General features: G+C 72.9%; 92 protein-coding genes and 3 pseudogenes. 49 read left to right on the forward strand and 46 right to left on the reverse strand.

Annotation, left to right across the window (positions count from 1 at the left end; translation table 11 throughout):
* The 4 genes and pseudogenes from ACZ6WH_RS36205 to ACZ6WH_RS36220 form a co-directional block, all read left to right on the forward strand.
* Positions 1-2,228, forward strand: a pseudogene (locus ACZ6WH_RS36205) (hypothetical protein); the annotation flags it as partial.
* Positions 2,225-3,004 carry a hypothetical protein gene (locus tag ACZ6WH_RS36210; protein ID WP_469734038.1) on the forward strand — a complete coding sequence of 260 codons (780 nt, stop codon included), beginning with the start codon at positions 2,225-2,227 and terminating at the stop codon, positions 3,002-3,004. The pseudogene ACZ6WH_RS36205 and the gene ACZ6WH_RS36210, both read left to right, overlap by 4 nt.
* Positions 3,004-3,795 (forward strand): hypothetical protein, encoded by a 792-nt coding sequence (locus ACZ6WH_RS36215; protein ID WP_469734041.1) that lies wholly within the window; start codon positions 3,004-3,006, stop codon positions 3,793-3,795. The genes ACZ6WH_RS36210 and ACZ6WH_RS36215 overlap by 1 nt, the downstream gene beginning before the upstream one ends.
* A 16-nt stretch (positions 3,796-3,811) precedes the next feature.
* Complete coding sequence (locus tag ACZ6WH_RS36220) at positions 3,812-4,183, forward strand: toxin-antitoxin system YwqK family antitoxin (protein WP_469734043.1); 372 nt, start codon at positions 3,812-3,814, stop codon at positions 4,181-4,183.
* Positions 4,184-4,197: 14 nt separating this feature from the next.
* Here ACZ6WH_RS36220 and ACZ6WH_RS36225 read toward each other — a convergent pair whose 3' ends face one another.
* The 4 genes from ACZ6WH_RS36225 to ACZ6WH_RS36240 form a co-directional block, all read right to left on the reverse strand.
* Positions 4,198-5,676, reverse strand: coding sequence for an MFS transporter (locus tag ACZ6WH_RS36225; protein WP_469734045.1), 1,479 nt, complete (start codon positions 5,674-5,676; stop codon positions 4,198-4,200).
* Positions 5,677-5,806: 130 nt separating this feature from the next.
* The gene (locus ACZ6WH_RS36230) at positions 5,807-6,880 is read right to left on the reverse strand and encodes a PDR/VanB family oxidoreductase (RefSeq protein WP_469734047.1); all 1,074 of its coding nucleotides are present in this window, start codon (positions 6,878-6,880) and stop codon (positions 5,807-5,809) included.
* Positions 6,877-8,043 carry an aromatic ring-hydroxylating dioxygenase subunit alpha gene (locus tag ACZ6WH_RS36235; protein ID WP_469734049.1) on the reverse strand — a complete coding sequence of 389 codons (1,167 nt, stop codon included), beginning with the start codon at positions 8,041-8,043 and terminating at the stop codon, positions 6,877-6,879. Before ACZ6WH_RS36235 ends, ACZ6WH_RS36230 begins: the two co-directional genes overlap by 4 nt.
* A 254-nt stretch (positions 8,044-8,297) precedes the next feature.
* The gene (locus ACZ6WH_RS36240; protein ID WP_469734051.1) at positions 8,298-9,089 is read right to left on the reverse strand and encodes an IclR family transcriptional regulator; all 792 of its coding nucleotides are present in this window, start codon (positions 9,087-9,089) and stop codon (positions 8,298-8,300) included.
* Between the two features lie 235 nt (positions 9,090-9,324).
* On the opposite strand from ACZ6WH_RS36240, the gene hemG reads away from it, so the two are divergent.
* Positions 9,325-10,848 (forward strand): protoporphyrinogen oxidase, encoded by a 1,524-nt coding sequence (gene hemG / locus ACZ6WH_RS36245; RefSeq protein WP_469734053.1) that lies wholly within the window; start codon positions 9,325-9,327, stop codon positions 10,846-10,848.
* 10 nt (positions 10,849-10,858) lie between these two features.
* Positions 10,859-11,590 carry a hydrogen peroxide-dependent heme synthase gene (gene hemQ / locus ACZ6WH_RS36250; protein WP_361565261.1) on the forward strand — a complete coding sequence of 244 codons (732 nt, stop codon included), beginning with the start codon at positions 10,859-10,861 and terminating at the stop codon, positions 11,588-11,590.
* Between the two features lie 74 nt (positions 11,591-11,664).
* Here hemQ and ACZ6WH_RS36255 read toward each other — a convergent pair whose 3' ends face one another.
* From ACZ6WH_RS36255 to ACZ6WH_RS36280, 6 genes and pseudogenes are all read right to left on the reverse strand, one after another.
* Positions 11,665-13,263, reverse strand: a complete 1,599-nt coding sequence (locus ACZ6WH_RS36255; RefSeq protein ID WP_469734056.1) for an alpha/beta hydrolase — start codon at positions 13,261-13,263, stop codon at positions 11,665-11,667.
* Between the two features lie 449 nt (positions 13,264-13,712).
* Positions 13,713-14,456, reverse strand: a pseudogene (locus ACZ6WH_RS36260) (DUF4142 domain-containing protein); the annotation flags it as partial.
* A 441-nt stretch (positions 14,457-14,897) separates the two neighbouring features.
* Positions 14,898-15,926, reverse strand: coding sequence for a TIGR04222 domain-containing membrane protein (locus tag ACZ6WH_RS36265; RefSeq protein WP_469734058.1), 1,029 nt, complete (start codon positions 15,924-15,926; stop codon positions 14,898-14,900).
* Positions 15,927-16,273: 347 nt separating this feature from the next.
* Positions 16,274-17,567, reverse strand: a pseudogene (locus tag ACZ6WH_RS36270) (MbnB/TglH/ChrH family RiPP precursor modification enzyme); the annotation flags it as partial.
* A 386-nt stretch (positions 17,568-17,953) separates the two neighbouring features.
* Positions 17,954-18,100, reverse strand: coding sequence for a hypothetical protein (locus ACZ6WH_RS36275; protein WP_469734060.1), 147 nt, complete (start codon positions 18,098-18,100; stop codon positions 17,954-17,956).
* Positions 18,101-18,201: 101 nt separating this feature from the next.
* Positions 18,202-18,840 (reverse strand): NUDIX hydrolase, encoded by a 639-nt coding sequence (locus ACZ6WH_RS36280; RefSeq protein WP_432859708.1) that lies wholly within the window; start codon positions 18,838-18,840, stop codon positions 18,202-18,204.
* A gap of 187 nt (positions 18,841-19,027) precedes the next feature.
* On the opposite strand from ACZ6WH_RS36280, the gene ACZ6WH_RS36285 reads away from it, so the two are divergent.
* Positions 19,028-19,768, forward strand: a complete 741-nt coding sequence (locus ACZ6WH_RS36285) for a nuclease-related domain-containing protein (protein ID WP_469734063.1) — start codon at positions 19,028-19,030, stop codon at positions 19,766-19,768.
* Positions 19,769-20,089: 321 nt separating this feature from the next.
* On the opposite strand, the gene ACZ6WH_RS36290 is transcribed toward ACZ6WH_RS36285, so the two are convergent.
* Positions 20,090-20,833 carry a peptidyl-tRNA hydrolase gene (locus ACZ6WH_RS36290; protein ID WP_469734219.1) on the reverse strand — a complete coding sequence of 248 codons (744 nt, stop codon included), beginning with the start codon at positions 20,831-20,833 and terminating at the stop codon, positions 20,090-20,092.
* Between the two features lie 151 nt (positions 20,834-20,984).
* On the opposite strand from ACZ6WH_RS36290, the gene ACZ6WH_RS36295 reads away from it, so the two are divergent.
* The 4 genes from ACZ6WH_RS36295 to ACZ6WH_RS36310 are packed head-to-tail and all read left to right on the forward strand — an operon-like array spanning position 20,985 to position 23,557.
* The gene (locus ACZ6WH_RS36295) at positions 20,985-21,662 is read left to right on the forward strand and encodes an AIM24 family protein (protein WP_361565279.1); all 678 of its coding nucleotides are present in this window, start codon (positions 20,985-20,987) and stop codon (positions 21,660-21,662) included.
* 31 nt (positions 21,663-21,693) lie between these two features.
* Positions 21,694-22,572: an ATP-binding cassette domain-containing protein gene (locus ACZ6WH_RS36300; protein ID WP_469734065.1), complete on the forward strand. Its 879-nt coding sequence runs from the start codon at positions 21,694-21,696 to the stop codon at positions 22,570-22,572.
* A complete protein-coding gene (locus ACZ6WH_RS36305; protein WP_469734067.1) occupies positions 22,569-23,237 on the forward strand; it encodes an ABC transporter in 669 nt (222 codons plus the stop codon). Before ACZ6WH_RS36300 ends, ACZ6WH_RS36305 begins: the two co-directional genes overlap by 4 nt.
* A 41-nt stretch (positions 23,238-23,278) precedes the next feature.
* Positions 23,279-23,557 (forward strand): hypothetical protein, encoded by a 279-nt coding sequence (locus ACZ6WH_RS36310; protein ID WP_469734070.1) that lies wholly within the window; start codon positions 23,279-23,281, stop codon positions 23,555-23,557.
* 55 nt (positions 23,558-23,612) lie between these two features.
* Here ACZ6WH_RS36310 and ACZ6WH_RS36315 read toward each other — a convergent pair whose 3' ends face one another.
* Positions 23,613-24,974 (reverse strand): alkaline phosphatase PhoX, encoded by a 1,362-nt coding sequence (locus tag ACZ6WH_RS36315; protein ID WP_432859717.1) that lies wholly within the window; start codon positions 24,972-24,974, stop codon positions 23,613-23,615.
* Between the two features lie 136 nt (positions 24,975-25,110).
* Positions 25,111-26,193 carry a cell division protein ZapE gene (gene zapE, locus ACZ6WH_RS36320; RefSeq protein ID WP_469734221.1) on the reverse strand — a complete coding sequence of 361 codons (1,083 nt, stop codon included), beginning with the start codon at positions 26,191-26,193 and terminating at the stop codon, positions 25,111-25,113.
* A 240-nt stretch (positions 26,194-26,433) separates the two neighbouring features.
* Between zapE and ACZ6WH_RS36325 the strand changes: the two genes are divergently transcribed.
* Positions 26,434-27,186 carry a pyrimidine reductase family protein gene (locus ACZ6WH_RS36325; protein WP_469734223.1) on the forward strand — a complete coding sequence of 251 codons (753 nt, stop codon included), beginning with the start codon at positions 26,434-26,436 and terminating at the stop codon, positions 27,184-27,186.
* A gap of 164 nt (positions 27,187-27,350) precedes the next feature.
* Complete coding sequence (locus ACZ6WH_RS36330) at positions 27,351-27,854, forward strand: indole-3-glycerol phosphate synthase (RefSeq protein ID WP_432859721.1); 504 nt, start codon at positions 27,351-27,353, stop codon at positions 27,852-27,854.
* Between the two features lie 303 nt (positions 27,855-28,157).
* Here ACZ6WH_RS36330 and ACZ6WH_RS36335 read toward each other — a convergent pair whose 3' ends face one another.
* The gene (locus ACZ6WH_RS36335) at positions 28,158-28,838 is read right to left on the reverse strand and encodes an ABC transporter ATP-binding protein (protein WP_469734074.1); all 681 of its coding nucleotides are present in this window, start codon (positions 28,836-28,838) and stop codon (positions 28,158-28,160) included.
* 55 nt (positions 28,839-28,893) lie between these two features.
* Entirely contained in the window at positions 28,894-29,964 is a 1,071-nt protein-coding gene (locus tag ACZ6WH_RS36340) for an ABC transporter permease (protein ID WP_469734076.1), read from the reverse strand.
* Positions 29,965-30,276: 312 nt separating this feature from the next.
* Here ACZ6WH_RS36340 and ACZ6WH_RS36345 point away from each other — a divergent pair, with 312 nt between their 5' ends.
* The 4 genes from ACZ6WH_RS36345 (at position 30,277) to msrB (ending at position 34,126) form a co-directional block, all read left to right on the forward strand.
* Complete coding sequence (locus tag ACZ6WH_RS36345; RefSeq protein WP_469734224.1) at positions 30,277-31,482, forward strand: sensor histidine kinase; 1,206 nt, start codon at positions 30,277-30,279, stop codon at positions 31,480-31,482.
* A gap of 48 nt (positions 31,483-31,530) precedes the next feature.
* Complete coding sequence (locus ACZ6WH_RS36350) at positions 31,531-32,151, forward strand: response regulator (RefSeq protein ID WP_469734226.1); 621 nt, start codon at positions 31,531-31,533, stop codon at positions 32,149-32,151.
* 127 nt (positions 32,152-32,278) lie between these two features.
* The gene (gene murC / locus ACZ6WH_RS36355) at positions 32,279-33,676 is read left to right on the forward strand and encodes a UDP-N-acetylmuramate--L-alanine ligase (protein ID WP_469734078.1); all 1,398 of its coding nucleotides are present in this window, start codon (positions 32,279-32,281) and stop codon (positions 33,674-33,676) included.
* A 42-nt stretch (positions 33,677-33,718) separates the two neighbouring features.
* The gene (msrB, locus tag ACZ6WH_RS36360) at positions 33,719-34,126 is read left to right on the forward strand and encodes a peptide-methionine (R)-S-oxide reductase MsrB (protein ID WP_399719328.1); all 408 of its coding nucleotides are present in this window, start codon (positions 33,719-33,721) and stop codon (positions 34,124-34,126) included.
* Between the two features lie 179 nt (positions 34,127-34,305).
* Here msrB and ACZ6WH_RS36365 read toward each other — a convergent pair whose 3' ends face one another.
* On the reverse strand, positions 34,306-35,316 hold the full coding sequence (locus tag ACZ6WH_RS36365) for a GlxA family transcriptional regulator (RefSeq protein ID WP_469734080.1): 1,011 nt from the start codon (positions 35,314-35,316) through the stop codon (positions 34,306-34,308).
* 205 nt (positions 35,317-35,521) lie between these two features.
* Here ACZ6WH_RS36365 and ACZ6WH_RS36370 point away from each other — a divergent pair, with 205 nt between their 5' ends.
* The gene (locus ACZ6WH_RS36370; RefSeq protein WP_469734082.1) at positions 35,522-36,112 is read left to right on the forward strand and encodes a cysteine hydrolase family protein; all 591 of its coding nucleotides are present in this window, start codon (positions 35,522-35,524) and stop codon (positions 36,110-36,112) included.
* A 36-nt stretch (positions 36,113-36,148) separates the two neighbouring features.
* On the opposite strand, the gene ACZ6WH_RS36375 is transcribed toward ACZ6WH_RS36370, so the two are convergent.
* Entirely contained in the window at positions 36,149-37,222 is a 1,074-nt protein-coding gene (locus ACZ6WH_RS36375; protein WP_469734084.1) for an ATP-dependent DNA ligase, read from the reverse strand.
* A gap of 74 nt (positions 37,223-37,296) precedes the next feature.
* Between ACZ6WH_RS36375 and ligD the strand changes: the two genes are divergently transcribed.
* Positions 37,297-38,367 carry a non-homologous end-joining DNA ligase gene (gene ligD / locus ACZ6WH_RS36380; protein WP_469734085.1) on the forward strand — a complete coding sequence of 357 codons (1,071 nt, stop codon included), beginning with the start codon at positions 37,297-37,299 and terminating at the stop codon, positions 38,365-38,367.
* Between the two features lie 64 nt (positions 38,368-38,431).
* Here the strand turns inward: ligD and ACZ6WH_RS36385 are convergent, their stop codons facing one another.
* On the reverse strand, positions 38,432-39,952 hold the full coding sequence (locus tag ACZ6WH_RS36385) for a PucR family transcriptional regulator (protein WP_469734228.1): 1,521 nt from the start codon (positions 39,950-39,952) through the stop codon (positions 38,432-38,434).
* Between the two features lie 166 nt (positions 39,953-40,118).
* Here ACZ6WH_RS36385 and ACZ6WH_RS36390 point away from each other — a divergent pair, with 166 nt between their 5' ends.
* A complete protein-coding gene (locus ACZ6WH_RS36390; protein ID WP_469734086.1) occupies positions 40,119-41,576 on the forward strand; it encodes a purine-cytosine permease family protein in 1,458 nt (485 codons plus the stop codon).
* 25 nt (positions 41,577-41,601) lie between these two features.
* On the opposite strand, the gene treZ is transcribed toward ACZ6WH_RS36390, so the two are convergent.
* The gene (gene treZ / locus ACZ6WH_RS36395; protein ID WP_469734087.1) at positions 41,602-43,392 is read right to left on the reverse strand and encodes a malto-oligosyltrehalose trehalohydrolase; all 1,791 of its coding nucleotides are present in this window, start codon (positions 43,390-43,392) and stop codon (positions 41,602-41,604) included.
* A 68-nt stretch (positions 43,393-43,460) separates the two neighbouring features.
* A complete protein-coding gene (locus ACZ6WH_RS36400; RefSeq protein ID WP_469734088.1) occupies positions 43,461-44,378 on the reverse strand; it encodes a GNAT family N-acetyltransferase in 918 nt (305 codons plus the stop codon).
* A 287-nt stretch (positions 44,379-44,665) separates the two neighbouring features.
* Between ACZ6WH_RS36400 and ACZ6WH_RS36405 the strand changes: the two genes are divergently transcribed.
* Positions 44,666-45,211 (forward strand): FHA domain-containing protein, encoded by a 546-nt coding sequence (locus tag ACZ6WH_RS36405; RefSeq protein WP_469734089.1) that lies wholly within the window; start codon positions 44,666-44,668, stop codon positions 45,209-45,211.
* Here the strand turns inward: ACZ6WH_RS36405 and treY are convergent.
* Positions 45,198-47,768 carry a malto-oligosyltrehalose synthase gene (gene treY / locus ACZ6WH_RS36410; protein ID WP_469734090.1) on the reverse strand — a complete coding sequence of 857 codons (2,571 nt, stop codon included), beginning with the start codon at positions 47,766-47,768 and terminating at the stop codon, positions 45,198-45,200. The two genes, ACZ6WH_RS36405 and treY, sit on opposite strands and share 14 nt — an antisense overlap.
* Before the next feature lie 121 nt (positions 47,769-47,889).
* On the opposite strand from treY, the gene ACZ6WH_RS36415 reads away from it, so the two are divergent.
* Positions 47,890-49,281: an MFS transporter gene (locus tag ACZ6WH_RS36415; RefSeq protein ID WP_469734091.1), complete on the forward strand. Its 1,392-nt coding sequence runs from the start codon at positions 47,890-47,892 to the stop codon at positions 49,279-49,281.
* Here ACZ6WH_RS36415 and glgX read toward each other — a convergent pair.
* The gene (gene glgX, locus ACZ6WH_RS36420) at positions 49,235-51,364 is read right to left on the reverse strand and encodes a glycogen debranching protein GlgX (RefSeq protein WP_469734092.1); all 2,130 of its coding nucleotides are present in this window, start codon (positions 51,362-51,364) and stop codon (positions 49,235-49,237) included. The two genes, ACZ6WH_RS36415 and glgX, sit on opposite strands and share 47 nt — an antisense overlap.
* A gap of 515 nt (positions 51,365-51,879) precedes the next feature.
* On the opposite strand from glgX, the gene ACZ6WH_RS36425 reads away from it, so the two are divergent.
* Positions 51,880-53,118 carry an SAV2148 family HEPN domain-containing protein gene (locus ACZ6WH_RS36425; protein ID WP_432859751.1) on the forward strand — a complete coding sequence of 413 codons (1,239 nt, stop codon included), beginning with the start codon at positions 51,880-51,882 and terminating at the stop codon, positions 53,116-53,118.
* Positions 53,119-53,182: 64 nt separating this feature from the next.
* Here the strand turns inward: ACZ6WH_RS36425 and ACZ6WH_RS36430 are convergent, their stop codons facing one another.
* The gene (locus ACZ6WH_RS36430) at positions 53,183-53,947 is read right to left on the reverse strand and encodes an SDR family NAD(P)-dependent oxidoreductase (RefSeq protein ID WP_469734093.1); all 765 of its coding nucleotides are present in this window, start codon (positions 53,945-53,947) and stop codon (positions 53,183-53,185) included.
* A 220-nt stretch (positions 53,948-54,167) separates the two neighbouring features.
* Here ACZ6WH_RS36430 and ACZ6WH_RS36435 point away from each other — a divergent pair, with 220 nt between their 5' ends.
* The gene (locus tag ACZ6WH_RS36435) at positions 54,168-54,878 is read left to right on the forward strand and encodes a 3'-5' exonuclease (RefSeq protein WP_432859755.1); all 711 of its coding nucleotides are present in this window, start codon (positions 54,168-54,170) and stop codon (positions 54,876-54,878) included.
* 25 nt (positions 54,879-54,903) lie between these two features.
* Here the strand turns inward: ACZ6WH_RS36435 and ACZ6WH_RS36440 are convergent, their stop codons facing one another.
* The 3 genes from ACZ6WH_RS36440 to ACZ6WH_RS36450 all read right to left on the reverse strand — a co-directional run bounded on the left by ACZ6WH_RS36440 (position 54,904) and on the right by ACZ6WH_RS36450 (position 57,524).
* Positions 54,904-55,254 carry a VOC family protein gene (locus ACZ6WH_RS36440; protein WP_469734094.1) on the reverse strand — a complete coding sequence of 117 codons (351 nt, stop codon included), beginning with the start codon at positions 55,252-55,254 and terminating at the stop codon, positions 54,904-54,906.
* Positions 55,255-55,470: 216 nt separating this feature from the next.
* Complete coding sequence (locus ACZ6WH_RS36445; protein ID WP_469734230.1) at positions 55,471-56,202, reverse strand: SAM-dependent methyltransferase; 732 nt, start codon at positions 56,200-56,202, stop codon at positions 55,471-55,473.
* A gap of 410 nt (positions 56,203-56,612) precedes the next feature.
* Positions 56,613-57,524, reverse strand: a complete 912-nt coding sequence (locus tag ACZ6WH_RS36450; protein ID WP_469734095.1) for an aminoglycoside phosphotransferase family protein — start codon at positions 57,522-57,524, stop codon at positions 56,613-56,615.
* Between the two features lie 425 nt (positions 57,525-57,949).
* Here ACZ6WH_RS36450 and ACZ6WH_RS36455 point away from each other — a divergent pair, with 425 nt between their 5' ends.
* From ACZ6WH_RS36455 to ACZ6WH_RS36480, 6 genes are all read left to right on the forward strand, one after another.
* A complete protein-coding gene (locus ACZ6WH_RS36455; RefSeq protein WP_469734096.1) occupies positions 57,950-58,879 on the forward strand; it encodes a carbohydrate ABC transporter permease in 930 nt (309 codons plus the stop codon).
* Positions 58,876-59,733 carry a carbohydrate ABC transporter permease gene (locus tag ACZ6WH_RS36460; protein ID WP_469734097.1) on the forward strand — a complete coding sequence of 286 codons (858 nt, stop codon included), beginning with the start codon at positions 58,876-58,878 and terminating at the stop codon, positions 59,731-59,733. The genes ACZ6WH_RS36455 and ACZ6WH_RS36460 overlap by 4 nt, the downstream gene beginning before the upstream one ends.
* A complete protein-coding gene (locus tag ACZ6WH_RS36465) occupies positions 59,733-61,154 on the forward strand; it encodes an ABC transporter substrate-binding protein (RefSeq protein ID WP_469734098.1) in 1,422 nt (473 codons plus the stop codon). The genes ACZ6WH_RS36460 and ACZ6WH_RS36465 overlap by 1 nt, the downstream gene beginning before the upstream one ends.
* Positions 61,155-61,429: 275 nt before the next feature.
* Positions 61,430-62,632, forward strand: coding sequence for a S8 family peptidase (locus ACZ6WH_RS36470; RefSeq protein ID WP_469734099.1), 1,203 nt, complete (start codon positions 61,430-61,432; stop codon positions 62,630-62,632).
* Positions 62,633-62,758: 126 nt separating this feature from the next.
* A complete protein-coding gene (locus tag ACZ6WH_RS36475) occupies positions 62,759-63,781 on the forward strand; it encodes a LacI family DNA-binding transcriptional regulator (protein WP_432859771.1) in 1,023 nt (340 codons plus the stop codon).
* A gap of 79 nt (positions 63,782-63,860) precedes the next feature.
* A complete protein-coding gene (locus tag ACZ6WH_RS36480; protein WP_469734100.1) occupies positions 63,861-64,154 on the forward strand; it encodes a YkvA family protein in 294 nt (97 codons plus the stop codon).
* 54 nt (positions 64,155-64,208) lie between these two features.
* Here the strand turns inward: ACZ6WH_RS36480 and ACZ6WH_RS36485 are convergent, their stop codons facing one another.
* Positions 64,209-65,258 carry a glycoside hydrolase family 43 protein gene (locus ACZ6WH_RS36485; protein ID WP_469734101.1) on the reverse strand — a complete coding sequence of 350 codons (1,050 nt, stop codon included), beginning with the start codon at positions 65,256-65,258 and terminating at the stop codon, positions 64,209-64,211.
* A 58-nt stretch (positions 65,259-65,316) separates the two neighbouring features.
* Positions 65,317-67,839: an alpha-L-arabinofuranosidase C-terminal domain-containing protein gene (locus ACZ6WH_RS36490; RefSeq protein WP_469734102.1), complete on the reverse strand. Its 2,523-nt coding sequence runs from the start codon at positions 67,837-67,839 to the stop codon at positions 65,317-65,319.
* A 232-nt stretch (positions 67,840-68,071) separates the two neighbouring features.
* Here ACZ6WH_RS36490 and ACZ6WH_RS36495 point away from each other — a divergent pair, with 232 nt between their 5' ends.
* From ACZ6WH_RS36495 to ACZ6WH_RS36525, 7 genes are all read left to right on the forward strand, one after another.
* Positions 68,072-69,232, forward strand: coding sequence for a mandelate racemase/muconate lactonizing enzyme family protein (locus ACZ6WH_RS36495; RefSeq protein WP_469734103.1), 1,161 nt, complete (start codon positions 68,072-68,074; stop codon positions 69,230-69,232).
* Entirely contained in the window at positions 69,229-70,230 is a 1,002-nt protein-coding gene (locus ACZ6WH_RS36500; RefSeq protein ID WP_469734104.1) for a zinc-dependent alcohol dehydrogenase, read from the forward strand. The genes ACZ6WH_RS36495 and ACZ6WH_RS36500 overlap by 4 nt, the downstream gene beginning before the upstream one ends.
* 78 nt (positions 70,231-70,308) lie before the next feature.
* Positions 70,309-71,412 carry a multiple monosaccharide ABC transporter substrate-binding protein gene (chvE, locus tag ACZ6WH_RS36505; RefSeq protein ID WP_469734105.1) on the forward strand — a complete coding sequence of 368 codons (1,104 nt, stop codon included), beginning with the start codon at positions 70,309-70,311 and terminating at the stop codon, positions 71,410-71,412.
* Positions 71,413-71,441: 29 nt separating this feature from the next.
* Positions 71,442-72,977, forward strand: coding sequence for a multiple monosaccharide ABC transporter ATP-binding protein (gene mmsA / locus ACZ6WH_RS36510; RefSeq protein ID WP_469734232.1), 1,536 nt, complete (start codon positions 71,442-71,444; stop codon positions 72,975-72,977).
* An 8-nt stretch (positions 72,978-72,985) separates the two neighbouring features.
* Entirely contained in the window at positions 72,986-74,218 is a 1,233-nt protein-coding gene (gene mmsB, locus ACZ6WH_RS36515) for a multiple monosaccharide ABC transporter permease (protein ID WP_432859783.1), read from the forward strand.
* A gap of 38 nt (positions 74,219-74,256) precedes the next feature.
* Positions 74,257-75,414 (forward strand): aldose epimerase family protein, encoded by a 1,158-nt coding sequence (locus tag ACZ6WH_RS36520; protein WP_469734107.1) that lies wholly within the window; start codon positions 74,257-74,259, stop codon positions 75,412-75,414.
* An 83-nt stretch (positions 75,415-75,497) separates the two neighbouring features.
* A complete protein-coding gene (locus tag ACZ6WH_RS36525) occupies positions 75,498-76,304 on the forward strand; it encodes a pentapeptide repeat-containing protein (protein ID WP_469734109.1) in 807 nt (268 codons plus the stop codon).
* Positions 76,305-76,338: 34 nt separating this feature from the next.
* Here the strand turns inward: ACZ6WH_RS36525 and ACZ6WH_RS36530 are convergent, their stop codons facing one another.
* From ACZ6WH_RS36530 to ACZ6WH_RS36595, 14 genes are all read right to left on the reverse strand, one after another.
* The gene (locus tag ACZ6WH_RS36530) at positions 76,339-77,097 is read right to left on the reverse strand and encodes a sirohydrochlorin chelatase (protein ID WP_432864832.1); all 759 of its coding nucleotides are present in this window, start codon (positions 77,095-77,097) and stop codon (positions 76,339-76,341) included.
* 80 nt (positions 77,098-77,177) lie between these two features.
* Positions 77,178-78,104, reverse strand: coding sequence for an ABC transporter permease (locus ACZ6WH_RS36535; protein WP_469734111.1), 927 nt, complete (start codon positions 78,102-78,104; stop codon positions 77,178-77,180).
* Positions 78,091-78,894, reverse strand: coding sequence for an ABC transporter ATP-binding protein (locus tag ACZ6WH_RS36540; RefSeq protein ID WP_469734114.1), 804 nt, complete (start codon positions 78,892-78,894; stop codon positions 78,091-78,093). The genes ACZ6WH_RS36535 and ACZ6WH_RS36540 overlap by 14 nt, the downstream gene beginning before the upstream one ends.
* A gap of 36 nt (positions 78,895-78,930) precedes the next feature.
* Positions 78,931-80,052, reverse strand: a complete 1,122-nt coding sequence (locus ACZ6WH_RS36545) for an aliphatic sulfonate ABC transporter substrate-binding protein (RefSeq protein WP_469734234.1) — start codon at positions 80,050-80,052, stop codon at positions 78,931-78,933.
* 244 nt (positions 80,053-80,296) lie between these two features.
* Complete coding sequence (locus ACZ6WH_RS36550) at positions 80,297-81,631, reverse strand: sulfate adenylyltransferase subunit 1 (protein WP_469734116.1); 1,335 nt, start codon at positions 81,629-81,631, stop codon at positions 80,297-80,299.
* 2 nt (positions 81,632-81,633) lie between these two features.
* A complete protein-coding gene (cysD, locus tag ACZ6WH_RS36555) occupies positions 81,634-82,590 on the reverse strand; it encodes a sulfate adenylyltransferase subunit CysD (RefSeq protein WP_469734118.1) in 957 nt (318 codons plus the stop codon).
* Positions 82,587-83,120, reverse strand: a complete 534-nt coding sequence (cysC, locus tag ACZ6WH_RS36560; protein ID WP_432859797.1) for an adenylyl-sulfate kinase — start codon at positions 83,118-83,120, stop codon at positions 82,587-82,589. Before cysC ends, cysD begins: the two co-directional genes overlap by 4 nt.
* Positions 83,121-83,160: 40 nt before the next feature.
* Positions 83,161-83,862, reverse strand: a complete 702-nt coding sequence (locus tag ACZ6WH_RS36565; RefSeq protein WP_432859799.1) for a phosphoadenylyl-sulfate reductase — start codon at positions 83,860-83,862, stop codon at positions 83,161-83,163.
* Positions 83,859-84,056 carry a hypothetical protein gene (locus ACZ6WH_RS36570; protein ID WP_469734121.1) on the reverse strand — a complete coding sequence of 66 codons (198 nt, stop codon included), beginning with the start codon at positions 84,054-84,056 and terminating at the stop codon, positions 83,859-83,861. Before ACZ6WH_RS36570 ends, ACZ6WH_RS36565 begins: the two co-directional genes overlap by 4 nt.
* The gene (locus ACZ6WH_RS36575; RefSeq protein WP_469734123.1) at positions 84,053-85,744 is read right to left on the reverse strand and encodes a nitrite/sulfite reductase; all 1,692 of its coding nucleotides are present in this window, start codon (positions 85,742-85,744) and stop codon (positions 84,053-84,055) included. The genes ACZ6WH_RS36570 and ACZ6WH_RS36575 overlap by 4 nt, the downstream gene beginning before the upstream one ends.
* Before the next feature lie 221 nt (positions 85,745-85,965).
* The gene (locus ACZ6WH_RS36580) at positions 85,966-86,049 is read right to left on the reverse strand and encodes a putative leader peptide (RefSeq protein WP_351598321.1); all 84 of its coding nucleotides are present in this window, start codon (positions 86,047-86,049) and stop codon (positions 85,966-85,968) included.
* Positions 86,050-86,180: 131 nt separating this feature from the next.
* The gene (locus tag ACZ6WH_RS36585; protein ID WP_432859803.1) at positions 86,181-86,747 is read right to left on the reverse strand and encodes a GNAT family N-acetyltransferase; all 567 of its coding nucleotides are present in this window, start codon (positions 86,745-86,747) and stop codon (positions 86,181-86,183) included.
* A 68-nt stretch (positions 86,748-86,815) separates the two neighbouring features.
* The gene (locus tag ACZ6WH_RS36590; protein ID WP_469734126.1) at positions 86,816-88,048 is read right to left on the reverse strand and encodes a cytochrome P450 family protein; all 1,233 of its coding nucleotides are present in this window, start codon (positions 88,046-88,048) and stop codon (positions 86,816-86,818) included.
* Positions 88,049-88,176: 128 nt separating this feature from the next.
* Positions 88,177-89,484 carry a GAF domain-containing protein gene (locus ACZ6WH_RS36595; RefSeq protein WP_469734128.1) on the reverse strand — a complete coding sequence of 436 codons (1,308 nt, stop codon included), beginning with the start codon at positions 89,482-89,484 and terminating at the stop codon, positions 88,177-88,179.
* 406 nt (positions 89,485-89,890) lie between these two features.
* On the opposite strand from ACZ6WH_RS36595, the gene ACZ6WH_RS36600 reads away from it, so the two are divergent.
* A complete protein-coding gene (locus ACZ6WH_RS36600) occupies positions 89,891-91,108 on the forward strand; it encodes a YihY/virulence factor BrkB family protein (protein ID WP_469734130.1) in 1,218 nt (405 codons plus the stop codon).
* A 24-nt stretch (positions 91,109-91,132) separates the two neighbouring features.
* Here ACZ6WH_RS36600 and ACZ6WH_RS36605 read toward each other — a convergent pair whose 3' ends face one another.
* Positions 91,133-92,089, reverse strand: coding sequence for a GlxA family transcriptional regulator (locus ACZ6WH_RS36605; protein ID WP_469734132.1), 957 nt, complete (start codon positions 92,087-92,089; stop codon positions 91,133-91,135).
* 71 nt (positions 92,090-92,160) lie between these two features.
* Here ACZ6WH_RS36605 and ACZ6WH_RS36610 point away from each other — a divergent pair, with 71 nt between their 5' ends.
* Positions 92,161-92,493 (forward strand): cupin domain-containing protein, encoded by a 333-nt coding sequence (locus tag ACZ6WH_RS36610; RefSeq protein WP_469734135.1) that lies wholly within the window; start codon positions 92,161-92,163, stop codon positions 92,491-92,493.
* Between the two features lie 90 nt (positions 92,494-92,583).
* On the opposite strand, the gene ACZ6WH_RS36615 is transcribed toward ACZ6WH_RS36610, so the two are convergent.
* The 3 genes from ACZ6WH_RS36615 to ACZ6WH_RS36625 all read right to left on the reverse strand — a co-directional run bounded on the left by ACZ6WH_RS36615 (position 92,584) and on the right by ACZ6WH_RS36625 (position 96,710).
* A complete protein-coding gene (locus ACZ6WH_RS36615) occupies positions 92,584-94,035 on the reverse strand; it encodes an amino acid permease (protein WP_469734236.1) in 1,452 nt (483 codons plus the stop codon).
* A gap of 176 nt (positions 94,036-94,211) precedes the next feature.
* Positions 94,212-95,177 (reverse strand): hypothetical protein, encoded by a 966-nt coding sequence (locus ACZ6WH_RS36620; RefSeq protein ID WP_432859815.1) that lies wholly within the window; start codon positions 95,175-95,177, stop codon positions 94,212-94,214.
* A gap of 282 nt (positions 95,178-95,459) precedes the next feature.
* Complete coding sequence (locus tag ACZ6WH_RS36625; protein WP_469734137.1) at positions 95,460-96,710, reverse strand: SLC13 family permease; 1,251 nt, start codon at positions 96,708-96,710, stop codon at positions 95,460-95,462.
* A gap of 7 nt (positions 96,711-96,717) precedes the next feature.
* On the opposite strand from ACZ6WH_RS36625, the gene ACZ6WH_RS36630 reads away from it, so the two are divergent.
* From ACZ6WH_RS36630 to ACZ6WH_RS36675, 10 genes are all read left to right on the forward strand, one after another.
* Entirely contained in the window at positions 96,718-102,537 is a 5,820-nt protein-coding gene (locus ACZ6WH_RS36630; RefSeq protein WP_469734139.1) for a WD40 domain-containing protein, read from the forward strand.
* Positions 102,534-103,517 (forward strand): hypothetical protein, encoded by a 984-nt coding sequence (locus ACZ6WH_RS36635; RefSeq protein ID WP_469734141.1) that lies wholly within the window; start codon positions 102,534-102,536, stop codon positions 103,515-103,517. The genes ACZ6WH_RS36630 and ACZ6WH_RS36635 overlap by 4 nt, the downstream gene beginning before the upstream one ends.
* A 1-nt stretch (position 103,518) precedes the next feature.
* Positions 103,519-104,166 (forward strand): hypothetical protein, encoded by a 648-nt coding sequence (locus ACZ6WH_RS36640; protein ID WP_469734143.1) that lies wholly within the window; start codon positions 103,519-103,521, stop codon positions 104,164-104,166.
* Positions 104,156-104,956: an inositol monophosphatase family protein gene (locus ACZ6WH_RS36645; protein ID WP_469734145.1), complete on the forward strand. Its 801-nt coding sequence runs from the start codon at positions 104,156-104,158 to the stop codon at positions 104,954-104,956. Before ACZ6WH_RS36640 ends, ACZ6WH_RS36645 begins: the two co-directional genes overlap by 11 nt.
* A gap of 301 nt (positions 104,957-105,257) precedes the next feature.
* Positions 105,258-106,382, forward strand: coding sequence for a ribosome small subunit-dependent GTPase A (gene rsgA / locus ACZ6WH_RS36650; RefSeq protein ID WP_469734147.1), 1,125 nt, complete (start codon positions 105,258-105,260; stop codon positions 106,380-106,382).
* A gap of 96 nt (positions 106,383-106,478) precedes the next feature.
* Positions 106,479-107,939: a bifunctional transcriptional activator/DNA repair enzyme AdaA gene (locus ACZ6WH_RS36655; RefSeq protein ID WP_469734149.1), complete on the forward strand. Its 1,461-nt coding sequence runs from the start codon at positions 106,479-106,481 to the stop codon at positions 107,937-107,939.
* Entirely contained in the window at positions 107,917-108,423 is a 507-nt protein-coding gene (locus tag ACZ6WH_RS36660; protein WP_469734151.1) for a methylated-DNA--[protein]-cysteine S-methyltransferase, read from the forward strand. Before ACZ6WH_RS36655 ends, ACZ6WH_RS36660 begins: the two co-directional genes overlap by 23 nt.
* 64 nt (positions 108,424-108,487) lie before the next feature.
* A complete protein-coding gene (locus tag ACZ6WH_RS36665; protein WP_469734153.1) occupies positions 108,488-109,840 on the forward strand; it encodes a protein phosphatase 2C domain-containing protein in 1,353 nt (450 codons plus the stop codon).
* Positions 109,841-110,001: 161 nt separating this feature from the next.
* Complete coding sequence (locus ACZ6WH_RS36670) at positions 110,002-111,744, forward strand: pyruvate dehydrogenase (protein WP_469734155.1); 1,743 nt, start codon at positions 110,002-110,004, stop codon at positions 111,742-111,744.
* A gap of 407 nt (positions 111,745-112,151) precedes the next feature.
* Entirely contained in the window at positions 112,152-112,634 is a 483-nt protein-coding gene (locus ACZ6WH_RS36675) for an ATP-binding protein (protein WP_469734157.1), read from the forward strand.
* Positions 112,635-112,789: the final 155 nt, after the last annotated feature.

The following is a 112,789-nucleotide window of genomic DNA, read 5'->3' on the forward strand; positions in this document are numbered from 1 at the left end:
TCCCCGCGGACGCCATCAAGCTGCCCGAGGGCTCGCTCAAGCTCCCCGACGGCACCGTGCGCCTCCCCGAGGGCGCGGCCGTACCGGAAGGCGCGGCCAGGCTGCCCGACGGCAACGTCAAACTGCCCGACGACGTCCCCGCGCTCCCCGAGAACGCCACCAAGCTGCCCACCAGCCCGGGCGAGCCGGCCCGGTACTTCGACGGCCAGGGCAACTACCTCGACGAACACGGCAACACGCTCACCGACGCGCCCACCGACACCGTCGACAGGGCCGCCCACCCCGCCACCGGCGCCGACACCCCCCGGGTGGAGTCGCCGGCCCACGCCCAGCAGCCGTCGCTGGTCGGCGCGGGCGTGCACGCCGCCGACAACGCCGCTCACGTCCGGCTGGGCGACAGCCTGGACACCACCCTCGGCGACACCGGCCGCATCGGCGACGACGCGGCCACGCCGGGCGCCCACGCCGGGGACGGCGTGCCCGCCCACCACGCCCCCGGCGGCCTGGCCGACCACCTCCCCGGTGGCCACGCCGACGACCTCGGACGCGGCCCCTCCGCGAACCACGAACCGCCCGCGGGAGGACACGGCGACGGCCCCACTGGCGGCGATCACACGCCGGGCGGCGGGGACCACACCCCGGGCGGCGACCACACGCCCGGCGGCGGGGACCACACCCCGGGCGGCGTCGGCGACGACCTGCCCGGCGGCCCGGGATCCGACCTGCCGCCCCCGCCGCACGGCGGTGACCTCGGCGGGCTCGGTCCCGCCATGCCCGAGGGCCCTCGCGGCAACCTCCCCGACGGCTCCTGGGCCGGCGAGAACGGCCTGCGCCTGGACCGGGAGGCGAACGCCGCCGCCGACGACTTCATGCGCCGGTCCGCCGAGGCGGAGCCGCGTATCACCGACTCGATGCAGGGCATCGCGGGCAAGGTCGACGACGGCAAGCTGATCGGCCTGGAGTACCGCCTCAAGGGGGAGGACTCCCTCAAGCGCAAGCTCGCCACGGACATGCTCGAGGACATCGGCGTGGACCACGGGCGGGTGCTCGGCGACATCAAGGACTCCATCCGCTACACGATGGAGGTACCGGGCAACAACTACACCCACGGTGTGCAGCAGGCGATCCACGACCTCCAGGCGAAGGGGTTCGAGAACGTCACGTTCAAGAACACCTGGGACTCCGCCGGCTACAAGGGCATCAACTCGACCTGGCGCGACCCGGTCAGCGGCCAGGTCTTCGAGCTGCAGTTCCACACGGCGGACAGCTTCGCGGCCAAGATGGACGGCCACGCGCTGTACGAGAAGGAGCGCCTGCCCGGCGTCACCCCGGAAGAGCTCGCCGCGATCAAGGCCGAGCAGACGGACCTGTTCGGCAGGGTTCCGGTACCGCACGACGCGGGCGCCATCAGGCTCGGCGGCCACGCGCCCGACGACCTGGCCGCCACACTCGGCAAGGACGCCGACTCCCTCACCGACGACCTCGGCAGAACGGGCGACGACGCGGGAGGCCTGGCGGACGACGCGGGGGATCTGGGGGATGATGCGGCGGACGGTGCGGACGAAGCCCGCGGCGACGGGCCGGACGCCGGCGATACGGACCTGCCTCGCGAGGGCGGTCCCGGCGGTCCCGGCGGTGCCTACTGGGTGACGGAACCCTCGGAATTCGCGGGCCGCGTCTATGACGAGATCCGCGCGACACCGAACCGGGTGGACCTGCCCAGCATTTCGCGGCACACCGGCGTCGACGAGTCGGTGCTGCGGCAGGTGAAAACGCATCTGTTCCGGGCACAGCACGATGTGACCGTCGGACCCAACGATGTCCGTCACGGCCTTTTCGAGCCGGCCGACGATATCGCCGAGCTCTGGCCCAAGGCACAGCGAGGGGACCTTTCGGAAGCCGAAATGCTGCGCTTCCGTTCCCTGATGGCGCACGAGTACGTGGAAAGCCGGCTCATGCAGTCGGGAATGCCGTACACGCAGCCGCACCCGCACATGTGGGAAGTGGATCCGAACGACGGCAAGTACTATCGGAAGTGGCCCGAGACACCTCGGGACGCCGGGGCACACGAGCTGGCACCGAATGAGCGCAAGGGCGGCTTCAAACACTGGGGCTCGCTGGGGCTCAAGGAACCCGACGTCGTGCTGCGCGAAGACATGTCCAACATCGACGACGTAGTGAAGGCTGTCGCACAGGAGCTGCGTTCGAAGGGGCTGAACCTGAAGTGACCGCACAGGAACCACGCGTCGTCCTCGACCGGATTCGCGGCGTCACCTGGGACGACGACTTCAGTGTGTCGCTCGGGCACGCCCGCTCCCGGGCCCTGCTGATGCGCGAGTACCTGCGCCGCGCCGCGCTCTGGGCCCGGGCGTACGGCGCCGAGGACGTGTGGCCGTTCTTCGACGTCGCGGAGTTCGTGGACCCTTCCGTCCAGCTGGACGCCGGCATCTCGGCCGAACTCGACGAGTACATCCGACTGCACGTCGGCACGCCCTCCATCCAGAAGACGTGCCGGGGCGCCGTGCACTGGGCGGCGGTGCGCGCGGAGACCAAGGCGGAGCTGCCGGACCTGCCCGACATGTACGAGCCGCTGTTGCTGATGTTCGAACGCGGCGGTGGTTACGCCATCGAGCAGTTCATCGACCTGCAAGGGGTGGCGATTCCGCGGGGGAGCCTGGAGAACAACATCTCCGCCACTCCGTTCCTCACCCTCGCGTCCGCCACGCTCGACGCTCTCGACGGCCGGGGACGGATCACGTACTACGCGAAGATCAGTGAGGGCTTTCCGCGGAACAGTCCCCGGGGCATCGTCCGGCGCCGCGTCATCGGCAATGGGGACGAGACGCACGACGAGGCCTTCACCCGCAATCTTCGCTGGGAGCCGACCGAGTACCTGCGCCTTTACGAGCTGGGGCACAACGACGTCGACCACGTGGAGATCTCCGAGGCCGAGGCCGCGGCGTTCATCGAGACGACGACGGAAAGGCTCACCGGAAACAGCTAATGAGTGCCGGTTTCCCGCGGGAGGTGCTGGAGCGACTCCGGGCCGTCGACTGGTACGGCGACTGGGGCAAGGCCAACAGCCACCGGCGGTCGCGTGCGCTGCTCATGCGGGAGTACCTGCGTCGTGCCGCCCTCTGGGCGCGTGAGTACGGTGCCGAGGCCGAGTGGCCGTTCTTTGACGTCACGGAGTACGCCACGCCTGGCTTCGAGCCCGCCCCCGGACTCGCGGCCGAGCTGGCGGAGTACGTGTCGCACCTCGGCACGCCGTCCACTCAGCGTGTGTGCCGGGGAGCCGTGCGCTGGGCCGCTTTCCGTGAGGGTGCGGCAGGGCCGCCTGCGCTGCCCGACCCGTATGCGCCGCTGCTGCTGATGTTCGAACGGGGTGGCGGTTATTCCGTTGAGGAGTTCATCGACCTGTACGGCGCGATGATTCCGCACGGGAACCTCGAATCCAATCTGGATGCCGAGCCGTTTTTCTCGCTCGCCCCCAGTACGCTCGACGTTCTCGATTCCGGGGCCGATGGTCGAATCTCGTATTACGCGAAGATCAGCGAGGGATCCCCGCGCAGCAGCCCGAGCGAAATCCTGCGGCGCCGACTGGTCGGCAGGGAGTCCGAAACGTACGACGAGGCCCTCACCCACAACCTCCGCTGGAAACCGACCGAATATCTCAAGCTCTACGCATCAGGTCACGACGGCATCGGCCTCGCCCGGATCACCGAGGTCGAAGCCGCTGCGTTCATCGAATCGATGACGGAGAAACCGACGGGAATCGGGCGGCCCACGGGCTGACCGGGAAGGCGTTCACGTGCCGCGCATCGACATAGACGACCCTGAGGTGGAAGCGGGATATGTGCTGCTGTACCGGGGAGAGCTGTTCACCGGCGAGGTCGAGGAGCGTATGGGCGGGGTCGTCATCAGCCGCGATTCCTATGTGGACGGAGTGCTGCACGGTGACTGCCGTGAGTGGCACCAGGACGGCACGCTCCTTTCCGAGGGCACTGCCCACGCGGGCCGTCCTGCCGGGGTGTCGAGGACGTGGCACCCGAACGGCACGCTCGCCTCGGAGCAGGTGTTCTCCGACCACGGGCTGACGCTGCTGGAAGAGCGCCGGTGGGACGAGCAGGGGCAGTCCGTGAAGGACTGGCGCGAGGGCCGCCGGGGTGGGCGCGGGGGCTAGGCGGTGACCGGGGTCTAGGCGGTGGCCGGGTGCGGTGTCGGTGTGGTGGTTTCCCGTACCAGGGCGTACAGGGCCGCGCTGGCGAGCATCAGGGCGCCGTCGAGGTAGATCGCCGGTACCCAGGTGCGGTACGTGTCGAAGAGGGCGCCGCCGAGTGCTGGGCTGACCACCGCGCCGATCTCGCTGACGAGGTTGAACAGGCCGAAGGCGGCGCCGCGTTCGGCCGGGTCGACCACGTCGTTGAGGAGCGCGTGGACCATCGGCTGGAGCGCGTTGAAGACCAGGCTGGTGACGAAGAGCAGTACGGACATCAGGACCAGGGACGGCTTGCCGGCCAGCTGGAGGTAGGCGCCGAAGACCACGACCAGCAGCCCCTGCACGACGACGGAGGCCACGATCATCGGGCGGCGGCCCCAGCCGCGGCGCTTGGCGAGGTCCGAGAGCCAGCCGCCGGCCGGGAAGCCGAGGATGCCGGCGCCCGCGTTGAAGGTGGCCACCAGCGCCGCCTTGGCGAAGGAGCTCGTCGCCGCGTCGGCGACGATCGACACCGACCAGAAGCTGAAGAACCACAGGTTCCACATCACCGCGATGAACGCGAAGCACAGCAGCAGCACATTGCGGTTGCGGGCGACGGAGCCCATGCGGGTGCCGCGGCGCGCGAAGACCGCGCCGATGAGGAGGAACGCGAGGGCGCACTCGGCGACCGCCACGCCCCAGGCGGGCAGGCCGAGCCCGTCGGCGATCAGGTAGACCGCCATCACCGCGGCGCACAGCACCACGGAGATGCCGAGCAGCCGCAGGGCCGGCCCGCCGGCCTTCAGCGGACCGCCGAGCCGTCGCAGGTAACCGGTCATGGCCAGCCCGAAGACCAGCGTTGCCGCGCCCAGCACGATGAAGGGCATGCGCCACGCGCCCGCCGTCCCGAACGTGCCGGCACCCCAGTCGATCAGGTAGGGCGCGCCGATCGTGGCGACGGTCAGGCCGAGCGCCAGCCCCGTGATCGCCACGCCCATGCCGAGACCCGCCTTCTCGGGCGGTGAGTGCCGGGCGATCAGCGTCCGGTCGTTGGAGTAGAAGACGCCCTCGCCGAGCCCGGTCAGCACCCGCAGCACGACGAACGCCAGCAACCCGCCGACGAACCCGCTGGCGAGGGTGGTGACCCCCGCCCAGAGCAGCGAGATGGCGATCATCGACCGGTGTCCGAAGCGGTCGCCCAGGTAGCCGCCGGGGAACTGCGTGAGCATGTACCCGGCGAAGAAGAGGCTGCCGATCAGGCCGCCGAGCGCGTGCGGATGGGTGGCGGAGCCGAGCATCCCGTGATCGTTGTCGATCAGCCAGGTGACGACGGGCCCGGTGATCGAGCGGTCGGCGTACGAGAAGAGCCAGCCGCCGAGCAGCATCGCCCACAGGGTGTGGTGCGGTTGCCATCGGCCGCGCCCGGTCGGCGGTGCGTCGGCGGGCCGGGTGGCCGGAGCGGGGGAGAAGCGCGGCATCGGTGATCCCTTCACGGCCAGTACGGCAGGGGCATGACAGCTTGCACGGTGTGCGGGGTACGCACCAGGGGGTGAACGGTGGGAAGTGGGTGCGTGCCCAGCGGGGTGCCGGGCGGCCGGCCCGGACCGGTCAGAGGGCGAGCTTCAGGCGCGGGCCGTGCGAGCGGGAGACGCAGATGAGCATGGTGTCGCCCGCTGATCGTTCGGCGTCCGTGAGCAGCTGGTCGCGGTGGTCGGGGGTGCCGGAGAGAACCTCGGTCTCGCAGGTGCCGCAGGTGCCGGCGCGGCACGACGAGAGCACCTGTACACCGGCGTCCTCCAGCGCCTCCAGGACCGAGCGTCCGGGCGGTACGCGTACGGTGCGGCCCGAGTCGGCCAGTTCGACGTCGAAGGCGGCGTCGTCTCCGGCAGCATCGTCCCCGGACGCGTTGTCTCCGGACGTGTTGTCTCCGACGGCGCCGAGGGCGGCCGGCGGCGGGCGGAAGCGTTCCACGTGCAGTGCGCCGTCGGGCAGGCCCGCCGCGCGGCACTGCTCCTCGGCCGCGGCGAGCAGCGCTTCGGGGCCGCACGCGTACACCTGTGTTGCCGCGTCGGCAGCGCGCAGGAAGCCCGCCAGGTCCAGCAGCCCGAACTCGTCCTCGGGGCGCAGCGTGACGCGCTCCCCGTATGCGGCGAGTCGGTCGGCGTAAGCCATGGAGGCGCGGGTGCGGCCTCCGTAGAGCAGCCGCCAGTCCGCCCCGGAGGCCCGCGCGCCGGCGACCATCGGGAGCAGCGGGGTGATGCCGATGCCGCCGGCGAGGAACAGGCAGCGGGCGGCAGGGGCGGCCGGTGACTCGAAGGGAAGCTCGAAGGGAAAGTGGTTGCGGGGCGCCGAGACCGTGACCTTGTCGCCGGCCGCGAGCCGGTCGTGCACGTACGACGAGCCGCCGGTGCCCGCGGTTTCGCGCAGCACCGCGACCCGCCACTCGGTCCGTTCGGCGGGGTCGCCGCACAGCGAGTACGGGCGCGCGAGGCCCGGTGCGAGGCGCAGGTCCAGGTGGGCGCCGGGGGACCAGTCGGGCAGCGCGCCGCCGTCCGGCCGGCGCAGCGACAGCTCGCACACGCCCTCGGCGACGGCCCGCTTGCGGACGACGAGGAGATCGAGGGGGGCGAGCCGGCCGAGGGGGCTGAGCTGGCCGAGGGGGTCGAGGTGAGCGTCACTCATCGGGCCGCCACCGTTTCCGGGGTGCCCGGTTTGCCCGGCGTACCGGCCGGCGGAGTGCCCGGCGCCCCGGCCGTCCGCGTGCCCGTTTCCCCGGCCGGCGGCGCCGCCGCGTCCGGCCTCTCCGACCGGGCGATCATCCGCTCCAGGATGCGCCGTGCCGCCAGGCCCCCCGTGTCGATGCCGACGCTCAGCTCCTGGACGCGGCGGCCCTCTTCCTCGGCCGTTACCCGCTCCAGGATGTCCAGCGCCGTCACGTCCTGAAGGACGACGGTGCGGTTGAACTCGTGCAGGAAGTCGCTGACCTTCTCGTCCTGGCGGGCGAAGTCCCGGGCCACCAGCCAGAAGTCGTACGTGGTGGTCTCGGTGGACGGCGTGATGGCGTACGCGATCTCGGTGTGGAACGCGTCCGGGTCGCTGCCGTCGGCGCCGGGTACCGAGCCGACCGGCGCGATCCGGCTGTGCAGCAGGTACAGGCAGGGCGCGTGGTACTCGATGTCCTGCCAGCGGCTGACCCGCCCCTTCAGGCCGGTGGAGTCGGCATAGAAGGGCGGGCACTCGGCGTCGTCCATGTGCCGGCCGACCCGGACGATGCCGCGTTCCTCGTCGGCCTCGGTGGTGATCGGGGTGGCGGCGACCTCCGGGGTGCCGATGTACCCGGCGTGCAGGAACGTCTCGTGCGAGAGGTCCAGGAGGTTGTCGACCAGCAACCCGTAACGGGCCCGGAGCGGCTCCATACCGCGGACGACCGTCCAGCCGGGATCGGCGAGCCAGGGGGCGCGCGGCACGGCGGACACGTCGGCGCGCGCCGGGTCGCCGATCCACACCCAGATGAATCCGTCCAGCTCGGCGAGCGGGTACGAGGCGACGCGCGCGGTGCGCGGCACCCGTGTCTGACCCGGTACGGAGACGCAGGTGCCGGCCCGGTCGTAGGTGAAGCCGTGGTAGCCGCAGACCAGCCGGCCGTCCTCCAGCGTGCCTTCGGAGAGCGGGTAGCGGCGGTGGACGCAGCGGTCGGCGAGCGCGGCGGCTCGGCCGTCCGGCGTGCGGTAGAGCGCCAGCGGCTCCCCGCAGACCGTACGGGCGAGCACCTCCTCGCCGCCGACCTCGCTGCCGTACGCGGCGACGTACCACTGGTCGCGGGCGAATGCGGTGGGAACGGGCATGGCGCGGCCTCCTCGACGCACAGGGCCCCGGGCGGCCCCCGGGGTCCACCAGACTGTGCGGCGCGCCTCAGGAGCGGGCAAGGGCCCCTTCCAGCAGCTGGAAACATGCGTGCACGGGGGTTGCGCACCGCGCTTCGGTGCGCAAGGGCCACGAGCGTGCGGAGGCTGCTGGTGCGCAAGGGGCCGCGAGCGTGCGGAGGTTCTGGTGCGCAAGGGGGTCCCGAGTGCGCGGAAGTTCCGGACGCGGGAGGGGTTCAGAGGACCGGCAGGCTGCGCGCGATGCCCTGCGCCGCCACGCGTACCGCCGGCGCCAGCAGCGCCGCGCGGCCCTCGCGTACCGGGACGACCACCGAGAGCGCGGCGACCGCCCGCCCGTCCGGGCCGCGGACGGGCGCCGCCACGGACACCGCGTCCATCGTGATCTGCCGCTCGCTGACCGCCACCCCGGAGGTGCGTACGTCGGCCAGGACCGACCGCAGCAATGCCGGGTCGCCGATCGTGCGCTCGGTGAAGCGGCGCAGCGGGGCGGCGCACACCTGCGCGACCACGGAGGGCGGCGCGTAGGCCAGGAGTGCGAGCCCCACACCGGTGGCGTGCAGCGGCCAGCGCGCGCCGACCCGGGTGCGCACCCCGACCGCGGACCGCCCCGAGATCAGCTCGATGTACACCGTCTCCAGGCCGTCCCGCACGGCGAGCTGGACGTTCTCGTGCGTCGCCTCGTAGAGGTCCTCCATGAAGGGCAGCGCCGCCTGCCGCAGTCCCACGCCGCGCCGCGCCAGTACGGCGATCTCCCACAGCCGCAGCCCGATCTCGTACCGGCCGTCCGCACGGCGCTCCAGCGCGCCCCACTCCGTCAGCTTCCCGGCGAACCGGTGCGCGGTGGCGAGCGGCAGGCCGGCCCGCCGGGCCAGCGCGGTCAGGGTCAGGCTGCGGTGCGCGTCGTCGAAGGCGCCGAGCAGCGCGAGCACCCGGTCGGCCGCCGACCGCTCGGGGCCGCGGCGCGCGTCGGGTTTTTCGGGTCCGGCCTGCGGGTCGCGCAGGGCCATGGCGCCCCACCTCCGGTCGGTCCGTCCGTGCCGCGGCGAGCCTAGTTGAGGGCCGAACCAGTGCCCAGGGGCCGCGTATAGGCCGGTGCCGCCCGCCCCGTCATCCGGATCCGCCCGCCCCCTCGGCCGTAACCGTCCGCGTCGGGCCGCATCGCTGGTGCGGTGGGCCGCTCGTCCCGGGGACCGCCGCCGAGGTGCCGTCCGGGCGCCGGGCGGGCTCTGAGAGAGTGGGGGCATGAGCACTGCGCATACCGGTACGGGCCAGGCGCCCGGTCGTTCGAGCCACGCGCCCGGTCACGTCGTCGTGATCGGCGGCGGCATCGCGGGCCTCGCGGCCGCGCACCGCGCGCTCGACGGCGGCGCGCGGGTGACCGTCCTGGAGGCTTCCGGACGGCTCGGCGGCAAGCTGAAGGCCGGCGCGGTCGCGGGCGTACCGGTCGACCTCGGCGCCGAGTCGATGCTCGCCAGGCGCCCGGAGGCGGTCGAGCTCGCGCGCGCCGTCGGCCTCGGCGACCGGCTGCAGCCGCCGTCCACCGCCACCGCCTCCCTCTGGACCCGCGGTGCGCTGCGCCCGATGCCCAAGGGCCACGTCATGGGCGTCCCCGGAGACCCGGCGCCGCTCGCCGCCTCCGGAGTGCTGTCCGAGGCCGGCCTCGCGCGCATCGAGGAGGACGTGGAGCTGCCGCGCACCGAGGTCGGCGAGGACGTCGCGGTCGGCGCGTACGTCGCCGAGCGCCTGGGCCGCGAGGTCGTCGACCGGCTCATCGAGCCGCTGCTCGGCGGGGTGTACGCGGGCGACGCGTACCGCATCTCCATGAGGGCCGCCGTCCCGCAGCTCTTCGAAGCCGCGCGGAACCACCGCTCCCTGACCGAGGGGGTACGGGCCATCCAGGCGCGCACGGCCGCCACCGTGCACCGGACCGGGCCCGCGGCGGCCGGGCCGGTCTTCACGGGCATCGACGGGGGCATCGGGACACTGCCGGGCGCGGTCGCCGACGCGGTGCGCGCCAAGGGCGGCGAGATCGCACTGAACACGGCCGTGCAAGAGGTCCGGTGGTGCGGTGACGGCTGGGAGGTCCATGCCGAGGACCGGATCGAGGAGGCCGACGCCGTCATCCTCGCCTGCCCGGCGCCCGACGCCGCCCGTATCCTCCGCCACGAGAGCCCCGCCGCCGCCACCGAGCTGGACGGCGTCGAGTACGCCTCCGTGGCCCTGATGACCATGGCCTTCCGCCGTGCCGACGTCGAGGGCCGGCTCACCGGAAGCGGCTTCCTCGTGCCGCCGGTGGACGGGCACAAGATCAAGGCCGCCACCTTCGCGAGCAACAAGTGGGGCTGGGTCGAAGCCGCCGATCCGGACCTCTTCGTGCTGCGTACGTCCATCGGGCGCTACGGGGACACCGCCGATCTGGCGCGCGAGGACGCCGAGCTGGTGGACCTCTCGCTGCGCGACCTGGGGGAGGCCGTGGGGCTGGCAGCCCGGCCCGTCGAGACCACGGTCACCCGGTGGTACGGCGGCCTGCCGCAGTACCCCGTGGGTCACCTGGAGCGGGTGGCACGCATCCACGAGGCCGTGGACCGGCTCCCCGGCCTCCGGGTGTGCGGCGCGCTCTACGAGGGCGTGGGCATCCCGGCCTGTGTCGCGAGCGCCACGAAGGCCGCCGACGCCGTCCTGGCCACCCTGACGCCGCACGGAGCGGCGACCCCGATGCCGCACGGCGCGCCGACCCCGGCGCCGGGCACCCCGGCGAGCGAGTGAGAATGGACGCATGACTGACGCCACCCCTGGGCCCGCGCCCGAGAAGACCCCGAACGCCGGCAAGAAGGCGAAGGACCTCAACGAGGTCATCCGCTACACGCTCTGGTCGGTGTTCAAGCTGCGTGCCGCCCTCCCCGAGGACCGCAGCGGCTACGCCGAGGAGGTCGACGAGCTGATCGAGCAGCTCGCCGCCAAGGACGTCGTGGTCCGCGGCACGTACGACGTGTCCGGCCTGCGCGCCGACGCCGACGTGATGATCTGGTGGCACTCGGAGAGCTCGGACGCGCTTCAGGAGGCGTACAACCTCTTCCGCCGCACCAAGCTCGGCCGCGCCCTGGAGCCGGTCTGGTCGAACATGGCGCTGCACCGCCCCGCCGAGTTCAACAAGTCGCACATCCCGGCCTTCCTGGCCGACGAGGAGGCGCGCAACTACGTCAGCGTGTACCCGTTCGTGCGCTCGTACGACTGGTACCTGCTGCCCGACGAGGACCGCCGCCGGATGCTCGCGGACCACGGCAAGATGGCCCGCGGCTTCCCGGACGTGCGCGCCAACACCGTGCCGTCCTTCTCGCTCGGCGACTACGAGTGGATCCTCGCCTTCGAGGCCGACGAGCTGTACCGCATCGTCGACCTCATGCGTCACCTGCGCGGCTCCGAGGCGCGGATGCACGTCCGCGAGGAGGTCCCGTTCTACACCGGCCGCCGCAAGCCGGTCGCGGAACTGGTGGCCGGACTGGCCTGACGGCCCTGAGCCCCGCAGCCCGCCCAGCCCCCCCAGTAGGGCTCAGTACGGCTCAGGACGGCTGCGGGCGGGGCTCACTTCTCACCGGGCTCGGGCTCCGCGTGCGGCTTGCAGAACGCGTCGCGCGCCGGGACCCGCCCGGTGAGCAGGTAGTCCTCGGTGTACTTGTTCACGCAGTCGTTCTTGCTGAAGGCGATGCCGTGCTGCCCGGCGTCGCGCTCGGTGACCAGCCGCGACCCGGCCAGCCGCCGCTTCAGCTCCAGCGCGCCCGAGTACGGCGTGGCGCCGTCCCGCTCCGCCGCCAGCAGCAGTACGGGGGGCAGCGCCCCGGGGGCCGTACGGACGTCCAGCGGACGCTGCCCCATCTCGTGCGCTGACCGCGGCCAGAAGGCGCAGGGCAGGTTCATCCACGCGTTGTCCCAGGTCTCGAACGGCGCGACCTGGGCCACCATGGTGTTGTCGCGGTCCCACGTGGACCAGTTCCGCGGCCAGACCGCGTCGTTGCACTCCACGGCCGTGTAGACCGCGTCGCCGTTCTCGTCCGCCACCGCGTCCGCCGGGTCCGGCGCCGCCTGCGCGATCAGGGGCTTCGGGTCGCCCTTGAGGTAGCGGGACAGCGCGGCCGCCCGGATGGGCCAGTAGTGGTCGCTGTAGCCGGCCGTCAGGAACGCGGCCTGCAGCTCCGCCGGACCGACCTTGCCGCCCGCCGGCTTGCGCCGCAGCTGCGCGGCCGCGCGGTAGTACGACCGGCCGACCGCCTCCGCCGTCCTCCCCAGGCCGTAGGTCTTGTGGTGCTTGGCGACCCAGCTGCGCCAGTCCTTCCAGCGCCCCTCGAAGGCGATGTTCTGCTGGAGGTTGTTGCGGTACCAGACCTGGTCCGGGTCCGGGTTCACCACGCTGTCGAAGACCATGCGGCGCACGTGCCCCGGGAAGAGCGTCGCGTACACGGCCCCGAGGTACGTGCCGTACGACGCGCCCATGAAGGTGAGCTTCTTCTCGCCCAGCGCGGCCCGCAGCATCTCCAGGTCACGCGCGTTGTTCAGCGTGTTGTAGTGCTTCAGTGCCGCCCCGGACCGGCGTGCGCAGCCCTCGGCGTACGCCTGCGCTTCCTTGATCTTCTTCTGCTTGAAGCGCTCCGAGGGGTGCACCGGGCTGTCCGAGGGGGCCTTGCCGGCGACCTCCTTCGGGTCCTCGCAGGACAGCGGTGCCGACCGGGCGACGCCACGCGGCGCGTAGCCCACGAAGTCGTACGCCCGTGCCGTACGCCGCCACTCGGGCAGCTCGGCGTACATGGGGAAGGGCATCGCGTTGCCCCCGGGGCCGCCGGGGTTGTAGAGGAGGGCGCCCTGCCGCTCCTTCTTGGGGCCGGTGGCGTGCCGCCTGCTGACGGTCAGGTCGATCTTCTTGCCCTCGGGGTGCGCGTAGTCCAGGGGCACGCGGACCTTGCCGCACTCCACGCCGGACGGCAGGTGCTCCGCGGCGGGGCAGCGCCCCCAGGAGATCTTCGCGGGCGCGGGGGCGGACGGCTGTGCGGACGTGGAGGGGAGCGTGGACGTGGACGGGAACGCGGGTGAGGGGGCGGCCGCGGGCGCGGGGAGCCCGGCCGCCGGTGCGGCCGCCAGAGTGCCCAGAACCAGTGACCCGATGGTGCCGAACAACGCTACTGCCTTCACAAGCCGTCCCTTCGTGGGTCACCGTGCCGCCTCCGGCCGGGCGTCATCGGGTGTGACAAAAGGGATACTTGAGCGGCAATTTGATGATGTAAAGCACCGGGCGCCGGTGTCGGAAGGGATGCCCCGGAAGAGACCTTGAAGGGGCGCGCGGCGGATACCCGAAGACCCCCGCACGCCCCTCCGCGGGACCGGTCACCTCACCCATTCGCCGCCGAATGCGCCGCGCCGCCCCGGGGCCCGCCCGGGCCGCCCTGCCCCTCTCGGGCCTGCTCGTCCCGGGGCGGGCGCCCTTCCCGGCCTCGCCGGTCCTCTTCCGCCCCTTGCTGCCCCTGCTGCTCCTCCCGGCCCTCCTGACCCCGCTGCTGGTTCTCCGGACCGCCCTCCTGGCCTTGTCCTCGCCCCTGGCCCTGTCCTCCGCCCTGGCCCTGTCCGCCGCGGCCGGGGGCGCCCGGCGCGGGTGTGGAGGCGGCCGGCGGCAGGGAGAAGGCCGCGGACGGGGTGGCGGGCTCGGGCGGCGCGGGTGCCGCGGGAGCGGCCGGGGACGGCGGTGCGGGCGGGGGCGCGGCCGGCGGCGTCGGCGAGCCGGTGGCCTGGGTGTCCCGGGCGATGCCGTCGAAGTCCACGTCGCCGGTGCGTTCCAGCACGGTGATGTGGTCGAGCACGGTCGTATTGGCATCGTCCGCCAGCCCGCGTACCAGCGAATTGCGCGTCGTCGCGCGGACCTGCGCGACGACCGTGAAGACCTTGCCGTGCGCCAGCCGGAGGATGTTGGCGAACTTCCGGTCGTACTCGCTGCCGCGCGCCGCCTCCAGCTCCGAGAGCCAGCCCTGCTGCTGGGCGTTGGGCTGATTGGGCAGGTCGACGCCGAGCTGTGACGCCACCCTCAGGACGTGGCGGTCGAGGGCCGCGTGGCCGCTCACGAGGTGATCGCCCGCGGTCCGTACGGCCTTCGTGGTGCCGCGTTCCCGCGCCTGCTGCCCGGCCGGCAGCTCCCAGAGCCCGGCCAGCCGGACCTTGTTGACGAAGTCGCGGTCGAGGGCGGAGAGCGGGCCGAAACGGGTGGCCACGGTGCCCGCGTTGATGTCGGTGCCGGCCGCCGAGAGCCCGGCGAAGGACAGGATGGGGAAGAGCAGTGCGGCTGCCGTCGCGACGAGTGCGGCGACGACGAGTCCGGTTCCGGTGACGGATCGCATGGTGCCTCCTGGTGCGCTCCCGCACGCTAATCCGCCCGCCCCGGCCCGCACCCTTGTTCCCCGAACTCGAACTCAACGTCCGTCGCCCGTTGGTACGTTGACGAGTTTCCGGGCCCGCCTCGGGCGGTACGGGCCCGGCGCAATGTGGAGCCTCCCGAACCGCCGGGCACAGGTACCCACGGCGCGCCGCGTACTCGGCGCTGCGGGCGCCGCCCCGCAGCGGGACGGTGCGTGCCCCGTCTCCGGAGCCCTGCGTGTGGTGCTTCCCGATGCTGTGCGGGCGCCGCCTTGAGAGGCCGTGCGCGCCCCTGTCCTTCGAGGGCCTGCGCACCCGCCCTCCTGAAGGCGTGCGCGTCCGCATCCGGGGGCAGCTCGTATGCCCCTTTCGGGGGCGCGCCTGCGTGCTGACCTTTCGGTCCTGCGGACGCACCGCACTGGGGGTCAGTTGCTGGAGCCTCCGCACGAGGAGTGGCCGCCGGAAGAGTGGCCACCGGAGGAGTGGCCGCCCCCGCAGGAGGAGCCGCCGGTGCCTGAGGCGGAGCCTCCGCAGGAGGCGTTGCCGCAGCCCGTTCCGCCGCCGGAGGAACCGCACCACAGGCCGCCGGTGTCGGCGGCGCCGCTCCAGCCCGTTCCCGGCGACGATCCGTTGGCGGACATCGCGTTGGCCGCTGCGGGTCCTCGCGCCGCCCGCTGCGCCTCCAGCAGGTGCTCACGCAGTGCCCGGTCGGTCAGCAGCGCCGCGCCCCCGACGGCCACGGCGAGCGCGGCGGGCAGGCCCGCCGGGCCGGCGGCGGCCGCCTTGTTCGCCGTACGGAAGCGCTTCAGGGCGCGCTTGCCGTCCTTCGTGATGCGACGGCGTACGGCATTCCGGCACAGCGTGCCGATGAAGATCCCCGCGAACACCGCGGGCGTCACCTTGAGCACGAACGGCATGTTCTGCGGGTACTGCGGAGCACCGTCGTCCAGCGCCCCCGTCACCGACTGGAAGATGCCGAGGAAGAAGACGCACATGCACGCGCCGATCTGCAGCCGGGCCAGCTGCCGCCACGGCCGGCCGGTCTCCGGGCGGTGCAGCAGGCCGCGGTCCGCCAGCCGGTCGCCGATCTGCTGGACGGCCCCGCTGCGCATGACCGTCGGGCGCAACCGCGCCAGGGCGCCGCCAGGCGTCCGCGCGAGCCCCTCCAGCACCGCGGACTCGACCGGGTCGTGCGAGACGGCGGGACGGCGCGCTGAGACCGTTCCCGGGCCGCCGATCGCCAGCCGGCCGTCGCTGTGCATCCCGGCGATCGCCGCGTCGGCGACCCGGCCGGGTCCGCCGGCGAGGAAGGCGTTCTCCCAGAGGTCGTGCGAGGGCACGTCGACGAGCACCGCCCGGGGGGACGGCGCGGCGCGGCGGGTGTGGACCGTACCGGCGATGAGCACCACTGAGGACGCGGCGACGGCCAGGTACACCAACTGCGCGAAGGACAACGTGATTACCTCCCACTCCGGGGTCTGTCGACATACTCCACCCGCGAGGCACCTTCCGGCACGTGCGGGGTCCCGCTCCGGCCGCCGCCCGCCGTGCCGTTCCCGCCCGTCGTGCCGTCCCCGGCCGGCCGCTCGCCCCCGGGTCGGGGCAGCAGGCCGGTCAGCGTGCGGGCCAGCCGGGTCAGCCGTGCCGCGGGACGGTTCGACGGCGGGGTGGGGCCCGCACGGTCGCGCCACCACTGTGTCAGCTGCCGCCGCGCCGTGGGGTGCGCCGGGAGGCCGAGGGCGAGCAGATGGCCGGCGAAGTCCAGTGCGTCGCGTCGGTAGCCGCCGCGCATCGGCCGGCCCTGTGCGTAGTCCAGGAAGGCGCTGCGGTAGTCCGCTCCCAGTATGCCGGGCAGCTCCGGAGCGACCGCGGCGATCACGTCCGCCCGCTTGGCGGCCAGCGCGCGCCGCTGCACGGAGAGGCGCTCGGCGTCGAACCCCGCCGGATCGGCGCCGTCCGCCACCAGCGCGGCCAGCAGCTCCTCCTGTGCCGCGGCCAGCCGCCGCCGCGCCGCCTCGGTCCCTCGGGAGGCGAACGCGTCCCGGCCGGATGCCTTCCGATCGGCCGCGTCCTGGTCGGATGCGCTTCGGGCGGCCGCGCCGCGGTCCGATGCGCTTCGGGTGGGCGCGTACTCGTCGGGAGCACTTCGGGGGGACGAGGTTCCCTCCGATACGTGGTGATCGAGGGCGTGGCAGTCGGGCGCGTTCCCCTCCCGTACATGCCGGGCGCGAGTGCTCCGGCCGCCGGGCCGGGGGTCAGGCAGTCGCTCGGTCATGGGTCCCGGCCTCCTTCACGACGCTTCGTACGGCAGTCAGCTCGGCGGCGAGCTCCGCGACGGGCGGGAAGTTCTCGTCGCGTTCGAGGAGGACGCCCGGCGGGGTGACGCGGGCGCACAGCTCGGCCAGCACGTCCAGGACGGGCTGCGTCACGGGGTGCGCGTGGCTGTCGTGCCACACCCCGTCCCGCTCGAAACCGCCCGCGACGTGGACGTAGGCGATCGCCTCCACCGGCAGCGCGTCCAGGGCCGCCGCCGGGTCCTCGCCCCGGTTCACGTGGTTGGTGTGCAGGTTCGCCACGTCGATGAGGAGTCGTACGCCGGTCCGCTCGACGAGTTCGGCGAGGAACTGTCCCTCGGTCAGCTCCTCGCCGGGCCAGTTGATCAGTGCGGCGATGTTCTCCACGGCGAGCGGGACCGGCAGCGCCTCCTGCGCGATGCGTACGTTCTCGCACAGCACGTCGAGCGCGTCGTACGTACGGGGTACGGGCAGCAGGTGCCCCGCCTCCATGCGCGGCCCGCCGGTCAGCTCGCCGCCGGCCCGCACGAAGGCGATGTGCTCGGTGACGAGGGGCGCGGCGAGCGCTTCGGCGCGCTCGGCCAGCGCGGCCAGCCGGCCGGCGTCCGGCCGCTCGGCGCCGCCCAGCCCGAGGGAGACGCCGTGCGGGACGACGGTGGTGCCGCGGGCCCGCAGGGCTTCGAGGGCGGGCGGGAGGTGGCCCGGGCAGATGTTCTCCGCGACGACTTCGACCCAGTCGATCCCGGGCAGCCCGGCGATCCCGTCGGCGATCTCGGGCCGCCACCCGATGCCGGTGCCCAGCCGGTACCCGGGTTCCGGTCCGGTACGCCGCTCCCGGCGGCTCTCCGTGTGCCCGGTTCGCCCTGGCTGCTCCATCGCTCCCCCTCCGCTCCGACTCCCGGGTGCTTCCGTACTCATCACCCCTCTGAGGAGGACGAACCGTCGGTCCGCCGAGTTCAGAGCCGGATCTGAGCTTTTCCCCGCCTTTGCACGCCGTACGAATACGCGCGTGGCGCGGCGTATGAACGCCTGCCTCCCGCGGCACACGAAGACCGGCCTCCTCGGCGCACGAAGGCCCGCCTTCCGCTGCACACGAATGCGTGTCTTCCGTGGCGCACGGAGGTGTGTCCCTCGCGGCGTACGGATGCGCGGCCCGCGGTCCGGCCCTGCCGGTGGCTCGTGTCGCGTCAGCGGGTGGTCTCCACGGCCACCGCGGCGCCGAGTCCGAAGAGGACCGTCCCGGTGGGCTGTTCGAGATGGCCGCGGGCCCGGGGGCGGCGGAAGACGGCCCGCGCGCGGTGGACGGCGAGTGCGACCGCGCCGAGCCGGACCACGCCCAGGAGGTGAGCACGTAAAAACGGTACTTGGCCCGTGGCGCTCGCCCGCCGCGGGGCGCCCGCCCCGAAGAGGCAGCTCTCGCCAACCGCACGGCGGCTCAGCGCCAGGTGAACTCCGGCTGGGCCACTGTGTCGACCCGTGTAGCCCGCCCCAGGAGGGCCACTTCGCGGAACTGCCACAGCAGTGCGCCGGTCGGCGCGTGGATCACCATCCCCGCGCGCAGCGGCATCTGCAGCAGCGGCCCGCCGTCCGGAGCCGTCGCCCACCGCGGCAGGTCCGGCTTCATCAGCCGCCGCAGCAGTACGTGGTGCAGCGACTGCACCTCCTTCGGGTCGGGGCGCGGCTGCACAGGGCCCCGGGGGACGACGACCAGCGGTGTGATCACGAAGCCCGACTCGGTACGGAAGTCGTCCAGCAGCCCGGCGACCTCCTCCGGGCCGGCCTCGACGCCGGTCTCCTCGGCCAGTTCCCGGAGCGCCGCGTCCTGTGCCGACTCGGCCTCGTCCAGGCGGCCGCCCGGGAGCGCCCACTGTCCGGCGTTGCGGCCGCGCGGCGCCCGCTTGATCACCAGGACGTGCGGCTCGTCGCGGAACGGGACCACGGTGAGGCACACGGCGGCGCTCCGCACGCCTTCCGGTACGGGTACCTCGCGTCGCTCGAACGCCGCCAGATTGGCGCGCAGCGCGGCTTCGAGCCGGGACGGATCCGCGAGGTCCGCTTCCTTCAACGTCGACATCGGCATCATCACGATGTACCACGCGCGGACGCCCGTTCCCACCCCTCTGCGGACGTTGCCGGCCCCCCTTCTGCGTAGCCTCACTCGCTCTTGCCCACGCCGTACACGGCTGGTCCCATGGGTGAGGGGCGGGTCCCGCAGGGCGGCGGTATCCCGCCGGAGGCGAGTCCCGCAAGGGGTGATGTCCGTGAAGCCGACACCGGACGACCCCGACCGGCACTTCCGGCCACACGCCCCGGACCGGCTCTTCCTGCCGCGCGACCCCGACCGGTTGTTCCTCCCGCCGGACGACGACCTCGCGCCGAACCGCCCGGGGGAGACGCTGCGTACCTTCCTCGCCGAACACCCGCTCGACGGCCCCGCCCTCCTCGGGGCCAGGCTCCTGGGCCGCCACCCCGTGCAGGACGACTGGCGGCGCCGGCTCGCCGCGGAGAGCGCGGTGGGCGCGGAGCTTGAACGGCTGGGCCGTGGCGGCTGGCACGTACTGCACTCCCTGCCGCTGCCGCCCGGGAGCGAGATCAGCCACCTCCTCATCGGGCCGGGCGGCGTCTTCTGCCTCGCCACGGAGGCGGTGCGCGGCGCGCGGGTACGGGCCGACGCCACCGATGTGCGCCCGGGGTACGGCCGGCGCCCGCAGCCGTACGTGCGCCGTACCCGGCAGCGTGCCGTGCGCGCGACGTACGCGCTGACCCGTGGCTGCGGCTTCCCGGTGCCCGTCCGCCCCGTACTCGTGCTCGTCGGGCCTCGCCACATCGAACAGCTGCCGGAGGAGCAGGAGGCGGGCGCGCACTGCGAGCCGGAGGTGCGCCTGGTGGCCGGCGCGCAGGCGGTCACGGCACTCGGCGCGCTCGGCGGCGTACTGCCCCCGGCGGCCGTCGACCGCATCCACACCGTCGCCCGCAACCGCCGCACGTGGAACGGCCTCTGAGCGCGGCCGGCGGGCCACCTCCGGCCGACAGGCGGACGCCCCTTGGGCGACAACCGGGCCCCTCGTGACGGTCGCTGGACGACCGCCGTGAGACCCCTGGGAGGCCTTCGGAGGGGCACTGGGTGACCGTCGGAAGGGCACGGGACGACCGCCGACCGCCGGACGCAGCCCTTGACGTCCCGCAGCTGCCCACCCCCGGCACCGCTCCGGCGCCGGGCGTTACCGCAGCGCCGGGTGGTCGGCGACCGCCGTGCAACCACAGCGCCACATGGCTGGCGACCACCGCGCTACCGCAGCGCCGATCGGCCGGCGATCACCGCGCTACCGCAGCGCCGGGTGGTCGGCGACCACCGTGCAGGAGCCCGGGGCGATCTCCGTGTAGCCCGCGTCGCGGACCACGGGGAGGCCGCTGCGGGTCAGCTTCGCCCAGTGGTCCGGGGCCGCCGTACGGACGGCCAGCGGGAAGCCGGCCGTGCGCCAGGCCGTGCGTTCGGCTTCGGACAGCGCCCACCATGCGAGCTGCGCGCCGTGTCCCGCCTGGGCCATCGCCTTGCCCGCCGACATCTCCAGATCCGGGCTCAGCCACAGCACCGGGCCGTCCGGGGCGGGCGCGGCAGGCGGCTCCGGGTCGTCCAGCTCGGTCCCCGAGACCTGGAGCTTGGCCAGCTCCTTGGGCCAGCCGTCCAGCGGCACCGGCGGGAAGACCCGCACCTCGGCGGAGCCGCCGTCGACCGTGATGCCCGGCAGCGCCGCGGCGCGGCGCCACTCGGCGCCCCGTGCACGCCGCACGACCTTGCGGATCCGCGCGTCCTGCCAGTCCCGCACGGCCGCGGCCCACTCGCCCTCGCCGAGCGAGCGCTCGTCCGAGAGCAGCACGAGAACCGCACGCGCGGCCGTCTCCAGCGCGTCCGTACGCGCCGGCGGTGCGGCCTTCTCCAGGCGGACGACCAGCGGCAGCACGAACTGCGGTGCCGCGTCGCGGTCGGTCTCCGCACGGCGCGGAGCGGCGGACGGCGGCCCGCCGTCCGCCGCGGCCGGGGTGCCCGGGGCGTCGGTGCTGCTCACGGTGGTGTCGGTGCTGCTGAGGGGAGTCTCGGTGTTGCTCACGGTTTCAGTCTGCCAGCCGCTACCGACACCCCCCGGCGAGGCGGCCGGAGCCCGGCGTGCGCCCGGCCGCTGTTGGCGGAGGGGAACGTTCCGGGCGATCATCCTCCTCATGCAGAGCGAACTCTTCTCGTCCGAGCATTTGGTCACGCAGGCCAGTGCCCCCGGTATGACGCTGCAGAACGCCAAGTCCATCAAGTACGCGGTGGACGGCGAGTGCTACGCGCGCCAGGGCTCCATGGTCGCCTTCCGCGGCAACCTCCAGTTCGAGAAGCAGGGCCAGGGGGTGGGCAAGTTCCTCAAGCGCGCGGTCACCGGCGAGGGGCTGGCTCTCATGGCCGTGCGTGGTCAGGGGGAGGTGTGGTTCGCCCACGAGGCGCAGAACTGCTTCATCGTGGACCTCGCCCCCGGTGACAGCATCACGCTCAACGGGCGCAACATCCTGTGCTTCGACTCCACGCTGTCCTACGAGATAAAGGTCGTGAAGGGCGCCGGCATGACCGGCGGCGGGCTCTTCAACTCCGTGTTCACCGGCCACGGACAGCTCGGCGTGATGTGCGAGGGCAACCCGATCGTCATCCCCGTCAGCCCGCAGCTGCCGGTCCACGTCGACACGGACGCGGTGGTCGGCTGGAGCGCCGCCCTGACGACCTCGCTGCACCGCTCGCAGAGCGTCGGGTCGATGATCCGAGGCGGCTCGGGGGAGGCCGTACAGCTGCGCCTCGACGGCGAGGGCTTCGTGATCGTGCGCCCGAGCGAGGCCAAGCCCGCAGCGGCTTCGAACGGCTGAGGAACGAGGGCCGGCACGGAGGCGGATCCGCATGAAGCTGCACAAGGTCGGGCGACGGTACGGGCTGCGCGGCCCCTGGGTGCTGCGCGACGTCGACCTCGAAGTGCCGCGCGGCGTGCTGCTGCGCTTCGAGGGCACGAACGGCAGCGGCAAGTCGACGCTGCTGCGCCTGTTCGCCGGCATTGACGCGCCCAGTATGGGCCGTGTCACGGGACGCCCGCGCACCGCGTACGTCCCCGAGCGCTTCCCCGCCGCGCTGCCCTTCACCGCCCTCGGGTACCTCAGCCACCTCGGGCGCGTCCACGGGCTGCGCGGTGCCGCGCCGGCCCGCCGGGCCACGGAGTGGCTGGAGCGCTTCGGGGCAGCCGGCCACGCCCGTACGCCACTCGCGGAGCTGTCCAAGGGCACCAGCCAGAAGGTCGCCGTGGCCCAGGCGCTGCTCGCCGAGCCCGAACTGCTGGTCCTGGACGAGGCGTGGACCGGTCTGGACCGCACGGCGCGCGGCACGCTCGACCGCGCGGTGGCCGAGCGCGTCGCGGCGGGCGGCACCGTCGTCTTCGTCGACCACGACCCGGCGCGCCTGGCCGGTGCCGCGGATGCCTGCTACCGGGTCGCGGACGCGCGCCTGCGGCCCCAGGAGACGGCCACGCGCGCGGCGGACGCCGCGTCGGGACCGCGCGTGACCGTCGTGGCGCAGGGACCGCCCGGCGCCGTACCGCCCGAGAGCCTCCCGGGGACGCCCGTCACCGCACCCGGCCCGGACGGCACGACCCGGTTCACCGTGCCCGCCCCACACTCCGACACGCTGCTGCACGCCCTGCTGACGGCCCGCCCGCCCTGGCACATCCATGCCGTGACCCCCGAAGAAGCCCGTCCCGACCGGACCGCACCGAGGCCTGAATCCCCGTGATCCCGCTGCTCCGTTACCACTTCGCGCTGCTCATCGGTTCGCACCGCTGGCTGCCGCCCGCCGTCCTGTACGCCGCGTACGTGGCGATCGGCATCCGGGCCGGTGACCCGGTGCTCGACGGATTCGGGTACGTCGCGGCGCCCCTGCTGCCCGTGGCCGCGTGGCTGGTGCGGGCCGGCGTGACCGCCGAGCCGCCCGCCGCCCGGGCCTGCACCGCGGCGGCCGTCGGCCCCGGCCGCGCGCACCTGGCGGCGGTGTCCGTCGCCGCGCTGGCCGCGACGGCGCTGGGCGCGCTGGGTACGGCCTTCACCGCGCTGGTCTCCGACCCGCACAGCGCCGATCACCGCGTCGCGGTACCGATGGGGGCCGCGACCCTCGCCGGGGCGCTCACGGCCCTGTGCTGCGTCCTGTTGGGCACGGCCGTCGGGGCGCTGGCCAACCGGCCGGTGGTGCGCAGCCCGGGCCGGGCGATCCCGACGGGCGCGCTGGCCGCCCTGCTGCTGCTCGTCGCCGCGGGATCGCCCGCGAACGCCGCGGTCAGCGGCCTGGTGACCGGCTCGCCGCACGGCACGGTCACGGTGCCCTGGCTGCCGCTGGGCATCGCCGCACTGATCGGTGCGGCGGCCGTGGCCGGGGCCTGCGCGCTCAGCTCCCGGCGCACCTGAGCCGCGGCCGGGGCCCGGGCACAGGGCTTAGGCTCGGGATCATGCCGACCGACAGCCAGCGCCCCGGTCCCGAAGACGCACCGCCCGCGGGCCCCGGGGAGGAGACCCCCGATGCGTCGCGGGCGGAGACGTCCGGTGCTTCCCGGGAGAAGGCACCCGCCGCCTCCCACGAGGAGGCACGCGTCGCCTCACCTGAGGAGCCGTTCGCGGAGTGCGTCCTGTGCCGTGCGCCCACCGAGTACCCGGAGTCCACGCCGGGCATCGTCCTGTGCCCGCGCTGCGAGTGGCAGGAGGCCCAGCGCACCGCCTGCTCGGGCTAGCGGACAGGCGGTACGCGGTCACTCCGGGCGCACGGCCGCCGGGGCCGGAACGGCGTCAGAACGGCCCCGTCACCGCGAACGTCGTCCCCGGCGTGTAGCAGTTCACGTACATCGTGCGCCCGTCCGGCGCGAAGGTGACGCCGGCGAACTCGCCCCACTCCGGCTTCTCCGGCGTCCCGATGTTCTGCCGGCCGCGCGCCATCGGGTACACCGAGCCCTTCCTCGTCACGCCGAAGACGTGCTGGGCGCCCTCGCCGTCCTCGCACACCATCAGGCCGCCGCTGGGGGCGAGGCAGATGTTGTCCGGGGACTCGCCGGGCAGTTGGAGGTCCGCGTCGGGCCCGAAGACGACCACCAGCGTCAGCCGCCGCGCCTTCGGGTCGTACCGCCACACCTGCCCGTAGTGGTCGGCGGCCGACCCCTCGTCGCGGTGCGCGAAGCTGGACACGAAGTACACGCTGGAGCCGCCCCAGTAACAGCCCTCCAGCTTCTGGGCGTGCGTGATGCCCTTGCGCCCGAAGTCCTGGAAGCGGATGGCGGTCTGCTTGGCCAGCGGGTCCGGGACGTCCACCCACTCGATGCGGTCGAACGTCGCGCCCGTCTCCTGGATGGCGGAGAGGTCCTTCACCCCCGGAACGCGCATGGCCTGCAGCCGGCCGCCCGCACGCAGTGAACCGGTACCGCCCATCGGCTTGTTCGGGTGGAAGCGGTAGAAGAGCCCGAACGGCTTCTCGAAGGCGTCCTCGGTCTCGTAGACCGTGCCGTCCCGCGGGTCGATGGCTATCGCCTCGTGCTGGAAGCGGCCCATGTCCTCGAGCGGCACGGCCCCGGTGCGGCGCGGGTCGTACGGGTCGACCTCGAAGATGAATCCGTGGTCCTTGGTGTAGCCCTCCTCGCCCGCCTTGTACTCGGTCTCCTCGCAGGTCAGCCAGGTCTTCCACGGGGTGGGCCCACCGGCGCAGTTGGTGGAGGTGCCGGCGATGGCAACCCGTTCGGAGACCACCTCGTTGTGCGCGTCGACCTCGATGGCGGTGCACCCGCCCTCGCCCATGGGGTCGTACGTGATGCCGTCCACGGTGGGCACGGCGGCACGCGACTTGCGGCGGTTCTCGTGGTTCCGCACGAGGTGGGTGTGGCCGCGGCGGCCGCGGAAGGCGGCCATGCCGTCGCAGTTGCTCGGCACCTTGCCCTCTCCGGAGAGCAGCGGGTCGCCCTCCCGGGACAGCACCTTGTAGCGGAAGCCCTTGGGGAGGTCGAGCAGGCCGTCCGGGTCGGGAACCAGCGGTCCGTAACCGCCGCGGCCCATGCCCTGGGCGCTGGCGGTGCCGGCGAAGATCTCCGAGACGGCGCCGGAGAAGACGATCCCCGCTCCCACCGCGCCGGTTCTGGCGAGCATCTGACGTCGTGTTGCGGACATGAGGCAACTCCCTGCTGGCGGACAGGTGATGACCGCATGTGTGTACCACGCCACACGTCCGCCGGGAACCACGCGCGTAGAAGTGCCCTGGGGAGCCCTGACGGGGTCTCCGGCGCCCTCGCGGGAGCGCCGGGTCCTAGTTCTCCGTCAGCTGCTTGGCGTCCCGCGCCAGCGCCGTCAGACGCGAGATCGCGCGGAAGTACTTCTTGCGGTAGCCGCCGTTGAGCATCTCCTCGCTGAACAGCTCGTCGAACGGCTTGCCGGACGCCAGCACCGGCACCTCCCGGTCGTAGAGCCGGTCGGCCAGCACGACCAGCCGCAGGGCCGTTGACTGGTCCGGCACCGCCTGTACGTCCCTGAGGCAGACCGCCCGGATGCCGTCGCACATGGCGCCGTACCGGCTCGGGTGCACCTTCGAGAGGTGGTCCAGCAGCGCGGGGAAGTCGTCGAGGGAGGCGCCGGGCGTGGCGTACGCGACGCGGGTGACGGTCTGGTCGTCGAACGGCGCGGGCGCCTCGGGCAGTCCGCGGTGGCGGTAGTCCTGGCCATCGATGCGCAGCGGGCGGAAGTGTGCGCTCAGCCCCTGGATCTCGCGCAGGAAGTCGGCGGCGGCGAAGCGGCCCTCGCCGAGCTTGCCGGGCAGGGTGTTCGAGGTGGCGGCCAGCGCCACGCCGTGCTCGACCAGCTTGGCGAGCAGGGAGGAGACCAGCACCGTGTCGCCCGGGTCGTCCAGCTCGAACTCGTCGATGCACAGCAGGCGGTGCCCGCTGAGGGTGCGGACCGTCTCCTGGAAGCCGAGCGCGCCGACCAGGTTGGTCAGCTCCACGAAGGTGCCGAACGCCTTGAGCTCCGGCGGGGCCGCCGTGGCGTGCCACAGGGAGGCCAGCAGGTGGGTCTTGCCGACGCCGTAGCCGCCGTCCAGGTAGACGCCGCGCGGCCCCTTGGGCGCCTCGGGCTTCTTCGAGAACCAGCGCCGCTTGCCCCCCGAAGGGCTCGCGGCGCCCCCGATGCTCGCCGCGAAGGAGCTGAGCACCTGTACCGCCTCGGCCTGGCTGGGCTGTGCCGGGTCCGGGATGTACGTCTCGAAGCGCGCGCTCTGGAAGCGCGGCGGCGGCACCATCTCCGCGACCAGCCGGTCGGCGGGGACGTGCGGGGCACGCGCGGTGAGCGCGGCCGGAGCCGCGTCGTCCGAGGGGCCGGCGGCGGCCTGGCCGGTTATCGGAGCGGGCTGCGAGGGCGACGAGGGGTTCGAAGGTGACACAACGCTCCAGGGTAGTCGCTGCGGGGCAGCGACCGGGCCGCTGAGCGAGACATGTCACACGGCCTTCTCCGTGCCACACTGCGGCCCATGCGACGTCTGTTCCCTTCTCCAGCCCAGCCCGCGCCGTCCGGAAATGTTTCGCCCGAAGGAGCTGCCCAAGCGGTGGTGTCATCGCCGCCTGAGGGGTACCGGGAGTGGATGGACGACCGGGAATGGACGCTGGACGAGCTGGCGGAGGCCTACGCGTACCCGGAGGGGACGCGGGCGGCGGCGCCGGGCACGGCGGTACACGGATGGCTGCGCGCCAACATGGTGTCCTCCGTGGACGGCGCCGCGCACCACGAAGGCCGCTCGCAGCCGCTCTCCAGCGACGCCGACATGCGCATCTTCGGAGTGCTGCGAGGGCTGGCCGACGCGGTGGTGGTCGGCGCGGAGACGGTGCGCCGGGAGGGGTACCGGCCGGCGAAGGCGCGGGAGGCCTTCGCGGCGCGCCGGGCGGCGGCCGGACAGGGGCCGGCCCCGGCGATCGCCGTGGTGACCGCGAGCCTGGAGCTGGACTTCTCGCTGCCGCTCTTCACGCAGGCGCCGGCGCCCACGGTGCTGCTGACCGGTGCCGCCGCCGATGCCGACCGCGTGCGGGAGGCGCGCGCCGCCGGTGCGGAGGTGATCTTCGTCGGGGAGGGCGCGGCGGTGGACCCCGCGCGGGTGACCGGCGCGCTCGCGGACCGGGGTTTCACCCGGCTGCTCACGGAGGGCGGGCCGCGGCTGCTCGGCCAGTTCGCCGCGGCGGGCGCGCTGGACGAGCTGTGTCTGTCGCTGGCGCCGCTGGTGGTGGCGGGGGACGCGCCGCGGATCATGAACGCGCCCGGCTCGGCGGTACCGGAACGGTTCCGGCTGGCTTCCGTGCTGGAGGAGGCCGGCTTCCTGTTCACTCGCTACCGCAGGCCGTGAACCGTTTCACCCGGCGTCCTCGGCGATCGGCGGAATTTTCCGTTCCGCTTAGCTTCCATTGGGCACACTAAAGGACAAAGGTCCCGCCCCGCGGCGGGGCAGGATGGTTTCTGTCGGGCCGTTCCCCGGGGCGGTCCATGAAGCGGAGAAGAAGGGCACGCGTCGTGTTCACGAGCGTATTGATGATCGAGAAGCCTCTGGCGCCCGCGGACGTGGAGTTCGTGACCACGCTGCACGGCGACGACGAGGTCTCCTTCGTCGTCCTCATGCAGCCGCGCGGCGAGCAGGACGTCTTGCTGCGGGCCATCGACGACGTCGCCCTCGGCGAGTTCGACGAGGCGGTGCGGGAGGGTGACGAACCCGAGGGCGAGGAGGCGGAGCCGCCCGCGGAGCGGGCCTTGTCGTACACCCTGCAGCAGCTGCGGAACGCGGGCGCTGAGGCCATTGGGCAGGTGGTCGAGGACCACCCGCTGGACCTGCTGCGGTCGGTCGTCGACCAGACGGGGGCCGATGAGGTGATCGTGCTGACCGCGCCGCACTTCGTGGAGGAGTTCTTCCACCGTGACTGGGCCTCGCGGGCTCGGCACAAGGTCGGCGTGCCTGTGCTGAAGCTGTTCTCGCACGCGGGGGAGCGGGCGGGGGAGCAGGACGAGCCGGCCGGGGGCTGACGCCCTGTGGGGGCCGACGCTCCGTGGGGCCCACGCCCTGGGGGGGAGCGGTGCGTGCCGGGTGCGGTGGCGCTGGCGGGTGCGGCGCCGTTTGCTGCCGCGAGGGGTTTGCGTACGTTGCCGAGTGCGGCGCCGTTTCGCCTGCGGCGGGCGGCGCCGCTGCGCGGGGCTTGACGCTGCGGTGCCGGGCCTCCGCGGCAGGGGGTCCGGACTGCTTCGCTTTACGTCCGGACCCCCTGCCGCTCCGGCCCGTCCCCTCCCGTCGGTGGGGGGTGGAAAGGCGGTGGGGGTTTCTGCTCGTTGTCAGGTGCGGGTGGGTGTTGTGAGTCGGCCGTCCTGGACCGTCACTACCGTGTCCGCCGATTTCAGGTGTGACGGGTCGTGGGTCACCAGGACGGTGGCTGTGGCGCGTTCGTGGGTGAGGGTGGTCAGCAGTTCCAGTACGGCTGCGCCGCGTTCCTGGTCCAGGGCGCTGGTGGGCTCGTCCACCAGGAGGACGGCCGGGTCGTTCATGAGGGCCCTCGCGATGTTGACGCGTTGGCGCTGGCCGCCCGAGAGCTGATGGGGGCGGCGGTCGGCGTGGTCCGCCAGGCCTACCGCGGCCAGCAGCTCGCGCGCTCGTGACGCCGCCCTGCGGGGTGGCCGGCCGGCCACGTGGGCCAATGCCTGGAGCTGTTCGGCCGCGGTCAGTGAGGGCAGCAGGTTGGGCTGCTGGAAGACCGTGCCGACCTTGTCGCGGCGGAGTGCGGTCAGCCGGGCGCGGCTCATCCCGGTGGTGGCCACGCCGTCGATCGTGACGGTGCCGCGGTCCGGGGTGATCAGGGTGGCGGCCACCGCCAGCAGGCTGGACTTGCCGGACCCCGAAGGGCCGATGACGGCGGTCGTCGAGCCGGCCGGTACGTGCAGCGACACCGCGTCCAGTGCGGTCAGCCGGGCGTCGCCGTCGGGATAGGTGAGGGTGACGTCGGTCAGGGTGAGGGTCATCGGGCGCTCCACGGGGTGTTCGGGGCGGTACGGGGGCGGGGGTGGTGGTGGAGCGTCACCGGGCGCTCCCGAGGGCCGTCAGGGGGTCCACGGACGTGATGCGGCGGACGGCCAGGGCCGCGCCGGCCGCGCCCAGCGTGATCATGACCAGCGCCGGTACGAGCACGGTGGCCGGCTCCAGGACGAAGGGCACGGTGCCGCCGACCGCCGCGCCCACTCCGGCCGCGAGCGCGGTGCCCAGCCCCGTACCGAGGGCCAGCAGGACGACGGCCTGTCCGAGCGCGTCCCTGAGGAGGTAACGGGTCGAGGCGCCGAGCGCCTTCAGTACGGCGACGTCGCCGCTGCGCTGGATCGTCCATACGGTGAAGAACGCGCCGATGACCAGCGCCGAGATGGCGAAGAGGAAGCCGCGCATCAGTTGGAGCGAGCCGTTCTCGGCGGTGTAGGAGCCGATGGCCTGGAGGGAGTCGGCGGTGCTCACCGTTCTGGTGCCGAGTCGGCGGTCGGCCGTCGCCAGGTCGCCGGGCGTGGCGTCCTGGGTGGTCAGTGCGAGGACGGTCGAGCCGTTCGGGCCGCCGCCCACGCGCTGCCAGTCGGCGAGGGAGAGCCATGCGACGGGGGTGTGGCTGTACATCGCTTCGCCCGCCACGGCGGTCACCCGCAGTCGCTGCCCTGCCAGTGTGAACCGGTCGCCTGTCCGTACGCCCAGTTCCTCGGCGGCCTGCTGGGAGAGCACCGCCCTGCCGGGTGCGACCTGCCGCGCCTCGGGGGAGAAGCCGGGGCGGGCTCCGAAGGCGGACACCGCGGCGCTTCGTGCGCCGGACTCGGCCTTCGTGGTGGCGATGCCCAGCGGATCGGCCCGCTCCACGCCGGGCACGGCGGCCCAGCGCTCGGCGGTCTTCGTGCTGATGTGCGAGTCGGTGAACGATACGCCGTCGTCCCCGGCGGGGGCGGAGAAGACGAGATGGTCGGCGGGCAGGTGGGTGATCGCCGAGGTGTTCTCCCGGCCGAGGCCGGCCGTCAGGCCGGACAGCAGTCCCACCAGCACGGTGATCAGCACGATGACGGTCCCCATCAGGGCGAACCGGCCCTTGGCGAACCTCAGGTCTCTCCAGGCGACGAACACGGCCCTCTGACGTCCTTTGCGTACGGTGCCGGGCCGGTGCCCGGCGGCTGCCCCCAATCTCGCCGGGGCGGGGTGCGCCGGGCATCGCGCCGCGGAGGGGTTCCCGCGGATCGAAAGAGAGCGGGATCGGTCAATCTTTCGGTTGATGCCGGAGGGGTGGGCTCCGCCTAGCCTTGAGGAGCGCCCTGCCCCGACGAGATCGGGGCGGACCGGCGCCCCGTACCCATACGAGTACGCGAGACCCGGAATGAGCACGTGAACCCGCACTCCCTCACCCCCGTCCTCCGTGTGCTGCGGCTCTGCCTGCACCTGATGGTCGCCGCGCTGCTGGCGCTCGCCGCGGGCCGCGCGGTCGCCGCGCACGCGCCCGACGCGCCGGCCGTCATCGGGGCGGCGGCCGTGCTCGCCCTCGTGTACGCGCTCGGGCCCGTCCTCCCGAAGGTCTCCGCCGCGCCCGCTGCCGCCGCCCTCTGGCTCGCCGCCGTACTGGCCGTCTGGGCGACGCTGGTCCTGCTCACCCCGGACGGCGTGTGGCTCGCCTTCCCGCTCTTCTTCGTGCAGCTCCACCTGCTGCCCCTGAAGTGGGCGCTGCCGCTCGTCGCGGTCACCACCGCCGTGGCCGTCGGGGGTTTCGGGTGGCACGCCGGCACGCTCACCGTGGGCACGGTCGTCGGGCCCGCCCTCGGAGCGGCCGTCGCGGTCGCCGTCGTCCTCGGCTACCAGGCGCTGTACCGGGAGAGCGAGCAGCGCCGTCGTGTGGTCGAGGAGCTGACGGAGGCCCGCAACGACCTGGCCGCCGCCGAGCGCACCGCGGGGGTCCTGGCCGAGCGGGAACGGCTGGCGCGCGAGATCCACGACACCCTCGCCCAGGGCCTGTCCAGCATCCAGCTGCTCCTGCGCGCCGCGGAACGCTCCCTGCCGGAACGCCCCGGGGACGCCCTCGGCCACGTACGGCACGCCCGCGAGGCCGCCGTCGACAACCTCGCGGAGGCCCGCCGCTTCGTCCGCGCCCTGAGCCCGCCCGGCCTGGAACACGGCTCGCTGCCCGCCGCCCTGGAGCGGCTGTGCGCCACCACGGCACGCGCCTCCGGACTCGCCGTGCACTGCCACGTGTCCGGTACGCCCACGGGCCTGCCCACCGCTCAGGAGGTCGCCCTGCTCCGCATCGCCCAGTCGGCGCTGGCCAACACGGTGCGGCACGCCGCGGCACAACGGGCGGAGCTGACGCTCAGCTACATGGACACCGAGGTCGCCCTCGATGTCGTGGACGACGGCACCGGCTTCCTGCCCGACACGGTCCCGGCCCCCGGTACGGACACCGAGGGCGCGGGCTTCGGCCTCGCCGCGATGCGCGCCCGTGCGCGCGCCCTGCACGGCACCTTCGTGGTCGAATCGGCGCCGGGGGAGGGCACGGCCGTCGCGGTCACCCTGCCCCTCGCACACCCGTCCGGCGTCGCCCCGCCCCACGCGGACCCGCCCACCACCCCGCCCGACCCCTCCGAACAGGCCTGCACGTGACCGACACCCCCCCGCACCGGCAGCCCCGCCGCCCCGGAAGGCGGCCGCATCCGCCTCCTCCTGGCCGACGACCACCCCGTGGTACGCGCCGGGCTGCGGGCCGTACTGGAGACGGAACCGGACTTCGAGGTGGTCGCCGACGTCCCCACCGCCGAGGAGTCCGTGGCGCTCGCGGCCCGGCTCGGCGTCGACGTGGTCCTCATGGACCTCCAGTTCGCGGGCGAGATGCGCGGCCCGCAGGCCACCGCCGAGATCACCGCCCAGGAGGGCGCGCCCCGCGTCCTGGTGCTCACCACGTACGACACGGACGCCGACATCCTCGCCGCCATCGAGGCCGGCGCCACCGGCTACCTCCTCAAGGACGCGCCGCCCGAGGAACTGGCCGCCGCGGTCCGCACCGCGGCGGCGGGAAAGTCCGCGCTCGCGCCGGCCGTCGCGCTGCGCCTGATGGACCGCATGCGCACCCCCGCGGCCGTGCTCTCGCGCCGCGAGACGGAGGTGCTGCAACTGGTGGCCGACGGCCTGTCCAACGCGCGGATCAGCAAGCGGCTCTTCCTCAGCCAGGCGACCGTGAAGTCCCACCTCGTGCACATCTACACCAAGCTCGGGGTCGACTCCCGTACGTCCGCGGTCGCGGCGGCGACGGCGCAGGGACTCATCCGGCGCTGATCCGCGCCGCGTGGCGGGGGCCGACCGGCCGTGGCCGGGTTTGTCGGTGCGGGGTGCGAGAATCGAGCCCGACCGACAAGCCGGCCGGCGACCGCCGGCCGACCGCACCGACCAGGGAGACGTCACGATGGCACCCGGCATCCCCGCCACGATGGACCGACCGCACTTCATCGGCATCGGCGGCGCCGGCATGTCCGGCATCGCGAAGATCCTGGCGCAGCGCGGCGCCGCCGTCGCGGGCAGCGACGCCCGGGAGTCGGCGACCGTCCTGGCCCTGCGCGAGGCCGGCGCCACGGTCCACATCGGCCACGCCGCCGAGCACCTCGCAGCGGACGCCACCAGCGTCGTCGTCTCCTCCGCCATCCGCGCCGACAACCCCGAGCTGGCCGCCGCGGCCGAGCGCGGCATCCCGGTCGTGCACCGCTCCGACGCCCTGGCCGCCCTGATGGACGGCGCCCGCCCCCTCGCCGTCGCCGGCACGCACGGCAAGACGACCACCACCTCCATGCTGGCCGTCGCCCTCACCACCCTGGGCCTCGACCCCTCGTACGCCATCGGCGGCGACCTCGACGCGCCCGGCTCCAACGCCCGGCACGGCGCGGGCGAGATCTTCGTGGCCGAGGCCGACGAGTCGGACCGCAGCTTCCACAAGTACGCCCCCGAAGTCGCGATCATCCTCAACGTCGAGCTGGACCACCACGCCAACTACGCCTCGATGGACGAGATCCACGAGTCCTTCGAGACCTTCGTGGGCCGGGTCCGCACGGGCGGCACCCTCGTCGTCTCCGCCGACCACGAGGGCGCCCGCGAGCTGACCGCCCGCGTCCGCGGCCGCGACGGCCTCACGGTCGTCACCTACGGCGAGGCGGACGACGCCGACCTGCGCGTCCTGGACATCACCCCGCACGGCCTGACCAGCGAGGTCACCGTGGTGCTCGGCACCGGCGAGCGACTGGCCTTCACCGTCTCCGTCCCCGGCCGGCACTACGCGCTGAACGCCGTGGCGGCGCTGGCCGCCGGCGTGGCCCTCGGGGTTCCGGCCGCCGACCTCGCCACCGCCCTCGGCTCGTACACCGGCGTCAAGCGGCGCCTCCAGCTCAAGGGCGAGGCCAAGGGCGTCCAGGTCATCGACTCGTACGCGCACCACCCCACCGAGATGACCGCCGACCTGGAGGCGATCCGGGGCGCCGCCGCCGGCTCCCGCGTCCTCGTCGTCTTCCAGCCGCATCTCTTCTCCCGCACCCAGGAGCTGGGCCGGGAGATGGGCCAGGCGCTGGCGCTGGCCGACGCCTCCGTGGTCCTGGACATCTACCCGGCCCGCGAGGACCCGATTCCCGGCGTGACCAGCGACATGATCGTCAAGGCCGCCGAGGCGGCCGGCGCGACGGTGACCGCCGAGCACGACAAGGCCGCGATCCCCGAGGTCGTCGCCGGAATGGCGGGCCCCGGTGACCTTGTTCTGACCATGGGCGCGGGCGACGTGACGGAGCTGGGACCCGAGATCCTGGCCCGCCTCGGCGCCTGAGGCGGACCCACCGGACACCCACCGGCCCGAAGGAGCGAGAGCATGGCCTACGAGATCGACAAGCCCGACGAGCAGTGGCGCGCGGAGCTGAGCCCCGCGGAGTACCACGTCCTGCGCGAGGCCGGCACGGAGCCCGCCTTCGTCGGCGAGTACACCGACACCGAGACGTCCGGCGTCTACTCCTGCCGGGCCTGCGGCGCGGAGCTCTTCCGGTCGGACACGAAGTTCGCCAGCCACTGCGGCTGGCCGTCCTTCTACGACCCGAAGGACTCCGACGCCGTCGAGCTGCTGGAGGACCGCTCCCACGGCATGGTCCGTACGGAGGTCCGCTGCGCCCGCTGCGGCTCCCACCTCGGCCACGTCTTCGAGGGCGAGGGCTACGCCACCCCCACGGACCAGCGCTACTGCATCAACTCCATCTCGCTGCGGCTGGCCGCCGACGAGGGCTGAGCCCGGTCGGCCGGCCGAGCGCCACGGGCCCCGGTACGGAACCGCAGTACGTAGGTGAGCGACGAGGCCCTGCCCAGGAGGCGGGGCCTCGCTCGCGTGCGCCGGGACCGTCGCGCGGGTGCGCGAGTCGGGTGCCCGAGCCTGACGGATCGCCGGGCGCGCGGGCCGCACGGCGCGCTTCATCGCGCGGCGAAGCGGAAGCCGTTGCGGTACTCCGTCGGCGTGGTGGCCAGTTGGCGGCGGAAGGCCCGGATGAGGGTGTCGACGGTGCCGAAGCCGCAGGTCCCGGCGATGCGTTCGAGCGTGTCGTCAGTGGACTCCAGCCGGTTGCGGGCGAGTTCGACGCGGGCGGACTCGATGTAGGCGGCCGGTGTCATGCCGAGGTCGGCCTTGAAGATGCGTGAGAGCTGGCGTTCGGAGACGTGGGCGTGCGCGGCCAGGTCGGCGAGGCCGAGCGGCCCGGACAGGTGGCGGCTGATGTAGTGCCGCAGCTCCTCGATCCGGCGGGTGGGGGAGACGGGTTCGAGGGGCACGGAGAACTGGCTCTGCCCGCCGGGGCGCTTGAGGTACATCACGAGCTGGCGGGCCACGCGCAGCGCCGTGGCCTCGCCGAAGTCCTCGGCGACCAGGGCCAGGGACAGGTCGAGGCAGGAGCTGATGCCCGCGCCGGTCCACACGGCGCCGTCGCGGATGAAGATCGGGTCGGCGTCCACGGTGACGGCCGGATGGTCGGCGGCGAGCTGGTGGGCGGTCGACCAGTGCGTGGTCGCGCGCTTGCCGTCGAGCAGGCCGGCGGCGGCCAGGATGTGGGCGCCGACGCACACGGAGGCGACGCGGCGCGCGGTGCCGGCGAGCTGCTCGACGCGGGCGGTGACGGCCGGTTCCGCCAGGGCGGTCACGCGCCGGTCGGCGTCGATGCGTACGGAGCCGGGTACCAGGAGTGTGTCGATGCTCCGGCCGGCCACCTCGTCGAAGGCGATGTCGGGCAGGACCCGCACCCCGGCGGCGGTGGTGACCGGCTCAGCGGTTTCGGCGGCCAGCAGCACCTCATAGCCGGCACCGGCACCGGCTTCGGCATCGGTGCCGACCTCGCGCCGCAGCAGGGCGAACACCTCCGGTGGCCCGGTGATGTCCAGCAGGTCGACGCCGTCGAAGACCACGATGACGACGAGACGTTCGGGTGCGGGCACCCATCCTCCTTGTGCGTGACGGGAACTGCTGTGTGTCCAGAGCTGCCGGCTGTGCGGAGCCGCCGAGTGTCCGGAGCAGCCGAGCGTGTCCGGATCTGCAAGTTGCATGACATTGCAGACATCGGCGAGCGGATCGTAGCGTCGAACACGTCGGCGCCGCCAGGCGACCGGCACCCCAACACCCCGCCTGAGAAGGGCTTTTCCCATGGCTACGACGACGCTGCGGCAGCTCAACGGATTCGACGAGGCCCCGGCTTCCCTCGCCGACGCCACGCTGATCATGATCGACTTCCAGCGCACCTACACCCGGGGCGTGCTGGAGCTGTCCGGCTGGCGCGCGGCGCTGGACGCCGCCGCGGCGCTGCTGGCGCGGGCGCGCGAGGCGGCGACACCGGTCGTCCACGTCGCCCACGACGGCGGCCCCGGCACCCCGTACGACATCCGTGCGGAGATCGGCTCCCTCCACCCCGACGTGGCGCCGGCCGACGGCGAGCCGGTCGTGGTGAAGCACGCGCCGAACGCGTTCCACGACACCGACCTCCAGCAGAAGGTCGAGGCCGCCGGCCGCAAGAACGTGATCATCGCGGGCTTCATGACGCACATGTGCGTCACCTTCACCGCCGAGGGCGCGTTCCTGCGCGGCTACGCGCCCACCGTCGTCGCCGACGCCTGTGCCACGCGGCCCCTGACGGGCGCCGGCACCGCCCTGTCCGCCGAGCAGATCCACCACGGCGCGCTCGCCACGATCGGCGACCTCTACGGCGTCGTCGTCGCGAAGGGCGCCGACCTGGCGTAGCGCCCGGCGTGACGGCCGCGGGGCCTGCCGTACGGCTCACTTCACCGTACGGGTCAGCACCTTCCCCAGGTCGTACCGCACCGGCTCCTCCAGCTGTGCGTACGTGCAGCTCTCCGGCGTGCGGTCCGGCCGCCAGCGGCGGAACTGGGCGGTGTGCCGGAAGCGCTGCCCGTTCTCCATGTGGTCGTACGCGACCTCCAGGACGCGCTCCGGGCGCAGCGGCACCCACGACAGGTCCTTCTTGCCGCTCCAGCGGCTGGGCGCGCCGGGCATCCGCGCGGACTCGTGCGCCTCCTCGTTCGCCCAGTCGGCCCAGGGGTGGCCCGCCGCCGACGTCATGCGCAGCGGCTCCAGCTCCGTCACCAACTCCTCGCGCCGCTTCATGGAGAACGCGGCGCACACGCCTACGTGGTGCAGCGTCCCGGCCGCGTCGTAGAGGCCCAGCAGCAGCGAGCCCACCACGGGGCCGCTCTTGTGGTGGCGGAAGCCGGCCAGCACGCAGTCCGCCGTGCGTTCGTGCTTGACCTTGACCATCACCCGCTCGTCGGGCCGGTAGGGCATGTCCAGCGGCTTGGCGATCACGCCGTCCAGCCCGGCGCCCTCGTACTGCGTGAACCACTCGGCGGCGACGTCGCGGTCCGTGGTGGCGGGCGCGAGGTGTACGGGGGCCTCGGTGCCCCGCAGCGCTTCGGTGAGCCGCGTTCGCCGCTCCTTCTGGGGCGTGTTCAGCAGTGCTTCGTTGTCCAGCGCCAGCAGGTCGAACGCCACGAAGCCGGCCGGGGTGCGCTCTGCGAGCAGGTCCACCCGGGACTTGGCGGGGTGGATGCGTTCGGTGAGCGCGTCGAAGTCCAGCCGGTCGCCGCGCGCGATCACGATCTCGCCGTCCAGGACGCAGCGCGCGGGGAGGTTGGCGCGCAGCGCCTCGACCAGTTCGGGGAAGTAGCGGGTGAGGGGCTTGCCGGTACGGCTGCCGAGTTCGACCTCGTCGCCGTCCCGGTAGACGATGGCCCGGAAGCCGTCCCATTTGGCCTCGTACTGCATGCCGGGCGGGATCTTGGCCGCCGGCTTCGCCAGCATCGGCTTCACGGGCGGCATCACCGGGAGATCCATGTCTTGATTGTGCGCGTACGCCCCTTGTGTCGCCCGGCGAGCGCGCCCGGCCGCGCGCCCTTACCGTGGCGGTCATGGGCGGTGCAGGCGGTACCGGAGGTGCGCGGGGCGCCGGAGCTGCGCGCGGGGCCGAGGACGCGAGCGGCGCCAGGAGTGCGGCCACGGAGATCGACGCCGGCGGCCGTACCGTACGGCTGTCGCACCCGGACAAGGTCTACTTCCCGGAGCGCGGCTTCACGAAGCTGGACGTGGCGCAGTACTACCTGGCCGTCGGTGACGGCATCATCCGTGCGCTGCGCGACCGGCCGACGACCCTGGAGCGGTACCCGGACGGCGTCACCGGTGAATCCTTCTTCCAGAAGCGCGCCCCGAAGAACAGGCCCGACTGGCTCCCGACCGCCCACATCACCTTCCCCAGTGGCCGGTCCGCCGACGAGATCTGCCCCACCGAGGTCGCCGCCGTGCTCTGGGCGGCCAACCTCGGCTGCCTGACCTTCCACCCCTGGCCGGTCCGCCGCGACCGGCCCGACCACCCCGACGAGCTGCGCATCGACCTCGACCCGCAGCCGGGCACCGACTACAAGGACGCCGTACGGGCCGCCCACGAGCTGCACGCGCTCCTGGACGAACTGGGGCTGCGCGGCTGGCCGAAGACCTCCGGGGGGCGCGGCCTGCACGTCTACGTGCCGATCGAGCCGCGCTGGACCTTCACCGAGGTGCGACGTGCGGCCATCACCCTCGGGCGCGAGCTGTCCCGCCGGATGCCGGACCGGGTCACCACGGCCTGGTGGAAGGAGGAGCGCGGTACCCGGGTCTTCGTGGACTACAACCAGATGGCGCGGGACCGCACCATCGCCTCCGCGTACTCGGTGCGGCCCCGGCCGCGGGCCACGGTGTCCGCGCCGCTGCGCTGGGACGAGCTGGACGACGCCGAGCCGTTCGACTTCGATCTGGGCACGATGCCGGCCCGGTACGCGGAACGGGGCGACGTGCAGGCCGACATGGCCGACCACGCCTTCGGGCTGGAGCGCGTCTTCGAACTCGCCGAGCGCGACGCCGACCTCGGCGACCTGCCCTATCCGCCCGACCACCCGAAGATGCCGGGCGAGCCCACCCGCGTCCAGCCGAGCCGCGCCCGGCACTGACCGGACGCCCCGGCTGGCCCGGTGCCCGGTCCCGGCCGCACCCGTCCCCGCCGTCCGGTCCCGGCTACACCCGTCCCCCGCGCCGGATACGGGTCGCCAGCCACAGGTCGAAGCGGTCGTCGGCGTCGTCCAGGCGGCGGCCGGTGAGGGACATCGCCTTGTCGAGGCGGTTGCGGACGGTGTGCCGGTGGACGCCCAGGCGGCGGCTGGTGGTGTCCCAGGAGCCGCCGGACTCCAGCCAGGCGGCCAGCGTCGAGATCAGCTCCTCGCCGTTGTCCGTGAGGTCCAGGGGGCCGAGGACGGCGTCCGCGTAGCCGAGGAGGGTACGCCGGTCGCCCAGCTCCAGGAGCAGCCGGCTGGCCTGGCTCTCCCGGGCCTCGACCGGCTCGCCCGTGGCCCGGCTGAGGCCCAGCAGCCCGCCGGCCTGCCGCAGGGACGTCCGGACGGCCTCCGGGGCCGTCAGCGGGCCGAGACCGGCCGGGCAGCCCGGGGCGAAGCGGCCGAGGACGTCCCGTACGTCCAGCTCCGCGCCGACCACCGCCTCGACGAGGCCGCCCTCCGTGACCCGCACCAGTCCGCCCGGTACGGCGAGGGCGAGGTCGGCGGCAGACTCCTGGGCCGTCTCTCGTGAGGCCTCGAACACCACGCCACGCACGCGGTCGGCGGCGAGCCCCACGGAGGCGAGGATGTCCCGCGCGCGGCCCGCGGCACGCTCCTGGCCGGCCTCCGGCTCGGCGAGCAGTTCGGCGAGCAGCGCGGAGCGGCGGCGCCGCTCGGGCTCGTCCATGAGGTGGCGGCGCTCCAGCTCCAGGGAGAGGAGCGAGACCAGGCCGGGCACGACGGCGCGGGCCGAGGTGTCGGGGCCGCCGCTGAGGAGGAGCAGACCGCGCAGCCGGCGGGCGCCCAGCGGCTGCACCTCTAGTTGCAGCCCGCCGGCCGTACTGGCGGCGCTGCCGCGCAGCCCCCGGGAGGCCACCCGGTCGATGAGGTCGCGGGCGTCGTCCACCACGGGGGCGGCGTCCGGCCCGCCCGAGGCGAGCAGCCGGCCCAGGGGATCGAGGACCGCGGCGCCGACCCCGGTGGCGGCCGTCCACTCCTCCAGCATCGGGCGCAGCCCGTTGTCGGTGGCCGCCGCGGTCAGCCGCCGCTGGGTGGCGAAGGCCCGCTGGAGCACCTGCCGCTCCTCGTGGGCGCGCGCCTCGAAGACCGCCTTCGTGACGGCGATGAACGGCACCTCGTCCGGGACGGTGAGCAGCGGCAGCCCGGCCTCCTGCGCCGCGTCCACCAGGGGCTGCGGCGCCGCCTGGTACGGCAGGCCGTGCCCGAGGCCGAGCGCCAGGGCCGCGGCCCCGCCGGCCGCCACGTCGGCGACGTACGCCCGGCAGTCGGCGGGCTCCATCGGGAGCAGCAGGCCGATGGTCATCAGCAGCTCGCCGCCCTGCAGCCACTCCCCGGGATGCAGCAGGTCGGAGACGGTGGCGGCCTCGATCGTGCGGTCCAGCAGCCCGGGCGCCGGGGCGCCGGTGACCGACAGGTTCAGGTCGGCACGGGCCAGGAGGTCGGTGAGGTACAGCGGCATAGACATAGTGTCCATCACATATCTATCGGATGGACGATCGGGCGATCGAAGCGGCTCCGAACGGGCCCGTAGGTTCACACCACCGTGCCCGGCCCCAGGCCGCACGTTCCCCACCCAGCTTCACCGTCCCCGTACGGCCCCCGCCGATCACCGCACCACCCGAGGAGGACCCATGGCTGCCGCCCCCAGGGTCATCGAACAACGCTCGATCGACTACGTGCCCGTGCGCGAGCGCCACGGCAAGGTCTGGCACCAGGGGCCGTTCTGGTTCACCGGGAACTTCGTGCTCACCACGATGGTCACCGGTTTCCTCGGCCCCGAGCTGGGGCTGGGCCTGGGCATGTCCGTGCTGGCCGTCGTCCTCGGCGCCTGTTTCGGCACCTTCTTCATGGCCTTCCACGCCAACCAGGGCCCCCGGATGGGTCTGCCGCAGATGATCCAGTCGCGGGCCCAGTTCGGCACCCGCGGCGTGATCGTGCCCTTCGCCGCGGTGGTCTTCGTGTACGTGGGCTTCAACGTCTTCAATGTGGTGCTGGCCACCGAGGGCCTGCAGACGGTGCTCCCCGGCGGCACCACCCTCTGGTACGCCCTGATCATCGCCGTCGCGATCGTCCTCGCGGTCGTCGGCCACGACCTGCTGCACCTCGTGCAGCGCTGGCTGACGTACGTGCTGATCGCCGTCTTCGGCGTCCTCACCATCGGCGCGATCGTCCAGCTGGACCCGGGCACCGCGCACGCCGCGGCGGCCGGCACCGGCTCGACCTGGACGTCCTTCCTGGTCGTCTTCTCCGCCGCGGCCGGCTACCAGATCAGCTACGCGATCTACGTCTCCGACTACTCGCGCTACCTGCCGCGCGACGTCTCGGCCCGCAAGGTCATCTGGTGGACCTACGCCGGGGCGGCCGGCTCCGCCGTCTGGCTGATGTCGCTCGGCGCGCTGCTGTCCTCCGCGCTGCCCGAGCCGGGCGCGATCACCGGTATCCGCCAGGTCGGCAACGCCGTCCTGCCCGGCTTCGGCACCTTCGCCGTGGTCGTCTCCTCCGTCGCCCTGATCGGCATCACGGCCGTCAACGCGTACGGCGCGATGCTCACCACCACCAGCGCCGTGGACGCCTTCCGTACGGTCAAGCCCACCGTCCGGCTGCGGGTCGCGGGTATCGCCGCGGTGGGCGTCGTCATCTTCGCCGTCGCCATGTCACTTCCGAAGGACTACCTGGAGAGCTTCAACACCTTCGTGCTGATGATGCTGTACTTCCTGGTGCCGTGGACCGCGGTCAACCTGGTGGACTTCTACTGCGTGCGGCGCGGCCACTACGCGGTCACCGCGATCTTCGACCCCAAGGGCGGCATCTACGGCCGCTGGTCCTGGCGCGGCATCGTCTCCTACGCCGTCGGCTTCATCACGATGATCCCGTTCTTCGCCACCCACGCCTACGAAGGCCCGGCCGCCAAGGCCCTGGGAGGCGCCGACCTGTCCTTCGTGCCCGGCCTGGTCATCGGCGGCGGCCTGTACTACCTGCTCACCCGCAACCTGGACCTGAAGGCGGAGCTGGCCGCCGTGGCCACCAGCGAGCGCGAGCTGGACGGCGCGCCGGCGGAGGCGCCGGAGCCGGAGCCCGCCGCCTCCTGAGGCCGGGAGCGCCCCGGAGCCGGTCTCACGTCCCGAGGACCGTCACCGACTCCGGGGGCAGCCGCAGCACTCCGTCCGCGCCGGGTTCCTGCGGCGCGGGCCGCCCCGCCAGCGCCCGTGCCCCCTCGTACGGCACCGGCACGGCCGCCGTACGGGACGGGTGCAGGTTCACGGCCAGCAGTACCCCGCCCGGGCCGTGGCCGGCCGTACGGTCCAGCCGCAGCCACCGCCCGTTCTCGTCGTACGCCACCCGCGTCCGCGTCAGGTCCGGGTCGGTGAGCGCGGCGTGGTCGCGGCGGAGCGCGAGCAGCGTGCGGTACCAGCCGAGCAGATCGGCGTGCGGGGCGCGGCCGGGCTCCGCCCAGTCCAGGCAGGAACGCTCCCGGGTGGCCGGGTCCTGCGGGTCGGGGATGTCCTCGGCCTGCCAGCCGTGCGAGGCGAACTCCCGGCGGCGTCCGTTGCGCACCGCCGCCGCCAGTTCGGGGTCGGTGTGGTCGGTGAAGAACTGCCAGGGCGTGCCCGCGCCCCACTCCTCACCCATGAAGAGCATCGGCGTGTACGGGGCGCACAGCACGAGGGCCGCGGCGCACGCTTGAAGGGCGGGCGAGAGCCGGTCCGAGAGGCGGTCGCCGAGCGCGCGGTTCCCGATCTGGTCGTGCGTCTGGGAGTAACCGAGCAGGCGGTGTGCGGGGACGGTGTGCGTGTCCAGTGGCGCGCCGTGCGTGCGCCCCCGGAAGCTGGAGTACGTGCCGGCGTGGAAGAAGCCACTGGTCAGAGTGGTGGCCAGGGCCGCCATCGGGGCCCGCGCGAAGTCCGCGTAGTAGCCCTGCGACTCACCGGTCAGCGCGGCGTGCAGGGCGTGGTGGAAGTCGTCGTTCCACTGCGCGTGCAGACCGTGCCCTCCGTAGGGGCGGGGCGCGATGGTGCGCGGGTCGTTGAGGTCGGACTCGGCAATGAGGAACAGCGGCCGGCGCAGCTGCGTGCCGAGCGCGTCGACCGCCTCCGAGAGCTCGGCGAGGAAGTGCCGGGCCCGGCCGTCGTGCAGCGCGTGCACGGCGTCCAGGCGCAGCCCGTCGATCCGGTAGTCGCGCAGCCAGGACAGGGCGCTGCCGAGGAAGTAGGCGCGTACCTCGTCGGAGCCGGGGGCGTCGAGGTTGACGGCGGCGCCCCAGGGGGTGTGGTGGGTGTCGGTGAAGTACGGCCCGAAGGCGGACAGATGGTTGCCGTCGGGGCCGAGGTGGTTGTGCACCACGTCCAGGACGACGCCGAGCCCGAGGCCGTGCGCGGCGTCCACGAAGCGCTTCAGCCCGTCCGGGCCGCCGTACGGTTCGTGCACCGCCCAGGGGGCTATGCCCTCGTATCCCCAGCCGTGGGTGCCCGGGAAGGGGCAGACCGGCATCACTTCGAGGTGCGTGATGCCGAGGTCCTTCAGGTGCGGCAGCCGCTCGATGGCGGTGTCGAACGTGCCGCCGGGCGTGAACGTGCCGATGTGCAGCTCGTAGAGGACGGCGCCGGGCAGCCCGCGGCCGGGCCAGTCGTGCTGCCAGGCGTACCGGGCGTGGTCCACGACCGCCGCCGGGCCGCCGGGCCCGTCCGGCAGCCGGGCGGCGCGCGGGTCGGGCAGCGGCTCGCCGCCGTCCAGCCGGAAGGCGTACCGGTCCCCGTGGCTGGCCGCGGCGTCCGCCTGCCACCAGCCCGCACGGGAGGGGCAGCGCGTCAGGGGGACGGCGACGGGGGCCGCTTCCCGGCCCCCGTCGCCGTCCCACCGTTCGAGCGCGACCCGCTCGGCCTCCGGAGCCCACACCTCGAAGAGCACGACGGCCTCTCCCTCCTCGCCACGGCACGGCGACGCGCCCCCGCGGACATCGGTGCGTCTGCGTGCGCCTACCTGTCGAAGAAAGCACGCTCCTGGGTGACCGGGTACCCCGCCTTGGCGAATGCCGCCGCCATTGGGGTGTTGTGCTGGTCCGTATCGGCGACGATCCGGTCGACGCCGAGCGAGGCCAGCCGCCGTGTGCAGTCGACCAGCAGGTCGTAGCCGTAGCCGTGGCCACGTTGGCCGGGAACCACCCCGATGAAGGCCACGATCGGGGCGGCGTGGTTACGGGCCGGGACGTGCAGCCCGACCACGTCGCCCGCGGGCGTGTACGCCATCCGCCACCACTCGCGCGGCGACGGGCACCAGTGGAAGAACTCCAGCTCCTCGCGGGCGGCCTGCTCGATGCCGCCCGCGGCGACGGCCTGCCGGGCGTGCGCGTCCAGCGAGCCCCGCTCGACCTGCCGCAGCACGTCCAGGACCACCTCGTCGTCCGGCTCGGGCCGGAAGACCAGCCGCCCGGGATCCGCCGGCACGCCGCACTCCGGGGTCCAGCCGTACCGGAAGCGCTCGACCACGGGGCGCAGCCCCGCGGCCCGTACGACGGCGATCCGGGCCTCCGCTGCGGCCCGTACGTCGGGCCGGTCCCGCCAGCCGGGCGGCAGCATCAGCACGTACTCGGCGGAGAGCGGGGCGGTACGCAGCAGCTCCGTCGCGGCGGCCGCTTCGCCGGGTGCGAAGTCCAGCCGGTCCAGGGAGAGCGGGCGGGCGTCGTCCGGGCCCGCCCACCACGCGGCGCGTGCCACGACGACGCCGTCGCGCAGCGCGATCCAGGTCCAGTCGGGGCGGTACTCGCCGCCGGCCGCGCGCGTGGCGTAGGGGCGGCCGAAGAGTTCGTGGCCCAGGAGCGGGGCCGTGGGGTCGTCCAGGGTGTGGAAGAGATGCGCGTCGCCTTCGGTGAGCGCGCGGATGACCGGATCGGTCATGGGGTGGGGTTCCTCTCGGGAGGCGCGCTCCCGACGGCCCGTCAGCGTATGGAGCGGGCGGCGCGGGAGCGCGCGAACAGGTCATGGGCCGTGCCGTACATGCCGTTCCGCCTCCTTCCGCTCATGCGTTCCAAGCTGTGGCGGGACCATATCCCGGGCCACGTGCGGGGCGCCAGGGAATTTCCGCCGGAACTGATCGGGCCCCGGTACCGTCCTCCGAGGTGGAGGCCGGGCGACGGCCGGGCCTCGTCTGGACAGGAACGCGGGCCCGCCGGAGAATCATGGACATGTCATCGCTCGAATTCCCGGCTCGGCCGGCCCGGTTGTCGGATGCAGAGCGGGACCGCGCGCTGGAGCTGCTGCGCGAGGGCGCGGCCGACGGGCGGCTGTCCCAGGACACCTTCCTGCGCCGCCTGGAGCTGGTGCTCTCCGCCCGCCGGCGCAGCGAACTGGAGCGGGCCACCGGCGACTTGGCGACCCGCGGCCGATTCCAGGCCGCCGTGCTGCGCGCGGTCGGCAAGGCGTCCTCCTTCCACCTCACGGTCCGCAGGGCGTGGCGCACGGAGCGCCTCCCCAAGCTCCTGCTGCCCGACCCCGGGCCGTTCCCCCTCCTGATCGGCCGCGCCCCGGGGGCCGGGCTGCGCCTCCACCACGACACGGTCTCCCGTTCCCACGCCCAGCTCCGCACCTCGGGGGACACCTGGCTGCTGCGCGACCTCGGCTCCATGAACGGCACGTACGTCAACGGCCGCCGGGTCCTCGGCGAGGTCGCCGTGGCCCCCGGCGACCACGTCGGCTTCGGCAGCGTCGCCTACGTGCTCACCGGGCGCTGAGCACGAGGAGCGCGACCGGCAGCCGGTCCAGGAGCGCGGCCAGCGGTACGGACGGGCCCTCGAAGTCGCGGCCCGTGAGCAGGTCGTGCCAGACCCCGGACGGCGCGTCCGGCAGCCGCAGGGCGGCCGAGTGCCAGCCGCCGGACTCCGCGAGGCGCAGCGAGAGCCGCGTGGCCACGGTCACCGCACGGTCCGCGCGGGCGAACGCCACACAGTGCCGGTACGGGTCGCCGTCGGCGTGCAGGGGCCGGTAGGTGCCCTCCGGGCCGAACCAGTCCGGGTGCGCCCGGCGCAGCCGCAGCGCGGCCGCGGTCAGCCGCAGCTTCTCGGCGGAGAGGTCCGGGAAGCCCTGCGGGTCGCCGGCCGGCGCGCCGCCGTCCGTACCGCCTTCCACATCGGCCAGGAACTCCGGGGAGTAGCGCACGGGCGCCCGGTTGTCGGGGTCGACGAGCGCGGTGAACTCCCGCTCGGTGCCCTGGTAGAGGTCAGGTACGCCCGGCATGGTGAGGTGCAGCAGCGCCGCGCCGAGCACGTTGGCGCGGACGAAGGGGGACAGCTCATCGGCGAACGCGGCCAGTTCGGCGGCGGCGGTGGGGCTGCACGGGCCCGCCTCCAGGAAGTCCGTGACCGACTCCTCGTAGGTGGCGTCCTGCTCGGTCCACGTGGTGTGCAGCGCGGCCTCCCGCACGGCCTTCAGGACCGCCGGCTCCAGCCTCTCGAAGGCGATGCCGTCGCGCCCGTACGAAGCGGTGCCGTCCGGCCGGTATGCAGCGGTGTCGGCGCCCGTGCCCGGAGCGGTCGCCGCGCCCGTCTCCGGGCCCGGGCGCGCCAACCCGAAGGCGGTCTGCCAGGCCGTCCACGCCATCTGCGGGTCGGGCTCCGGGCCGTCAAGGGTGAGGGCGGTGCGGGTGTTCAGGCGGGTCAGGACCTCGCGCCAGCCTTCGGGGCACTCGCTCAACGCGGCGATGCGGGCGCGGACATCGGAGCTGCGCTTCGTGTCGTGGGTGGACAGGACGGTCCCGGATGTCGGCCAGTTCTCCTGGAGATGGCCGCAGAAGGCGTGGAAGGCGTCCACGGTGACCGCCGGGCACCCCGGGTCGCCGCCGACCTCGCAGGCCGACAGCAGCGGCGTGTAGCGGTAGAAGGCGCGGTCCTCGACCGACTTGGCGTGCAGCGCCGAGGCGGTCTGCGCGAAGCGGGCGGCGAAGTCGGCGTGGTCCGCGCCGTCGTCGTCCTCGGCTTCGTCGGCCAGGCGGCCCAGGGCCAGGTCGCGCACCAGCTCCACGGAGCGGGCCTCCTCGCGCACCTCGAAGGCGCCGGCCGCCCCCTCGGCGGCGGCCTCCAGCATCGCCGCGTCCCGTTCGGCGCACCACGGGTCCTGCGCGTAGGGGCGGTACACGGGCAGCCGGACGAGCAGTTCGTGCAGGGCGCGGCGCAGGGCCCAGGGGGCGTGGTCGCCGTGGTGCGGGGTGCGCTCACTGATGCGCGTCGCCGTCCGCACCAGGCGGTCGATCTCGGCCGCCAGTTCGTGGGTGACGACCTCGCAGGCGGCCTGCCGTACCGTTTCCTCCCAGTCGCCGCCACGGTCCGCCAGGGGCGCCACCGCGTCCCGGTACACCCCGAACAGCACGTCGGCGCCCTCCGGGCACACGAAGAGCCCGTCGATGTGGCGCAGCGCGTCGTACCCCGTGGTGCCCGCGCACGCCCAGCTCCGGGGCAGCCGTTCGTCGCCGGTGAGGATCTTCTCCACGACCGTCCAGCGCCCGCCCGTGGCCCGCGCCAGCCGCGCCAGGTAGCCCGAGGGGTCCGCGAGTCCGTCCGGGTGGTCGATGCGCAGCCCGTCGATCACGCCGTCCTCGACGAGCCGCAGCACCGTCGCGTGCGTCGCCCGGAAGACCTCGGGGTCCTCGACGCGCACCGCGATCAGCTCGGAGATGGTGAAGAAACGCCGGTAGTTCAGCTCCGTGCGGGCCAGCCGCCACCAGGAGAGCCGGTACCACTGCGCATCGAGGAGCCGGGGGAGCGGCAGCTGCTCCGTACCGGGGCGGATGGGGAACGCGTGTTCGTGGTAGCGCAGCACGTCCCCTTCGATGCGCATCAGGGGCAGCTCGTCGGCCAGCCGGCCGCCCAGTACGGGCATCAGCAGCCGCCCGCCGTGCCCGCCCTCCCAGTCGATGTCGAACCAGCGGGCGTACGGCGAGGCGGGGCCGTCCCGCAGAACGGACCACAGCGGCCCGTTCAAGGAGGCGGGGGCCGGCCGGGCCATGTGGTTGGGCACCAGGTCCACCACGAGCCGCAGACCGTGTGCGGCGGCGGTCCGTGCCAGCGCGCGCAGCCCCTCCTCGCCGCCCAGTTCGGCGCGCACCACGGAGTGGTCCACCACGTCGTACCCGTGTGTGGACCCGGGGACGGCACCGAGCACGGGCGACAGGTGCAGATGCGAGACACCCAGGTCGGCCAGGTACGGCACGGCCTTCTCGGCGGCCGCGAACGGGAAGCCGGGCTGGAGCTGCAACCGGTAGGTGGCGGTGGGCGGCGCGCTGGATTCGGGCGTCATGGGGACACACGTACCCGCGCGGTGCCTTGTTGCTTCATCCGATCGGGCGGGGTGTGCCCCGTTTTTCCTTCGTACGTCCTGCCCATACGGGCACGGGCATCGCTCCCGATAGCGTCGTGCGATGACCGCTGCCCTGGCCACCTACCGCACCGTGCTCGCCACCAGTGGCCCGGTGCTGCCCGCCGTCTCCTTCCTCGGGCGGCTGCCCACCGCCATGTGCCAGCTCGGCAGCGTCCTGCTGGTCGCCGAGACCAGCGGCAGTCTGGCGACGGCGGGCGTGGCGGGCGGCGCGCTGGCCGCCGGGCAGACGGTGGCCGGCCCGCTCATCGGCCGGCTCGCCGACCGGCACGGCCAGCGTCCGGTGGTCCTGGCGGCCTGCTGGGCCAACGCCCTCGCCGTCGCCGCCCTCGTGCTCGCCGCGCTGTCCCACCTGGCCATGCTTCCGCTGGCCTTCCTCGGGCTGCTCGCCGGGCTGACCGTCCCCCAGGTGGGGCCGCTCGCCAGGACCCGGATGGTCGCGCTGGTACGGCGGAGCGGGGCCGACGAGCGCACGGTGAACGCCGCGCTGTCCTGGGAGGGCACGCTGGACGAGGTGTCCTTCGTGCTGGGCCCGGCCCTGGTGGGCGTCGCGGCCTCGGCCGCCCACCCCGCCGTCGCGCTGGGGCTGGCGGCGCTGCTCCTGGCCGGCTGCGGCTCGGCGTTCGCGCTGCACCCGACGGCGCGGCTGACCGCCCCCGGGGCGCGGGCGGCGGACGCGCCCACGGCGTACGGCCGTACCGCGCGCCCCGACCGGCCGCTCTCCCGGCGGCAGCGACACGCCGAGGCGCGAGAACGCCGCAGGGCGGCCCGGCGGGACCGGCCCGGCATTCCGCGGGCCGCGCACGCCCTGCGCGTCTCCATGGCCCTGCAGGGCGCCATGTTCGGCGCCTCGCAGGCCGGCATCACCGCGCTCACCGAGCGGCTCGGCGCTCCCGGCCACGCGGGCCTGGTCTACGCCGCCATGGGCGTCATGAGCGCCGTGGCCGGGCTGTCGCTGGTCCTCGTCCCGGCCCGCATCGGCCTGCCGGCGCGCTGGCGGGCCGCCGCCGTGGGCCTGACCGCGCTGTCCGTACCGCTGCTCTTCGTCGGCTCCCTCGGAGCGCTGTACGCGGTGGTCGTGGTGCTCGGAGTGGCCTTCGCGCCGCACCTCATCACGATCTTCGCACTCACCGAACGGCTGGTCCCCGCCCGCCGGATGGCCGAGTCGATGGCCTTCCTGACCAGCTCGGTCGTCGGCGGGCAGGCCCTCGCGCTGGCCCTGTCCGGGCGGCTGGCGGAGTCCTACGGCCCGGCCGCCGCCTTCGCCGTGGCGGTCGCCGCCGCCGTCCTCGTGCTGTGCCTCACGCTGACCGTCCGCTTCCGCACCCGGCCCGCCATGCCCCCGTACGGAGGCGTCCGGCCGGGCACCGGAGCGGACGCGGCCCCCGTCAGGCGGGCCGCTGGAGCACCATCAGACTCCGCCCCACCAGCGTGAGCGTGTCCCCGGCGCGCACCTTCGTGCCGCCCTCGGCGACCGCCTTCGGGTTCGCGGTGTCGACCACGGCCTGCCACTGCCGCCCGTGGTCGATCGGCACGGTGAACTCCTTCTCCTCGCCGTGCGCGTTGAACAGCAGCAGGAAGGAGTCGTCGGAGATCCGCTCCCCGCGCTTGCCCGGCTCGGAGATCGCGCTGCCGTTGAGGAAGACCATCAGCGACTTCGCGTGCGCCGCCTGCCAGTCGCGCTGCTGCATCTCGTCGCCCTCGGCCGTGAACCACGCGATGTCCGACAGCTCGTCGTGCGTGCCCTCCATGGGCCGCCCGTGGAAGAAGCGGCGCCGCCGGAACACCGGGTGGTCGCGCCGCAGCCACACCATCTGGCGCACGAACTCCAGCAGTTCCAAGGGCTCCTTGCCCCCGCCGTCCTCGCCCGCCTCGGGCCAGTGCACCCACGCCAGCTCGTTGTCCTGGCAGTAGGCGTTGTTGTTGCCCTGCTGGGTGCGGCCGAACTCGTCCCCGTGGCTGAGCATCGGCACGCCCTGCGAGAACATCAGGGTGGCGATGAAGTTGCGGATCTGCCGGGCCCGCAGTTCCCGCACCTCGGGGTCGTCCGTCTCGCCCTCGGCGCCGCAGTTCCAGGAGCGGTTGAAGCTCTCGCCGTCCCGGTTGTCCTCGCCGTTGGCCTCGTTGTGCTTGTCGTTGTACGACACGAGGTCGTGCAGGGTGAAGCCGTCGTGGCAGGTCACGAAGTTGACGGAGGCCAGCGGCCGGCGCCCGTCGCCCTGGTACAGGTCGGAGGAGCCCGTCAGCCGGGACCCGAACTCCGCGAGCGCGCGGGGCTCGCCGCGCCAGAGGTCACGCACGGTGTCGCGGTACTTGCCGTTCCACTCCGTCCACAGTGGCGGGAAGTTGCCCACCTGATAGCCGCCCTCGCCCACGTCCCACGGCTCCGCGATCAGCTTCACCTGGCTGACCACCGGGTCCTGCTGCACCAGGTCGAAGAAGGACGACAGCCGGTCGACCTCGTGGAACTGCCGGGCCAGGGTCGCCGCGAGATCGAAACGGAAGCCGTCCACCCGCATCTCGGTCACCCAGTAGCGCAGCGAGTCCATGATCAGCTGGAGCACGTGCGGGCTGCGCATCAGAAGGCTGTTGCCGGTGCCCGTGGTGTCCATGTAGTACCGCGGGTCGTCCGTGAGGCGGTAGTACGAAGGGTTGTCCAGCCCCCTGAAGGACAGCGTCGGCCCCATGTGGTTGCCCTCGGCGGTGTGGTTGTAGACCACGTCGAGGATGACCTCGATGCCCGCCTGGTGCAGCGCGCGCACCGCCGACTTGAACTCCAGCACCTGCTGGCCGCGGTCGCCCCAGGAGGCGTACGCGTTGTGCGGCGCGAAGAAGCCGATGGTGTTGTAGCCCCAGTAGTTCGCCAGCCCCTCGTCCACCAGCCGGTGGTCATTGACGAACTGATGTACGGGCATCAGCTCCAGGGCCGTGACGCCCAGCTCGCGCAGATGATCGATGATCACGGGATGCGCCAGCGCCGCGTACGTACCGCGCAGCTCCTGGGGGAGCTCGGGGTGCAGCATCGTGAGGCCCTTGACGTGCGCCTCGTACATCACGGTCTCGTGGTAATCCGTACGCGGCGGGCGGTCGTCACCCCAGTCGAAATACGGATTGACGACGACCGACGCCATCGTGTGCGGCGCCGAGTCCAGGTCGTTCCGGCTGTCAGGCCTGCCGAAGTGGTAGCCGTAGACCGCCTCGTCCCAGTCGATGCTGCCGCTGACCGCCCTGGCGTACGGGTCCAGCAGCAGTTTCGCGGAATTGCAGCGGAGACCCTGCGCCGGCTCGTACGGGCCGTGCGCCCGGAAACCGTACCGCTGGCCCGGCATGATGCCGGGCAGATAAGCGTGACGGACGAAGGCATCGGACTCGCGGAGCTCGACGGCCGTCTCCGAACCGTCGTCGTGCAGCAGACACAGCTCGATACGTTGTGCCGCCTCGGAGAACACCGCGAAATTGGTGCCCGCACCGTCGTACGTGGCACCTAGCGGATACGCCTGTCCCGGCCAGACCTGCATGCGTCGACTCTTCCACTTCCTAGAGGGGCGCCGCGACGGACTGACGACCGCGGACCGAACCGGAATTCTTCCCCGATGAGCGCCAAACAGTGGGACGTTCGCGAGATCTTCGCCGAAAGTCAGGCAACCTGCCGCGAATGAGGGTCCTCCGACCGGGGGAACGATCAGGTGTCCGACCGTAATCACGATGTATAGCGACATAATGCGCTGGAAGGTGCTTCCTGGGCGTGTCGCGACTCCTGAGCAATCATTTTCGGCCTCGTTCCCGGCGGCCTCCGGAACCACTCCGTACCCCTGACGAGGTACGTGACGAGGGGAGAGTCCCCCGGGACTCCCGTGCGGCTTCCCGCCGCACGACTATGACTCCGCTCACGCCCGCTTCCCTTTCCGGACACAACGGGCACGGCGAATAAGGGGAGTTGGTGGAAGAGTCGGCGCATCCGGCTGCACCCTCTCCCGGACCCGCAGTAGGGTGCCTTGATCGTTGGCACGGAGGTTCGGAAGGCGGTGTACAGGTGAGCTCGGGCGGGTTGGAGTTGCCTCCTGGTGACGATGGTCATGAGGGCGGCTCCATCGACGCACCGCCCGGCGCGGTGTCCCTCGCACGCCCCCTGGAGATCGGGGCGGAGCTGGAGTGGGACGCCGAGGCCTGGAGCGAGGTACGCACCCGCGCCAGACGCGCCGGGCGTGCCTACATCTGGCTGAATCTGGTCGAACAGCGGCTGCGTGCCGTGGTCGCGGCCGTGCTGCGCCCCATCTACGAGCCGGTGCACGGCGACGAATGGGTGGTCGCGGCGGCCGGGCCCGCCGGCCAGGAGTGGGTGCAGCGCGCCGTCGCCGTACGCGAGGTCAGCCGCCGCAAGGGCTACCTCCTCGACCCGGCCGACGACAACATCATCAGCTTCCTCACCCTTCCGCAGCTGCGCGAGCTGATGGTCCAGCACTGGCCCTGCTTCGAGCCGTACTTCGACGACCGGCGCGACGTCGAGCTGGGGCTGGACGAGCTGGAGGTGGCCCGGAACATCGTCTCCCGCAACCGCGCGCTCTCCGAGACGGTGCTCGCCCAGGCCGAACGCGCCTCCGCGCGCCTCCTGGAGATACTGGGCTCCGGCATCGGCACCCGTACGGCCGGGCGGCTGCCCATCGACGCGGTCGAGGACCTCGTGGGCGACCGCTACGCCGACGTCGTGGGCGTCCACTCCGACCGGGTACGCCTCCAGCGCCAGCTGCCCGCCGAGGACCTCTTCGGCGGCGCGCGCCGTCTCGACGCCGTCGGCATCGGCCTGAACCTGCTCGTCCAGAACTACTCGGGCCGCCGGCTGGTCCGGCTCGCCGAGTCCGGCTGCCGCGTACGGCTGCTCTTCCTCAACCCGGCCAGTAGCGCGGTCCGCCGCCGCGAGCGGGAGCTGGGCCTGAAGAAGGGCGAGATGAGCCGGTCCATCGAGATGAACATCATGCACATGCGGCGGGTGCGGGCCAGGCTGCGCGACCCCGGCGCGTTCGAGATCCAGGTCTTCGACGAGACCCCGCGCTTCACGGCGTACCTCGTCGACGGCGACGGCCCGGGCGGCATCGCCGTCGTGCAGTCCTACCTCCGCAAGAGCCGCGGCATGGAGGTGCCGGTGCTGGTGCTGCGCGGCGGCGGCCGGGAGGTCGTGCGCCACGAGGACGGCCGGGAGAGCGACCACGGACTCTTCGAGGTGTACCGCGAGGAGTTCGAGAGCGTATGGACGGACGCGCGGCCGGTGTCCTGAGGAGTTCCGCCCCGCCGGTGTCCTGAGGCGATCCGCCCGCCCGAGGCCCGCGGGCCGCGCCGGGTCAGGGCGTGCCCGTGATGCCGCCGTCCACCCGCAGCTCGATGCCGTTGACGTAGTCGGCCAGGGGGCTCGCGAGATACAGCACCGCGCCCGCGATGTCCTCGGCGCGCCCCAGCCGCCCCACGGGATTGGGCGCGTACCGGGCCGCCGCGTCCGCCGCGGTCTCGCCGCGCTCCTCGAACATCCGGCGCATCGAGGGCGTCTCGATGACGCCGGGGCTGACGCAGTTCGCCGTGACGCCCGTGCCGGCCAGGTGCCCGGCCAGGCTGGTCGTCATGTTCACCACGGCGGCCTTGGCGGCGGAGTACTCGACCATGTTGGGCAGCGGGGTCCGCACCGCCTGGGTACCGATGTTGATCACCCGGCCCCAGCCGTGCGCGCGGAGCGAGGGCAGCAGCGCCTGAGTGAGCCGCGCCGCCGAGAACACGTTCCCCTCGAACGCCGTCCGCCAGTCACCGGGCCGTACGGAGTCCCAGTCGTGCTCCACGAACGGCCCGGCGTTGTTGACCAGGACGTGCGCCCCGAAGTCGCGCGCCGCGCCGGCCACCCGCTCCACGCCGTCGGGCTCACCGAGATCGCCGAGCACCACGTCGGCGCGGACGCCGTGGTCCGCCACCCGGCGCGCGACCTCGGCGGCGGCGTCCGCGTTCCGCCCGTGCACCAGCACGTCACAGCCCTCTGCCGCCAGCATCCCGGCGACCGCGGCCCCGATGCCGCCGCTGCTCCCCGTCACCACCGCGCGCCGTCCGGCCAGTTGAAGATCCATACGGGAGACCCTACGGGCCGGGGGCGGGGGAGGGCCGGGGCTTGTGGGAGGCGGGTGCCTGCGACGGGAGGCGACGCCCGGCGAGGTGGGGGGAGCCGGCGAGGGGATCCGGCGGCGTTGTCAGTGGTGCGTGGGAGAGTGAGGGAACACGAGATCGCAGCCGTGCGAAACAGCGGACGATCGCGTGCGACACGGGGGACGCACCACCGAAGGAGGCCGCATGAGCTGGCACAAGGAACCACTGGTCGGCTTCGACCTGGAGACGACGGGCACCGACGTCGAGACCGACCGGGTCGTCACCGCCGCCGTCGTCCGGCTCGACGAGACGGGAGCGGCGGCACCGGCACTGAGCTGGGTCCTCGACCCGGGCGTGCCGATACCGTCCGAGGCCTCGGCCATCCACGGCTTCTCGACCGACTACGTGCGGCAGCACGGCCGTCCGGCCGCCGTGGGCCTGGCGGAGATCACCGAAGCGCTCGCCGCCGCGCTGGGCGCGGGCCTCCCGCTCGTGGTGATGAACGCCCGGTACGACCTCTCGCTGCTGGACCGCGAGTGCCGGCGGCACGGCGTGGAGCCGCTGTCCGACCGGCTCGGCACGGACCCGGCGCCGGTCGTCGACCCGCTCGTCCTCGACAAGCACCTCGACCCCTACCGGAAGGGGAAGCGCACCCTCCAGGCGCTGTGCGCGCAGTACGGCGTGGCGCTGGACGCGGCGCACGAAGCGGGGGCGGATGCCGTGGCCGCGGTCGGCGTGGCCCGCCGAATAGGCGCGAAGCACCCGGAGGTCGCCGGGCTCACCCTGCCCGCCCTGCACGCCCTCCAGCGCAAGGCGGCGGCGGACCAGGCCGCCTCCTTCCAGCGCTACTTGCGCCGTACGAGCAACCCCACGGCCCATGTGGAACCGGCCTGGCCGCTGATACCGCGGGGGTGAGGCGCAGCGCGAGCGAGGACGGGGCTCAGTGGCGGTGGCTCAGCACGTTGACCACCCGGCCGTTGGGGTCCCGGACGAAGAAGCGCCGTACGCCCCACTCCTCGTCCTGCAACGGGTGGACGATCTCCGCGCCCTTCTCCCGCATGGCCTCGTAGGCCGCGTCCACGTCCTCCACCTCCACGCTCAGGTCGGGGACGACCGGTCCCGTCCGGTCGGCCGTCATGAAGCTGACCTGTGCGGCCGGGTGGGAAGGGGAGGCGAGCGTCGTGATCCACCCCAGGTTCATGACCTCCTCGAACCCCAGCAGCCCGTAGAAATCCCGGCTCTCCTCCATCGCCTCGGAGGCGACATTGGGCACGACACGGCGAACGGCCATCGATGACTCCAGAGGAGAGGACGCGAGGAACGCGAGGATGCGGCGGGGACGCGAGGGGTGAGAGGACGCGAGGACGCGAGGAACGCGAGTACGCGGGGGGGTGAAAGGGCGAGCGAACGACGGGGAGCGGGGGAGCGGGGGAGTGCGGGCGGGCGAGGCGGAGGTGGTGGCGGGGAGGGTGGGCGAGGGGGAGGGGGAGAGGGAAGGAGAGGTTCGTTACGAGTGGAGCGGGGGCGGGGGCTCGGTAGGGACCAGGGTCAGGTAGGCGATGCCGAGGAGGTCACGGTAGCCGCTGAGCCAGGATTTGCGGTGCGTGTCGGCGCGTTCGCGGGTCTCGGGGGCCAGCGGGTGGCCGGGATGAGCGGCCAGCCATTCCTCCACGTCGCTGCGGTAGGCCGCCTCGAACGTCTCCCACTCGTCGCTGTTCGCCGTCTCCACCCAGGCCGGCCGGAAGCCGGCGTCGACGGCGAGGTCGACCAGTTCCGCCAGGCTCACATGCTCCTCGGCGGTGGCGCCCGGCCACATCCGGGCCAGTTCCGGCGTGGCCGGCGGGCGCTGCCAGAAGCCCTCGCCGTACAGCACGCGGCCGCCGGGGGTGACGAGGCGGCGCAGTTCGCTCAGTACGGTGCGGAAGTTGTTCGGTGTCTCGGGGCCGCTCACGGCGTGGCCGGCGCCGAGGCACAGTACGAGGTCGGCGGGGCCCCTGGCCGTCCCGTGCCCGGACTCCTCGGCGAACTCCACGCGGTCGGCGAGTCCGCGGGCCGCGGCGTTGGCCCGGCCCCTGGCGAGGTCGTCGGCGGCGAGGTCGATGCCGAGCCCGGTGGCGCCGGGCGTGGCGTCGAGCACCCGCAGCATGAACTCGCCCCAGCCGCAGCCGATGTCGAGCACGGTGGCCGGGCGGGCGGCGGCGAGCCGCTGGATCATCCGCCCGGCGCGTTCCTCGGACAGCGGTCCGTGGAAGTCGAGCCGGGTGAGTCGCGGCGGCCCGTCACCGGCCGTGGACGCCGGCTGTGCCCTGTCCGCGGGGGCCGGCGGTGTCGCGTCTGCGGAGGCCGACTGCGCTGCGTCCGCGGGGGGCGGCGGTGTCGCGTTCGAGGGTGCCGGCCGTGTCGCGTTCGCGGGCGGTGTGGGACGCACGGGAGGCGTGGTGTCGGGCATGGGGCGGGACGCTAGTGCTTGGGAGGGCGCCGGCGGTACCGAATAAACCGCGGTACCGCGCCGCTCCGCCGGGACCGCTGTACCGCGTCGTTCTGGCGGGACCGCGGTACTGCCTCGTCCCGCTGGGACCGCTGTGCCGCGTCGCTCCACCGGGGCCGCGATGCCCTGTCGTTCCGCCGGGGTGTCAGACCGCCGGGGTGTCAGAAGGGGTACCAGCGCACCGAGGCGTCGCCTTCTCGGAGGGAGGCGATGCGGCTGCGGAACTCCTTCAGGGCCGCGGGGTTGCCCGGGGCGTGCTGGGAGACCCAGGCGCAGCTCGCGGTCTCGCGGGAGCCGCGCAGTACGGCACAGCCCTCCCAGTCCCGTACGTCCCAGCCGTAGGCCCGTACGAAGGTGTCGTACGCCTCGGCACCCAGGCCGTACCGGTCGCGGCTGAGGGCCATGACCACGAGGTCGTGCTCGCGCAGGTCGCGGGAGAAGGTCTCCAGGTCGACCAGGACCGGGCCGTCGGGGCCGACATGGACGTTCCGCGGCAGCGCGTCACCGTGGATGGGGCCGCGCGGCAGGTGCGGCTCAAGGGCCGTCGCCGCGGCGGCGAAAGCGTCCCGGCGGCCGCGCAGGTACTCCGCGTCCTCCCGTGACACCGCGTCCCCCGCCAGCCGCAGCCAGCGCTCCACGCCGCCCAGCAGCTCCCGCCGGGGCAGCTCGAACGGCGGCTCGGGCAGGGCGTGCACCCGCCGCAGCAGCTCGGCGAGGTCGGCGGGTCCGGCGGGGCGTATCGGCTCGGGCAGCCGCTCCCAGAAGGTGACGGGGTGGCCGTCCACCAGCCTCGCCCCGGGCTCGGCCGCGCGCACCGCCGGCACGCCCGACTCCGCCAGCCAGCGGGCCACCCGCAGCTCCCGCTCGGCGCGGGCGAGCAGTTCGGCGCTGCGGCCCACCCGGATCACGGGGCCGCCGTCGCCGAGCGCGAAGACGGCGTTCTCGCCGAGGGCGAGCAGCTTGGCGTCCGCCGCGGCTTCCGGCCGTCCGGCCGTGGCCAGCACCTCCCGTGCGCGCGCCTCCGTGAAGGGCGTGCCCGGCACGGAACCGGCTCCGCCACTCGCCTCGGTCATGCTGCTGCCTCCTGCGCTCCGTGAGCACCCCGGTGCTCCGACCGCTCCGGTGTCTCGATCACCCACAGTCTCTCAGGCGGGTCCGACAACCCACCCGCGGCGGGCCACGCACCCCAGGACGTCTCCGCCCCCCCCCGTCCAGGACGGCTCCGACACCCCATCCCCAGTGGGCCACGCTCCCTCAGGACGTCTCCGCCCGCCCCCCCGGAGGGCTCCGTACCCCGGCACCCGATCCGAGCCCCGTCCGCTCGGGGACGCCTCCCACCTGCCCACGCGACGCCTCGACGCAGGAGCGCGACGCCTTGACGCAGGAGCGGGGGGGTAACGACGATGACGTCGGCTGTCCGCGCGTACGGGCGTGCGCGGCCGTTCCGTATCGGATGTACCGGTCGTTTCGGGCCGAGCCGCGTCAAGGAGCCCCCGCCGTGACCCTCGTGACCGCGCCACGGCGGTCCGCCCGCCGACCGGCCGGTGCGGGACCGCGCCGTGACCACGGCGTGTGGTTCCTCGTGCTGCCCGCGCTGATACCGATCCTCGTGCTGAGCGTCGGCCCACTCCTGTACGGAGTGTCGCTGGCCTTCACGGACGCGCAGTCGGGGCGTACCGAACCCACCCGCTGGGTGGGGCTGCTGAACTTTGGTGACCTGCTGAAGGACACCCTGTTCTGGGAGTCCTTCCGGATCGGGCTGGTCTGGGCGGTGGGCGTCACCGTCCCGCAGTTCTTCCTCGCGCTGGGCCTCGCCCTGCTGCTCAACGAGAAGCTGCGGCTGCGCTGGCTGGCCCGGGCGCTGGCCATCGTGCCGTGGGCGATGCCCGAGGTCGTGGTCGGCATCATGTGGCGGCTGGTGTACCACCCGGACGCGGGCGTGCTGAACGACACGCTGCGCACCTTCGGGTTCGGCGGCGGCCACGACTGGCTGAGCGGCCTGGCGACCGCGCTGCCCGCCGTCATCGTCGTCGGCGTCTGGGCCGGTCTGCCGCAGACCACCGTGCCGCTGCTCGCCGGCCTGCAGAACGTGCCGCGCGAGCTGCACGAAGCGGCGGCCATGGACGGCGCGGGCGCCTGGCGGCGGTTCCGTACGGTCACCTGGCCCGCGCTGCGCCCGGTGGCGCTGGCCATCACCGCGCTGAACTTCATCTGGAACTTCAACTCGTTCGCGCTGGTCTTCGTGCTGACGGACGGCGGCCCCGGCGGGCGCACCCGGCTGCCGATGCTGTTCGCGTACGAGGAGGCCTTCCGGTACGGCCAGTTCGGGTACGCGGCGGCGATGGGGCTCGCCATGGTCGCCGTCATCGCCGTCCTGCTGGCCGTCTACCTGGCAGGCCGGCTGCGGACCGAGGAGGACGCCCGATGACCGGTCCGATGACCGCCCGTCGCCGGCGTGCCGCCGCGGCCCGTACGGGCCAGTACCTCGCTCTGCTCGGCTATCTGGTCTTTCTGCTGGTGCCCTTCCTGTGGCTGGTGTCCACGGCCTTCAAGCCGCCGCGCGAGCTGGGCAGCATCGACCCCGGCTGGATCCCGCACGACCCCACCCTCGGGAACTTCCGGGCCGCCTTCGCCGAGCAGCCGCTGCTGCGCTCCGCCGCCAACAGCCTGCTCGCGGCGGCCGGGGCCGCGGTGCTGTCCGTCGTGGTGGCCACGCCGATGGCGTACGTCCTCGCACGTTTCCGGACCCGGGCGGCGCGGGCGGCGACCGGGTGGGTGGTGGTCAGCCAGGCGTTCCCGCTGGTCCTGGTCATCGTTCCGCTGTTCCTGCTGCTGAAGGCGGTGGGCCTGGTGGACTCGCTCGGCGGGCTCACCCTCGTGTACCTCGTGTGGTCGCTGCCGTTCGCGCTGTGGATGCTCACCGGGTACGTACGGGCCGTGCCGGCCGAGCTGGAGGAGGCGGCGGCCGTGGACGGGGCGGGCCGGGTCCGCACCCTCGTGTCCGTGACCGCGCCGCTCCTCGTGCCCGGGATCGTCGCCACCGGGCTGTTCGCCTTCATCACCGCCTGGAACGAGTTCTTCTTCGCGCTCGTTCTGCTCAAGTCGCCGGAGAAACAGACGATGCCGGTCGTGCTCACGCACTTCCTCGGCGCCGAGGGCGTCGCCGACCTCGGCCCGCTCGCGGCCGCCGCCCTCCTCGCCACCCTGCCCGGTCTGGTCCTCTTCGCCGTCATCCAGCGCCGCATCACGGGCGGCATGCTCGCCGGGGCGGTGAAGCACTGATGCCCGCGCCCACGACGGCCGCCGCGGCGCCCGCCCATGCCCCGCTGCGCCGGCGTACCTTCCTGAGCGCCGCCGCCTCCGCGGGGGCCGCCTCCCTGGGGAGCGTCGGCGCGGGGGCCCTGCTCGCCGGGTGTTCCGGTGGGCGTGGCGCGGCGGCGGGGCGGCGGCCGCTGCGGTTCCAGTCGCTCGCCTGGCAGGCGGAGTCCGTGGCGGCCAACAAGGCGCTGGTCGAGGAGTGGAACCGGCGGCACCCGCGTACCCGCGTCGAGTACGTGCAGGGCGCCTGGCCCACCGTGCACGACCAGTTGCTGACCGCCTTCGAGGGCGGCGAGGCGCCCGACATCATCCACGACGCCTCCGACGACCTCGCGGACTTCGCGTACGGCGGCAGCCTCGCCGACCTCACCGGCCTGCTGCCCGACCGGCTCACCGCCGACATCCCGCGGCACAGCTGGCGGACCGGCACGTTCGACGGGCGGGTGTACGGCGTGCCGTTCCTCCAGGAGCCGCGCGTCCTGATCGCCAACCGGGAGCTGCTGCGCGCCGCTTCCGGGGTGCGCGTCCCCACGCCGGAGGAGCCCTGGAGCTGGGCGGAGTTCCGGGCGGCGGCCGAGCGGCTGAGCCGGGCCGGGGGCCGCACGGGAGGCCGGGACGAGGGCCGCGAAGGGGGCGGCGGAGAAGGCCGCGCAGACCGCCGGTACGGAGTGGCCTGGCCGCTGAAGGAACCGGTGTCGGCCACCCTCAACCTCGCGCTCTCCACCGGCGGCCGGCTCTTCCACCGCCGGGCCGACGGCAGGGCCGAGGTCCGGTTCGACGCCGCCGACCAGGTCGTCCCGCGGACCATCCACGACCAGGTGAACGTCGACGGCAGCGCGGCACGCACCACGCTGGGCATGGGCGGCTCGGACACCCTCCCCGGCTTCTTCGCGGGGCGGTACGCGATGGTGCCGCTCGGGTTCTCGTACCGGCAGCAGATCGTTCAGCAGGCCCCCGAGGGGTTCGACTGGACGGTGCTCCCGGCCCCGGCGGACGGCGCTCCGGCCCAGGGCGTGAGCCCGCAGACGCTCTCGATCTCCGCTGACTGTCCGCGGAAGGAAGCGGCGATGGCCTTCATCGCCTTCCTGCTGGAGCCGGCCAACATGGCGCGCCTGGCGCTCGGCGACTGGATGCTGCCCACGGGCACGACCGCGCTCCGGGACCCGCGGCTGCGGGTGCGGAAGTACGGCTGGGCCACCGGTACGGCGCTGGCCGGCTCGCTCCACGCGGCGCCGGCCCAGTCGGTGCGCGGCTACCCGGAGTGGAAGGACAAGATCGCCACGCCGGGGCTCCAGGAGTACTACAGCGGAGCGATCGGGATGACGGAGCTGCGGGGCCGGCTCGTCGAGGACGGCAACCTCGTGCTCGCCCGGTATCAGCGCTGAGCCTTGTCCACTCCCAGAAGGCAATTATTTCCTCATGTTGCTGCAATGTGACGGGAGTTGAGGCAACCAGAGCCAAGTCGAGCGCTCAATTTGACCGAGTGTGACGGTATTTGCATTTTTGCAAGGTTGTTGCCTATGTCACACCGGCGGGGGGCCCTTGAATTGGACGCGTCAATCAGTCAGGGTTTCGAGCCAGCCCGGCGGAGATCTTCTCGTTTCTCCGGGCGATCACGCAACGCTTTCCCCCCACACCACGAACGAGGAGAACCCTCGCCATGGCTCACAAGCGTTCCAGCAAGAAGCGGCTGATCACCGGCATAACCGCCGTAGTCGCCGCCACCGGCATCGCGGCCGTCACCGCGGTCACCGCCGACGCCTCCCCCGCCGAGGGGAAGATCTACGGAGCGAGCGCCAAGTCCGCCGTCAGCGGCAGCTACATCGTCATGCTCAAGGACCAGGCCCGTACGGCGGAGAGCAAGGACCTCGCCGCGGAGTACGGCGGCAAGGTCAAGCGCACCTACGGCTCGGCCATCGACGGCTTCTCCGCCACCGGGCTGAACGAGACCGAGGCCAAGCGGCTCGCCGCCGACCCGGCCGTCGACAAGGTCGTCCAGAACAAGAAGTTCTCCATCGACGGTACCCAGGACAACCCGCCTTCGTGGGGCCTGGACCGCATCGACCAGGAGGACACCGCGGGCGACAAGAAGTACACCTACCCGGACAGCGCGGGTGAGGGCGTCACCGCGTACGTCATCGACACCGGCGTGCGCACCACGCACAAGGACTTCGAGGGCCGCGCGTCCTCCGGCTTCGACGCGGTCGACAACGACGACGACGCGAACGACGGCAACGGCCACGGCACGCACGTCGCCGGCACCATCGCCGGTGCCGCGCACGGCGTCGCCAAGAAGGCCAAGATCGTGGCCGTCCGCGTGCTGGACGACCAGGGCTCCGGCACCACCGAGCAGGTCGTGGCGGGCATCGACTGGGTGACCAAGAACCACAAGGGCCCCTCGGTCGCCAACATGTCCCTCGGCGGCGGCGCGGACGAGGCGCTCGACACGGCCGTGCAGAAGGCCGTCGAGTCCGGCGTCACCTTCGGTGTCGCGGCCGGCAACGAGTCCACCGACGCCGGCCAGGGCTCGCCGTCCCGCGTCAAGGAGGCCATCACGGTGGCCGCCAGCGACAAGGACGACAAGCAGGCCGAGTACTCGAACTACGGCAGCGTCGTCGACATCTACGCCCCCGGCACCGACATCACCTCGGACTGGAACGAGGGTGACGACGCCACCAACACCATCTCGGGCACCTCGATGGCCACCCCGCACGTCGTGGGTGCCGCCGCGGTCTACCTGGCCGGTCACCAGGACGCCAAGCCCGCCGACGTCGCCAAGGCGCTGACCGACGGCGCCACCCCGGACAAGATCTCCAACCCGGGTGAGGGCACGCCGAACAAGCTGCTGAAGATCGTCGAGTAGGTTCTCTCCGACGACGCCCGGCCGGGAGACCGGCCGGGCACCGCCGCCGGCCGCCGCGCTCGCCCCCACGGGGCGCGGCGGCCGTCGGCGTCGAGTGCCGGAAGCGGAGTGCGTAGCATGGCGCCTGTGGCGCACACGGTGGGTATCAAGGATGTGGCACGCCAGGCCGGCGTCTCCATCGGCACGGTCTCCAATGTGATCAACCGTCCCGACATGGTCGCGAGGGAGACCAGGGAGCGGGTGCAGGCGGCGATCACGACGCTCGGCTACGTCCGCAGCGAGTCGGCGCGCCAGCTGCGCGCGGGCCGCAGCCGGATCATCGCGCTGCTCGTGCTGGACATGGCCAACCCCTTCTTCGTCGACGTCGCGGCGGGCGCTGAGCGCGCCGCGCGCAAGGCGGGGCTCGGCGTGATGCTGTGCAACAGCGCCCAGAGCCCGGCCGAGGAGTCGGACTATCTCTCCCTCTTCGCCGAGCAGCAGGTACGCGGCGTGATGATCACCCCGGCCGACCTGACCGGCGGCACGCTCGCACGGTTCCGGCCGCGCGGCATCCCGCTCGTCTTCGTCGACCGCGTCCTCGGCAGCGGCGAGGGCTGCTCGGTCTCCGTGGACGACGTGGCCGGCGGCGCGCTGGCGGCCCGGCACCTCGTCGAGCAGGGCCACGAAGGGCTGGTCTACATCAGCGGGCCGATGTTCCTGACCCAGTGCCAGGACCGGCGTACGGGGGCACTGCAGGCGCTGCGCGAGGCGGGTCTGCCCGAGTCGGCGCTGCGGCACATCGAGACCGAGCGGATGGACGTGGCGGCGGGCCGGGACGCGGCCGCCCGGCTGCTGGGCATGTCGCCCCGGCCGACCGCTGTGTTCTGCGCCAACGACCTGCTCGCCCTCGGGGCCTTCCAGGCGCTCTACAACGCCGGGGTGGCGGTCCCCGACGACATCGCCCTGGTGGGGTACGACGACATCGAGTTCGCCGCGGCCGCCGCCGTGCCGCTCACCTCCGTACGGCAGCCCGCCCGGCAGATGGGCCGGACGGCGGCCGAGATGCTGATCGAGGAGACCGGCGACCAGGCGGAAGCGCACGAGCACCGCCAGGTCGTGCTCGCGCCGGAGCTGGTGGTCCGCGCTTCCACCCTCCCGGGCCGCGCCTGAGCGTCCGCGCCCCGGACCGCCGTGCCGAAGTGCCAAGCTTGAAGGGCGTGGCATGGCGGTGACGGACCGAGGAGGCGGGATGAGCACCGAAGCGTGGGTCGTCGTGGTGGTCGCGGGGGTGCTCGCCCTGGCGACGCTCGTCCTCGCCGTGCGCCTCCTGGTGCGGCTCGTCCGCGCCCGCGGGCTGCTGCGTGAGGCCGGCATCCCCGTGCAGAACAAGGCGGTGTTCTGGGGCGCCGTCCTCTACCTCGTCTCCCCGGTCGACCTGCTGCCGGACCCCGTGTACCTCGACGACATCGGCATCCTGCTGCTGGCGCTCCGCTCGCTGCACAGTGCGGCGGCGTCCGCGGGGCTGCGCACCCGCCGCGACTGACGCCCGGCCCGCACCGGCCGCGGCAGGCACCCGCGGCCGCCGCGGCCGGGCCGGTCAGCGGGCCGTGTCCGGCACCGGCACGCCGAAGTCGGGCGTACCGTCGGCGCGCCAGCCCAGGGTCTGGACGCGGGTGTGCCGGTTGGGGTCGTTCAGGGGGTCGCCGGTGATGTCCTTGTACTGCCGCGCGTGGTACACGAGGACGTCGGTGCGGCCGTCCTCGGCGACCGTGAAGCTGTTGTGCCCGGGGCCGTACTGGCCGGTGGTGTCGTTGCTGGTGAAGACCGGTACCGGGGACTTGGCCCAGGAGGCCGGGTCGAGCAGGTCGGCGCGCGCGTCCGCGGTCAGCAGCCCCATGCAGTAGTTGCTGTCGGTGGCGCTGGCGGAGTACGTCAGGAAGACCCTGCCGTTGCGCACGAGGACCGAGGGCCCCTCGTTGACCTTGAAGCCGATGGTCTCCCAGTCCAGCGTGGGGGAGGAGAGCCGTACCGGCGGGCTGCCGAGCGTCCAGGGGTTGCGCAGCCGGGCGAGGTAGAGGTTGGAGTTGTTCACGATGCCCGGTTCCTGCTGGGCCCAGACCAGGTAGCGGACGCCGCGGTGGGTGAAGGTGGAGGCGTCGAGGGAGAAGGTGTCCCAGGCGGTGGTGAGCCGCCCCTTCTCGGTCCATGTCCCCTGGAAGGGGTCCGGGTGGCTGTTCTCCAGGACGTACATCCGGATCCTCCAGATGTCCTCGGTGCTGCCCGCGGCGAAGTAGATGTACCAGCGGCCGTCGATGTGGTGGATCTCCGGGGCCCAGATGTGGGCGCCCATCTCGCCGGTGGTGTGCTTGCGCCACAGCACCGCTTCGGAGGCGTCCGCCAGGCCGCGCAGGGTGCGGGAGCGGCGCAGGACGATGCGGTCGTACTCCGGGACGGTCGCGGTGAAGTAGTAGAAGCCGTCGGTGTGGCGGTGGATGTGCGGGTCGGCGTGCTGCCGGACGAGGGGGTTGGGGTACGGGGCCGCTGGGCGGTGCCGGCCGGCGGCCGCGGCGTGTGCCGTGCCCGGCAGCGCGGCGGCGCCCACGGCCAGCGTGCCCAGCAGGACGCCTCTTCGGGTGGGTGCGTGCATGGTGCTCTCCTCCGTGGTCGGCGGGGCGGCCGCCGGTCGGGCGGCCGCCCCGGGAACGTCAGCCGCGGTTCTTGATCCGCAGGAAGGTGACCGAGTCGGCCGGGAAGGTGTACGTGAACTGCCGGCCGACGCCGCGCAGGGTCGAGGTGCGGGGTGCGATCGGCTGTGCCTCGGCGGTGTTCTCCGCGTCCGGGTCGCCCTGGAGCGTGGTCAGGCGGGCGGTCGGGGACGCCGGCCGGGCGCCGAGGTCGATGCGGGTCCGGGCGGCCGTGTCCTGCGCGTTGACGACCTTGACGATCAGCTCGCCGGTCTTCCTGTCCTCGGTCACGACCTGGCGGAACGGCTCGGCCTCGGCGTCGTCGGTGAACTCGCCCCACTTCTCGCCGTCGAGGTAGAGGGTCACCTGCCGGCCGCGCACCTCGACCTCGATGTCGTAGGCCCGGCCGGTCTCGATCGTCGTGGTGTCCTCGGTCAGCGTCTGCTTGGCGCCGCCGGTGGTCTTCTCCACGGCGGAGCGGGTGTTGCCCCAGCCGCCGAGGTTCCACCAGTAGTGGTTGCCGGTGTCCTGGACGCCGAAGGCGACCAGGAAGCCCTCCTTGCCGGACTTCTTGGTGGCCTTCACGTGCAGGTCGTAGTTCTGCCAGCCGGTGTCGCCCGCGGTGACGAGGGTGTTCTCGGCCGCGGCGTCGGACTGGACGTACGCGCCGTCCTCGACCTGCCAGCTGCCGCGGCCGGCCGCCGCGGTCCACTTGTCGGCGCCGCCCGAGAAGTCGTCGCCGAACAGCGCCTTCCCGTCCGCGCCGGTGACCCGCACGTCGTCGTACGCGGCCGTGGTGGCCCAGGTGGAGAGGCCGACGGCGCCGGTGATCGGGGCTGTGGTGGCCGGGGTGCCGGAGGCGGTGCTCGGCACGACCCGGTCGCCGGTGTTGTTCATGAACAGCTTCTGGACCTCGTAGCTCGTCGAGCCCCAGGACTTCCGGCCGTCGAACCAGATCATGTCGGGACGCCACTGCACGGAGTCGGTGCGTGCGAGCAGCGGGGCGTACGAGGCCAGCTCGACCACGTCGGCGTTGCGTTCCAGGCCCGTCATGAACGCGGCCTCGGACAGCGCGTTGCGGAACCGGTTGTCCTGGGAGGCGTACTCACCGAGGAAGACCTTGGGACCCTCGCGGTCGTAGGAGTCGTAGCGTGCGTTGTTCTCCAGGAACCACTGCGGGCTGTTGTAGTAGTGCTCGTCGACCATGGCGACGCCGGCCTCGCGGTTGAGCTGCCAGGCGCGGTCGAAGGTGGTGCCGCTGTCGTCGGGCCCGGAGTTGCTGATGACCGTGATGTCCGGGTGCTTCGCCTCGATGGCGGCGCGGAACTCCTTGAAGCGGGCGAAGAACTCGTCGGGGAGGTTCTCCTCGTTGCCCACTTCGAGGTGGGTGAGGTGGAAGGGCTTCGGGTGGCCCATCTCGGCGCGCTTCCTGCCCCACTCCGAGGTCACCGGCCCGTTGGCGAACTCGATCAGGTCCAGGGTGTCCTGCACGTGCCGCTTCAGCAGCGCCGGGTCGTCGGTGGCCTTGTTCTGGCCGCAGCCGGTGACCAGCGCCGGGACGACCGGCAGCGGCATCGCGCCGATGTCCTCGGCGAACTGGAAGTACTCGTAGTAGCCGAGGCCGTAGGACTGGTTGTAGCCCCAGAAGTTGGCGTTGGTGGCGCGCTGCTCGACGGGCCCGACGGTGTCCTTCCACTGGTACGAGCGCTTGCGCTGGTACCCGGACGCCTCGTCGTACCCCTCGTGGCTGCCGGTGTTGACCAGGCAGCCGCCGGGGAAGCGGACGAAGCCGGGGTCGAGCGCGGCGATCTTCTCGGCGAGGTCCTTGCGCAGCCCGTTCGGGCGGCCCTTGTAGGTGTCCTTCGGGAAGAGCGAGACCATGTCGAGCGCGGCCGGCCCGTCCGTGGCGACGGCCAGCCGGCCGGTGGTGCTCGCCCGGGTTGCGGTGAACGCGGCCGTGTACTTGGCCCAGCCGCCCCGGACGGCGACCTTGCGGGCGCGCGCCAGCTCGCCGTCGGCGTCCCGGAGGGTGACGGTGAGGGAGGTGGCGCGGTCGGCGCGGGCCCACACGGAGAAGTGGTACTGCTCGCCCGCGCGCACGGTGATGCCGGTGCCGTAGCCGGAGTTGGTGACCGAGGAGCCGGCGCCCAGCGCGAGGTAGGTGCGGTTGCGCGCGTTCAGCCGGCCGTCGTCGTTCACGACCTTCGCCGATCCGCTGGTGTCCCACGAGGTCAGCGGCGTGTACGCGGCGTTGTCGGCGGTGGCGTACTCGAACGAGCGGTTCTGGAGGAGTTCGGCGTACAGACCGCCGTCGGCGGCCCGGTTGATGTCCTCGAAGAAGACGCCGTACATGGTGTCGTCGATGGCCGGGCCCCGGCTGCCCGGGTCGACGTCCAGGGTGTAGTCGGTGACGTCCGCCGCCGCCGGGGGAGCGGCGAGGGCGGGCACCGCGAGCGCGACGGCCAGCGCCCCGGTGAGGAGGGCGAGCCGGCCGCGTCTTCGTGGCCGGGGCCGGGCGGCGGGTGCGGGTGCCGTGGTGGGCATGTGCGCTCCTGACGGGCTGTTCGAAATACCGGACAGTGCTCGGGATATCGCCCGGTGAGAATGGCGTCAGCTCTGTCGCCCCGTCAACACCCCTGCGTATCCGGGAAATCCGTGCCGTGACCGTTGACACCGCTCGCGTCGTGGCATTACCTGTCTCGCAGCATTTCGAACGTCTGACGAAATCTCGAACATGAAGCAGTCGGACACCGCGAGCCGTGAAGGGGCACTTCCCGTGCGCATCACCGGAATCACCACTCATGTCGTCGGAACGCCCTGGCGCAACCTGACGTACGTCCAGGTCCACACCGACGAGGGGCTCACCGGCGTCGGCGAGACCCGCATGCTCGGCCACACCGACGCGCTGCTGGGCTACCTCCGGGAGGCGGAGGCCAACCACGTCCTGGGCTCCGACCCGTTCGCCGTGGAGGACCTGGTGCGCCGCATGAAGTACGGCGACTACGGGCGGGCCGGCGAGATCGTGATGTCCGGCATCGCCTGCGTGGAGATGGCCTGCTGGGACATCAAGGGCAAGGCGCTGGGCGTGCCCGTCTGGCAGCTGCTGGGCGGCAAGGTCACCGACAAGGTGAAGGCGTACGCCAACGGCTGGTACACCACCGAGCGCACCCCGGAGGCGTACCACAAGGCCGCGCAGGCGGTCGTCGAGCGCGGCTACCGGGCCCTGAAGATCGACCCGTTCGGCACCGGTCACTTCGAACTCGACCACCAGCAGACCGTGTACGCGGTCTCCCTGATCGAGGCGGTACGGGACGCCATCGGGCCCGAGCGCGAACTGATGCTGGAGATGCACGGCCGGTTCAGCCCGTCCACCGCCGTCCGGCTCGCGCACGAGATGGCCCCCTTCAAGCCCGCGTGGCTGGAGGAGCCGGTGCCGCCGGAGAACCTCAAGGCGCTGGAGAAGGTCGCCGCCAAGGTCGACATCCCGGTCGCCACCGGCGAGCGCATCCACGACCGCATCGAGTTCCGCGAGCTGTTCGAGTCGCAGGCCGCCGACATCATCCAGCCCGACGTCGGCCACCTCGGCGGCATCCTGGAGACCCGCAAGCTCGCCGCCACCGCCGAGACCCACTACACCCTGGTCGCGCCGCACAACGTCGGCGGCCCGGTGCTCACCGCCGCCTCCCTCCAGGTCGCGGGCTGCACCCCCAACTTCAAGATCCTGGAGCACTTCAACGACTTCGCCGACGCGGAGATCAAGAAGGTGGTCAAGGGCGCCCCGCAGGTCGTCGACGGCTACTTCGAGCTGCCACAGGCACCCGGCCTCGGCGTCGAACTGGACACCGAAGCGGCCGCCGAATTCCCGCAGCAGCAGGCCCGCTTCGACCTCTGGGCGGAGGGCTGGGAGAAGCGCGACCCCGCCGGGACCGGCCGGTGACCGGCCGCGCGCTCGTCCTGGACGGGCCCGGCGCCTGCCGCCTCACCGATGCCGCGCCGGCCGCACCCGGGCCCGGCGAGGTACGCGTCGCGGTGCACGCCTCCGGGATCTGCGGCAGCGACCGCGAGCTGTGGGAGGGCCACCGGCCCGCCGGCTACGTGCGGTACCCGGTGGTCCCTGGCCACGAGTGGTCCGGCACGGTCGAGGCGGTCGGCGCCGGCGTACCGGAAGCCCTGCTCGGCCGGAGGACCGTCGGCGAGGGCTTCCGCAACTGCCAGGTGTGCGCCCGCTGCCACGCGGGCGAGACCACGCTGTGCACGGCCGGGTACGAGGAGACCGGGTTCACGCAGCCCGGTGCGATGGCCGACACGCTCGTGCTGCCCGCCCGGCTGCTGCACCCGCTCGCCGACGGGGCCGACCTCACGGCCGCCGCGCTGCTGGAGCCCGCCGCCTGCGTCGCGGCCGCCGCGCTCAAGGCGGAGGCCCGGCCGGGGGACCGGGTGGCGGTGGTCGGCACCGGCACGCTCGGCATGATCGCCGTACAGCTCCTCGCCGCCGCCTCGCCCGCCGAGCTGCTGGCCGTCGGCAGGGGCCGGGAGCGGGAGAAGCTCGCGCTCGGCTTCGGGGCGACGGCCTTCCGTACCGCGGACGAACCGCTGCCGGACGACTTCGACGTGGTCGTCGAGGCCGCCGGGTCGGCCGACGCGGCCCGCACGTCGCTGGGGCTGCTGCGGCGCGGCGGCCGGCTGGTCCTCACCGGCCTTCCGGCCGCGGGCGCCACCGGCCTGGACCCGACCGGCCTGGTGGTCCGCCAGGCCGAGGTGCGGACCGTCTTCGGCGCCCCGCCCGCCGCCTGGGCCCATGCCGTACGCGCCTTCGACGCCGGGCTGCTCGACCTGCTGCCACTGGTCACCCACCGCCTGCCGCTGGACGCCTTCGCCGAGGCGATCGCGACCGCCGGCCGGCCGGGCGCGGGGAAGGTGCTGCTGCACCCGTAGGCACCGCCACCCCGGCCGCCCCGCCCGGCGGCCGGCCCCCGACGTGCTCCGCCCCACCACCGGAAGGAAGACCCACCCATGCCCACCCGCAGACGAGCCGCCGCCCTGGCCGCCGTCCTCCTCATCGGCTCGCTCACCGCCTGCGGCCAGGAGGCCCGCGGCGGCAGCCGCTACCGGCCCGAAGCGGGCAAGGGCGGCACCGTCGGCCTGGCGATGCCCACCAAGTCCTCCGAGCGGTGGATAGCCGACGGCAGGAACATGGCCGAACAGTTCCAGAAGGCCGGGTACAAGACCGACCTCCAGTACGGCGACGACAAGGTCGAGAACCAGGTCGCGCAGCTCGAAAACATGATCACCAAGGGGCACCGGCTGCTGGTGGTCGCCGCCATCGACGGCTCGGCCCTCACCGACGTGATCCGCCGCGCGCAGGACGCCGGCATCCCCGTGATCTCCTACGACCGGCTGATCATGGGCACCACCGGCGTCGACTACTACGCGTCCTTCGACAACGAGCGGGTCGGCGAGCTCCAGGGCCGCTACCTGGTGGACAAGCTCGGCCTGAAGAAGCCGGAGAAGGACTCCGGGGACTCCTACAACATCGAGCTGTTCGCCGGCTCGCCGGACGACAACAACACCAAGTACTTCTGGAACGGCGCCATGAAGGTCCTCACGCCGTACCTGAAGACCGGGCAGCTCGTCGTCGGCAGCAAGCAGACGAAGATGAGCCAGGCCACCACGCTGCGCTGGGACGGCGGCACCGCGCAGAAGCGGATGGACGACCTGATCAGCAAGAACTACGGCGACCAGAAGGTCGACGGGGTGCTCTCGCCGTACGACGGGATCTCCATCGGCGTCATCTCCGCGCTCAAGAGCGCCGGTTACCGGGGCAAGGAGCTGCCGGTGGTCACCGGGCAGGACGCGGAGCTGGCATCGGTGAAGTCGATCATCCGCGGCGAGCAGACCCAGACCGTCTTCAAGGACACCCGTAAGCTCGCCAAGCAGGCCGTGCAGATGGGCAACGCCCTGCTCACCGGCGAGAAGCCGAAGGTCAACAACACCACCGACTACGACAACGGCAAGAAGGTCGTCCCCGCCTACCTCCTCGAACCGGTCTCCGTCGACAAGTCCAACACCCAGCTCCTCGTGGACGAGGGCTACTTCACGGCGGGGCAGCTCAAGTGACGGGCCACGAGGACCGCCCCGTACTGGAGATGCGCGGCATCACCAAGACCTTCCCCGGGGTCACGGCCCTGTCCGAGGTGAACCTGACCGTGCGGGCCGGGGAGATCCACGCGATTTGCGGCGAGAACGGCGCGGGCAAGTCCACGCTGATGAAGGTCCTCAGCGGGGTGCACCCGCACGGGAGTTACGAGGGCGAGATCCGCTTCGCGGGTGAGCCGGTGGCCTTCAAGGACATCAACGCCAGCGAGCGGCGCGGCATCGTGATCATCCACCAGGAGCTGGCGCTCGTCCCCTTCCTGTCCATTGCCGAGAACATCTTCCTCGGCAACGAGCAGGCCCGGCGCGGCGTCATCGACTGGCCCACCACGCTCAGCGGCGCCGCGAAACTGCTCAGGCGGGTCGGGCTGCGCGAGAACCCGCAGACCCCCGTCGCCGACATCGGCGTCGGCAAGCAGCAGCTCGTGGAGATCGCCAAGGCGCTGTCCAAGGAGGTCCGGCTGCTCATCCTCGACGAGCCCACCGCGGCCTTGAACGACGAGGACAGCGCCACCCTGCTCAGCCTCATCCGGGAACTGCGGGACCAGGGCATCGCCTGCATCATCATCTCCCACAAGCTCAACGAGATCCGGGAGATCGCCGACACGGTGACGATCCTGCGCGACGGCCGCACCATCGAGACACTGCCCGTCCGCGCGACCCCCGAGGCCGCGCCGGAGCTGTCCGAGGACCGCATCATCCGCGGCATGGTCGGACGCGACCTCGACCACCGCTTCCCCGACCGCACCGCGTACGAGGGCGAGGACGCCGGGCAGGTCGCGCTGACCGTACGGGACTGGACCGTGCGGCACCCGGTCGACCGGACCCGCAAGGTCGTCGACGGCGCGTCCCTGTCCGTCCGGCGCGGCGAGATCGTCGGCATCGCGGGCCTGATGGGCGCGGGCCGTACCGAACTGGCGATGTCCGTCTTCGGCCGCTCGTACGGGGTCCACGAGGGCGGCACGGTGACGGTCGGCGGCCGCGAGGTGAACACCGCCACGGTGCCCGCCGCCATCGCCGCCGGCATCGCGTACGTCACCGAGGACCGCAAGCAGTACGGCCTGAACCTCATCGACACCATCCACCGCAACGTCTCGCTGGCCTCGCTGCGCGGCATGACCCGCCGCGGTGCCGTCGACGAGCATCACGAGCGGTCCGTCGCAGAGCGGTACCGCACGTCGATGAACATCAAGGCGCCCACGGTCTTCGAGCAGGTGGGGCGGCTCTCCGGCGGCAACCAGCAGAAGGTCGTGCTGAGCAAGTGGATCCATGCCGACCCCGAGGTGCTGATCCTCGACGAGCCGACCCGCGGCATCGACGTCGGCGCCAAGTACGAGATCTACACCGTCATCGACCGGCTCGCGGCACAGGGCAAGGCGGTGCTCTTCATCTCCTCCGAACTGCCCGAACTGCTCGGCATGTGCGACCGGATCTACACGATGGCCGAGGGCCGGCTGACCGGTGAGGTCGCACGCGCCGACGCCACGCAGGAAGTCCTGATGCGCCAGATGACCATGAACAGAAGCTGAGGCCCGCGATGACGACCACGACCACCCCACCCAAGGACCCCGAGGCGCCGGTCCCGGCCGCCGTCCGCTCGGCCGGTGCGCTGCTGGTGCAGAGCGTGCGGAACAACATGCGCCAGTACGGCATGCTCACCGCGCTGGCCTTCATCGTCGTGCTGTTCCAGATATGGACCGACGGCACGCTGCTGCTGCCGAACAACGTCTCCAACCTGGTCCAGCAGAACAGCTACATCCTGATCCTGGCCATGGGCATGATGATCGTCATCATCGCGGGCCACATCGACCTGTCCGTCGGCTCGCTGGTCGCCTTCGTCGGCGCCATGTCGGCGGTGATGATGGTGAAACAGGACGTGCCCTGGGTCCTGGCACTGGTGCTGTCGCTGGTGATCGGCGCGGTCGCGGGTGCCTGGCAGGGCTTCTTCATCGCCTACGTCGGCATCCCGTCCTTCATCGTCACCCTCGCCGGCATGCTGCTCTTCCGCGGCCTGACGCAGATCGTGCTCGCGGGCCAGTCCATCGCTCCCTTCCCCGAGGGCTTCCAGAACCTCGCCAAGGGGTTCATCCCGGAGATGGGCCCGTACACCCAATACCACAACCCCACCCTGCTCCTCGGACTCGCCGCCGTCGTCTTCCTGCTGCTGCGCGAGTGGCGCGACCGGCGCCGCCAGCTCGCCCTGGAGCTGGACGTGCTGCCCACCGGGCTGTGGGTCACCAAGTGCGTCGCGCTCACCGCGGCCGTCGTCGCCTTCACCCTGACCCTGGCCAGCTTCCACGGCGTGCCGGTCGTGATGCTGGTGATGTGCGCGCTGCTGCTCGGCCTCGGGTACGTCATGCGCAACGCGGTCATCGGCCGCCATGTGTACGCGCTGGGCGGCAACAAGGCAGCGGCGAAGCTCTCCGGCGTCAAGGACAGGCGCGTCACCTTCCTCGTCTTCGTCAACATGGGCGTCCTGGCGGCGCTCGCGGGCTGTGTGTACGCGGCGCGGCTGAACGCGGGCACCCCGCAGGCGGGCCTGAACTTCGAACTGGAGGCGATCGCCGCTTCGTTCATCGGCGGCGCCTCGATGAGCGGCGGCGTGGGCACGGTCATGGGCGCCGTGATCGGCGGCCTCGTCCTCGGCGTCCTCAACAACGGCATGTCGCTGGTCGGCATCGGCACCGACTACCAGCAGGTCATCAAGGGCCTGGTGCTGCTCGCCGCGGTCGGCTTCGACATCTACAACAAGCGCAAGGCCGGTTCGTGAAGCGTTTCCCCAGGCGTCCCATGAGGAGTGACACCGCCATGACGACCAGCAGACGTACCGTGATGGCCGCGGCGGCGGCCGGGCTCGCGGCGACCGCCGTCGGCGCCGCGCCGGCCTTCGCCTCGGCACCCGGCGGCGGCCGGCCGCGCAAGGAACACTTCGGCACCCTCCCCGACGGCACCCGCGTCGACCGCTGGACGGTGCGGAGCGGCGGCACCCGGCTCGGCGTGCTGTCCTACGGCGGCATCGTGCAGACCCTGGAGATCCCCGACCGGCACGGCCGCCCGGCCAACGTGTCGCTCGGCTTCGACAATCTCGGTGACTACCTGACCGCCGGCACCTACTTCGGCGCCCTCATCGGCCGCTACGGCAACCGCATCGCCCGTGGCACCTTCACCCTGGACGGCCGGACGTACCGGCTGCCGGTCAACGACGGCCCGAACAGCCTGCACGGCGGGGACAAGGGCTTCGACACGCGGGTGTGGGACGTCGAGCCGTACGCGGGGAACTCCGGCACCGGTCTCACACTGCGGCGGGTCAGTCCGGACGGTGAGATGGGGTACCCGGGGACCCTGACCGTCCGCGTCGACTACGTCCTCGACCGGCGCGGCGACCTCCGCATCTCGTACCAGGCGACGACGGACCGGGCGACCGTCGTCAACCTCACCAACCACACCTACTTCAACCTCGCGGGCGAGGGCAGCGGCGACGTCCTCGGCCACACCCTGCGGATCGCCGCGTCGCGCTACACCCCCGTCGACGACACCCTCATCCCGACCGGCGAGCTGCCGGAGGTCGCGGGCACCCCCTTCGACTTCCGGCGTGCCAAGCCGATCGGCCAGGACATCCGCAAGGGCCACGAACAGCTGGTCTTCGGCGGCGGCTACGACCACAACTTCGCGCTGGACAAGGGCGTCACCGCACGCGCCGAGCACGCCGTGACCCTCGCCGACCCGGTGTCCGGCCGCACCATGGACATCGCCACCACCGAGCCGGGCGTGCAGTTCTACAGCGGCAACGGCCTGGACGGCACCCTGCGCGGCACCTCGGGCGCGCTCTACCGGCAGGCCGACGGCCTCTGCCTGGAGACCCAGCACTTCCCCGACTCACCGAACCGGCCGGCCTTCCCCACGACCGTGCTGCGCCCCGGGCGGACCTACCGGACGACGACGGTGCACTCCTTCGGGGTGCGCTGAGCCGGCGGCCGTGGGGGAGAATGGCGGATCGACCCGGGTGCGGCAGGGAGCCGCACCCGCCCTGCAGCAGGAGAACGAACCGCATGCCCTCAGCCGACCTCCAGGCGGACTGCGCCCAGTGCTTCGGCCTGTGCTGCGTCGCCCTGCCCTTCGCGGCCTCGAACGACTTCGCCGCGGACAAGGAGGCCGGGACGCCCTGCGCCAACCTGCGGGCGGACTTCCGCTGCGGCATCCATGACCGGCTGCGCGACAAGGGCTACCGCGGCTGCACGGTCTACGACTGCTTCGGCGCGGGGCAGCAGGTCTCCCAGGTCACCTTCGGCGGCCGGGACTGGCGGCAGCACCCGGACACCGCCCGGCAGATGTTCGCGGTCTTCCCCGTGATGCGGCAGCTGCACGAACTGCTCGCGTACGTGACGGAGGCGCTGGACAGGCCCGAGTGCCGGCCGGCGTACGCCGGGCTCCGTACGGCCCTGGCGGATCTGGAACGGCTCACTGCCAGTCCTGCCGACGTACTGGCGGAGCTGGACACGGAGGCGGTCCGCCAGGAGGTCAACGCCTCGCTGCTGCGCGCCGGGGACCTGGTACGGGCAGCCGTGCCCGGCAGGACGAAGAACCACCGCGGCGCCGACCTCTTCGGCGCCCGCCTGCGGGGCGCGAACCTCAGGGGCGCGAGCCTGCGCGGCGCCTGCCTCGTCGCGGCCGATCTGAGCGGTGCCGACCTGCGGTCCGCCGACCTGATCGGCGCCGACCTCCGGGACGCGGACCTGAGCGGCGCCGATCTGACCGGCAGCGTCTTCCTCACGCAGATCCAGCTGAACGCGGCCGGGGGAGACGCGCGGACGCACCTGCCCGAGCAGCTGGTCCGGCCGGCGCACTGGCAGGAGTGACGGCCCCCGGGCTCCGGCAGGTGGCGTCCCGGGCTCAGGCGGTCAGCGCCGGCGCCGGGCGCCGCAGCGCCTCGGCGTACCGCAGGGCCAGCAGGTGCGCCAGCTCCGGCGCCGGGCCCAGCACGTCGGCGAGCAGATCGGCGCCCGCCTCCCGGGCCCCGGCCACGATGCGGTCCGGCAGCCGGCCCGGCGCGATGACGTACGGTGCCACCGCGATCCGCTCGACGCCCTCGGCCCGCAGTTCCCGCACGGCGTCCGCCGTGCGGGGAAGGGATGCGGAGGCGAACGCAGGCCGCACGGCACACCAACCAGTGGTGCGCCGCCACTCCCGCGCGATTTCAGCGATCACTGCGATCGCCTCCGGGTCTGAAGAGCCCGCCGAGGCCAGTACGACCCCGGTCGAGGCACGGTCGGCGGGGCTGAGCCCCGCCTCGGTCAGCCGCCGCTCCAGCGCGCCCACCAGCAGGGGCGCCGGGCCGAGCACCTCGGCCTGCTGGACGGTCAGGCGGGGCAGCCGCGCGCACGCCTCGCGCAGCACGCCGGGGATGTCGGTCTTGGCGTGGAAGGCGCGGGTGAGCAGCAGCGGCAGCGCCACCACGTCCCGTACGCCGTCCGCGTGCAGCCGCTCCAGCACCTGCGGCACGCTCGGCGCGTTGAAGTCCAGGTAGCCGACCTCGACGCGCAGTTCCGGGTGGAGGGCGCGGACCCGTGCGCACAGCGCGCCGACGGTGGCCGCGTGCCGCGGGTCCCGGCTGCCGTGCGCGATCACCAGCAGCGCGGGCCGCGCGCGCAGCCCGCACCGGCCGGCGGCCGAGGCGGTGCCGGGGGTGGGGGCGAGCAGGTGGGGTCGCATGGCGGTTCCGTTCGGAGGGGTCAGCGGGCGTTCGCGAGCAGGCCGCGGCTGCGCAGCACGCGGCGCTCGATCGGGGCGAAGATCAGCAGTTCGATGCCGATGCCGACGACGAGGATGAGCAGGATCGCGCCGAGGACGAGGGACATGTCGGAGCCGACCCGGCCCTGGTCCAGCAGCTGGCCGAGGCCCGCACCCAGGTCGGGCGAGGTGGCGATCAGCTCGGCGGCCATCAGCGAGCGCCAGGAGAACGCCCAGCCCTGCTTCAGGCCGGAGATGTAGCCGGGCAGCGCGGCGGGCAGCAGGACATGGCGTACGCCCGCCATCCCGGTCGCGCCGATGGTCCGGCCCGCGCGCAGGAACAGCGGCGGGATGCGGTCGACACCGGAGACCAGGCCGTTGGCGATGGACGGCACCGCGCCCAGCAGCACGACCGCGTAGATCGTGGCGTCGGTGATGCCGAACCAGATGATCGCGGCGGGCACCCACGCCACCGACGGCAGCGACTGGAGGCCGGAGAGGATCGGGCCGATCGCGGCGCGCACCGGGCGGACCCGGGCGACCAGCAGGCCCAGCGGCGTACCGATGAGCAGCGAGGCGACGAAGCCGAGCGCGCCGCGCGAGACGGACTCCCATACGTAGCTGAGGAGCGTGCCCTCCAGCCACTTCTCGCGGAGCGAGCCCCACACGTCCACCGGGCTCGGCAGCTGGTAGTGCGGCTTGACCTCGAAGTGGTACGCGAGCTGCCAGAGTGCCAGCACGATCACGACGGCCACGAGCGGCGGCAGCGCCTTGGAGAGCAGCGTGCGCAGCACGGGCTGCCGGCTGACGACCTTGGTCTCCAGCGCGTCCAGCCCGGCCTCCAGCCCGGCGGTCTCGGCCCCGCGCGCGCCCGCCGCCTTGGCGTCGGCCGCGTTGGGGGTCTCGGTGGTGGTGTCAGTGCTGGCCATGGCGGCGGATCTCCCCACGGAGCTGTTCGGTGATCTCTACGGAGAGTTCGGCGACGGCGGCGTCCTCGATGCGGCGCGGCTGCGGGATGTCGACCTCCCACTGCCGGGCGATGCGCCCGGGCCGGGAGGACAGCAGCACGACCCGCTCCGCCAGCCGGACCGCCTCACGGACGTTGTGCGTGACGAAGAGGACGGAAAGATTCGTCTCTTCCCAGATGCGGGTCAGCTCGTCGTGCAGCACGTCGCGGGTGATGGCGTCCAGCGCCGCGAACGGCTCGTCCATCAGCAGCAGCCCGCTGTCCTGGGCGAGCGCGCGGGCCATCGCGACCCGCTGCCGCATGCCGCCGGACAGCTCGTGCACCCGCTTGCCGTACGCGCCCTTCAGGCGGACCAGCTCCAGCAGCCGCTCGGCCTCGGTACGGCGCTCGGCGCGCGGCATACCGCGCAGCTTCAGGGCCAGTTCGATGTTCTTGCCGGCGGTGAGCCAGGGGAAGAGCGCGTGCTCCTGGAACATCAGGGCCGGCCGGCTGCCGGGTACGTCGATGGTCCCGGCGGACGGCTTGTCCAGCCCGGCCACGAGGTTGAGCAGCGTGGACTTGCCGCAGCCCGACGCGCCCAGGAGGCAGACGAACTCGCCCGGCGCGACATCGACGGTGATGCCGTCCAGTACGTGCTGCTGCGCGCCGGGGCGGCCGAAGGACTTCGAGACGTGGTCGATACGCGCCGCGTAGCCCGCCGTCTCCGTCGTGCCGGCCGTGGCGGCCTGCTGGGTGAGGGTAGGGGTCGTCATCGGTGTCACCTCCTGGGGACCGTACGGATCGATCGGTTACTGTGCGCCGAGCCCGGCGGCGCCGACCGGTGGCCTGCCCTCGGCCTTGAGGACCTTGTTCAGCAGCCGGAGGTCGTAGATGCCGTTCAGGTCGGGCTTCTTCAGCAGCCCGGCCTTGACCGCGTGCTGTGCCTCGTCCTTGAGGGTGGCGGCGAGCGGGTCGTCGGTGACCTGCACGTTCCGGAAGGCGTTGGTGAGGACCTGGTCAGGGAGCCGGGTGCCGGACACCTTCGGGTCGCCGAGCGAGGTGTTGACCGCCTTGGCCGCCTCGCCCGGGTGGCCCTTGATCCAGTCGTTGGTCCTGACCGAGCCGCGCAGTACGGCCTCGACGGCCTTGGGGTGCTCCTTGAGGAACTGCTTGCGGACGATGATGTTCGTGATGACGAACTTCCCGTCCTTCCACAGCTGCTTCTCGTCCAGCAGCGTCCGGCCGCCCTGGGCGACCAGCTTGGCGGCGGTCGGCTCCGGCACCCACGCGCCGTCGACCCCGCCCTGCCGGAAGGTGTTGGGGATCTCCTTGTTGTCCTGCCGGAAGACCCCGACCTCGCCCTTCCCGGTGTCCGGGTCGACCTGGTAGCCCTTCTCGCGCAGGTAGTTGAGGAGCGCCACGTCCTGGGTGTTGCCGAGCTGCGGGGAGGCGATCCGCTTGCCCTTGAGGTCCTTGAGCGACTTGATCTTCTTGGGGTTCACCACGAGCGACACGCCGCCCGAGGCGGAGCCCCCGATGATCTTCAGGTTGTTGCCGTGCGACTGCACGTAACCGTTGATCGCCGGCGACGGACCGATCCAGCCGATGTCGATCGTGCCCGAGTTCAGCGCCTCGATCTCCGCGGGACCGGCGTTGAAGATGTACGGCTTGACCTGCGTGCCGCCCAGCTCCCGCTGGATGAAGCCCTGCTGCCGGTCCACCATGGGCGTCGCGTGGGTGACGTTCCCGAAGTACCCGATCCTGACCGCGTCCAGCCCGTCCGTCTTCGGCCCCTTCGCCGCCACCGCCTTGGTGCTCTTCGGCGCCTTGGACCCGTAACCGCAGGCCCCCAGCGCCCCGATCAGCAGCGGGACGGCGGCGGCCGCCGCGAGCACGCGGCGAGCGGTGATGCGGGGGCGAGCGGCAGGCAGCACGGGAGGGTTTCCTCTCGGTGGGCCGGGGCGGTACGCGCCCCTCTAGGGCGCGCCCGGCAGGTCAGCTGGTCTTCGGAAGGGTCCGGCGGGCAGGGCGGACTCGGGCGTGGTCAGCACACACATCGGCCGACTCCGCCCTGCCCTCCCCCGAACTCCGTTCGGGGGGACCCCCACCCGAGAGCGCCGCTACCGATCCGGCCGCCCTCCTTCGCGAACGTCGAGAACGCCTCGCCCGCCATGCTCAGAAGTCCCAGCCGTCGTCGTCGGCCTCGGTCTTCACCGGCTCCGGCGCGGCGAAGGACTCGCCGACCATGCCGGCGGTGAGCGTGGTGCCGTCGCTCGGGTCGATCAGGATGAACGAACCGGTACGCCGCGAGTCGGCGTAGGAGTCGACCGGCAGCGGCTCGGCGGTGCGGATCTTGACGCGGCCGATGTCGTTGGCGGCGAGCTGACCCGGGTGCGGGTGCAGCGACAGGTCGGCGAGGGTCAGCCGGGACGGGATGTCCTTGACGATCGCCTTGACCGTCCGGGTGCCGTGCTTGAGCAGCACCCGGTGGCCGACGGTGAGCGGGTGGTCGGCCACGTGGCAGACGGTCGCCTCGATGTCCTGCGTGGTCGCGGGCGCGTCCGGGGCCGGCACGATCAGATCGCCGCGCGAGATGTCGATGTCGTCCTCCAGCAGGAGGGTGACCGACTGCGGCGTCCACGCGGCGTCGACCGGCGTGCCGAGCAGGTCGATCCCGCTGATCTTCGACTTCTTTCCGGACGGCAGCACGGTGACGTCGTCACCGACGCGGAACGTACCGGCCGCGATCTGCCCCGCGTAACCGCGGTAGTCGGGGAGCTCGGGGGTCTGCGGGCGGATGACGACCTGCACGGGCAGCCGGGCGTGGCAGTGCGCCATGTCGTGGCTGACCGCGACGGTCTCCAGGTGCTCCAGCACCGTCGGGCCGCCGTACCAGTCCATGTTCGAGGACGGTTCCACGACGTTGTCACCGGCGAGCGCGGAGATCGGGATCGCGGTGACCTCGGGAACGCCCAGCTCACCGGCGTACGCGGTGAACTCCTCGGCGATGTTCGCGAAGACGGACTCCTCGTACCCGGCGAGGTCCATCTTGTTGACCGCGAGGACGACGTGCGGGACGCGGAGCAGCGCGGCGATCGCGGCGTGCCGGCGGGTCTGCTCGACGACGCCGTTACGGGCGTCGACGAGGATCACCGTCAGCTCGGCGGTGGAGGCGCCGGTGACCATGTTGCGGGTGTACTGCACATGGCCCGGCGTGTCGGCCAGGATGAACCGGCGCCGCGGCGTGGCGAAGTAGCGGTAGGCGACATCGATGGTGATGCCCTGCTCGCGCTCGGCCCGCAGACCGTCGGTGAGCAGCGCCAGGTCGGGCGCTTCCTGGCCGCGGTTGCGGGAGGCGTGCTCGACGGCCTCCAGCTGGTCGGTGAGGACCGACTTGGAGTCGTGCAGCAGCCGGCCCACCAGGGTGGACTTGCCGTCGTCGACGGAGCCGGCGGTGGCGAACCGCAGCAGGGTGGTCTCCGCGAGATCCTCGATCGTGATCGTGCTCATGGTTAGAAGTACCCCTCGCGCTTGCGGTCTTCCATCGCGGCCTCGGACATCTTGTCGTCGGCCCGGGTCGCGCCCCGCTCGGTGAGACGGGAGGCGGCGATCTCGGTGATCACCGCGTCCAGCGTCGTCGCGTCGGAGTCGACGGCGCCGGTGCAGGACATGTCGCCGACGGTGCGGTAGCGGACCAGCCGGGTCTCGACGGTCTCGTCGTCCTTGGGGCCGCCCCACTCGCCGGCCGTCAGCCACATGCCGCTGCGCCGGAAGACGGGCCGCTTGTGGGCGAAGTAGATGCCCGGCAGTTCGATGCCCTCGCGGGCGATGTACTGCCACACGTCCAGTTCGGTCCAGTTGGACAGCGGGAAGACGCGGACGTGCTCACCGGGGGCGTGCCGGCCGTTGTAGAGCTGCCACAGCTCGGGGCGCTGGCGGCGCGGGTCCCACTGCGAGAACTCGTCCCGCAGCGAGAAGACGCGCTCCTTGGCGCGGGCCTTCTCCTCGTCGCGCCGCCCGCCGCCGAACACGGCGTCGAAGCGGTGCTGCTGGATGGCCTCGGTCAGCGGCACCGTCTGCAGCGGGTTGCGGGTGCCGTCCGGGCGCTCCTTGAGGGCGCCGCGGTCGATGTAGTCCTGGACGGACGCGACGTGCAGCCGCAGCCCGTGCTGCGCGACGGTGCGGTCGCGGTACTCCAGGACCTCGGGGAAGTTGTGCCCGGTGTCCACGTGCAGCAGGGAGAACGGCACCGACGCCGGCGCGAACGCCTTCAGCGCCAGGTGCAGCATGACGATGGAGTCCTTGCCGCCGGAGAAGAGGATCACCGGCCGCTCGAACTCGCCCGCCACCTCGCGGAAGATGTGGACCGCCTCCGACTCCAGCGCGTCCAGGTGGGACAGCGCGTACGGAGAGTCGTCGCCCTCCGGGACCGGACCGGTACCGGTGCGGGTCGTTGCTGCCGTCGTCATGCCAGTCCCCTTTCGGCGAGCAGCGCGTGCAGCGCCGCCGCGGACTCCTGCACGGTCTGGGTGTGGGACTCGATCCGCAGATCGGGCGACTCGGGAGCCTCGTACGGGTCGTCCACGCCGGTGAGTCCGGAGATCTCGCCCGCCGCCTGCTTGGCGTACAGGCCCTTCACGTCCCGCTCCGAGCAGACCTCGACGGGCGTGGCGACGTGCACCTCCAGGTAGGGCGTGCCCTCCTGCTGGTGGCGCTTGCGTACCGCTTCCCGGCTGTCCGCGAACGGCGCGATCACCGGGACCAGCGCCTTGACGCCGTTGCTCGCCAGCAGCTCGGCGACGAAGCCGATGCGCTGGACGTTGGTGTGCCGGTCCTCCCGGCTGAAGCCGAGACCCGCGGAGAGGAACTCCCGGATCTCGTCGCCGTCGAGCACCTCGACGCGGTGGCCCTCGCCGCGCAGCGTCGCGGCCAGCTCGCGCGCGATGGTTGTCTTGCCCGCGCTCGGCAGACCGGTCAGCCAGATCGTGGCGCCCGTCATTCGTATCTCCTGAGTGTCCGTCATCGTGCGGTCAGCGGCCCTATCCGTGCAGTCCGCACTCGGTCTTGTTGCTCCCGGCCCAGCGGCCGGCCCTGACGTCCTCGCCCTCCAGCACGCGCCGCGTGCAGGGGGCGCAGCCGACGGAGGCGTAGCCGTCCTGGAGCAGCGGGTTGGTGAGCACGCCGTGCTCGTTGACGTAGGCGTCCACATCGGCCTGCGTCCACTTCGCGATCGGCGAGACCTTCACCTTCCGCCGCTTGGGGTCCCAGCCGACGACGGGGGTGTTCGCCCGGGTGGGCGACTCGTCCCGGCGCAGGCCCGTCGCCCACGCGTCGTACGCGGTCAGGCCCTCTTCGAGGGGCTTGACCTTGCGCAGCGCGCAGCACAGGTCGGGGTTGCGGTCGTGCAGCTTCGGGCCGTGCTCGGCGTCCTGCTCGGCCACGGTCTGACGCGGCGTCAGGGTGATGACGTTGACGTCCATCACCTCCGCGACCGCGTCCCGGGTGCCGAGGGTCTCCGGGAAGTGGTAGCCGGTGTCCAGGAACACCACGTCCACGCCGGGGAAGGCGCGCGAGGCCAGGTGCGCGACGACCGCGTCCTCCATCGAGGAGGTGACGCAGAAGCGCGGACCGAAGGTCTCGGCGGCCCACTTGAGGATCTCCAGCGCGGGAGCGTCCTCCAGGTCGCGGCCCGCCTGCTCGGCGAGCTGCTCCAGGTCGGCTGCGGTGGTTGCGGTGGTCACGACTCACCTCCGTCGGAAGGGGACTTGCCGGACGCGCCCGGGGCCAGCAGGCCCAGGAACTTGAGCCGGAACGCACGGCTGCAGGACCGGCATTCCCAGGCTGCGCCTTCTCCGCGGGAGGTCCCCTCCTCGGAGGGCCGCAGGTCCTCGTCCCCGCAGTACGGGCAGCAGAACGGGGCGGCGCGCTCACTCATTTGAGAGCACCCTCTTCGGCGCGGGCCGCCCACTGGGCGAACCGCTCGCCGTCGGTGCGCTCCGCCTCGAAGTTGCGCAGCACCCGCTCGACGTAGTCGGGGAGTTCGTCCGCGGTGACCTTCAGGCCGCGGACCTTGCGGCCGAAGCCGGCCTCCAGCGCCAGCGCGCCGCCCAGGTGCACCTGGTAGCCCTCGACCTGGTTGCCGTCGTCGTCCAGGACCAGCTGGCCCTTGAGGCCGATGTCGGCGGTCTGGATACGGGCGCAGGCGTTCGGGCAGCCGTTGAGGTTGATCGTCAGCGGCTCCTGGAACTCCGGCATCCGGCGCTCCAGCTCGTCGATGAGAGCGGCGCCGCGGCCCTTGGTCTCGACGATGGCCAGCTTGCAGAACTCGATGCCGGTGCAGGCCATGGTGCCGCGCCGGAACGGCGAGGGCTTGACCTGGAAGTCCAGCGCCTCCAGACCCGCGACGAGCGAGTCGACCTGGTCACCGGCCACGTCGAGGATGATCATCTTCTGCTCGACGGTGGTGTTCAGCCGGTCCGAACCGTGCTCGGCGGCCAGCTCGGCGATCTTGGTGAGCGTCTTGCCGTCGACGCGGCCGACGCGCGGCGCGAAGCCCACGTAGAAGCGGCCGTCCTGCTGCTCGTGCACGCCGATGTGGTCGCGCCACTTCGAGGACGGCTCCTCGGGCGCCGGGCCGTCCACCAGCTTGCGCTGGAGGTACTCGTCCTCCAGCACCTGGCGGAACTTCTCCACGCCCCAGTCGGCGACCAGGAACTTCAGGCGGGCGCGGTTGCGCAGCCGGCGGTAGCCGTAGTCGCGGAAGATGCCGACCACTCCGGCCCAGACGTCCGCGACCTCGTCCAGCGGCACCCAGGTGCCCAGGCGCTGGGCGAGCTTGGGGTTGGTGGACAGGCCGCCGCCGACCCAGAGGTCGAAGCCGGGACCGTGCTCGGGGTGGTTCACACCGACGAACGCCACGTCGTTGATCTCGTGGACCACATCCTGGACAGGGGAGCCCGAGACCGCGGTCTTGAACTTGCGCGGCAGGTTGGAGAACTCCTTGCTGCCGATGTAGCGCTCGTGGATCTCGTCCACGGCCGGGGTGCCGTCGATGATCTCGTCGGCGGCGATGCCGGCCACCGGGGAGCCGATGATCACACGCGGGCAGTCGCCGCAGGCCTCGGTCGTGGACAGCCCGACGGACTCCAGCTTGTCCCAGATGGCGGGCACGTCCTCGATGCGTACCCAGTGCAGCTGGATGTTCTGCCGGTCGGTGATGTCCGCGGTGCCGCGGGCGTACTGCTCGGAGACCTCACCGATGGCGCGCAGCTGGGCGACGGTCAGCCGGCCGCCGTCAACGCGCACCCGCATCATGAAGTACTTGTCCTCCAGCTCCTCCGGCTCCAGGACCGCGGTCTTGCCGCCGTCGATGCCGGGCTTGCGCTGGGTGTACAGGCCCCACCAGCGCATCCGCCCGCGCAGATCGTTGGGGTCGATCGCGTCGAAGCCGCGCTTGGAGTAGATCGTCTCAATGCGTGTCCGCACATTGAGACCGTCGTCGTCCTTCTTGAACTGCTCGTTGCCGTTGAGCGGAGTGTGGTGACCAACGGCCCACTGTCCTTCACCGCGGTGGCGTCCGGCCTTGCGGCGGGTCGTGGCGGGGCGTTCCGGAGTGGCGGCCATGGTGAATACGTCCTTCTCGGCGGCTGCAGGGGATGCGGATTCAAGCAGGGGTGCACCCACTGTGACCTGCGAAGACGTGCCGGTTCACGATGCGTCGGAGCGCGTCTTGGCATGACTTGCCGGATCAGGGGTGGTCGCACGTCCGCGACGATGGGGACGGCGAGGAAAAGTCGGTGGAGCTGGGTGCTGTCAGGGGTGATGAGCCCCTGTGGGGTGCAGCGTCAGCGCGCCTGACAGATGGCGCTGGACACGCGCGCAAGGTCGACGTGGCGCCGACTCACCAAGGCAATTCCAGCTCGAGACATGACGGAAGCGTGTCACGACGCTCTTGGGCCAGTCCACCATTGTCCAGAATGCGGACGTAGATGTCTTGGAGAGTGAGACATTGTGGCGCCGGTCACGTTCCGTTTGACGTGACCGGCGGGCGGCGGGAGGTTCAGGCGCCCGGCCACGGCCCCGGCGAGGCGACCTCGGGCTCCTCCTCCACGGTGGTGTCGTACAGCCGGAAACCGCGACGCCGGTAGTTGTCCATCGCGTACTCCCCGTCCTTGCTGCAGGTGTGCACCCACACCCGCTTCGTCGGCGCGCACTCCGGCCACCGCTCGGCCAGGTCCCAGGCGCGCGCGAGGCCGTACGAGAGCAGGTGGCCGCCGATCCGCCGGCCGCGGAACGCCGGTATCAGGCCGAAGTAGACGATCTCCACCGAACCCGCGGCATCGGCCTGCAGCTCGATGAAGCCGGCCGGCGTCCCCCGCTCGTACGCCACCCAGGTCTCCGTACCGGGCCGCCCGAGGTGCGCCGCCCACTCCGCGTACGTCCACGGCAGCCGGTCGGTCCAGGTGACGTCCTGGCCCACCGCCGTGTACAGGAACCGGCTGAACTCCGGCAGCGGCGTCCCGGACCGGACGACCCGCACCTCCTGCTCGGCGGGCGGCCCGGCGGCGGGCACGAGGTCGGCGGGGGCGGTCTGCTCCAGGTACCACGTGGTGACAGTGACGCTCATGGCCGTCACCCAATCATGACGGGGACCGGCGCGGGCCGCCGGTCCCCGGGTCACGCCGGGCCGTCGTCTCAGGAGAGGCGGACCGGCACCGCTGCCGGGCCGCGGGAGACGACCGACTCGTGCCACCGGATCCGTTCCGGTTCCGTGTCGAGCCGCAGCCCCGGGAAGCGCGCGAAGAGGGCCGGCAGCGCGACCGCGGCCTCCAGGCGGGCCAGCGGGGCGCCGAGGCAGTGGTGGATGCCGTGCCCGAAGGCGAGGTGGCCGTGGTCCTCGCGCGCGACGTCGAAGGTGTCGGGGTCCGCGTGCCGCCGCGGGTCGCGCCCCGCGCCCGGCAGCGCGATCATCACCGGCTCGCCGGCCGGTATCCGCACCCCGCCGATCTCCACCTCCTCGACCGGGAAGCGGTAGATGGCCATGACCACGCTGCCGTTCCAGCGCAGTGTCTCCTCCACGGCCCGCGGCCACAGCTCCGGCCGCTCGGCCAGCAGCTTCCGCTGCGCGGGGTGGGTGAGCACGGCCAGTACCGCGTTGCCGATCAGGTTGACGGTCGTCTCGTGCCCGGCCATCAGCAGCAGCGCGAGCGTGCCCACCAGCTCCCCGGGCGACAGCCGGTCGCCCCCCTCCTGGGCCCGTACGAGCGCGGACGTCAGGTCGTCCCCGGGCGCGGCCGCCTTCGCCTCGGCCAGCCGCCCGAGCGCCGCGTACACCTCCGTCCGGGCCGCGGCCGCCGCCTCCGGCCCGGCCGTCGCCGAGAACAGCGTCTCGGTCGACCGCCGCAGCACCGCCCGGTCCGCGCCGTCCGTCAGCCCGAACAGCTCGCAGATCACCTCCATCGGCAGCGGGGCCGCCAGCCCCCGCACCACGTCGACGGGCCCGCCGTCGGCCGCGGCCCGCTCCATGGCGTCCAGCAGCCCCGCCGTCAGCTCGGCGATCCGCGGCCGCAGCGCCTCCACCCGGCGCGCGGTGAACGCCTTGGCCACCAGGCCGCGCAGTCTGGAGTGCTCCGGCGGGTCGGCGGTCAGCATTGTCGTACCCGTGGTGAGGAGTACCTCGGCCGTGGTCGGCGTGCGCCCTTCCCGGAACGCGGTCCAGTGCCGGTCAGCGTCCTTGCTCAGCCGCGGGTCGGTGAGCGCCGCCCGGGCATCCGCGTACCGGCTCACCGCCCACGCCCGGTACCCGCCGGGCATGGCCACCGGCACGACGGGCCGCTCGCCGTCCCGTAACCCGGCGAGTGCCGGGTGCGGGTCGGCGAAGTAGGAGGAGGTGAACAGCTGGACAGAATCGGTGAGTTGATCGGTCATGGCGTAACGGAAGCACGCCGAACGCCCGCTGTCAGCAGGTCCCGTCCGCCACGAACGCCACGTCCGCGAGCCGCTCGCCCCGAGCGGGGCCGTCGGCCGCGGCAACCGGGATTTCGCGGGAGCGGAGTTCAGCCGTGGGGTGCGTGGCCCCGGGCCGCCAGGACGGCCGGGGCCGTGGAGTGGGGGAGGAGGGCGGTCGGGTGGTCGGGGCGGAGGAGTTCCACCCGGATGCCGTCGGCGAAGCGGTACGGGCGGTGCGCGAGAACGCAGCCGAGGGTGCGGCGGAGCCGGGACAGTTCGGCGCGGACCGTCGTCGTGCGGCCGGCGTCGCCGAACAGGTCGAGGGCGAGCTGCGCCGCGGTGCGCCCGTCCGGGTGCGCGGCCAGGGTGAAGAGCAGCTCGGCGTGGCGCGGGCTCAGCTCGTGCGACCAGCTGCCGGCCGGCCCGGCGACCGTTACCGTCCAGCGGTCCCGGCCGCTGAGGTCGAGCACCACCCGGCTCGGCCCCGGGTCCAGTGGCCCGTCGTCGCCGATCCGCACCAGCCAGCCGCCCGGCAGCGGCTCCAGCACGCAGCTGCCGTACCGGGGCAGCCACACCGGCCCGGCCTGCGGGGTCCTGGGCAGCGCCACCCGCTCCGGCGGGGCCGTGCCGACGGCCGCCGCCGTCCAGCCGTCCCGGTCCACCGCCAGCGCCCGGCCGCCGAGCCGGGCCAGCAGCGGCGTCGCGCTCGCCCGCAGCCGGTCCAGCGTCGCCAGGTGGCGGGTGCGCTGCTCGGACTCGGCGAGCCGGGCGACCGCGGAGACCAGCGGGAGGGTGGTCGGATGGAAGGAGTGGGCGGGGCCGCTGAGGTCGACCACGCCGAGCAGCCGCCCGTCGCGCGGGTCGTGCAGCGGGGCCCCGGCGCAGGTCCATTGATGGTGGGTGCGGACGTAGTGCTCGGCGGAGTGCACGAGCACCGGCTGCCGGGTGACCAGCGCGGTACCGATCCCGTTGGTCCCGACCACGTCCTCGGTCCAGGCGGCGCCCGGTTCGAACCCGTGCCGGTCGGCCATCCGCCGCACCGCCGCCGAGCCCTCGCGCCACAGCACGCGGCCCTCGGGGTCGGTCACCACCAGGATCTGCTGGGCGGCCTCGGCGGAGGGGAGAAGGTGGGAGTGCAGCACCGGCAGCAGCCGCGCGAGCCCGGAGCGGTGCCGGCGCTCCTCCAGCTCGGTGCGGGACAGCGGCCGTTCGCGGCGGTCCCGGTCCGGGTCCAGTCCCGTACCGAGCATCCGCCGCCAGGATTCCCCGATCACTGTGCGGGGGGCGTCGGGCGGTTCGTCCCCCGCGAGGGTGGCCTCTCGTACGGAAGCCAGCCGGCGGGCCGCTTCCCGGGAGTCCAGCGCCGTTGCCAGGACGGGGGTCCGGGTCCTGTCGTGGTGCCGTGTGCTCAACATCGCTCCGCTTGTGCAGTTCTGGTGATCGCCGCGGCCCATCGTGCCGGGGCACAGCCTTCGCCGAGTGTGGAATCGGCAGATCCGTTGCAACGTCGTGCAACGGTTGTCTTCCCCCGTTACGGGCGGAAAGGGTGGGGGCGAGCCGTCCCCGTGCGCCGGTGGCAGGGCCCGTTCGGCGGGTCCGCCCGTGCCACGCCCGGCTGTCCCGTCGGAAGCGGTGCCGAGTCGGCGCGGCACCGCTTCCGCGCCGGGGCGCGGCGGCCGGACGCCGCGTCTCTCCCCCGAGCAGAGGCATGGCCCGGCCACCGCGCCCCCTCCGGCCACCGTGCGCCCCGGCCCGTGAACGGGGCCCGACCGGGCCGGACGGAGTGCGAGTCGTACCTTTCGTGCCGGATACGGTGAGGAGGTGCAGCAAGCGAATGAACCAGCCGACCACCCCCGGGGCCGTCTGCACAGGGCTCGCGTCCTGTACCGCCACGTGTCCAAACGCCGCCTCGGCTGGCTGCTGCTCAAGGACACCGTCAACTCCTGCATGGAGTACCGCGTCACCGGACTCGCCGCGGAAGCCGCCTTCTTCTGCCTGCTCTCGCTGCCCCCGCTGCTGCTCGGCCTGATCGGGCTGCTCGGCTACATGGAGCCGTGGATCGGCCGCGACACCATCGAGACCATCCGGCAGAACATCCTCGAAGCGTCCGCCGCCGTCCTCTCCGACAAGGGCGTCGACCAGATCGCCCGGCCGCTGCTGGCGGACGTCTTCCGCGGCGGCCGCCCCGACGTCATCTCGATCGGCTTCGCCATCGCCCTGTGGTCGGGTTCGCGGGCCCTGAACGTCTTCGTCGACACCATCACGATCATGTACGGCCTGGAGGGCAGGCGCGGCATCGTCGCCACCCGCCTGCTGGCGTTCTTCCTGTACCTCATCGCGCTGGTCCTCGGCGCCATCGCGCTGCCCCTGATGGTCGCGGGCCCGGACACGGTCGTGCAGCTGCTGCCGGCCAGCGAGAACGCCGTCCGGGTGCTGTACTGGCCGGTGGTCCTGCTGCTCTCGGTCGTCTTCCTGACCACGCTGTACCACGTGTCCGTGCCGGTCCGCTCCCCGTGGCAGGAGGACATCCCCGGCGCGGTGGTCGCGCTGGCGATGTGGGTACTGGGCAGCCTGCTGCTCCGCGTCTACCTCGCCTCCACGGTCGAGGGGCCGACCATCTACGGCTCGCTCGCCGCCCCCGTCGCGGTCCTGCTGTGGATCGGCGTCTCGGCCTTCGCGGTGCTGGTCGGCGCGGCGGTCAACGCGGCCCTGGACCGGGTCTGGCCCTCGCTCGCCACCGCGGCGGGCCGCGCCGAACGCGAGGAGCGCCGCAAGGAGGAGGCCGAAGTGCTGCGCCGCGCCCGGGAGGAGGCCGAACGGGCGCACGAACTGGACGACGACGAGGACGAGGAGGAGGACGCGGACGACGCGGACGGGGCGGACGGCGCGACGGACGGTGAACCGGGGCCGGAGCCGCCGTCGGAGTTCCCCGAGCGCTGGTCGAAGTTCCACCCCGTGCACCACGTACGCGCCCGCCTCCACCACTTCAGGAAGGGCACCCAGCGCCAGGGCCCGCACGACCGCGACGACCAGGGGTGAGGCGGCGCGGCGCCCGGGCCGGGCTCACCGCCGCGCGCCGAACACCCGCCGGTACGCACCCGGCGTCGTCCCCACGGCGGCCCGGAAACGGCGCCGCAGATTGACGGCGGAGGAGAGCCCGACCCGGTCGGCGATCGCGTCCACCGCGAGATCGGTCTCCTCCAGCAGCACCCGCGCCGCGTCGACGCGCCGCGCCAGCAGCCACTGGCCGGGGCTGACGCCGAGCTGCTCGGCGAACCGGCGCGCGAGGGTGCGCTCCGACAGCCCGGCACGCGTGGCGAGCCGGGCCACGCTCAGCCCGTCGCCCAGCCGGGTCAGCGCCCACTCCAGCACCGGAGCCAGCGAGGCGTCCGCGCGGGCCGGCGCGGCGGGTGCCGCCGCGTACTGCAGCTGGCTGCCCTCCCGGTGCGGCGGCAGCACCATGCTCCGCGCGATCCGGGCGGCGTACGCGGCCCCGTGGTCCGTGCGGACCAGGTGCAGGCAGAGGTCGATGCCGGCGCCGCTGCCCGCGCTGGTCGCCACGTCCCCGTGGTCCACGTACAGCACGTCCGCCTCGACCCGCACCGCGGGAAACCCGGCGGCGAGCTGTGCGGTGCGCTGCCAGTGCGTGGTGGCGCCGCGGCCGTCCAGCAGTCCGGCCTCCGCCAGCGCGAACGCGCCGCTGCAGATGCTCGCGACCCGGGCGCCCCTGCGGTGCGCGGCGCGCAGCGCGTCCCGTACGGCGGGGGAGGAGGGCACGCCGGTCGGCAGCCAGCCCGGTACGAGCACGGTGTCCGCGGTCTCCAGCGCGCCCAGCCCGGCCTCGACGAACATCGTGTACCCGCCGGTGGTGCGCAGCGCGCCGGGCCGCTCGGCGCAGACGGAGAAGTCGTAGCGCGGCGGATCGCCGCCCCGGGGCGCGCCGAACACCTCGGCGGCACCGGCGAGTTCGAAGGCGCCCTGCGGCTCGCGGAGCAGGGCCACCACACGGTGCGGGGTCATGGCAGAAAAGTACCCGACGGTGTCTTTCCTGACTCTCGTGGCGGCGTGCGGCACCGGGCGAGAGTCGTGCCATGACCGAACACACCACGACGCAGCACCTGAAGACCGCCGTCCGCGTCGACGGCGTCGACCCTGTGGAGATCGGCCCGGGGGTGACCGCCCGGCGGCTGCCGCGCACCGCGTACTCCCGTGGCTGGCTCCTCGACTTCGCGCCGGGCAGCCAGTTCCCCGTGATCGACGAGCATGCCACGGAGGAGCGGTACTACGTGCTCAGCGGCGAGATCATCGAGGGCGACGAACGCCATCCGGCCGGCACCTACGTGGTGTTCGCGCCGGGCAGCAGGCACCAGCCGCGCACGGATGTCGGCGCGCAGATCATCGGGTACACCGTCCTCAACGGCTGAGCGAACACCGTCCTCAACGGCTTGGAGAAGGGCCGTGCCCCGCTCCGCGGTGGCGGAGCGGGGCACGGCGGTGTGCGCGCAGGGCGTCGCTCAGATCAGGTCCATCGCGGCGACCTCGTCGGGGCGGCCGTAGCTGACCGGGCCCTGGAAGCGGTGCCGGGCGGTGGCGAACCACCACACCGTGGCGATGATCAGCACCACGGCCAGCGCGATCGGCGCGTAGTTGAACGAGCCGGGCGTGATGGGGGAGGCCTGCGGCAGCATGAACAGCACGTTGCTCAGCACGATCCAGACCACCGCGACGGCCGCGACGGGCTTGCCCCAGCGGCCCAGGTTCCACGGGCCGGGCTCGAAGGAGTCCAGCCGCAGCCGCAGGAAGATCGGCACGCCGTACGCCAGGAAGAGGCCGACGACGTTGACGCTGACGATGGCGGTGAAGGCGGTGTGCGACCACCAGCCGGGGATCACCAGCACCAGCGAGCAGGCGGCGGCGAGCCAGACGGCCTTGACGGGCGTACGGGTGCGGGGGGAGACCGAGTGCCACCAGCGCGAGCCGGGCATCGCGCCGTCCCGCGAAAAGGCGAAGATCTGCCGTGTGTTGCTCGTCATATTGGCCAGGCCGCAGAAGAGCATCGCGCCGATCACGATCAGCAGCAGGAACTTGGCGGTGCCGGTGCCGAGTGCGTCGATGAGAATTTGTACGGGCGGCGCGTCAGCGCTTGCTTCCGCTGCGTAGTCGCGGATCGCGTAGACCAGCGCGAGCATGAGGATCAGGCCGGTGATCGCGGAGTAGCCGATCGCCCGCATGATTCCCTTGGGCGCGTTGACGGTGGCGCCCACGGTTTCTTCCGACATGTGGAAGCTGCCGTCGAAACCGGTGAACGTCCAGCTGGTGACGAGCAGGCCCAGCAGCGCGCCGTAAAGGCCGTTCGTGAAACCGGTGTTGTTGGCGAAATGCGTCACGAACGACGCGGACTGGTGCTGCTCGGGCAGCACGGTCAGAGCCGCCACGATCACCACCATGCCGACCAGCAGCCACCACACCGAGATCCGGTTCAGGATCGCGACCAGGTGCACGGTGTAGGTGTTGGCCAGCGCCTGGACCAGCAGGATCGCCGCCGTGATGAGGACCGTGCGCTGCTCGGACACCTGGTAGGACGGCCACTGCATCGCGAGGAACGCCTGGATGAAAGTGGCCGCCGCGTAGCCGGTGGCGGCCGTTCCGCCGACCTGGCCCACGAAATTCAGCCAGCCCGTGTACCAGGACCAGGCGCCGCGGTGCCGCTTGGCGAGTTTGCCCGCCGAGAAATACAGCGCGCCGCTCGTGGGATAGGCGGAGGTGATTTCCGCCATCGAGGCGCCGATGAACAGTACGAGGATCGACACCGCGATCCAGCCGAATACCAGGATCCGCGGCCCGCCGGCATTCATGCCGAAACCGAAGGACGAAAAGATCCCGGATATGATGTTGATGATCGTGAACGAGATCGCGAAATTGTCGAACGCACGGAATCTGCGGGTGAGTTTCCGCGGATATCCCATGGCGTGCAGTGTGGCGTCGTCGTCCAGGGCGGCCGGCGGGGTCGCCGGCTTCGGTGAACGCACCCGCGAGAGGAATGCGGAATCGGACGCGGAGTCGGACACGGACGTACCTTTCTGGGGGGACGGGCGGTGCGCGCCGGCCGCACAGTGGGGGGAGCCGGCGGGTCGGAACCGGTTCAGGGGGAGTCCGGCGCGTGCGGGACCGGCAGCCCGCACCGGCGCCGTGCCCTGCTCAGCTGCTCGGCCGGGTCGCCGAACACGCTCCAGGGCATCCGCGAGGCGTACGGGCCCATGGCCGTGAAGACCGCCCGCGCCTCGAACTCGTGCCGCGCCATGCACAGCGCGTGTGCCAGATACGCCAGGTCCAGCACGGGCGTGAAGCGGTAGTCCGCCACCTCCGGCAGCCAGTGCTGGTAGATCCGCAGCGCCGTCGTGCGCCACTGCGGCTGCTCCCACGTGTGGTCGGCCAGCGGCGCCGCGGGGTCGTACGCGTCGACCGCGGTCACCAACGGCAGCAGCCGCAGCGCGGAGTTCGCGGGCGCGCGCTGGGCGAGGAACGCGGCGACGTCCCAGGCGGCGCCCGCCGAACCGCCGTGCCGGGCGAAGAAGCAGGCCAGGAAGCGGTGGTGGGCCTCGCGGTGCCAGGGGTCCAGCCGCAGGATGTGCGAGAACAGCGACCACGGGCCGGGCGGCGCGGTGATCAACCCCTCCGGCGCCGGGTCCAGATGGCGCTGGAAGCGGGCCAGCGAGAGCTTGGCGACCCACGGGGTCGGGTCCAGCGGGGCCAGCTCCGCCGCCCGGTCACAGGCGGACAGCGCTATCCGGCTCAGGGTGGTGGCGTGCCGGTCGCCGGTCTCGGCGGCGCGGGTGGCGCGCAGCGCCGCGACCCGCGCCCACAACAGGGCCGCCTCCGTGCCCGGTTCCTCGGCGAGCCAGCGCTCGGTCAGATCCGAATCCGCCGCTTCGGAGGCGAGAACCAGCGAACGGTGGGCGCGTACCCCGAAATCGCGCCGGGTCTCCCGCAACACCTCCCGGGCGCTGAAGTAGCGTCCGGCGCGCACATCCACACAGGCGCTCGCCAGCCGGCGATCGTCGGCCGCCGGATGCCATACGTACTGCCCTTCGAACAGGCCAGCGGCCATGCTGCGTGCCGTTCCTTTCCCCGTCGTCCAGCGATGTGGAATTACGGAGCCCGCGGCGTGGTCGGAATTGCTCCGAGGGCCCAGCTGACGCCACACCTTACTCAGGTGTCACACAGACCGAAACCATGCACTCAAGCAACTAGATTTTCTCCGACACCATGTCAACAATGTGTCAGTAAGCCGGGGTTCGACGGGGCCATGAAATGCGGCCCGTGGACGCAGGGCATGCCCGGCGACGTGTATCCCCGTGGGCCGAATCGCAGCCCCGGTCGCCGTGGGCTCCTAGGCCACCAGGTGCAGGGCCCCCGTGGCGGCCACCACTCCCGCACTCGCCAGCACCAGTCCGGCCCCGGCGAACGGCAACTTCGCGATCCGGATGCCGTGCGCGCGGCATCGCTCGAACCAGATCAGCGTGGCCAGTGACGCGAACGGTGTCACCAGCGGCCCGACGTTCACACCGATCAGCAGCGCGAGCAACTGCGTGTGCGCGTCGGCCGGAATCACCGACTCCGTCGACAGGTAGGCAGGCAGGTTGTTCAGCACGTTCGAGAGGCCCGCACCGACGGCTGCCGTACGCAGCAGGCCGGCGAAGCCGCCGTCACTGCCGACGGCGGACATCAGCAGGTCCCGCAGTCCCAGCGAGCTGATCCAGTCCACGACGAGGAACATCCCCGGTACGAGGGCCAGCAGCCGCCACGGCACCAGCGACCAGCGCAGCTCGCCCCGGCGGCGCACGAAGAACGCGGCGGCGGCGAGGAGAGCGGCTCCCGCGGACGCGACGGGGAGCGCGACGTCGAAGCCGATGATGGCGGTCAGGAACAGCCCGCACGCCGCGGCGCACACCCCGAACAGCCATGGGTCGGCGGCCTCCGGGCGCTCCGGCGGCACGTACGCCTCGTCACCGCGCGCCGACCGCCGCCAGTAGAAGCCCCACAGGCACACCATCGTCACGGCGATGGCCGCGAGTTGAGGGGCCCACATCACCGCTGCCATCTCCGTGGGCACCAGCACCACTCGCTGAGCGGCCAGCAGGTTCGTCAGGTTGGACACCGGCAGCAGCAGGCTCGCGGTGTTGGCGAGCCACACGGTGGTCATGGCCAGCGGCACCGGGCGGATGCCCACGCGGGAGGCCAGGGCCAGCATGACGGGGGTCAGCAGCACCGCCGTCGTATCGAGGTTCAGGGCGATGGTGGTGGCCGAGGCGAGGGCGACGCACCACAGGAACAGCAGTGGATAGCTGCCGCGCGCCAGGCGCGCGACCCAGGTGGCGGCCACGTCGAACACTTGCGCACGGCCGGCGAGTTCGGCCAGCACCACGGCGGTGAGGAGAAAGGCGAGCAGCGGGGCGATGCGCTCGCCCACTTCGAGGGCCCGCTCGGAGGGCAGGGCACCGGTGCCCCACAGCAGCAGGCCGGCCGCGAGCAGTGCCACGGCCAGCCCGTCGAGATTGAGGACGCGTCTCCGCAGAAAAGTGACGGCAGGTGAGGAGATCGCACTCGCCCACCTGCCACGGAGGCTCAGGTCTCCTACCATGGGGCGCATGTTATCCGAGGGGGGAACGCAGAACAGTACCGGCGAGCGCCCGCTCTTCTTCGTGAGCTATTCGCCCGCGGACGAGGCCTGGGCGACGTGGATCGCGTGGACGCTGGAGCGCGAGGGGTACCGCACGGTCATCCAGGCATGGGACTTCACCGCCGGCACGAACTTCATCGACTACATGGACCGCGGGGTGAGCGAGTCCGCCGCGGTGATCGCCGTGCTGTCGCAGAACTACGCGCGCTCCCGGTACGGGCGGATGGAGTGGCAGGCCGCCCTGCGTGCCTCCCCGGACAATCCGGAGCAGCGGCTGATCACCGTACGGATCGACGAGGCGCCGATCGACGGGCTGCTCGCCACCATCACGTACATCGACCTGGTGGCTGCCCGGGGCGAGGCGGAGGCGCGGGAGATGCTGCTGGCCCGCGCGCGGGACGCACTGAACGGGCGGGCGCAGGCGTCGGGACGGCCGCGTTTCCCCGGAGCGGCGACGAGTTCCCCGCCGGTGCCGCCGCAGCGGACGGCGGCGACCCGCAACGGCGACCCGTGGTTCCCCGGGCGGCTCCGGCCGCGGACCGCCCCGGTGTTCCCGCTGAACGCTCCGGAGCGGGAGGGCGACCACATCAGCGTGCTGCACCTGCCGGGGCCCGACTTCGGGCGCGGCAACGAGCCGGACGACACGCTGCACGAGCTGCGCGGTGACCTGCTGGAGCTGCAGGACGCCGACGCTCCCAGACCGGACCTCGTCGTGGTCACCGGCAATCTGACGGCCTCCGGCACTCCGCGCGAGTGCGGGCAGGCGCTCTCCTTTCTGACCTCCTTGCGTGCCCAGCTCGACCTCCGCCCCCACCAGGTCGTCCTCGTACCGGGCGCGGAGGACGTCAGCCTGAAGGCGTGCAGTTCCTACTTCTCCTCCTGCGAAGCCGACGAGGTCACGCCGCAGCCGCCGTACTGGGAGAAGTGGCGGCACTACGCGAAGCTGTTCCACGAGTTCTACGAGGGCATCGACCGGGTCTTCGCCGCCGACCAGCCCTGGACGCTGTTCCCCGTACCGGAGCTCAACACCGTCGTCGCCGGCTTCAACTCCACGATGGCGTACAGCCACCGGCCCGAGGACCAGTTCGGCTACGTGGGCCGGGACCAGATCACCTGGTTCGCCGAGGCCCTCCACCAGTACGAGCGGGACGGCTGGCTGCGCATCGGCGCGATACGGCACCCGCTGGAGACACCCGCGGCGACGGGCGGCCCGGGGGTCGGCCCGATCCGCGACGCCGAGGCGTTCCAGCGGCTGGCCGCACCCCGGCTCAACCTGCTGCTGCACGGCCCCGTCAACGACCCGCGCACCACCCGCCGCGACCCCGTCGACACCCGCCTCGGCACGCTCCCCGTCTTCGGCGCCGCGGCACCGGCCCGCTTCCAGCTGCTGAAGGTCTCCGCCTCCGGGGTCACCCGCTGGCACTCTCCCACCGCCCCCGCCGCCGAGTTCCGCGAGGAGTGGGCGCGCGTCCGCACCCCGCTGGGCCCCCAGGCATTCCCCTCGCAGGCACCGAGGCAGGAACCCGACCCGGTCCGCGACACCTTCACCGACCAGGTGAAGGAGATCTGCCGCGCCAAGTGGCAGGACGTGGGCATCCGCGATGTCACCGTGCGGCGCGGCGACGACCCCACCACCCAGTTCGTCGCCACCTGGCAGCGCGACGGCCTCGTGTTCCAGTCCCGTATCGCCGCGCTGCCCGGTGACCCCCGCGAGGAGGACCTGGCGCGCTTCGCCGAACAGGTCCGCGGAGCCGAGGGCACCACGGCGGAGAACGTGCTGGTGTACGGAGGCCAGGCGCCACCGCGGGAAGTGGCGGAGCGCTTCGGCGACCGCATCCGGGTACGGAGCTTCCTGGAGTTCCAGGGCCTGATCGATCTGCGCGCGTACGTGGCCGACCAGACCGCGCGGCTGAGTGCCGACCGCGCCTACCGGCCCGAGCTGTACCTGCCGCAGCGGTACCGAGAGGTCACTCCCCGGTCCGAGGGCGGGGGGCACGGCCGCCTCGTGGACGAACTGCTGGACACCCTGGACACCGAGCACGGCCGGTTCGTGCTGCTCCTCGGCGACTTCGGCCACGGGAAGACCTTCTCCCTGCGGGAGCTGGCCCGGCGGCTGCCCGAGCAGTCCGCGCACCTGACGCCGGTGTTCATCCCCCTCAACACCTTCGACCGGGCGCACAGCCTCATGGGCCTGGTGACCACGCACCTCGCCAACCACGGGGTGAGCCGCATCGACACCAACGCCCTGCAGTACATGATCCGCCAGGGCCGCATCGTGCTGCTCTTCGACGGCTTCGACGAGCTGGTCAACCGCGTCAGCTACGACCGTGCCGCCGACCACCTGCAGGCGCTCCTGGACGCCGCGGTCGACAACACCAAGATCGTGGTGACCAGCCGCACCCAGCACTTCAAGTCCACCGAGCAGGTCTTCACCGCCCTCGGCGAGCGCGTCGGCGCCCTGCCGCAGCGCCGCGTGCTGACCGTGGAGAGCTTCCAGCCGCAGCAGATCAAGGAGTACCTGGAGCGCACGTACAACTCCCGGGAGAAGGCCGAGCAGCGGTACGACCTCCTCGCCGGCATCCCCAACCTGCTGGAGCTGTGCGGCAACCCGCGGCTGCTGTCCTTCGTCACCGCCCTCAGCCACGAGCAGCTGCAGTCCGTGGCAGGCGCCGGGCGGACCCTGAGCGCTGCCGGACTGTACGAGGAAGTGCTCACCGCGTGGCTGGAGTTCGAGGTCGAACGGGGCAGCGGCGGGCCGGGAGCGGCACCGGGCCTGTCGCTGGAGGACCTGTGGAAGGCCGTGTCCTCGCTGGCCGTACGGCTGTGGGAGACGCGGCGCAGCGTGCTGCGGCTGGACGAGCTGGCCGAGACCACCGGGTGGGCCCTGGACGGCCTGACCCGGTCGCACATGACGGCCGAGGAGCGGGCGCAGGCCGTCGGTGCGGGCAGCCTGCTGGTGCGCACCGAGGACGACCTGTTCCAGTTCATCCACTCCTCCGTCGTGGAGTGGCTGATCGCCCGCGAAGCCGCACGCCAACTGGCCGGACCGGAGGAGGGCACCCCGCCGCTGCTGGCGGCGCGGCCGCTGACGCAGCTGGCCGTGGAGTTCTTCTGCGACCTGGCCGACCGGGGCGACTGCCAGGAGTGGGTGCGCCGGGTCCTCGGCGACACCACCGCCCCGGACAGCCCTGCCCGGCAGAACGCGGTGCGCGTCAACCACCGGCTGCGCATCCCCACCGACGTGGCCCTGCGCGGCGTCGTGCTGCGCGGGGAGAACCTCTCCCACCGCGACTTCTCCGGCGTCGACTTCACCGGCGCCGACCTCGGCGAAACCGTACTGACCGGGGCGAAGCTCGCCGGAGCCGACCTCACCGGCGTCAACCTGACGGCCGCCAACCTCGACGACGCCGACCTTTCCGGCGCCTGCCTGGAGGGCGCCGACCTCTCCCGTGCCCGCCTGATCCGCGCCGACCTCCGCGGCGCGCGCCTGTCCGGCAGCCGCTGGACCAGAGCCGCCCTGGTCAGCGCCCGCATGGACGCCGAGCAGCAGTCCGCGCCCGAGCTGCGCTCCGCCGCGCTCGCCCCGGGCATGCCCGTCGACGTGGGCCTGCGGCCCGCGGCCGTCGGCGTCCCGTACGGCTTCGACCTCAACCACGTCCGGCTGCCCGAGCCCATGGCGTACGCGCGCGACGGTGAGCTGCTGGCCGTGGGCACCGAGGACGGCGGTGTCCTCATCTGCGACCCGGACGACGGGCGGCCGCTGCGCACCCTGCGTGGGCACCACGGGCGCGTGTACGCCGTGAAGTTCGCACACGACCTGCTGGTGACGGGCGGCGCCGACGGCCATGTGGTCATCTGGGACCCGGCCACCGGCAGGGAGCGACACCGCCTCGAAGTGCATCCCGACGGCGTCTGGCCCGTCGTCGTCGAGCCGACCGGCAAGCTGCTGGTGACCGGCGACAAGGAGGGCCTGGTCACCGTGTGGGACCCGGCCGCCGGCCGCCCGGTCCACCACCTGGCCGGGCATGCGGCTCCGGTCTACACCGCCGGTTTCAGCCCGGACGGCACGCTGCTGCTCACCGGCGACACCTCCAGCCGGGTCCGGATGTGGGACCTGGCCACCGGGCAGTGCGTCCGCGAGATCGACGGGCACCGCGGCTCGGTGTACCGGGCCGTGTTCGCCCCGGACGGTCGGCGCTTCGTCACCGCGGACAACGGCGACGGCGAAGGCGGTCACGTCCGGGTCTGGGAGACGGGGACCGGACGGCTGCTGCACGACTTCGCCGGCCACCCCGAGCGTGTGTACACGCTCTCCTTCCACCCGAACGGCAAGTGGCTGGCCAGCGGCGACACCTCCGGACAGGTGCGGCTGTGGGACGTGTCGGTCGGTGCCTCCCTGGGCTGCCTGGAGACGCTGGGAGGCGGCGTGTACCAGGTCCGCTTCGATCCGGCGGGCAAGCACCTGGCGGCCTGCGGCAGCAATGGCTCCGTAAGGCTGTGGACGGTGTCAGGCACGTCGACCCCGGACCTGCGGCAGCACTCGAAGCAGCCCGAGGCGCACCGCGGTTCCGCCTGGTGTGTCGCCTTCCGGTCCTCCCGCGCCGCCGACGCCTCGCCGGGCAGGTCCCAGCTGGTCACGGTCGGCAACGACGGCGGGGCCCACATCTGGGAGATCGCCGCCGGGCGCGGCAAGCGGCTGGTGAACGGGCACAACCGCCGGGTCGTCGCCGTCAGCTTCAGCTCGGACGGCGAGCGGATCAGCGTGGGCGGCAACGACGGCGCGGTGCGCGTGTGGGCGGTCCGTACCGGCAAGTGCCTGTCCACCTTGCAGGGGCGTGGCGACCGGCTGGTGTCGGCCCTGTTCAGTCCCGCGCCGGAGGGGCAGGTGGCGGCTGCCAGCAACGACGGCGACGTGTACCTGTTCAGCTCGTCCGACGGCGAGTACCAGCGGCAGTTCGACGCCAACACCGAGCACGTGTGGGCACTGGCCTTCGGCAGCGACGGCGAACTCCTGGCCACCGCCAACGACGACGACACCGTCGGCGTATGGAACCTCCGCAGTACCGGAGGGCACGTCACCACCCTCTCCGAGCACGCGGGACGGGTCCGCTCCATCGCCTTCCGCCACGACTCCGAACGCCTCGCCACGGGCTGCGACGACAGCGTGGTACGCATCTGGGACGTGCGGGGCGGCTTCATCCGGCACACGCTCCGCGGCCACCGGGACCGGGTGTACGGGGTGGCGTTCGGCCACGACAACTCCTGGGTGGCGAGCGCCGGCTGGGACGGCGACGTCATCATCTGGCGCGGCGGCGCCGAGGCCCTGCGGATGCGCGGCTCCGGCGAGCGTCTCTGGGCGCTGGCCGCCCATCCGTCCCTGCCCCTGCTGGCAGCCGCGGGCGACGACCGCACCATCCGCATCTGGCACGCGGAGACCGGCGCCGAGGTCCATGCCCTGACCGGGCACACCGGCAGTGTCCTGTCCCTCGACTTCTCCCCGGACGGCTCACTGCTGGTCAGCGGCGGAGAGGACGGCGTCGCACGGCTGTGGACCCTGGACGGGGAGCCCGCCCTGCGCGGCACCTTCCTCGGCCTCGCCGAGGGCTGGGCCGCCCTCTCGCCCACCGGCCGCTACAAGTCCCACGGCACCGTCAGCAATGAGTTCTGGCACGTCATCGGCATGACGCGCTTCGAACCCGGCGACCTGGAGGAACACCTGCCCTCGGTCCGCCGCATGGCCATGGGCGAGGTACTGCCCGGCCTCGACACCACCAGGGGTAACGCGTGACCACCACGGACCAGCGGCGCCCGCGCCGTATCCAGCGCGCGCTGCGCTGGATGTACGACTACCTCGACGTCCTGCTGCCCATCGCGCTGGCCTTCAGCGTCGGTCTCATCGACTTCACCAGCGACCTGGTGCCCGAGGACGCGCGCTTCGGTTTCACCATGGCGGTCCTCGGCATCATGGCCATCGCCACCTTCAAGGACCGTTCCGGGCACGGCAAGGCGGTGGAGGACGCGGTCACCCGGTCCGTACACCCGCTGGAGGAGCAGGTCGAGCGGACCGCCCGCAGCCTGGAGGACAACGCGCTCATCCGGACCGTTCGCCCCGACGAGATGTACGACGTCCACCGCCGTGCCCGGCAGGACACCACGCAGTGGCAGTTCAAGGGCGGCACGGGCTCCCACATCCGCCCGGTCACCCTGCCCGAGCTGGTCCAGGCCGCCCGCGAACGCCGCTCACGGCTCACCGTCCACATCGAGATCATCGACCCGGGCTCGACCGACTCCTGCCAGGAGTACTCCCGCTTCCGCCAGAGCTTCAGCCCGCCGGGCAGTTCCAGTCCCTGGACGCTCGACCGCACCCGCAAGGGCTCGTACGCCACGGTCCTGGCGGCGTTCTGGCACCTGAACCGGCTCCCCACGCTCGACATCAGCGTGCACACCACCACTCGCGTCAGCGCCCTGCGCTACGACCTCTCCGACAGGTACCTGATCCTCACGCAGGACGACCCGACGAGGGAGAACTTCCTCATCGAGCGGGAGTCCCTCCTCTACAAGTACTTCGAGATCGAGCTCCACCAGAGCCGGAACCACGCACCGCGCATCGACTTCTCGGGGGCCACGGAGCTGTCGGACTACCCGACCGCCGACGAGGCCCGGACGTTCTTCGACGCGGTGGGCAAGCCGCTGCCGTCGTACTCCGACTCCGAGGTGAGCGAAATCATCGAACTGGCCCTGAACGGCGTGGACCCGTACCGGAGGTGACATGCACTTCCACGACCTCGAGCAGCAGCTGGACGGCCCCATGGCCGCCGCCGCTGCCACCGCATACTCCGCGCGCCTGCTGGAGCAGGTGTCGGCCGAGACCCTTGACGTACCCGTCGTCCACCATCCGCTGGGCTTCGTGTGCCTGCCCGTCGTCCGCGACGGCGAACTCGGCGTCTGCCTCCACTTCTTCGGGCACGGCACCGACACCGAGCCGGGTGTCGAACCGCACCACGCCCACAGCTGGGACCTGACCAGTCACGTCCTGTACGGGCGTGTCGCGCACGAGCCGATGGACGTGGCCGAGTCCGGGGAGCCGACGCACCGGATATACGAGGTGCTCAGCGAGGCCGACGGCAGGGACGAAGTGCACCCCACCGACACCCTGGTGCGTGGCGACCCGTGCCCGCCCGAGGTGTGCACGGCAGGCGAAACGTATCGTCTCCCCGCGGGGCTCTTCCACGCCTCCCGCTCGGACGGGCCCGCCGCCACCCTCGTCCTGGGCCGCTCCCGCCCCGGCGGCCGGGACCTCTCGCTCGGCCCGGTCGACGCCCGGGGCCGGGACCGCACGACCACCCGGCGCCGCTGCGCCGGAGCCGACACCTCGCGACTGCTGCGCACCGCCCTGAGGAGGCTGCATGCCGGGTGACCTGGACCGTGAACGCCGCATCGCCATGGCCGCCGCCGAGGAGGCCGGCGCCCTGCTCGCCGCCTCCTTCAACTCCGCGCACACCGTGCACGCCAAAGCCGGCCGGGACGTGGTGCTGGACCTCGACCTCGCCGCCGAGAAGATCATCCTGACGCGGTTGCGGGAGGCATTTCCGGACGACCGGATCGTCTCCGAGGAGGCCGGGGGCGAGGGGCCTCAAGGCGGCCGCACCTGGCTGGTGGACCCCCTCGACGGAACGAACAACGTGGCCATCGGGCTGCCCGCGTACGCCGTCGGCATCGGCCTGATGGACGGAGGGAAACCCGTCCTCGGCGTCGTCCATGAGCCCGTGACCGGCTCCACCTTCCACGCCGTCGCAGGCCGGGGCGCATACGGACCCGCCGGCCGGCTCCCCGGGCCCGCCTCGGTCCTCCCCGAGTCCGGACCCGTGGTCGCCTGGACGCAGGGGTACGGCGTGGGCCGGGACCCGACGGCTGCCCGGATACGTGCCGAGCTGGAGCGCGGGTCCTGGCGGGTGCTGCAGTTGTGGGCGCCGCTGCTGGGGTGGGTGCTGCTGGCGCGGGGGACGATCGACGCGTTCGTGGGGTACTGCGCCGAGGGGGTGGACCTGCCGGCCGGGGCGTTGCTGGCCGCCGAGGCCGGGGCCGAACTGCGCACGCTGGACGGCCAGGTGTTCACACCGGAGCACACCGGACCACCGGAGGGACGGAGTTTCGTGGCGGCGCGAGGGGAGAACCTGGCCTGGGGGCGCCTCAGGTGCGCTGTGTGATCAGGTGCCCCGGGTGAGAAGCCGCCGGCCTTCCCGGCGGAAATTGCGTGGCGTGCCGGTCGGCCGCAGGGCTACGGTGGGGCCGCACGCCACGACGACCGGCCGATTGCCGTTCGCCGGCGTGTGGTTCGGCTGTGGATGACGAAGGAGGTGTGACCGATGGCTGTCGTTGCGATGGGTGCTGCCCGCACTCGGACGATCATCAGTTCCGCTTCCGCGATCCCCGGCTGACACTTTCGGCTTCTCTTCTCGCGCCCTCTGCGGCGCGCAGTGCCGGGGTCGCCCTTGTGAAGGGTTTCCCTTGACTCTCTCTTCTGCTTCATCTGCCGCGTCTTCGTCGAGCCCGCTGTCGCCGTACGGCTGGGACGACGGGTTCGCGGCGAGCTTCGCCCCCTTTGCCGGGCAGGGCCTGCTGCCCGGCCGCCTCGTGCGCATCGACCGCGGCCGGGTGGACGCCGTCGTGCCCGACGCCGAGGGCGTCCGCACCGTCCTCGCCTCCACCGCGCCGGTGGCCACCGGCGACCCGCTGAAGGTCCCGTGCACCGGCGACTGGGCCGTCATCGATCCCGGCAGCGGGCCGGACGCCGTCGTCCGCGCGCTGCTCCCGCGGCGCACAGCCCTGGTGCGCTCCGCCTCCTCCAAGCGGTCCGACGGCCAGATCCTGGCCGCCAACCTCGACACCGCCGTCATCGCCGTCTCGCTCGCCGAACCCCTCGACCTCGGACGCGTCGAACGCTTCGTTTCCCTGGCCTGGGAGAGCGGCGCCACCCCGCTCGTCGCCCTGACCAAGGCCGACCTGGTGCCGGACGGGGCGGGCCTGGCCCATCTCGTCGCCGACACCGAGGGCGCGGCGCCCGGTGTGCAGGTACTGGGCGTCAGCGTCGCCACCGGGGCGGGCCTGGACGTCCTCGCCGCGGCGCTGGCCGGCGGCACCGCCGTCCTGCTCGGCCGGTCCGGCGCCGGCAAGTCCACCCTCGCCAACGCCCTGATCGGCGCCGACGTGCAGGACGTGCACGCGGTACGCGACCGGGACGGCAAGGGCCGGCACACCACGACCACCCGTGACCTGCTGGTACTGCCCGCCGGCGGGGTGCTGATCGACACCCCGGGGCTGCGCGGCGTCGGCATGTGGGACGCCGAGGACGGCCTCGCCCGTACCTTCACCGACGTCGAGGAGCTGGCCGCCGAGTGCCGGTTCCACGACTGCGCGCACACGTCCGAGCCCGGGTGCGCGGTGCTGGCGGCGGTGGACACGGGCGAGCTGGCGGAGCGCCGCCTGGACAGCTACCGCAAGCTGCTCCGCGAGAACCAGCGCCTGGTCGCCAAGACCGACGCCCGGCTCCGCGCCGAGCTGCGCCGGGACTGGAAGCAGAAGCAGGCGCTCGGCCGGCACATGGGCGAGCGGAAGCGGGGGACGCGGGGGTAGCCGGGCGGTCCGGGCCGCCCGTGCGCGGGCGGCCCGGACGCCATGTCCGATTTCCGCCGGAAGCCGTCGCCGGGATCCCGCACACTGGACGGTGTGATGGACGAAAGCAGCAGGTACGAGGCGGTGGCGAGCCGGGACGCGCGCTTCGACGGAGAATTCTTCTTCGCCGTGGTGACGACCGGCATCTACTGCCGTCCGAGCTGCCCGGCAGTCACCCCGAAGCGCGTCAACGTGCGGTTCTTCCCGTCCGCCGCGGCCGCCCAGGGCGCCGGCTTCCGGGCCTGCCGCCGCTGCCGCCCGGACGCCGTCCCCGGCTCGGCCGACTGGAACGTCCGGGCCGACCTCGTGGGCCGCGCCATGCGCTTCATCGACGACGGCGTCGTCGACCGCGAGGGCGTCGCGGGCCTCGCCGACCGGCTCGGCTACAGCGCCCGCCAGGTGCAGCGCCAGCTCACCACCGAGCTGGGCGCCGGTCCGGTCGCCCTGGCCCGCGCCCGCCGCGCGCACACCGCGCGGATCCTCCTCCAAACCACCCCGCTGCCGGTCACCGAACTGGCCTTCGCCGCGGGGTTCGCCAGCGTCCGGCAGTTCAACGCCACCATGCGGGAGATCTACGGCTCCACCCCAAGCGAGCTGCGCGCCCGCGCCCGCGGCCACGCGGCGCCGGGGCACGGCGGCACGCCCGGCGGCGTCCCGCTCCGGCTCGCCTTCCGCGGCCCGTACGCCGCCCGGGAGATCTTCGACGACCTGGCGGCAGCGGCCGTGCCCGGCATCGAGGAGATCGTCGGCAGGCCCGGCACCCGTACGTACCGCCGCACCCTCCGCCTCACGTACGGCACCGCCGTCGCCGAGGTCGACGAGCGGCCCGGCAGGCCCGGCGGACCGGCCGGCTCCGACTGGCTCGACAGCCGGCTGCACCTCACCGACCTGCGCGACCTGCCGACCGCGAGCCAGCGGCTGCGCCGCCTCTTCGACCTGGACGCCGACCCGTACGCGGTCGCGGCCCGGCTGGCGGCCGACCCGCTGCTCCGGCCGCTGGTCGCCGCCCGCCCCGGGCTGCGCTCGCCGGGCGCCGCCGACCCTGCCGAGCTGGCCGTACGGACCGTGCTCGGCGGTCCTCCGGAGCGCGCCGCCGCCCTCGTGCGGGCGTACGGCAAGCCCCTGGACGCCCCCGACGGCACGCTCACCCACCTCTTCCCGGCCCCGGCCGAACTGGTGGCGGCCGACGCGGGGGAGGGGGTGCGGGCCCTGTGCGCCGCGCTCGCCGACGGCGCCGTCGACCTCGAAGCCGGCGCGGACCGGGACGCCGCCGAACACGCCCTCACTGCGCTCCCGGGCGTCGGCCCGGCCGCGGCGGCGGTCATCAGGCGGCGCGCGCTGGGCGACCCCGACGTGGGCCCGCCCGGCCTCGCCCCCGCCGGCGCCGACCACCGGCCGTGGCGCTCGTACGCCCTCCAGTACCTCCGGCACGCCGGCCTCAGTACCGGTGCCGCACCCGGATCCGAAGACCACGACCAGAAGGACATCTGCGACCATGCCGCTCTACACGCAGCTTGACAGCCCCCTCGGCCGGCTGACCCTGGTGGGCGAGGCGTCGGCCGGCGCCCCGGGCGGCACGGTGCTGACCGCCCTCTCCGTCCCGGAGCAGAAGGGCGGCGTCGTGCCCGCGCCGGACTGGACCCGCGAACCGGCCGCCTTCGCCGAGGCGGAGCGGCAGCTGAAGGAGTACTTCGCGGGCGAGCGCCGGGAGTTCGGCCTGATGATGGCGGCGCGCGGCACGGCCTTCCGCGAGCGCGTCTGGGCGGCGCTGGACGGCGTGCCGTACGGCGAGACCGTCAGTTACGGCGAGATCTGCCGGCGCATCGGTGCCGCGCGGCCCGCCGTACGGGCCATCGGCACCGCGATCGGCGCCAACCCGCTGCTGGTGCTGCGCCCCTGTCACCGCGTCATCGGCGCCGACGGCTCGCTCACCGGCTACGCGGGCGGCCTGGACCGCAAGCGCGCGCTGCTCGCGCTGGAGGGCGCCGCCGCGGTCCGCTGATGCGTTCGCGGAGCACCCGTTCGTGCACTGTTTCCCGGCCCACCCGCGATGGACAATACGGGGCATGAGCCAGCAGGGGGACACACGCGGACACGAGGACGACTGGTGGCACGAACTGTACGAAGCGGGTGACGGCAAGCCCGGTGACGCGGGCCCCTCGGCCGCGCCCGACTCGCTCGACGACCGCGTGGACTCCGCCCTGCGTGCGGTCGGTGCCGCCGGCGCCGAGCCCGTCGCGGAGGCCGCGCCCGCCGTGCCGCCGCCCACCGCGCCGCCGCCCGGCGAGCCCTGGCCGGTCGCCGAGGCCGCTTCCCTCGCGCCGCCCGTGCCGCCGCCCGCCGTGGAGTTCGTCGGGGACCGGCCGCCCACGTACGCGGCCGAGCCGGTCGCGCTGCCCGCCGCCGATCCGGCCGACCTCGCCGGGCTGGTCCCGGACACCGAGCTGGACGGCGCGCAGTACGGCACGCTCACGCTGCGTGCCGCCTCCGTACGGGGCGACTCCGCGCGCTACCGCGGCGACCCGCGCCGCGACGCCCTGCTCACCGCCCGTTTCGGCGCCGGGCGGCAGACCCTGATCCTGGTCGCGGTCGCCTCCGGCGCGCACGCCTCGCCCGAGGGCCACCGGGCAGCCCGCGACGCCTGCCGGTGGATCGGCGCCGCCGTCGGCCGCTCCGGTGCCCGGCTGGCCGACGACATCCGCAGCGGCCGCCGGGAAGCCCTCAAGTCGGGGCTGCAGCGGCTCGCCGACCGCGGCTACGGCCGGCTGCGGGCCCGCGCCGCCGAGCTGGGCCTGGAGCCGCACGCGTACACCGCGTCGCTGCGCTGCCTGCTGCTGCCCGCCGACCCCGCCTGCCGCACCCGGGTGTTCTTCGGCGTCGGCGGGGGCGGCCTCTTCCGGCTCCGGGACGGCGTCTGGCAGGACCTGGAGCCGCCGCTGCCACCGGCGGCAGCGACCGGCGGACCGGTCGTCGGGTACGGCACGCGGCCGCCCGGCATCCCGGCGCAGCGCGGCCTCGCCGACCCGGAGCCGACGATGAACCTCGGCGTCACCCGGGCGCCGGGCAGCCACGAGAGCGCCGGGGAGGCGGCCGAAGGGACCGGTACGGCGGCCGACGGGACCGGTACGGCGGCCGACGGGACCGGTACGGCGGACGGTCCGACGGTCGGCGGGCCTTCCGGCGCGGCGGGCGAACCGTTCCGTTTTCGTGCCTCGGTGGCCCGCGCCGGCGACACCCTGCTGCTGTGCAGCGCGGGCCTCGCCGAGCCGCTGCGCGAGGCGCCCGACTTCGCCGCGCGGCTGGCCGGGCGGTGGGCCGAGACCGAGCCGCCGGGACTGACCGCCTTCCTGGCCGACGCCCAGCTGCGCCTCAAGGGGCACGCGAAGGACCGTACGGCCGCCGCGGTCTGGGACGGCTGAAACGGCAGCCGGGGGACGCGGGGGCCGGGCCCCGCAGCGCGCCGTACGCCTTCCGGGGCCGCTCCGGGGAGGAGTGGTAGAACCGACCCGATGCCGCAAAGACGGGCAAAACCCCGCCGGCGGCACGAGCCACTGATCCCCACCCGAAGGGCGTGCGCGCGATGGCGAAGCAGACCGTGGCCGAGCAGTTCGTCGACATCCTGGCACGGGCCGGGGTCCAGCGGCTCTACGGAGTCGTCGGCGACAGCCTGAACCCCGTCGTCGACGCCATCCGCCGCACCTCGGCCGTCGAATGGGTGCAGGTACGGCACGAGGAGGTCGCGGCGTTCGCGGCCGGCGCCGAGGCGCAGATCACCGGCCGGCTCGCGGCCTGCGCCGGGTCCTGCGGGCCGGGCAACCTCCACCTCATCAACGGCCTCTTCGACGCGCACCGTTCGATGGCCCCCGTACTGGCCCTGGCCTCGCACATCCCCTCCAGCGAGATCGGCACCGGCTTCTTCCAGGAGACCCACCCCGACCAGCTCTTCCAGGAATGCAGCCATTACTGCGAGCTGATCTCCAGCACCAAGCAGATGCCGCGCGTCCTGCAGACCGCGATCCAGCACGCGGTGGGCCGCAGCGGCGTCTCGGTGGTCGCGCTGCCCGGCGACATCGCGGGCGAGCCGGCGCCCGAGCGCGCCGAGGAACACGCGCTGGTCACCTCGCGGCCCTCCGTCCGCCCCGGCGACGCGGAGATCGCACAGCTCGCCCGCATGATCGACGGGGCCGGCAAGGTCACGCTGTTCTGCGGCAGCGGTACGGCGGGCGCCCATGCCGAGGTCATGGAACTGGCCGAGAAGATCAAGTCGCCGGTCGGCCACGCGCTGCGCGGCAAGGAGTGGATTCAGTACGACAACCCCTTCGACGTCGGGATGAGCGGTCTGCTCGGGTACGGCGCCGCCTACGAAGCCACCCACGAGTGCGATCTGCTGATCCTGCTCGGCACGGACTTCCCGTACAACGCCTTCCTGCCGAAGGACGTGCCGATCGTGCAGGTGGACGTGCGTCCCGAGCACCTCGGCCGCCGCTCCACCCTGGACCTGGCCGTCTGGGGCGACGTACGCGAGACCCTGCGCTGCCTGACCCCGCTGGTCGAGGAGAAGAAGAACCGCCGGTTCCTCGACCGGATGCTGAAGAAGCACGCCGACGCGCTGGAGGGTGTGGTCAAGGCGTACACCCGCAAGGTCGACAAGCACGTGCCGATCCACCCGGAGTTCGTCGCCTCCGTGCTCGACGAGGAGGCCGCGGACGACGCGGTCTTCACGGTCGACACGGGCATGTGCAACGTCTGGGCGGCGCGGTACCTCACCCCCAACGGGCGCCGCCGCGTCATCGGTTCGTTCACGCACGGCTCGATGGCCAACGCGCTGCCGCAGGCGATCGGCGCGCAGCTGACGGACCGCCGGCGGCAGGTCGTCTCGATGTCGGGCGACGGCGGATTCTCCATGCTCATGGGCGACTTCCTCACCCTGGTGCAGCACAACCTGCCGGTGAAGGTCGTACTGTTCAACAATTCAGCGCTCGGCATGGTCGAGCTGGAGATGCTGGTCGCCGGGCTGCCCTCGTACGGCACCGACAACCACAACCCCGACTTCGCCGCCATCGCCAGGGCGGCCGGCGCGTACGGCGTCCGGGTGGAGAAGCCCAAGCAGCTCCGCGGCGCGCTGCGGGACGCCTTCAAGCACAACGGGCCCGCGCTCGTCGACGTCGTCACCGACCCGAACGCGCTGTCCATCCCGCCGAAGATCAGCGCGGACATGGTGACCGGCTTCGCGCTCTCCGCCGGCAAGATCGTGCTGGACGGCGGAGTGGGCCGGATGGTGCAGATGGCCCGGTCCAATCTCCGCAACATCCCGCGCATGTGAGCCGTCCCCGCCCAGCGGGGCACATGCCCCGCACCTGTGCCCGGCGGTGGCACAAGACGTCAGGGGCTTCCGGGCTGCGACGGCCCGCCGTAGCCGCGCGGACACGGACGTAGACGCACCGGGCCACTCGGCGGACCCGCCCCCTCGACGGCCCGCCGGGAGGCGGAGCACCGGCTGCGGCAGCGGACCGGTCGGCAGCGGGGCGAATTGGCCCTACGGACGGCCGCGCCGCCGCCGGGCTGCCGCCCTTGTCATGACAGCCGGACCGGACCTTGGTCGGTACCAAACGGGCATCCCGTGGCATATTCGGGAGCACGGGGCGAAGCTTGGCATCTCTCCCGGTGGGCATGGTTCGCCGTGAGGTCGTCCGGAAGATCGGCGACACGGGAACGCTCGGGGCGGGGAGGATGAATCGTCAGCCTGTACGGGGCGAGCAGGTGCACGGACGGGGCGGCGGGCCGATCACCGGGCCCGTTGACACCTGCATCGACACATGGACCGAGGGACAGCGGCCGAGGGCCATCCGGCGCCGGCTGCGCCGCGCCGACCTCACGGCGGTGGCGGACGTCCGCAAGGATCTGCGTCACCTGCTGCTCCACTGGGGGGAGACCGGCAGGTCGGACATCGCGGAGCTGCTCATCAGCGAGCTGGTGACCAACGCTCTGGTGCACACCGACCGGGGGGCCGTGGTGACCGCCACGGTGACCGACCGTCTGCGGGTGGAGGTGCGGGACTTCGTGTCCCGGCGGCCGCGGTCCCGCAGACCGACCACCGAAGGCACTTCGGGGAGAGGACTGATGCTGGTGCGCTCGCTCGCCGACGCCTGGGGCATACGGATGCACGGGGTCGGCAAATGCGTGTGGTTCGAACTGGGCGGCACGGGGATCTGAAGGCCGTTCTCCGTACCTCCCGTACGCGCGGGCCGCGCACCGGCACACGGCGGCGGGGCGGGCCAGCACGAGCCCGCCCCGCCCGCCCACCCCGGGCGGGGCGCCCCGGCGCCCCTCCACAAAAGACGGCACGGAATCCGGAGCGATGCAACCCG

The organism is Streptomyces sp. NPDC050806 (genome assembly GCF_055586425.1).

Excerpts from the sequence above, each read along its gene's own strand:
- ACZ6WH_RS36450 (WP_469734095.1), bottom strand. The coding sequence starts at position 57,524 with ATGACCGAGGCGAGTGGCGGAGCCGGTTCCGTGCCGGGCACGCCCTTC.
- ACZ6WH_RS36640 (WP_469734143.1), top strand. The coding sequence starts at position 103,519 with ATGCACTTCCACGACCTCGAGCAGCAGCTGGACGGCCCCATGGCCGCC.
- ACZ6WH_RS36485 (WP_469734101.1), bottom strand. The coding sequence starts at position 65,258 with ATGCACGCACCCACCCGAAGAGGCGTCCTGCTGGGCACGCTGGCCGTG.
- ACZ6WH_RS36225 (WP_469734045.1), bottom strand. The coding sequence starts at position 5,676 with ATGCCGCGCTTCTCCCCCGCTCCGGCCACCCGGCCCGCCGACGCACCG.
- ACZ6WH_RS36230 (WP_469734047.1), bottom strand. The coding sequence starts at position 6,880 with ATGAGTGACGCTCACCTCGACCCCCTCGGCCAGCTCAGCCCCCTCGGC.
- msrB (WP_399719328.1), top strand. The coding sequence starts at position 33,719 with ATGGCCTACGAGATCGACAAGCCCGACGAGCAGTGGCGCGCGGAGCTG.
- ligD (WP_469734085.1), top strand. The coding sequence starts at position 37,297 with ATGGGCGGTGCAGGCGGTACCGGAGGTGCGCGGGGCGCCGGAGCTGCG.
- ACZ6WH_RS36490 (WP_469734102.1), bottom strand. The coding sequence starts at position 67,839 with ATGCCCACCACGGCACCCGCACCCGCCGCCCGGCCCCGGCCACGAAGA.
- ACZ6WH_RS36610 (WP_469734135.1), top strand. The coding sequence starts at position 92,161 with ATGACCGAACACACCACGACGCAGCACCTGAAGACCGCCGTCCGCGTC.
- ACZ6WH_RS36430 (WP_469734093.1), bottom strand. The coding sequence starts at position 53,947 with ATGGATCTTCAACTGGCCGGACGGCGCGCGGTGGTGACGGGGAGCAGC.
- ACZ6WH_RS36550 (WP_469734116.1), bottom strand. The coding sequence starts at position 81,631 with ATGAGCACGATCACGATCGAGGATCTCGCGGAGACCACCCTGCTGCGG.
- chvE (WP_469734105.1), top strand. The coding sequence starts at position 70,309 with ATGCCCACCCGCAGACGAGCCGCCGCCCTGGCCGCCGTCCTCCTCATC.
- ACZ6WH_RS36540 (WP_469734114.1), bottom strand. The coding sequence starts at position 78,894 with ATGACGACCCCTACCCTCACCCAGCAGGCCGCCACGGCCGGCACGACG.
- ACZ6WH_RS36370 (WP_469734082.1), top strand. The coding sequence starts at position 35,522 with ATGGCTACGACGACGCTGCGGCAGCTCAACGGATTCGACGAGGCCCCG.
- glgX (WP_469734092.1), bottom strand. The coding sequence starts at position 51,364 with ATGCAGGTCTGGCCGGGACAGGCGTATCCGCTAGGTGCCACGTACGAC.
- ACZ6WH_RS36580 (WP_351598321.1), bottom strand. The coding sequence starts at position 86,049 with ATGTCTCGAGCTGGAATTGCCTTGGTGAGTCGGCGCCACGTCGACCTT.
- ACZ6WH_RS36315 (WP_432859717.1), bottom strand. The coding sequence starts at position 24,974 with ATGTCCGCAACACGACGTCAGATGCTCGCCAGAACCGGCGCGGTGGGA.
- ACZ6WH_RS36665 (WP_469734153.1), top strand. The coding sequence starts at position 108,488 with ATGAGCCAGCAGGGGGACACACGCGGACACGAGGACGACTGGTGGCAC.
- hemG (WP_469734053.1), top strand. The coding sequence starts at position 9,325 with ATGAGCACTGCGCATACCGGTACGGGCCAGGCGCCCGGTCGTTCGAGC.
- ACZ6WH_RS36660 (WP_469734151.1), top strand. The coding sequence starts at position 107,917 with ATGCCGCTCTACACGCAGCTTGACAGCCCCCTCGGCCGGCTGACCCTG.
- ACZ6WH_RS36235 (WP_469734049.1), bottom strand. The coding sequence starts at position 8,043 with ATGCCCGTTCCCACCGCATTCGCCCGCGACCAGTGGTACGTCGCCGCG.
- ACZ6WH_RS36415 (WP_469734091.1), top strand. The coding sequence starts at position 47,890 with ATGACCGCTGCCCTGGCCACCTACCGCACCGTGCTCGCCACCAGTGGC.
- cysD (WP_469734118.1), bottom strand. The coding sequence starts at position 82,590 with ATGACGACGGCAGCAACGACCCGCACCGGTACCGGTCCGGTCCCGGAG.
- ACZ6WH_RS36385 (WP_469734228.1), bottom strand. The coding sequence starts at position 39,952 with ATGTCTATGCCGCTGTACCTCACCGACCTCCTGGCCCGTGCCGACCTG.
- ACZ6WH_RS36390 (WP_469734086.1), top strand. The coding sequence starts at position 40,119 with ATGGCTGCCGCCCCCAGGGTCATCGAACAACGCTCGATCGACTACGTG.
- ACZ6WH_RS36655 (WP_469734149.1), top strand. The coding sequence starts at position 106,479 with ATGGACGAAAGCAGCAGGTACGAGGCGGTGGCGAGCCGGGACGCGCGC.
- ACZ6WH_RS36620 (WP_432859815.1), bottom strand. The coding sequence starts at position 95,177 with ATGGCCGCTGGCCTGTTCGAAGGGCAGTACGTATGGCATCCGGCGGCC.
- ACZ6WH_RS36590 (WP_469734126.1), bottom strand. The coding sequence starts at position 88,048 with ATGACCGATCAACTCACCGATTCTGTCCAGCTGTTCACCTCCTCCTAC.
- ACZ6WH_RS36585 (WP_432859803.1), bottom strand. The coding sequence starts at position 86,747 with ATGAGCGTCACTGTCACCACGTGGTACCTGGAGCAGACCGCCCCCGCC.
- ACZ6WH_RS36215 (WP_469734041.1), top strand. The coding sequence starts at position 3,004 with ATGAGTGCCGGTTTCCCGCGGGAGGTGCTGGAGCGACTCCGGGCCGTC.
- mmsB (WP_432859783.1), top strand. The coding sequence starts at position 72,986 with ATGACGACCACGACCACCCCACCCAAGGACCCCGAGGCGCCGGTCCCG.
- ACZ6WH_RS36295 (WP_361565279.1), top strand. The coding sequence starts at position 20,985 with ATGCAGAGCGAACTCTTCTCGTCCGAGCATTTGGTCACGCAGGCCAGT.
- ACZ6WH_RS36470 (WP_469734099.1), top strand. The coding sequence starts at position 61,430 with ATGGCTCACAAGCGTTCCAGCAAGAAGCGGCTGATCACCGGCATAACC.
- ACZ6WH_RS36670 (WP_469734155.1), top strand. The coding sequence starts at position 110,002 with ATGGCGAAGCAGACCGTGGCCGAGCAGTTCGTCGACATCCTGGCACGG.
- ACZ6WH_RS36525 (WP_469734109.1), top strand. The coding sequence starts at position 75,498 with ATGCCCTCAGCCGACCTCCAGGCGGACTGCGCCCAGTGCTTCGGCCTG.
- treY (WP_469734090.1), bottom strand. The coding sequence starts at position 47,768 with ATGACGCCCGAATCCAGCGCGCCGCCCACCGCCACCTACCGGTTGCAG.
- ACZ6WH_RS36520 (WP_469734107.1), top strand. The coding sequence starts at position 74,257 with ATGACGACCAGCAGACGTACCGTGATGGCCGCGGCGGCGGCCGGGCTC.
- ACZ6WH_RS36310 (WP_469734070.1), top strand. The coding sequence starts at position 23,279 with ATGCCGACCGACAGCCAGCGCCCCGGTCCCGAAGACGCACCGCCCGCG.
- mmsA (WP_469734232.1), top strand. The coding sequence starts at position 71,442 with ATGCGCGGCATCACCAAGACCTTCCCCGGGGTCACGGCCCTGTCCGAG.
- ACZ6WH_RS36440 (WP_469734094.1), bottom strand. The coding sequence starts at position 55,254 with ATGGCCGTTCGCCGTGTCGTGCCCAATGTCGCCTCCGAGGCGATGGAG.
- ACZ6WH_RS36300 (WP_469734065.1), top strand. The coding sequence starts at position 21,694 with ATGAAGCTGCACAAGGTCGGGCGACGGTACGGGCTGCGCGGCCCCTGG.
- ACZ6WH_RS36595 (WP_469734128.1), bottom strand. The coding sequence starts at position 89,484 with ATGTTGAGCACACGGCACCACGACAGGACCCGGACCCCCGTCCTGGCA.
- ACZ6WH_RS36400 (WP_469734088.1), bottom strand. The coding sequence starts at position 44,378 with ATGACCGATCCGGTCATCCGCGCGCTCACCGAAGGCGACGCGCATCTC.
- ACZ6WH_RS36630 (WP_469734139.1), top strand. The coding sequence starts at position 96,718 with ATGTTATCCGAGGGGGGAACGCAGAACAGTACCGGCGAGCGCCCGCTC.
- ACZ6WH_RS36570 (WP_469734121.1), bottom strand. The coding sequence starts at position 84,056 with ATGAGTGAGCGCGCCGCCCCGTTCTGCTGCCCGTACTGCGGGGACGAG.
- ACZ6WH_RS36675 (WP_469734157.1), top strand. The coding sequence starts at position 112,152 with ATGAATCGTCAGCCTGTACGGGGCGAGCAGGTGCACGGACGGGGCGGC.
- ACZ6WH_RS36645 (WP_469734145.1), top strand. The coding sequence starts at position 104,156 with ATGCCGGGTGACCTGGACCGTGAACGCCGCATCGCCATGGCCGCCGCC.
- ACZ6WH_RS36535 (WP_469734111.1), bottom strand. The coding sequence starts at position 78,104 with ATGGCCAGCACTGACACCACCACCGAGACCCCCAACGCGGCCGACGCC.
- ACZ6WH_RS36625 (WP_469734137.1), bottom strand. The coding sequence starts at position 96,710 with ATGGTAGGAGACCTGAGCCTCCGTGGCAGGTGGGCGAGTGCGATCTCC.
- ACZ6WH_RS36460 (WP_469734097.1), top strand. The coding sequence starts at position 58,876 with ATGACCGGTCCGATGACCGCCCGTCGCCGGCGTGCCGCCGCGGCCCGT.
- ACZ6WH_RS36575 (WP_469734123.1), bottom strand. The coding sequence starts at position 85,744 with ATGGCCGCCACTCCGGAACGCCCCGCCACGACCCGCCGCAAGGCCGGA.
- ACZ6WH_RS36480 (WP_469734100.1), top strand. The coding sequence starts at position 63,861 with ATGAGCACCGAAGCGTGGGTCGTCGTGGTGGTCGCGGGGGTGCTCGCC.
- ACZ6WH_RS36405 (WP_469734089.1), top strand. The coding sequence starts at position 44,666 with ATGTCATCGCTCGAATTCCCGGCTCGGCCGGCCCGGTTGTCGGATGCA.
- murC (WP_469734078.1), top strand. The coding sequence starts at position 32,279 with ATGGCACCCGGCATCCCCGCCACGATGGACCGACCGCACTTCATCGGC.
- ACZ6WH_RS36240 (WP_469734051.1), bottom strand. The coding sequence starts at position 9,089 with ATGGCCCTGCGCGACCCGCAGGCCGGACCCGAAAAACCCGACGCGCGC.
- ACZ6WH_RS36605 (WP_469734132.1), bottom strand. The coding sequence starts at position 92,089 with ATGACCCCGCACCGTGTGGTGGCCCTGCTCCGCGAGCCGCAGGGCGCC.
- ACZ6WH_RS36345 (WP_469734224.1), top strand. The coding sequence starts at position 30,277 with ATGGTCGCCGCGCTGCTGGCGCTCGCCGCGGGCCGCGCGGTCGCCGCG.
- ACZ6WH_RS36375 (WP_469734084.1), bottom strand. The coding sequence starts at position 37,222 with ATGGATCTCCCGGTGATGCCGCCCGTGAAGCCGATGCTGGCGAAGCCG.
- ACZ6WH_RS36280 (WP_432859708.1), bottom strand. The coding sequence starts at position 18,840 with ATGTCGACGTTGAAGGAAGCGGACCTCGCGGATCCGTCCCGGCTCGAA.
- ACZ6WH_RS36615 (WP_469734236.1), bottom strand. The coding sequence starts at position 94,035 with ATGGGATATCCGCGGAAACTCACCCGCAGATTCCGTGCGTTCGACAAT.
- ACZ6WH_RS36325 (WP_469734223.1), top strand. The coding sequence starts at position 26,434 with ATGGACGACCGGGAATGGACGCTGGACGAGCTGGCGGAGGCCTACGCG.
- ACZ6WH_RS36335 (WP_469734074.1), bottom strand. The coding sequence starts at position 28,838 with ATGACCCTCACCCTGACCGACGTCACCCTCACCTATCCCGACGGCGAC.
- ACZ6WH_RS36465 (WP_469734098.1), top strand. The coding sequence starts at position 59,733 with ATGCCCGCGCCCACGACGGCCGCCGCGGCGCCCGCCCATGCCCCGCTG.
- cysC (WP_432859797.1), bottom strand. The coding sequence starts at position 83,120 with ATGACGGGCGCCACGATCTGGCTGACCGGTCTGCCGAGCGCGGGCAAG.
- ACZ6WH_RS36435 (WP_432859755.1), top strand. The coding sequence starts at position 54,168 with ATGAGCTGGCACAAGGAACCACTGGTCGGCTTCGACCTGGAGACGACG.
- hemQ (WP_361565261.1), top strand. The coding sequence starts at position 10,859 with ATGACTGACGCCACCCCTGGGCCCGCGCCCGAGAAGACCCCGAACGCC.